97 protein-coding genes and 1 pseudogene (1 of these 98 cut by a window edge) are annotated in these 115,343 nt (G+C 71.0%); 47 read left to right on the top strand and 51 right to left on the bottom strand.

The window, feature by feature from the left end; all coding sequences use genetic code 11:
- Together PBV52_RS43965 and PBV52_RS43960 are read left to right on the top strand one after the other, a co-directional pair.
- Positions 1–644, top strand: the final stretch of a protein-coding gene (locus PBV52_RS43965) for a TIM-barrel domain-containing protein (RefSeq protein ID WP_274246910.1). The gene continues 1,381 nt to the left of window position 1, outside the view; the window shows 644 of its 2,025 coding nt (coding positions 1,382–2,025); its start codon lies off the left edge, out of view; it ends in the stop codon at positions 642–644.
- A gap of 220 nt (positions 645–864) precedes the next feature.
- Positions 865–2,871, top strand: a complete 2,007-nt coding sequence (locus PBV52_RS43960) for a beta-galactosidase (RefSeq protein WP_274246909.1) — start codon at positions 865–867, stop codon at positions 2,869–2,871.
- Positions 2,872–3,368: 497 nt separating this feature from the next.
- On the opposite strand, the pseudogene PBV52_RS43955 reads toward PBV52_RS43960, so the two are convergent.
- Positions 3,369–3,527: pseudogene (locus PBV52_RS43955) on the bottom strand (hypothetical protein); the annotation flags it as partial.
- A gap of 325 nt (positions 3,528–3,852) precedes the next feature.
- Here PBV52_RS43955 and PBV52_RS43950 point away from each other — a divergent pair.
- The 4 genes from PBV52_RS43950 (at position 3,853) to PBV52_RS43935 (ending at position 8,727) form a co-directional block, all read left to right on the top strand.
- On the top strand, positions 3,853–4,482 hold the full coding sequence (locus PBV52_RS43950; RefSeq protein ID WP_274246907.1) for an NAD(P)/FAD-dependent oxidoreductase: 630 nt from the start codon (positions 3,853–3,855) through the stop codon (positions 4,480–4,482).
- A 1,461-nt stretch (positions 4,483–5,943) separates the two neighbouring features.
- Positions 5,944–7,476, top strand: coding sequence for an MFS transporter (locus PBV52_RS43945; RefSeq protein WP_274246905.1), 1,533 nt, complete (start codon positions 5,944–5,946; stop codon positions 7,474–7,476).
- Positions 7,477–7,627: 151 nt separating this feature from the next.
- Complete coding sequence (locus PBV52_RS43940) at positions 7,628–8,008, top strand: helix-turn-helix domain-containing protein (protein ID WP_274246903.1); 381 nt, start codon at positions 7,628–7,630, stop codon at positions 8,006–8,008.
- 140 nt (positions 8,009–8,148) lie between these two features.
- Complete coding sequence (locus PBV52_RS43935) at positions 8,149–8,727, top strand: DUF3060 domain-containing protein (protein ID WP_274246901.1); 579 nt, start codon at positions 8,149–8,151, stop codon at positions 8,725–8,727.
- An 868-nt stretch (positions 8,728–9,595) separates the two neighbouring features.
- On the opposite strand, the gene PBV52_RS43930 is transcribed toward PBV52_RS43935, so the two are convergent.
- Positions 9,596–10,984 carry a glycoside hydrolase family 43 protein gene (locus tag PBV52_RS43930; RefSeq protein WP_274246899.1) on the bottom strand — a complete coding sequence of 463 codons (1,389 nt, stop codon included), beginning with the start codon at positions 10,982–10,984 and terminating at the stop codon, positions 9,596–9,598.
- 223 nt (positions 10,985–11,207) lie between these two features.
- On the opposite strand from PBV52_RS43930, the gene PBV52_RS43925 reads away from it, so the two are divergent.
- From PBV52_RS43925 to PBV52_RS43885, 9 genes are all read left to right on the top strand, one after another.
- Positions 11,208–12,632 carry an amidase gene (locus PBV52_RS43925; RefSeq protein WP_274246897.1) on the top strand — a complete coding sequence of 475 codons (1,425 nt, stop codon included), beginning with the start codon at positions 11,208–11,210 and terminating at the stop codon, positions 12,630–12,632.
- Between the two features lie 46 nt (positions 12,633–12,678).
- A complete protein-coding gene (locus PBV52_RS43920; RefSeq protein ID WP_274246895.1) occupies positions 12,679–12,897 on the top strand; it encodes a hypothetical protein in 219 nt (72 codons plus the stop codon).
- Between the two features lie 133 nt (positions 12,898–13,030).
- Positions 13,031–14,512: a flotillin family protein gene (locus tag PBV52_RS43915; protein WP_274246893.1), complete on the top strand. Its 1,482-nt coding sequence runs from the start codon at positions 13,031–13,033 to the stop codon at positions 14,510–14,512.
- Positions 14,513–14,555: 43 nt separating this feature from the next.
- Positions 14,556–15,002 (top strand): type II toxin-antitoxin system PemK/MazF family toxin, encoded by a 447-nt coding sequence (locus PBV52_RS43910; RefSeq protein ID WP_274246892.1) that lies wholly within the window; start codon positions 14,556–14,558, stop codon positions 15,000–15,002.
- Between the two features lie 391 nt (positions 15,003–15,393).
- On the top strand, positions 15,394–16,698 hold the full coding sequence (egtA, locus tag PBV52_RS43905) for an ergothioneine biosynthesis glutamate--cysteine ligase EgtA (RefSeq protein WP_274246890.1): 1,305 nt from the start codon (positions 15,394–15,396) through the stop codon (positions 16,696–16,698).
- Positions 16,695–18,014 (top strand): ergothioneine biosynthesis protein EgtB, encoded by a 1,320-nt coding sequence (gene egtB / locus PBV52_RS43900; protein WP_274246889.1) that lies wholly within the window; start codon positions 16,695–16,697, stop codon positions 18,012–18,014. Before egtA ends, egtB begins: the two co-directional genes overlap by 4 nt.
- Entirely contained in the window at positions 18,014–18,805 is a 792-nt protein-coding gene (egtC, locus tag PBV52_RS43895; RefSeq protein WP_274246886.1) for an ergothioneine biosynthesis protein EgtC, read from the top strand. Before egtB ends, egtC begins: the two co-directional genes overlap by 1 nt.
- Positions 18,802–19,764: an L-histidine N(alpha)-methyltransferase gene (egtD, locus tag PBV52_RS43890; protein WP_274246884.1), complete on the top strand. Its 963-nt coding sequence runs from the start codon at positions 18,802–18,804 to the stop codon at positions 19,762–19,764. Before egtC ends, egtD begins: the two co-directional genes overlap by 4 nt.
- 87 nt (positions 19,765–19,851) lie before the next feature.
- On the top strand, positions 19,852–20,058 hold the full coding sequence (locus tag PBV52_RS43885; RefSeq protein ID WP_274246882.1) for a dodecin: 207 nt from the start codon (positions 19,852–19,854) through the stop codon (positions 20,056–20,058).
- 25 nt (positions 20,059–20,083) lie between these two features.
- Here the strand turns inward: PBV52_RS43885 and PBV52_RS43880 are convergent, their stop codons facing one another.
- The gene (locus PBV52_RS43880) at positions 20,084–20,575 is read right to left on the bottom strand and encodes a hypothetical protein (RefSeq protein ID WP_274246880.1); all 492 of its coding nucleotides are present in this window, start codon (positions 20,573–20,575) and stop codon (positions 20,084–20,086) included.
- Positions 20,576–20,751: 176 nt separating this feature from the next.
- Here PBV52_RS43880 and PBV52_RS43875 point away from each other — a divergent pair, with 176 nt between their 5' ends.
- The 9 genes from PBV52_RS43875 to PBV52_RS43835 all read left to right on the top strand — a co-directional run bounded on the left by PBV52_RS43875 (position 20,752) and on the right by PBV52_RS43835 (position 30,497).
- On the top strand, positions 20,752–21,975 hold the full coding sequence (locus PBV52_RS43875; protein ID WP_274246878.1) for a right-handed parallel beta-helix repeat-containing protein: 1,224 nt from the start codon (positions 20,752–20,754) through the stop codon (positions 21,973–21,975).
- A 289-nt stretch (positions 21,976–22,264) separates the two neighbouring features.
- Positions 22,265–22,711, top strand: a complete 447-nt coding sequence (locus PBV52_RS43870) for a DUF485 domain-containing protein (RefSeq protein ID WP_274246876.1) — start codon at positions 22,265–22,267, stop codon at positions 22,709–22,711.
- 2 nt (positions 22,712–22,713) lie between these two features.
- Complete coding sequence (locus PBV52_RS43865; protein WP_373922044.1) at positions 22,714–24,309, top strand: cation acetate symporter; 1,596 nt, start codon at positions 22,714–22,716, stop codon at positions 24,307–24,309.
- A gap of 14 nt (positions 24,310–24,323) precedes the next feature.
- Positions 24,324–24,731 (top strand): (2Fe-2S) ferredoxin domain-containing protein, encoded by a 408-nt coding sequence (locus PBV52_RS43860; RefSeq protein ID WP_274246872.1) that lies wholly within the window; start codon positions 24,324–24,326, stop codon positions 24,729–24,731.
- 83 nt (positions 24,732–24,814) lie between these two features.
- Entirely contained in the window at positions 24,815–24,985 is a 171-nt protein-coding gene (gene rpmF, locus PBV52_RS43855) for a 50S ribosomal protein L32 (protein ID WP_003996023.1), read from the top strand.
- Between the two features lie 6 nt (positions 24,986–24,991).
- Entirely contained in the window at positions 24,992–26,179 is a 1,188-nt protein-coding gene (locus PBV52_RS43850) for a GTP-binding protein (protein ID WP_274246869.1), read from the top strand.
- 74 nt (positions 26,180–26,253) lie between these two features.
- Positions 26,254–27,927 (top strand): LuxR family transcriptional regulator, encoded by a 1,674-nt coding sequence (locus PBV52_RS43845; RefSeq protein WP_274246867.1) that lies wholly within the window; start codon positions 26,254–26,256, stop codon positions 27,925–27,927.
- A 151-nt stretch (positions 27,928–28,078) separates the two neighbouring features.
- Positions 28,079–29,464 (top strand): FAD-binding oxidoreductase, encoded by a 1,386-nt coding sequence (locus PBV52_RS43840; protein ID WP_274246865.1) that lies wholly within the window; start codon positions 28,079–28,081, stop codon positions 29,462–29,464.
- 34 nt (positions 29,465–29,498) lie between these two features.
- On the top strand, positions 29,499–30,497 hold the full coding sequence (locus PBV52_RS43835; RefSeq protein ID WP_274246864.1) for an LLM class flavin-dependent oxidoreductase: 999 nt from the start codon (positions 29,499–29,501) through the stop codon (positions 30,495–30,497).
- A 30-nt stretch (positions 30,498–30,527) separates the two neighbouring features.
- On the opposite strand, the gene PBV52_RS43830 is transcribed toward PBV52_RS43835, so the two are convergent.
- Positions 30,528–31,844 carry a phytase gene (locus PBV52_RS43830; protein ID WP_274246862.1) on the bottom strand — a complete coding sequence of 439 codons (1,317 nt, stop codon included), beginning with the start codon at positions 31,842–31,844 and terminating at the stop codon, positions 30,528–30,530.
- 168 nt (positions 31,845–32,012) lie between these two features.
- Here PBV52_RS43830 and PBV52_RS43825 point away from each other — a divergent pair, with 168 nt between their 5' ends.
- The gene (locus tag PBV52_RS43825) at positions 32,013–34,346 is read left to right on the top strand and encodes an excinuclease ABC subunit UvrA (protein WP_274246860.1); all 2,334 of its coding nucleotides are present in this window, start codon (positions 32,013–32,015) and stop codon (positions 34,344–34,346) included.
- Here the strand turns inward: PBV52_RS43825 and PBV52_RS43820 are convergent.
- The 5 genes from PBV52_RS43820 to PBV52_RS43800 form a co-directional block, all read right to left on the bottom strand.
- A complete protein-coding gene (locus PBV52_RS43820) occupies positions 34,336–35,346 on the bottom strand; it encodes a 1-acyl-sn-glycerol-3-phosphate acyltransferase (protein WP_274246859.1) in 1,011 nt (336 codons plus the stop codon). The two genes, PBV52_RS43825 and PBV52_RS43820, sit on opposite strands and share 11 nt — an antisense overlap.
- Before the next feature lie 14 nt (positions 35,347–35,360).
- Positions 35,361–36,131 carry a GNAT family N-acetyltransferase gene (locus tag PBV52_RS43815; RefSeq protein WP_274246857.1) on the bottom strand — a complete coding sequence of 257 codons (771 nt, stop codon included), beginning with the start codon at positions 36,129–36,131 and terminating at the stop codon, positions 35,361–35,363.
- Positions 36,132–36,433: 302 nt separating this feature from the next.
- Complete coding sequence (locus PBV52_RS43810) at positions 36,434–37,180, bottom strand: succinate dehydrogenase/fumarate reductase iron-sulfur subunit (protein ID WP_274246856.1); 747 nt, start codon at positions 37,178–37,180, stop codon at positions 36,434–36,436.
- On the bottom strand, positions 37,177–39,129 hold the full coding sequence (locus PBV52_RS43805; protein WP_274246854.1) for a fumarate reductase/succinate dehydrogenase flavoprotein subunit: 1,953 nt from the start codon (positions 39,127–39,129) through the stop codon (positions 37,177–37,179). Before PBV52_RS43805 ends, PBV52_RS43810 begins: the two co-directional genes overlap by 4 nt.
- Before the next feature lies 1 nt (position 39,130).
- On the bottom strand, positions 39,131–39,802 hold the full coding sequence (locus PBV52_RS43800; protein WP_274249941.1) for a succinate dehydrogenase: 672 nt from the start codon (positions 39,800–39,802) through the stop codon (positions 39,131–39,133).
- Positions 39,803–39,921: 119 nt separating this feature from the next.
- On the opposite strand from PBV52_RS43800, the gene PBV52_RS43795 reads away from it, so the two are divergent.
- Together PBV52_RS43795 and PBV52_RS43790 are read left to right on the top strand one after the other, a co-directional pair.
- Positions 39,922–40,806 (top strand): LysR family transcriptional regulator, encoded by an 885-nt coding sequence (locus PBV52_RS43795; RefSeq protein ID WP_274246853.1) that lies wholly within the window; start codon positions 39,922–39,924, stop codon positions 40,804–40,806.
- A 13-nt stretch (positions 40,807–40,819) separates the two neighbouring features.
- On the top strand, positions 40,820–41,473 hold the full coding sequence (locus PBV52_RS43790) for a hypothetical protein (protein WP_274246851.1): 654 nt from the start codon (positions 40,820–40,822) through the stop codon (positions 41,471–41,473).
- A gap of 25 nt (positions 41,474–41,498) precedes the next feature.
- Here PBV52_RS43790 and PBV52_RS43785 read toward each other — a convergent pair whose 3' ends face one another.
- The 3 genes from PBV52_RS43785 to PBV52_RS43775 form a co-directional block, all read right to left on the bottom strand.
- On the bottom strand, positions 41,499–43,634 hold the full coding sequence (locus PBV52_RS43785; RefSeq protein ID WP_274246849.1) for a bifunctional diguanylate cyclase/phosphodiesterase: 2,136 nt from the start codon (positions 43,632–43,634) through the stop codon (positions 41,499–41,501).
- Positions 43,631–44,443 (bottom strand): SAM-dependent methyltransferase, encoded by an 813-nt coding sequence (locus PBV52_RS43780; protein ID WP_274246847.1) that lies wholly within the window; start codon positions 44,441–44,443, stop codon positions 43,631–43,633. The genes PBV52_RS43785 and PBV52_RS43780 overlap by 4 nt, the downstream gene beginning before the upstream one ends.
- A 318-nt stretch (positions 44,444–44,761) precedes the next feature.
- The gene (locus PBV52_RS43775; RefSeq protein ID WP_274246845.1) at positions 44,762–45,751 is read right to left on the bottom strand and encodes an SCO0930 family lipoprotein; all 990 of its coding nucleotides are present in this window, start codon (positions 45,749–45,751) and stop codon (positions 44,762–44,764) included.
- 296 nt (positions 45,752–46,047) lie between these two features.
- Here PBV52_RS43775 and PBV52_RS43770 point away from each other — a divergent pair, with 296 nt between their 5' ends.
- The 3 genes from PBV52_RS43770 to PBV52_RS43760 all read left to right on the top strand — a co-directional run bounded on the left by PBV52_RS43770 (position 46,048) and on the right by PBV52_RS43760 (position 48,148).
- Positions 46,048–46,608, top strand: coding sequence for a hypothetical protein (locus PBV52_RS43770; protein WP_274246843.1), 561 nt, complete (start codon positions 46,048–46,050; stop codon positions 46,606–46,608).
- 15 nt (positions 46,609–46,623) lie between these two features.
- Entirely contained in the window at positions 46,624–47,388 is a 765-nt protein-coding gene (locus PBV52_RS43765) for a DUF4239 domain-containing protein (RefSeq protein ID WP_274246842.1), read from the top strand.
- 253 nt (positions 47,389–47,641) lie between these two features.
- Positions 47,642–48,148, top strand: coding sequence for a hypothetical protein (locus tag PBV52_RS43760; protein ID WP_274246840.1), 507 nt, complete (start codon positions 47,642–47,644; stop codon positions 48,146–48,148).
- 99 nt (positions 48,149–48,247) lie between these two features.
- Here the strand turns inward: PBV52_RS43760 and PBV52_RS43755 are convergent, their stop codons facing one another.
- On the bottom strand, positions 48,248–48,742 hold the full coding sequence (locus tag PBV52_RS43755) for a hypothetical protein (protein WP_274246838.1): 495 nt from the start codon (positions 48,740–48,742) through the stop codon (positions 48,248–48,250).
- A gap of 331 nt (positions 48,743–49,073) precedes the next feature.
- Between PBV52_RS43755 and PBV52_RS43750 the strand changes: the two genes are divergently transcribed.
- Positions 49,074–49,745: a class F sortase gene (locus PBV52_RS43750; protein WP_274246837.1), complete on the top strand. Its 672-nt coding sequence runs from the start codon at positions 49,074–49,076 to the stop codon at positions 49,743–49,745.
- 48 nt (positions 49,746–49,793) lie between these two features.
- On the opposite strand, the gene PBV52_RS43745 is transcribed toward PBV52_RS43750, so the two are convergent.
- Positions 49,794–50,642 carry a polysaccharide deacetylase family protein gene (locus tag PBV52_RS43745; protein WP_274246835.1) on the bottom strand — a complete coding sequence of 283 codons (849 nt, stop codon included), beginning with the start codon at positions 50,640–50,642 and terminating at the stop codon, positions 49,794–49,796.
- 120 nt (positions 50,643–50,762) lie between these two features.
- On the bottom strand, positions 50,763–54,041 hold the full coding sequence (gene lysX / locus PBV52_RS43740) for a bifunctional lysylphosphatidylglycerol synthetase/lysine--tRNA ligase LysX (protein WP_274246833.1): 3,279 nt from the start codon (positions 54,039–54,041) through the stop codon (positions 50,763–50,765).
- A gap of 88 nt (positions 54,042–54,129) precedes the next feature.
- Between lysX and PBV52_RS43735 the strand changes: the two genes are divergently transcribed.
- Positions 54,130–54,591: a universal stress protein gene (locus PBV52_RS43735; protein ID WP_274246831.1), complete on the top strand. Its 462-nt coding sequence runs from the start codon at positions 54,130–54,132 to the stop codon at positions 54,589–54,591.
- Positions 54,592–54,606: 15 nt separating this feature from the next.
- On the opposite strand, the gene PBV52_RS43730 is transcribed toward PBV52_RS43735, so the two are convergent.
- Positions 54,607–55,755, bottom strand: a complete 1,149-nt coding sequence (locus PBV52_RS43730) for a CapA family protein (RefSeq protein ID WP_274246829.1) — start codon at positions 55,753–55,755, stop codon at positions 54,607–54,609.
- 211 nt (positions 55,756–55,966) lie between these two features.
- On the opposite strand from PBV52_RS43730, the gene PBV52_RS43725 reads away from it, so the two are divergent.
- From PBV52_RS43725 to PBV52_RS43715, 3 genes are all read left to right on the top strand, one after another.
- Complete coding sequence (locus PBV52_RS43725) at positions 55,967–56,512, top strand: sigma-70 family RNA polymerase sigma factor (protein ID WP_030952315.1); 546 nt, start codon at positions 55,967–55,969, stop codon at positions 56,510–56,512.
- Positions 56,513–56,649: 137 nt separating this feature from the next.
- The gene (locus tag PBV52_RS43720; protein ID WP_093903596.1) at positions 56,650–57,165 is read left to right on the top strand and encodes a hypothetical protein; all 516 of its coding nucleotides are present in this window, start codon (positions 56,650–56,652) and stop codon (positions 57,163–57,165) included.
- A gap of 151 nt (positions 57,166–57,316) precedes the next feature.
- Positions 57,317–57,970 carry an anti-sigma factor gene (locus PBV52_RS43715; protein ID WP_274246825.1) on the top strand — a complete coding sequence of 218 codons (654 nt, stop codon included), beginning with the start codon at positions 57,317–57,319 and terminating at the stop codon, positions 57,968–57,970.
- Between the two features lie 259 nt (positions 57,971–58,229).
- Here the strand turns inward: PBV52_RS43715 and PBV52_RS43710 are convergent, their stop codons facing one another.
- The 3 genes from PBV52_RS43710 to PBV52_RS43700 all read right to left on the bottom strand — a co-directional run bounded on the left by PBV52_RS43710 (position 58,230) and on the right by PBV52_RS43700 (position 62,514).
- Positions 58,230–59,093: an Fpg/Nei family DNA glycosylase gene (locus PBV52_RS43710; protein ID WP_274246822.1), complete on the bottom strand. Its 864-nt coding sequence runs from the start codon at positions 59,091–59,093 to the stop codon at positions 58,230–58,232.
- Between the two features lie 31 nt (positions 59,094–59,124).
- Positions 59,125–61,200 carry a SpoIIE family protein phosphatase gene (locus PBV52_RS43705; protein ID WP_274246820.1) on the bottom strand — a complete coding sequence of 692 codons (2,076 nt, stop codon included), beginning with the start codon at positions 61,198–61,200 and terminating at the stop codon, positions 59,125–59,127.
- 90 nt (positions 61,201–61,290) lie between these two features.
- Entirely contained in the window at positions 61,291–62,514 is a 1,224-nt protein-coding gene (locus PBV52_RS43700; RefSeq protein WP_274246819.1) for a DUF6777 domain-containing protein, read from the bottom strand.
- A 135-nt stretch (positions 62,515–62,649) separates the two neighbouring features.
- On the opposite strand from PBV52_RS43700, the gene PBV52_RS43695 reads away from it, so the two are divergent.
- Positions 62,650–64,071: a lipase maturation factor family protein gene (locus PBV52_RS43695; protein ID WP_274246816.1), complete on the top strand. Its 1,422-nt coding sequence runs from the start codon at positions 62,650–62,652 to the stop codon at positions 64,069–64,071.
- Between the two features lie 150 nt (positions 64,072–64,221).
- On the opposite strand, the gene PBV52_RS43690 is transcribed toward PBV52_RS43695, so the two are convergent.
- The 9 genes from PBV52_RS43690 to PBV52_RS43650 form a co-directional block, all read right to left on the bottom strand.
- Positions 64,222–65,118 (bottom strand): hypothetical protein, encoded by an 897-nt coding sequence (locus PBV52_RS43690; RefSeq protein WP_274246814.1) that lies wholly within the window; start codon positions 65,116–65,118, stop codon positions 64,222–64,224.
- A 133-nt stretch (positions 65,119–65,251) separates the two neighbouring features.
- Complete coding sequence (locus tag PBV52_RS43685) at positions 65,252–66,085, bottom strand: amidohydrolase (protein ID WP_274246812.1); 834 nt, start codon at positions 66,083–66,085, stop codon at positions 65,252–65,254.
- Positions 66,082–66,336 carry an L-rhamnose mutarotase gene (locus PBV52_RS43680; protein WP_274246810.1) on the bottom strand — a complete coding sequence of 85 codons (255 nt, stop codon included), beginning with the start codon at positions 66,334–66,336 and terminating at the stop codon, positions 66,082–66,084. The genes PBV52_RS43685 and PBV52_RS43680 overlap by 4 nt, the downstream gene beginning before the upstream one ends.
- On the bottom strand, positions 66,333–67,301 hold the full coding sequence (locus PBV52_RS43675; protein ID WP_274246808.1) for an aldo/keto reductase: 969 nt from the start codon (positions 67,299–67,301) through the stop codon (positions 66,333–66,335). Before PBV52_RS43675 ends, PBV52_RS43680 begins: the two co-directional genes overlap by 4 nt.
- On the bottom strand, positions 67,298–68,053 hold the full coding sequence (locus PBV52_RS43670) for an SDR family NAD(P)-dependent oxidoreductase (protein ID WP_274246806.1): 756 nt from the start codon (positions 68,051–68,053) through the stop codon (positions 67,298–67,300). The genes PBV52_RS43675 and PBV52_RS43670 overlap by 4 nt, the downstream gene beginning before the upstream one ends.
- Entirely contained in the window at positions 68,050–69,402 is a 1,353-nt protein-coding gene (locus PBV52_RS43665; protein WP_274246803.1) for an L-fuconate dehydratase, read from the bottom strand. Before PBV52_RS43665 ends, PBV52_RS43670 begins: the two co-directional genes overlap by 4 nt.
- Before the next feature lie 33 nt (positions 69,403–69,435).
- On the bottom strand, positions 69,436–70,461 hold the full coding sequence (locus PBV52_RS43660) for an ABC transporter permease (protein ID WP_274246801.1): 1,026 nt from the start codon (positions 70,459–70,461) through the stop codon (positions 69,436–69,438).
- A complete protein-coding gene (locus PBV52_RS43655; protein ID WP_274246800.1) occupies positions 70,454–71,965 on the bottom strand; it encodes a sugar ABC transporter ATP-binding protein in 1,512 nt (503 codons plus the stop codon). Before PBV52_RS43655 ends, PBV52_RS43660 begins: the two co-directional genes overlap by 8 nt.
- Positions 71,962–73,032, bottom strand: coding sequence for a sugar ABC transporter substrate-binding protein (locus tag PBV52_RS43650; RefSeq protein ID WP_274246798.1), 1,071 nt, complete (start codon positions 73,030–73,032; stop codon positions 71,962–71,964). The genes PBV52_RS43655 and PBV52_RS43650 overlap by 4 nt, the downstream gene beginning before the upstream one ends.
- A 196-nt stretch (positions 73,033–73,228) precedes the next feature.
- Here PBV52_RS43650 and PBV52_RS43645 point away from each other — a divergent pair, with 196 nt between their 5' ends.
- A complete protein-coding gene (locus PBV52_RS43645; RefSeq protein ID WP_274246796.1) occupies positions 73,229–73,930 on the top strand; it encodes a FadR/GntR family transcriptional regulator in 702 nt (233 codons plus the stop codon).
- 66 nt (positions 73,931–73,996) lie between these two features.
- On the opposite strand, the gene PBV52_RS43640 is transcribed toward PBV52_RS43645, so the two are convergent.
- From PBV52_RS43640 to PBV52_RS43610, 7 genes are all read right to left on the bottom strand, one after another.
- Positions 73,997–74,812, bottom strand: coding sequence for an N-acetylmuramoyl-L-alanine amidase (locus PBV52_RS43640; RefSeq protein WP_274246794.1), 816 nt, complete (start codon positions 74,810–74,812; stop codon positions 73,997–73,999).
- A 90-nt stretch (positions 74,813–74,902) separates the two neighbouring features.
- Complete coding sequence (locus PBV52_RS43635; protein ID WP_274246792.1) at positions 74,903–77,926, bottom strand: glycoside hydrolase family 38 C-terminal domain-containing protein; 3,024 nt, start codon at positions 77,924–77,926, stop codon at positions 74,903–74,905.
- A gap of 47 nt (positions 77,927–77,973) precedes the next feature.
- Entirely contained in the window at positions 77,974–79,989 is a 2,016-nt protein-coding gene (locus PBV52_RS43630) for an endo-beta-N-acetylglucosaminidase (protein WP_274246791.1), read from the bottom strand.
- Positions 79,986–81,242, bottom strand: coding sequence for a glycosyl hydrolase (locus PBV52_RS43625; protein ID WP_274246789.1), 1,257 nt, complete (start codon positions 81,240–81,242; stop codon positions 79,986–79,988). The genes PBV52_RS43630 and PBV52_RS43625 overlap by 4 nt, the downstream gene beginning before the upstream one ends.
- A gap of 27 nt (positions 81,243–81,269) precedes the next feature.
- Positions 81,270–82,178 (bottom strand): carbohydrate ABC transporter permease, encoded by a 909-nt coding sequence (locus PBV52_RS43620; RefSeq protein WP_274246787.1) that lies wholly within the window; start codon positions 82,176–82,178, stop codon positions 81,270–81,272.
- A complete protein-coding gene (locus PBV52_RS43615; RefSeq protein WP_274246785.1) occupies positions 82,175–83,068 on the bottom strand; it encodes a carbohydrate ABC transporter permease in 894 nt (297 codons plus the stop codon). Before PBV52_RS43615 ends, PBV52_RS43620 begins: the two co-directional genes overlap by 4 nt.
- A 6-nt stretch (positions 83,069–83,074) precedes the next feature.
- Positions 83,075–84,367 carry an ABC transporter substrate-binding protein gene (locus tag PBV52_RS43610; protein WP_274246783.1) on the bottom strand — a complete coding sequence of 431 codons (1,293 nt, stop codon included), beginning with the start codon at positions 84,365–84,367 and terminating at the stop codon, positions 83,075–83,077.
- Positions 84,368–84,575: 208 nt separating this feature from the next.
- Here PBV52_RS43610 and PBV52_RS43605 point away from each other — a divergent pair, with 208 nt between their 5' ends.
- Entirely contained in the window at positions 84,576–85,622 is a 1,047-nt protein-coding gene (locus tag PBV52_RS43605) for a LacI family DNA-binding transcriptional regulator (protein ID WP_274246781.1), read from the top strand.
- Between the two features lie 48 nt (positions 85,623–85,670).
- Here PBV52_RS43605 and PBV52_RS43600 read toward each other — a convergent pair whose 3' ends face one another.
- Both PBV52_RS43600 and PBV52_RS43595 read right to left on the bottom strand, forming a co-directional pair.
- Positions 85,671–86,777 (bottom strand): serine hydrolase, encoded by a 1,107-nt coding sequence (locus tag PBV52_RS43600; protein WP_274246779.1) that lies wholly within the window; start codon positions 86,775–86,777, stop codon positions 85,671–85,673.
- Between the two features lie 341 nt (positions 86,778–87,118).
- Positions 87,119–87,817, bottom strand: coding sequence for a metalloregulator ArsR/SmtB family transcription factor (locus tag PBV52_RS43595; protein ID WP_274246778.1), 699 nt, complete (start codon positions 87,815–87,817; stop codon positions 87,119–87,121).
- Positions 87,818–87,878: 61 nt separating this feature from the next.
- On the opposite strand from PBV52_RS43595, the gene PBV52_RS43590 reads away from it, so the two are divergent.
- Positions 87,879–88,319, top strand: coding sequence for a hypothetical protein (locus tag PBV52_RS43590; RefSeq protein ID WP_274246776.1), 441 nt, complete (start codon positions 87,879–87,881; stop codon positions 88,317–88,319).
- Between the two features lie 107 nt (positions 88,320–88,426).
- On the opposite strand, the gene PBV52_RS43585 is transcribed toward PBV52_RS43590, so the two are convergent.
- Positions 88,427–89,989 carry an alpha-L-fucosidase gene (locus PBV52_RS43585; RefSeq protein WP_274246775.1) on the bottom strand — a complete coding sequence of 521 codons (1,563 nt, stop codon included), beginning with the start codon at positions 89,987–89,989 and terminating at the stop codon, positions 88,427–88,429.
- Between the two features lie 24 nt (positions 89,990–90,013).
- Positions 90,014–91,873 (bottom strand): beta-N-acetylhexosaminidase, encoded by a 1,860-nt coding sequence (locus tag PBV52_RS43580; RefSeq protein WP_274246773.1) that lies wholly within the window; start codon positions 91,871–91,873, stop codon positions 90,014–90,016.
- Positions 91,874–92,137: 264 nt separating this feature from the next.
- Here PBV52_RS43580 and PBV52_RS43575 point away from each other — a divergent pair, with 264 nt between their 5' ends.
- Entirely contained in the window at positions 92,138–93,487 is a 1,350-nt protein-coding gene (locus tag PBV52_RS43575; RefSeq protein WP_274246771.1) for an amidase, read from the top strand.
- A gap of 30 nt (positions 93,488–93,517) precedes the next feature.
- Here the strand turns inward: PBV52_RS43575 and PBV52_RS43570 are convergent, their stop codons facing one another.
- From PBV52_RS43570 to PBV52_RS43550, 5 genes are all read right to left on the bottom strand, one after another.
- A complete protein-coding gene (locus PBV52_RS43570; RefSeq protein WP_274246770.1) occupies positions 93,518–94,864 on the bottom strand; it encodes a hypothetical protein in 1,347 nt (448 codons plus the stop codon).
- A 102-nt stretch (positions 94,865–94,966) separates the two neighbouring features.
- Positions 94,967–96,148, bottom strand: a complete 1,182-nt coding sequence (locus tag PBV52_RS43565; RefSeq protein ID WP_274246768.1) for a GDSL-type esterase/lipase family protein — start codon at positions 96,146–96,148, stop codon at positions 94,967–94,969.
- 16 nt (positions 96,149–96,164) lie between these two features.
- A complete protein-coding gene (locus PBV52_RS43560; RefSeq protein WP_274246766.1) occupies positions 96,165–96,743 on the bottom strand; it encodes a TetR/AcrR family transcriptional regulator in 579 nt (192 codons plus the stop codon).
- A gap of 122 nt (positions 96,744–96,865) precedes the next feature.
- Positions 96,866–97,348: a GNAT family N-acetyltransferase gene (locus PBV52_RS43555; protein ID WP_274246764.1), complete on the bottom strand. Its 483-nt coding sequence runs from the start codon at positions 97,346–97,348 to the stop codon at positions 96,866–96,868.
- A 68-nt stretch (positions 97,349–97,416) separates the two neighbouring features.
- On the bottom strand, positions 97,417–97,590 hold the full coding sequence (locus PBV52_RS43550) for a hypothetical protein (protein WP_274246761.1): 174 nt from the start codon (positions 97,588–97,590) through the stop codon (positions 97,417–97,419).
- Between the two features lie 473 nt (positions 97,591–98,063).
- Between PBV52_RS43550 and PBV52_RS43545 the strand changes: the two genes are divergently transcribed.
- The 5 genes from PBV52_RS43545 to PBV52_RS43525 are packed head-to-tail and all read left to right on the top strand — an operon-like array spanning position 98,064 to position 104,680.
- Positions 98,064–98,513, top strand: a complete 450-nt coding sequence (locus PBV52_RS43545; protein ID WP_274246759.1) for a hypothetical protein — start codon at positions 98,064–98,066, stop codon at positions 98,511–98,513.
- Between the two features lie 25 nt (positions 98,514–98,538).
- On the top strand, positions 98,539–99,360 hold the full coding sequence (locus tag PBV52_RS43540) for an SDR family oxidoreductase (protein ID WP_274246758.1): 822 nt from the start codon (positions 98,539–98,541) through the stop codon (positions 99,358–99,360).
- A 4-nt stretch (positions 99,361–99,364) separates the two neighbouring features.
- Entirely contained in the window at positions 99,365–103,228 is a 3,864-nt protein-coding gene (locus tag PBV52_RS43535; RefSeq protein WP_274246756.1) for a CHAT domain-containing protein, read from the top strand.
- A gap of 14 nt (positions 103,229–103,242) precedes the next feature.
- Entirely contained in the window at positions 103,243–103,806 is a 564-nt protein-coding gene (locus PBV52_RS43530) for a hypothetical protein (RefSeq protein WP_274246755.1), read from the top strand.
- A gap of 1 nt (position 103,807) precedes the next feature.
- A complete protein-coding gene (locus PBV52_RS43525) occupies positions 103,808–104,680 on the top strand; it encodes a hypothetical protein (RefSeq protein WP_274246754.1) in 873 nt (290 codons plus the stop codon).
- A 21-nt stretch (positions 104,681–104,701) separates the two neighbouring features.
- Here the strand turns inward: PBV52_RS43525 and PBV52_RS43520 are convergent, their stop codons facing one another.
- The 3 genes from PBV52_RS43520 to PBV52_RS43510 form a co-directional block, all read right to left on the bottom strand.
- Positions 104,702–106,219 (bottom strand): SDR family NAD(P)-dependent oxidoreductase, encoded by a 1,518-nt coding sequence (locus tag PBV52_RS43520; RefSeq protein ID WP_274246753.1) that lies wholly within the window; start codon positions 106,217–106,219, stop codon positions 104,702–104,704.
- Positions 106,220–106,343: 124 nt separating this feature from the next.
- Entirely contained in the window at positions 106,344–107,681 is a 1,338-nt protein-coding gene (locus PBV52_RS43515) for a wax ester/triacylglycerol synthase family O-acyltransferase (RefSeq protein ID WP_274246752.1), read from the bottom strand.
- Between the two features lie 212 nt (positions 107,682–107,893).
- Complete coding sequence (locus PBV52_RS43510) at positions 107,894–108,505, bottom strand: TetR/AcrR family transcriptional regulator (RefSeq protein ID WP_274246751.1); 612 nt, start codon at positions 108,503–108,505, stop codon at positions 107,894–107,896.
- 84 nt (positions 108,506–108,589) lie between these two features.
- Here PBV52_RS43510 and PBV52_RS43505 point away from each other — a divergent pair, with 84 nt between their 5' ends.
- Positions 108,590–109,516: a DMT family transporter gene (locus tag PBV52_RS43505; protein ID WP_274246750.1), complete on the top strand. Its 927-nt coding sequence runs from the start codon at positions 108,590–108,592 to the stop codon at positions 109,514–109,516.
- A 73-nt stretch (positions 109,517–109,589) separates the two neighbouring features.
- Here the strand turns inward: PBV52_RS43505 and glgC are convergent, their stop codons facing one another.
- The 3 genes from glgC to PBV52_RS43490 are packed head-to-tail and all read right to left on the bottom strand — an operon-like array spanning position 109,590 to position 112,810.
- Positions 109,590–110,810, bottom strand: a complete 1,221-nt coding sequence (gene glgC / locus PBV52_RS43500; RefSeq protein WP_274246749.1) for a glucose-1-phosphate adenylyltransferase — start codon at positions 110,808–110,810, stop codon at positions 109,590–109,592.
- 51 nt (positions 110,811–110,861) lie between these two features.
- Positions 110,862–112,013, bottom strand: coding sequence for a glycogen synthase (glgA, locus tag PBV52_RS43495; protein WP_274246748.1), 1,152 nt, complete (start codon positions 112,011–112,013; stop codon positions 110,862–110,864).
- Positions 112,014–112,054: 41 nt separating this feature from the next.
- On the bottom strand, positions 112,055–112,810 hold the full coding sequence (locus PBV52_RS43490) for a (2Fe-2S)-binding protein (protein WP_274246747.1): 756 nt from the start codon (positions 112,808–112,810) through the stop codon (positions 112,055–112,057).
- A gap of 210 nt (positions 112,811–113,020) precedes the next feature.
- Between PBV52_RS43490 and PBV52_RS43485 the strand changes: the two genes are divergently transcribed.
- Positions 113,021–114,175, top strand: coding sequence for a DMT family transporter (locus PBV52_RS43485; RefSeq protein ID WP_274246746.1), 1,155 nt, complete (start codon positions 113,021–113,023; stop codon positions 114,173–114,175).
- Here PBV52_RS43485 and PBV52_RS43480 read toward each other — a convergent pair.
- Positions 114,165–115,319 carry a transglycosylase family protein gene (locus tag PBV52_RS43480; protein WP_274246745.1) on the bottom strand — a complete coding sequence of 385 codons (1,155 nt, stop codon included), beginning with the start codon at positions 115,317–115,319 and terminating at the stop codon, positions 114,165–114,167. The two genes, PBV52_RS43485 and PBV52_RS43480, sit on opposite strands and share 11 nt — an antisense overlap.
- Positions 115,320–115,343: the final 24 nt, after the last annotated feature.

Genomic DNA, 115,343 nt, shown 5'->3' with positions numbered 1-115,343 from the left:
TGGCCCAGCAGATCCGGGCCGGGCTGAACGTCGCGATGAGCGGCATCCCGTGGTGGCACACCGACATCGGCGGCTTCCTCGGCGGCGACCCCACCGACCCGGCATACCAGGAAGTACTGGTCCGATGGTTCCAGTACGGCACCTTCAGCCCCATCATGCGACTGCACGGCGACCGTGCGCCGAACCACCCCACCTTCTCCGCGGACATGACCGGTGGACCGAACGAGGTCTGGTCATACGGCCCACAGGCATACCCCATCCTGACCGCGCACCTGCGGCTGCGCGAGCGCCTGCGCCCCTACCTACTTGAGCTGTCCGAACAGGCACACCGCACCGGGTCGCCGGTGATGCGTCCCCTGTTCTTCGGCTTCCCCGAGGACGCGCACGCCTGGACCGTCGACGACCAGTTCCTCCTCGGACCCGACATCCTCGTCGCGCCGGTCGCAGCAGCCGGCGCCCGCAGCCGCACCGTCCACCTCCCAGCCGGCGCCCGCTGGACCGACACCGCAACCGGCAAGCTCCACGGAGGCGGCACCACGCTCGACGCCACCGCGCCACTGGACCGCATCCCCGTCTTCGTCCGCGAAGGCGCCGCCGTCACGGACGCGTTCAAGGAGTTCCAGGCGGGAGCTGCACGTGGGTGAAGGAGCCCGACGAGCGGGCCGCCGGTGACGCCGCGACTCCCAGCGCCGTCCTCCTCGCACACACCCTGCCCTCGACCGGCGCCGCTGCCTGGCCGCCGCCGTCGGCTCCGGTGCGTCGTGCCCTCGCTGACCCTGTTCCTGACCCTGCGGCATGCCTTCGTCACCGGCACCGCCACGTCCCGACCCAAGTAACCGACTCTGCCGATCCCGGAGCCGCACCATGACCACGCGCCCCGTCCTCTCCGTCCCCGGCATCGCCTACGGCGCCGACTACAACCCCGAACAGTGGCCCGAGGAGGTGTGGGTCGAGGACATGCGCCTCATGGGCCAGGCCGGCGTCAACATCGTCAGCGTCGGCATCTTCTCCTGGGCCCTGCTGGAGCCCTCGGAGGGCGTGTACGACTTCTCGCGCATGGACAGGATCCTGGACCTGCTGCACGAGAACGGCATCGCAGCCGACCTCGCGACCCCGACCGCGGCGCCCCCGGCGTGGTTCTACCGTGCCCACCCGGATGCGCTGCCGGTCGACAAGGAGGGCCGCCGGCTTTCGTACGGCAGCCGCCAGACGCTCTGCCCGTCGAGCCCCGTCTACCGCGAGGCCGCCCTGCGCATCACGCGCGCACTCGCCGAGCGGTACGCCGGCCACCCGGCGCTGGCGATGTGGCACATCCACAACGAGTACGGCTGCCACAACAGCGCCTGCTACTGCGACACCAGCGCGGCGGCGTTCCGGGCCTGGCTGCGTACGAGGTACGCCGACGACCTGGCGGCGTTGAACGACGCCTGGGGCACCACCTTCTGGGGCCAGTGGTACTACGACTGGGACGAGATCCTGCCCCCACGGGCGAGCGCCGCCGGCCCCAACCCGTCCAACCTGCTGGACTGGCGCCGCTTCTGCTCGGACGAACTGCTGTCGCTGTACAAGGCGGAGCGGGATCTGGTGCGGGAGACGACCCCCGCCACTCCGGTCACCACCAACCTCATGGCGATCACCGACGCGCTGGACTACTGGCGCTGGGCGCCCGAGCTGGACGTGGTGGCGAACGACCACTACACGATGTCCACCGACCCCGAGCCGGAGACCGAGATCGCGCTGAGCAGCGACCTGATGCGGTCGCTGGCGGGCGGCCCCTGGTTCCTGATGGAGCACTCCACCGGCGCGCTGAACTGGCACACCGTCAACCGGCCGAAAACGCCTGGCGAGTTGCGCCGCAACGCCCTCGCACACGTGGCCCACGGCGCGGACGGCATCGCGTTCTTCCAGTGGCGGGCGTCGAAGGCCGGCGCCGAACAGTGGCACTCGGCCATGGTTCCGCACGCCGGCACCGACAGCCAGATCTGGCGGGACGTGGTCCGACTGGGCACCGACCTCGGGGCGCTGGCCGAGGTGCGCGGCAGCACCGGCACCGCCGAGGTGGCCATCACCTGGGACTGGAACGCCCGTTGGGCCCTGGAGTTCCCCGCCCAGCCCAACAGCCAACTGCGCTATGTGGACCTGGTGCGCTCCTGGTACGAGCCGCTGTGGCGGGCGGGCGTCGCCGTGGACTTCGTACGCCCGGACGCGGACCTGTCGTCGTACCGGCTGGTCCTGGTTCCGGGCCTGTACCTGGTCGACGACAAGGGCGCGGCGAACCTGGCGGGGTTCACTGAGCGGGGCGGCGCCCTCGCGGTCGGCTTCCACAGCGGAGCTGTCGACCAGAACTGCCATGTCCGGCTGGGGGGTTACCCCGGAGCGTTCCGCGAGGTGCTGGGCGTCAGTTCGGACGAGTACTTCCCGCTCCAGCCCGGCGAGACGATCGGACTGAGCGGGGGCGGTACGGGCTCACTGTGGTCGGAACGCCTGCGCCTGGCGGGAGCGGAGGCGGTGACGACGTACACCGACGGGCTGATGACGGGCGTCCCCGCCGCGACCCGGAACACGTACGGCGACGGCACGGCCTGGTACTTGGCCACGCACCCTGACCCGGCCACCCTCGCGTCCCTCCTCACCACGGTGTACACCGAGGCCGGAGTGGAGCCGGTCCACACGGCACCCGAGGGCGTCGAGGTGGTGCGCCGCCGATCGCCGTCCGCGGACTACCTGTTCCTCATCGACCACGGGGGCCGCGGCGCTGCGGTATCCGTCGCCGAGGACGCGGTCGAACTCCTCACCGGCAAGGCGACGCCGGGTTCGGTGACGCTGGCACCGGGAGAGATCGCGGTGGTGCGCGAGCCGCGGCACGGCTGACGGGACGATCCCGTCAGGACTGTCGTTCGAACATGAGAAACAAGCACTCCTTTGCGCCGATCCGTGCGACCTGTTCCGCACGGAACGTGCGAGGTGGAGGTCCGGGAAGAACTGCCTCGACGTGATCCCGCGTACCGGGATTCGACGACTCCGCCTGGCCGCCGGTGCAGGTCCTCGGCAGCTTCGACCCGTCCGTCCTCTTCCCCGCCGGCAGCCCGCCGGTCCGCCGGGACGCTGGGATGCCGTACTGACCGACGGCAGGCTCAACCCCTCGCCCCTGAACTCCGCGAGCAGGCCGGTGCGCGAGCCGTACAGGTTCCGGGGTGCCACCGTTGAAGCCGGGCAAGGTTCTCGTGCAGCCGCTCCAGGGAGGGGTCGGAGCAGGCGAACCAGTCCGCCCGCTCACTGGGAGGCGCCGAGGCCACCGACCGCTATGTCCTGCGGGGCGACGCGGAGCCAGAGGAGTGGGAGCCCCGCTTCACCTTCCACCGCGCACCGCCCTCGTCCGCGGCCTGTTCGGCGGCCAGGTCCCGCAGCCAGGAGGCGAGGAAGTCCCGGACGTCGTACAGGAAGGCGCCGGTGGGTGCGAAGACCTGGGCGTCGCCGGTCCAGCCCAGGCGCTCGTCGCGCTGCGGGCAGTCGGTGGGCACGTCGAGGGAGTGCAAGGTAAAGCTGCACGCCGGAGGGCACCCATTCACCGGGACGCGACCTGGTGTCGATCGACGCACGACCGTGGACTGGAGAGGAACGAGGGGTGACCACCATCATCAAGACCGCGTCCGTACGCCGGCTGGACCGCGGCGCGTATTGTCATCGCCGTCGGCGGTCTTGCCTGGATGACGCTCGCCCACTACCCCAACCGGCACGGCCTGGACGTGGCCGTCTACGAGCGTGACACCTCCATCGGCTCCAGCGCGGCGTGCAGGGCGGAGGTACCGGTGGAGTCGCGGCTGTGGGAGCTGTTCCCCGCGACCTCCGGCAATGCCGAACGACGACATGCTGCTGTTCGACGAGCAGCTCAACCTCCGGCCCGGCCGCGACAAGCCCGCCACCGAGGGCACCGGGGTACCCACCGGCATCCCCGGGCACCTGGTGGTGTGCCGCTCGACGCTGCGCCGGATCCTCTACCTGGGCCTGGAGAAGGCCATGCACTTCGGTGCCAAGGTCACCGGATACCGGTCCAACCCCGACGGCACCGTCGCCGTGCTCCTGGACAACGCTGAGAGTGTCGAGGCCGACGTACTGATCCCCGCCGACGGCATCAACTCCGGCGTGCGGGCCCAGAGGTTGCCGCAGGTGCGGGTCGCCGACCTGGCCGCACGCCACCAGGAGCCGAGTTTCCAGGACGAAGCCACCAAGAACTGTGTGCCCGTCAGTGCCTGGGAGCCCTCGAACGTCACCGTGGCGGGCGACGCGATCCATGCCATGAGCCCGTCCTGCGGCATCGGCGCCGACACCGCGCTGCGCGACGCACACGTTCAGGGAGGAGAACTGCGCGCCGCCGCGCGGGGTGAGAGGGGCGTCGCAGACGCATCGGCGCCCATGAAGAGGCCATGCGGGACTACGGGTACAAGGCTCTTCGGATGTCCGCGGCGGTGGGCGAGAAGGTGATCGGCCACCTGCCGCTGCCCCAGTAGGCAGCTCCCGCGCGGCCACGCTCAGCGGGGCGGGCACGCACGAGGCCGACGACCATCGGTGTCAGAGCACTCAGCAAACGCTGAGCCTCGGCACCGATGAGAACCGACAGCCGGGGTGAGAACAAAACCTCAGCCCGGCTGTCGGCGGCACAGGGTCTGCTACCTACCGAGAGGGACCTACGTCGGCAGTCGGCCGATGTCCGCATGGCGGCCGTCGAGTTGTTGACGCAGGTGCCGGTTCTCGGTCACGCCTTGGTGCAGGGCTCCGCCGAGGGCTTCCTTGTCTTCCCTGAGGCTCGGAGTTCCTCGGCATCCGTTACGTGGAGTTCTTCGGGTTTCCGATATCGCAGGCGAAGTCGTCTCGGCGTCTGGTGTGTCACACGCGCGGCAGCCGACACACCTTCCGCGAGCAGGTGCTCAGACACGTCCGGCGTCGTCAGTCATGGCGGGTGCCTCGACATCGGCGCCGCGCGTGGACGCCGCGACACCGGTACGGGGCCGGGTCTCGACCACGGGGGCGAGAAGCTTCGATCGGTTCAGGGCCTGGTTCCGGCCCGTTCGGATCGATCTCCAGGTGCTGCTGATGTCACGTTGGGACGGGCCTATCAGGAATCACGTGTAGTTCGCCTTTTGGTCTGAGGGCGACGCCATTTCTTCCTCATTTCCTGTTTCAGGAAGACCCTGCTGGATCCCTGTCCGGAAATTTCGTGATCTCTCAGCAACGTTATTCGAAGGGCTGATCGGTCTACGCTCGTGTAGCGGCAAGGCGGCCGCCGAAGAGGACGTCGAACTCGTTGAGTGCGGCATTCCAACGGTTGTTCCGGCGTCGGCGGCCGCGGCCGGTGGGGCCAGGCAAGAGTGGCCACGTAGAGGAACTTGAAGGCGACACTCTCGGTGGGGAAGTGTCCGCACGCCTGGGCCGTGCGCCAGCCATCGAGCTCCTTCCGGCAAAGCGGTGGACCCCTGGCTCGCCCGCTGTTGGCAGCGGATTTCAGTTTCACGCGTGTCGCGCCGCACGCACAGTCCAGCTCCCGCCCGACCACGGCCGACCTCAGCGCGGCGGTCGCCGGTGTTCGTATACAACAACTGCGGAAGCGATTCTGCGTTTGACAGCATCACCTATTCATGCTCGAGCAATTTCGATATCTTGCCGCTCGATCACAAATCCGTCGCCCCCGTCAAGCGCGAAAACAATCACATAAGGGAGGGCGCCCGTCGTCGAGAACCGAGGTGTTACGGTTCATTCGGTCCCGAGACGGGCCTGTGTGCCGCGTCCAGCTCTATTGACAATCGGGCAACAGAGCTTGACAGCAGCGCCCACTGTCATGCCCAACCCACTGTCTGGAATCTCCCGGAACTTCAATTGATGTTCCACTTCTCTTTCTCGCTCCCGTGGAATTACCGCACCTTCTGGCTGTCCTTAAGGAGTTCTCCGTTGTCTGCCGACAGTACGATCACCACTCCCGCTCAGGCGGGTGCCGATGCGACTGGGGCGTCCCCGGGCAACCGACACCTCGGCATAGCGCTCTTCGTGATCGCCGCGGCCCAGCTGATGATGGTCCTTGACGGCACCATCACCAACATCGCCCTGCCCGCCATCCAGACCGACCTCGGCGTCTCCGACGCGAATCTGGCCTGGATCGTCAACTCCTACGCCCTCGCCTTCGGCGGCCTGCTCCTGCTCGGAGGCAAGGCCGGCGACCTGTTCGGACGACTGCGGATGTTTCAGATCGGCATCCTCATATTCACCCTGGCCTCTTTGTTGGGCGGACTCGCCCCGAACGAAGGGCTGTTGCTCGGCGGCCGAGTGTTGCAGGGGGTCGGCGCCGCGATTGCCGCTCCCAGCGCGCTGGCTCTGATCACCACCACTTTCCCGGTGGGCAGGTCACGCAACACGGCCATGGGTGTGTATGCGGCTATGGGTGGCGTCGGCGCCACGGTCGGAATGCTGCTGGGTGGTACGTTGACCGACGCCCTCAGCTGGCGCTGGGTGTTCTTCATCAACATCCCCATCGGCCTGGCTGTCCTCGCCGGAACGAAGAGCCTGGTCGAGGCCGAACGCCACCCCGGCCGCCTGGACATCCCCGGCGCGATCACGGGCACGGGTGGCCTGATCGCCCTCGTCTACGCCATCACCCGAGGCGGGGAACACGGTTGGGCGAACGGCCTGACGCTGACCTCCTTCGTAGTGTCCGCCCTGCTGCTGTGTGTGTTCCTGGTCCTCCAGTCCCGCGTATCGGACCCGATGATGCCGTTGCGCATGTTCAAGGACCGCAATCGCAGCGGTAGTTACGCCACGATGTTGCTGATCGGTGCGAGCATGTTCGCCACGTTCTACTTCCTGACGCTGTACATGCAGCTGGTCCTGGGCTACAGCGCGATCAAGACCGGCTTCGCCTATCTGCCCTTCAGCATCGGCATGTCCGCTGCCGCAGGCGTCAGCTCCAAGCTGGTTGCCCACTTCGCACCGCGGCTGATCGCCGCACTGGGCTTGACGATTGGGGCGGCAGGCATGTTCTGGTTCGCCACCCTGGAGACCGACTCCTCGTACGCAGCTCACCTGGTGCCCGCAATGTTCGTCACCGCCGTAGGACTGGGGGCGGCCTTCGTCCCGCTGACGGTGACTTCGGTCAGCGGCGTGGACCACCTGGACACAGGCGTCGCCTCGGCGCTCCTGAACACTGCCCAGCAGATCGGCGGCGCGCTCGGTCTCGCGGTTCTGTCAACGATCTCCACGTCGGCAGCAGACGACAAGCTGCCCGAGGCGGCTTCCCGCCTGTACCGGGGCCTCGCCACCAAGGACTTCGGCCTGGTCTCGAAGGCGAGTGAGGCGCTGACACACGGCTACACCATGGCCTTCGTCGGCGCGGGCGCCATGTTCCTGGTCGGCGCAGTGGTCACAACCCTGGCCGTGAACGCCGGCAAGCAGCAGCACACGGAAGGCGCGGCGCCCGCCCACATGGGCTGACCTCGCGGAGGGCGAGCTCACGCCTGCGCGGGGACGACATTCCCAGCTGGGCGGCCGGGTGGCCCAACCGAACCTCAAGACGGCCAGAACGATGTGGGGCGCGAGGCATCGCATCGTGCTGCCAAGCGCCCACGGAGAAGGAACAGCCATCATGAACACCCCGCGCTGCACTCAGCGGGAGCACCGGTCCGACGCCCCGCGGCTGCCCGAATCCCTTCTGGCCGCTGATCGGGCCCTCGCCCTGCTGGGCAAACCCTGGAACGGCCTGATCATCGCGGCCTTGGGCAAAGGTCCAGCCGACTTCGCCCAGGTTCGCGATCGAATCCCCGGCATCGGCGACCGCCTGCTCGCCGAACGCCTCCGGGAACTGGCCACGGTTGACCTCGTGACCCGAACTGTCCCGCCGGACCCGTCCTCGCGAACCCTCTACGCACTCTCACCGCACGGCAATGCCTTCCTCATTCCCCTCGCTGCCGTGATCGTGTGGGCGGAGGAGCACTTCCCTGCGGCCGGCGCACCAGCGTCGGACTGACCGGCCGTACCAGCTCGTCGAGTTCCGTTCCCGCGCAGGTTCAGCAAGCAGCGGCGGTTACGGGAGCGACGACAGTGCGACATCCACAGCCGCCCGGTGCCGGCGCTCTGCAAAATCACCACCGAAAGGGAACTCCCGCCATGCGCAAGGCGACACTGCTTTCCCGCACCCTCATCGCTCTGGCACTCTCGATGATGGTCGGATGCTCCGACAACGCGTCGGAACCGGCTCCGGCCCCGAGCCCCGGGGCGGCGACAGGTAGCCCCGACGCGGCGCGTGCCGCTGGCGGCACCGGTTCGGCCGCTGCCGGTTCGAAGAGCATCCCGGGCTCAACCGCAGCCGCTGCCACCGGCGGTGACACGGCACTCACCATCGGCAGCAGTTACAGCACGCGGGCCACCGACTGCACAGGGCGCGACGTCGTCATCGAAGGCCAGGCGAGCACAGTCGGGCTCACCGGACGATGTGGAACGGTCACCATCGGCGGCCGGTTCAACATGGTCACCGTGGAGGCGGCCGACACCATCAAGATCACGGGCAACTCCAGCACGGTGATCGCGGAGACTGTCGGCGCCATCCGTTTGGACGGCGCCGTCTTCGTCACCGTGCGCTGGGTCAAGGGCACCGAGGGCAAGGAGCCCACCGTTTCCGGTAACGGCAGGTCCTGCACCGTGGCCAGGATCAGCGGACAGGAGTACGAGAGCCGGATCAGGCCCTGACATGATCAGGGCACACGACCGATGGGCCGCGAGTGCCAGTCGAGTTCGGTCTCCCGATAGCGACGCCGTTCGCCAGCATGATCGCTAACAGCGGTGGGCGAGGCCGTGTTTACCCGCAGACGCAGAACCCTCACCATGTCAGAGCTACTGCGCCGGTGTCGGCATCCGCATCACCGGTGGCACCGACAGCCGCGCACCGACTCGACTTGCGTCACAGCCGCTTCCGCCCGCTTCGGGTTCGAACCGATCAGCAGTGCGACCCGGCACCCGCGCTGGTGATCAAACCGGATCACCCAACGTCGGCCTTGCCCTTTTCGCAGGTCTCCTCCCGCCCGGCAGAAGGCGCCGTGCGCCAAGGCCGCAGCCGCCCTGCCCCTGCCCCCAACCACGACACACTGGCTACGACGCCCCCGCGGGCAGGGACGGGAACGCCACCCTACGACCGCCCCTCAGCCCCTTGCCGCTCCGGCGATTCGCCTCCACGGCAGCTGATCATGTCGTTGACCTGCAACAACCCAACGATCAGAGCAAGGGGAAGGCGGATTCGACCAGATACGACCCCGACCACCCAACGCATCAATGAGCAGCCGCAGCCTCGATCTGCACCCATACGATTTCTGCCGCTGTACCAGCCGTTCAGTCCGAGACGTAGTCAACAGGCGCGGTATGCCCGGAGCAGGACCACCAGCACGACGAAGTACCGGGCCAGGTCGGACATGGTCCTCCTTACATTTCTGGAAGACCTTAGCCAAAATTCCCCATGCACAACCAGTGCACACTCGGCCGGGAACTCCTGGGCAATCCCGGGAAGTGGAGGGAACTACTCCGAATCCGCTACCGAGATTGCCCAGGTCAGCAGGGGTGCAGGTCACGCCCAGGAAGTCACCGGCACGAACGAACTGTCCTGCCGGAACAGGTCCGTTCCGTCCGACCGTTCGACCCGCAGCTGGTAGCTGTAGTGCCGCAGGTAGTAACCGGGGTAGTTGTACGACTCGAAGCGGATCGAACCGCTCGACGTGCCCGTGCGGGCGACGAACGTGGCGTCCTTGGCGAACGTCGACGTCCCGTCGTTGGCGTCGAAACGGGCCCGGAAGTCCCAGTGGCGCAGATACCTGCCGGACGAGTCGCGGAAGGAGTAGCCGTTGGCGTCGGCGAGGCCGGGCACGACCGTGAACGTCGAGGCCTGCTTCTCGGCGGTGGCGCTCGAGCTGCTGACCACCGGGAGGTTGAGCAGGGAGGACTGCACCTGCCAGTACCGGGTGGAGTAGTTGGCCGACTGGAAGGAGCGGGTGACGTTCTTCGCCAGGGTCGGGCCGCCCGAGACGGTCTCCTTGATGACCGTGAAGTGGCGGGCCGTTCCGGAGACTGCGGGCAGGGCGGCCGGGGCGGACCAGGTGGCGAAGGTGTCGTAGCTGTCGGTGTAGTAGTACGTGCCGTCGCCGTAGCCGTCGAAGAAGAGCCGCCAGCCGCCGTTGTCGAGCTGGACCAGCGCGGGGCCCTCGCGGTAGCTGCCCCAGCCCGCCCAGTTGCCCGTGCGGGAGATCGTGTAAGGGCCGGTGAGGTTCGACGCCGTCGCGTACTCGATGTACTTCGTCGTCTCGTTCTTCGTGAAGGCGTGGTAGGTCGAGCCGATCTTCACGAGGAACGTGTCGATGTGGTTCGCGCCGATGCCGGCCAGCGCCACCGGTGAACTCCACGCCGTCAGGGCGGAGTTCGTGGCCTTCAGCAGATACGGCGTGAAGATCCACTCGTCGTTGGTGGTCGAGCAGGACACGATGACGTTCACGCTGCCGTCGCTGTCGACGAACCACTCCGGCGCCCAGGCGCGGGAGAGATTGGCGATCGGGACCGTGTAGTCGTACAGGAACGTCCAGTTGACCCGGTCGGTGCTGCGCGCGAAGCCGATGGTGGTGCTGGTGTCCTGCCAGGTGTGGGTGGTGTAGGTGATGTAGTAGTAGCCGTTGGTGTGCTTGAAGATGCTCGCGTCGCGGATGCGATTGCTGGGCGGCGTGTAGGCGGAGGCCTTGGTCAGACGGAAGTCGGTGGCGTCGTCCGACTGATAGACGTTCACGGTCCCGTCGTTGCTGTTCAGGAACGGCACGATCGTGTAGCGGGTGGCCGAGCCGCTCGGCGGTGCGGCCGCCAGTGCCGTGCCGAGCAGGCCGGGGGCCTCGCCCAGGATCAGCGCCGAGGCGGGCAGGGCGGCCATCGCGCGCAGCAAGCTGCGGCGGGACGGGGTGTGGGGACGTCTGGTCACGGGGCGGCTCTCCCTCAACACATGTTCGATATCACGAACGCAGTTCGGAAATTCGATCAGAAGGTAGGCGTGAGGTCCGGGCACGTCAATGGTTTGCACATGAGGAGACGGGGCCTGGGAGAAACCTGTGGTGAACCTGGGAGCCGCACCGGGCGAAACCGTTCCGCAGCCGACCCCCGGAGGTTACCGTTCGGTAGACAATGTCGTCCCGGAGGTGCCCCGCATGACACGCGACCGTGCCGCAGGCCTCGCCGAGTCCGCCCGAGCGCTGGCTGACGGGGAGGTGACGTCACGGGCGCTCGTCGCGGCGGCGCTGGCGCGGATCGAGGCGACCCAAGGGACCCTCAACGCCTTCCGGGTGGTCCGGGCCGAGGCCGCCCTCGTCGAGGCGAAGGCCGCCGACGCGGAGCTCGCCGCCGGGGTGCGCAGGCCACTGCTGGGCGTACCGGTCGCGGTGAAGGACGACATGGACGTGGCGGGCGAGCCGACCGCGTTCGGCTGCGGTGGGGAGTTCCCGCCGGTCACCGAGGACGGCGAGGCGGTACGGCGGCTGCGCGCCGCCGGTGCCGTGATCGTCGGCAAGACCAACACCTGCGAGCTGGGGCAGTGGCCGTTCACCGAGGGGCCCGCCTTCGGCGCGACCCGCAATCCATGGCACCCGGACCACACGCCGGGCGGCTCGTCCGGCGGTTCCGCGGCCGCCGTCGCCGCAGGCCTGGTGCCCGCCGCGCTCGGCTCGGACGGCGCCGGCTCGGTGCGGATCCCCGCGTCCTGGACCCATCTGATCGGCATCAAGCCACAGCGCGGCCGCATCTCCACCTGGCCGCGCGGCGAGTCGTTCCAGGGCATCACCGTCAACGGCACCCTCGCCCGTACGGTGGCCGACGCGGCCCTCCTGCTGGACGCGGCCGCCGGCAACCACGATCTCGACCCGCACCGGCCACCGGCGATCAACGCCTCCGAGGCCGTGGGCCGCGACCCCGGCCGACTGCGCATCGCGCTCTCGCTCAAGCCGCCCTTCACCGCCGTGCCCGCCCGGCTGCAACCCGAGGTGCGGGCCAGGGTCGTCCAACTCGCCGAGAAACTAAGCGCGTTGGGGCACACCGTCGAGGAGGCGGATCCGCCGTACGGCCAGATCGGACTGACCTTCGTCCCCCGCGCGACGGTCGGCATCGCCGAGTGGGTGAGCGTGACCCCGTCCCCCGCGCTCCTCGACCCGCGCACCCGGGGCGCCGCCCGGCTGGGCCGGCTCCTCGGCGGGGTGCCGCTGCGCGCGGCCCGGCGCGCGGAGGCGGTTCTGCACCGTCGTATCGGCGCGTTCTACGAGTCGTACGACGTGATCCTGACCCCCACCACGGCCGCTCCCCCACCCCGGATCGGCGCGATGCTCGGGCTCGGCGGCTTCGCCACCGACCGCGCGATGATCGCCGCCTGCCCCTACGCCTGGCCGTGGAACGTGCTGGGCTGGCCCGGCGTCAACGTCCCGGCCGGATTCGTGGACGGGCTGCCCGTCGGCGCCCAGTTGCTGGGGCCGGCGAACAGCGAGCCCCTGCTGATCTCGCTGGCCGCGCAGTTGGAGGCGGAGCTGCGCTGGCACGAGCTGTGGCCGCCGCAGCAGGGCGAGGAGGAACCCGTCGCGGTCGGCTGAGGCGACGCCGACACCGACCCTCCGGCCCAGGCCCTACCCTGGGGCCATGGACGACGTGTCGATGGTCGGGCTCATGGGGCGGGTCACCGGGACGATCGGGCCGGGACTCGTCGGCGAGGTGATCGTCCGGGTGCGCGGCGGCGCCGAGCACTTCCTCGCCTATCCCGCCTCGGGCGCGGACCGCATCGAGCGGGGCACGGTGGTGATGGTGGTGGAGTACCTGCCGCCCAGAACCGTCTACGTCCAGGCCGCATACGACAGTTGAGCCCGCGCAGGCGCAGGTGAGAGCCGTCTGCGTCAAGGTTTCGACAAGGATCCGTCAGCGCCTGTACCCGGGCCTCGCGCAGGCGCACACTCCCTTCGTTCGGTGCCGAAAGGGCACCATGCAAAGGGGGCGCATGCCGATGGTTGTCGGCGTCGTTGCGGGGGCGGCAGTTGCCGCCGTCCTCGTTCTGATCGGTGTGTTCAAGATGATGTGGCGGGTCGCGGAGCCGAACGAGGCGCTCATCATCTCCGGCTCCAAGCACCGTACGGAAGGCATCGAGGAGGGCATGGGCTTCCGTATCGTCACCGGGCGCGGCACCCTGGTGCTGCCCGGTGTGCAGGCGGTGCGCAAGCTGTCGCTGGACCTGAACGAGACCGAGCTGCAGGTGGACTGCGTGACCCACCAGGGCATTCCGCTGAAGGTGCGGGGCGTGGTCATCTTCAAGGTGGGCGACGACTTCGTGTCGATCGCGAACGCGGCCCGCCGCTTCCTGGACCAGCAGAAGCTGATGTCGGAGCGGGTGCACAACGTCTTCGCCGGTCATCTGCGGTCCATCGTGGGCGGGTTGACGGTCGAGGACATGATCCGCGACCGCGAGAAGCTCACCGGGCAGACGCGTGCGGCGTGCGGTACGGAGATGGAGAAGCTCGGGCTCATCGTCGACTCGCTGCAGATCCACGAGATCGAGGACCCGACCGGGTACATCCAGAACCTCGCCATGCCGCACGCGGCGGCCGTCCAGCGGGACGCGCGCATCGCGCAGGCGGAGGCGAACCGGCTGGCCACGGAGGCGGAGCAGCAGTCGTTCGCGCGGATGGCCGAGGCGACCCGGGACAGCGAGATCCTGCAGGCCGGCTACCAGGCCGAGCGCGACAAGGCTGGCGCCAAGGCCCGGCAGGCCGGTCCGCTCGCCGACGCGGCCGCCCGGCAGGAGGTCGTCGTCCAGGAGACGCGGGTCGCCGAACTGGAGGCGCACCGGCGCGAGCAGCAGCTCCAGGCCGATGTCCGCAAGCCCGCGGACGCGCAGGCGTACGAGAAGCGCACGCTGGCCGAGGCCGAGCGCGACGCGCGGATCTCGGCGGCGCAGGCCAAGGCGAAGGAGACGGAGCTGGCTGCCGCGGCCGAGGCGACCCGGGTCAAGACGGCCGCGGGTGCCGAGGCCGAGGCGACCAAGACGCGCGGTGCGGCCACGGCGGCCGCCACCCGGGCCACCGGTGAGGCCGAAGCGGCCGCGGCCCAGGCCAGGGGTCTGGCGGAGGCCGAGGCGACCAAGGCGCAGGGCCTCGCGGAGGCGGAGGCCATCAAGGCCCGTGCCACCGCCCTCGCCGAGAACCAGGAGGCCGTGGTCGCCCAGCAACTCGCCGAGAACTGGCCGGAGATCGTCAGGGCCGGCGCGTCCGCGTTCGGCAACGTCGACAACATGGTGCTGCTCAACGGCGCCGACGGCATGGCGGACATGTTCGCCAAGGCGCTGACCATGGGCGGCACGGGACTCGGGCTGGCCCGTCAGCTGCTCGCCTCGATGAACCAGAACGGGCAGGCGTCGAAGGAGGCTTCGCCGCTCAACGGGCTCGCCCAGAAGGTACCGATGGACGTGCCGATGGACGAGAAGTGACCCTTCACGCGTAACTCACGGGGGCAGCCCCTAAGGTGCCCCCGTGAGCACGTTTACCGACGAGAACGTCCCGGGCCGCTACGGCCCCACCGCCACCGCTGAGGCCGACCCGCGCGAGGTCGGCAAGGTGCGCACCGAGTACTCCCCCGCGCACGACGGCGACCCCGACCCCGGGGAGATCGTCTGGACCTGGGTGCCCTTCGAGGAGAACGACGGGCGGGGCAAGGACCGCCCGGTGCTCGTGGTGGCCCGGGAGGCGGCCGGCACCTTCCTGGCCGTGCAGCTGTCGAGCAAGCGGCATGACGGGGACCGCGAGTGGGTGGCCATCGGCAGCGGGCCCTGGGACCGGTCCGGCCGCGACTCCTGGGTGGACGTGGACCGCATCCTGCGTCTGCACGAGGAGGGGATGCGCCGGGAGGCGTGCGCGCTGGACCGCGGGCGGTTCAACCTGGTGCGGCACCGGCTGCACGAGCGGTACGGCTGGAGCTGACCGCCACCGCTTCCTTTCGGCGATTTTCCGTCCCCGGCGCGATGCCGCGCCCGCACGCTCATGGCGCCACCCCCGTGCGCGCCATGAGCGTGCGACCGCGTCGACGGCGTGCGGCCGCGTCGGCCGCACGCGGTCTCCCCCGTCGTGCTGACGCAGGCATCGTGAGCGATGCTGGTCGTGCGGTGCAACAGAGTTTCCCGGGCCCCACAGCCGACCGAAAACTGCCGGGAAAGTCCCTGCGAACCCCCGGAGAGCGGAGATTACCGACGCGGAACGTGCCGGTACGCACCCTTGTGCGAAGCGACGAGAGGGTCTTGGGTGGGACGAGTGTGCCGGCCCGCCCACAAGATCCGGGCCGGGCGGCACCGTGGACTCTCAGGAGGATCGCGACATGTCCGATTCGGTGAGTGACTGTACGGAGCAACCCCGCTCCGCCGTCACCGAAGCCGAGGTGGAGGCCCTGGTCAGGGGCATCTGCTTCAAGACCGGCCCACCCCGCACCCTCGGGGTCGAAGTGGAATGGCTCGTCCATGAGCTGCGAAGCCCGCAGCTCCCCGTGACACCCGAACGACTCGAAGCGGCCTACGCCGCACTACGGACCGTGCCCCTGAGGTCGGCGCTCACCGTCGAGCCCGGCGGCCAGCTGGAGCTCAGCTCGCCGCCCGCCGCCTCCCTGATGGAGTGCATCGGTACCGTCTCCGCCGACCTCGCCGCCGCCCGCGCGGTACTGCGCAAGCACGATCTCGGTCTCGTCGGCATCGGCAACGACCCCTGGCGCTCGCCCCGCCGGTTCCTGCGCGAACCGCGGTACGACGCCATGGAGGCCTGTCTGGACCGCACGGGCCCGGCCGGCCGCGCCATGATGTGCACCTCGGCCTCCGTGCAGGTGTGCCTGGACGCCGGATACGAGGAGCCCGGCCCGCTGGGGCACGGGCGGCGCTGGTGGCTGGCGCACCAGCTGGGCGCGGTCCTGGTCGCCGCCTTCGCCAACTCCCCGCTGGCCGGGCACGAGCCCACGGGCTGGCTCTCCACCCGGCAGCTGCTGTGGATGGAGATCGGTGCGGGCCGCGCGGGCGCACCCCCGCTGGACGGCGATCCGCGGGCCGTCTGGGCGCGGCACGTGCTGGACGCCCCGGTGATGTGCGTCAGACAGGACGGCGGCCCGTGGCACGTCCCGGACGGGCTGACGTTCCGGGAGTGGACCAGGTCCGGGGTGCCCAGGCCGCCGATGCACGAGGACCTCGACTACCACCTCACGACGCTGTTCCCGCCGGTCAGGCCGCGTGGCCATCTGGAGCTGCGCATGATCGACGCGCAGCCCGGCGAGGACGGCTGGATCGTGCCGCTCGCCGTGACGACCGCGCTCTTCGACGACCCCGAGGCCGCGGAGACCGCCTATCGCGCCGTGAAGCCCCTGGCCGAGCGCTCCCTGTCGCTGCCCGCGCCGCACAATCCGCTGTGGATCGACGCGGCCCGCTCGGGCCTCGCCGACCCGGAGCTGCGGGAGGTGGCGGACACCTGCTTCACGGCGGCGCTGGAGGCACTGCCCCGGCTGGGGGCCACGACCGAGGTGGCGGACGCCGTGGCGGCGTACCGGGACCGCTATGTCAGCAAGGGCCGCTGCCCGGCCGACGACCTGCTGGACGAGCTCTACGGCACGGACCGCACCCTGCACGGGAAGGACTTCCGGACATGACCGACCCCGCCCTCGACGCCGACACGCTCCGCGAGCGGGCTGTGACCACCCTCACCACCGCCCGTGCCCGGACGACCCTGCTCACCAGCTGCGTCGACGACCCCGACCTCACCGCCCAGCACTCGCCGCTGATGTCCCCGCTGGTGTGGGACCTCGCGCACATCGGCAACCAGGAGGAGCAGTGGCTGCTCCGGGCGGTCGCCGGGCGGGAGGCGATGCGGCCCGAGATCGACGGCCTCTACGACGCCTTCGAGCACCCGCGCGCGGCACGCCCCTCGCTGCCGCTGCTGCCGCCGACCGAGGCCCGGCACTACGCGTCCGAGGTGCGCGGCCGGGTGCTGGACCTCCTGGAGAGCACGGCCTTCCACGGGACGCGGCTGACCGAGGCGGGCTTCGCCTTCGGGATGATCGCGCAGCACGAGCAGCAGCACGACGAGACGATGCTGATCACCCATCAGCTGCGCAAGGGCCCGCAGGCCCTGACCGCCCCCGACCCGGAGCCGGCGCCCCTGCACACGGGGCCGTCCGAAGTGCTGGTCCCCGGCGGCCCGTTCACCATGGGCACCTCGACCGAGCCGTGGGCGCTGGACAACGAACGCCCGGCCCACGTGCGCGAAGTACCGCCGTTCTTCATCGACACGACCCCGGTGACGAACGCCGCGTACCAGGCGTTCATCGAGGACGGCGGCTACGAAGACGACCGCTGGTGGACGGCGGAGGGCTGGGCGCACATCCGCCAGAACTCCGTCCACGCCCCGCTGTTCTGGCGCCGGGACGGCAAGCAGTGGCTCAGGCGCCGCTTCGGCGTCACCGAGGTCGTGCCGCCCGACGAACCCGTGCTGCACGTGTGCTGGTACGAGGCCGACGCCTACGCCCGCTGGGCCGGGCGTCGGCTGCCCACCGAGGCCGAGTGGGAGAAGGCCGCCCGCCACGACCCGGCCGGGGACCGCTCCATGCGCTACCCGTGGGGCGACGCCGACCCGGCGCCGGAACACGCCAACCTCGGACAGCGGCACCTTCGCCCGGCACCGGCCGGAAGCTACCCGGAGGGCGAATCCCCCCTCGGCGTACGGCAGTTGATCGGTGACGTGTGGGAGTGGACGGCGAGCGACTTCCTGCCTTACCCGGGGTTCCAGGCGTTCCCGTACAAGGAGTACTCGGAGGTGTTCTTCGGGCCCGAGTACAAGGTGCTGCGCGGCGGTTCGTTCGCCGTGGACGCGGTCGCCTGCCGGGGCACCTTCCGCAACTGGGACTATCCGATCCGGCGGCAGATCTTCTCCGGGTTCCGTACGGCCCGCTCCGTGGGGGACGTCTGATGTGCCGTCATCTCGCCTATCTGGGCCCCGAGGAGCCGCTCGGCAGACTCCTCGTGGAGCCCGCGCACGCCCTGTACCGCCAGTCGTGGGCGCCTCGGCGACAGCGGTACGGGACGGTCAACGCCGATGGTTTCGGAGTCGGTTGGTACGCCGAGGGGGACCCGGTGCCGGCGCGGTACCGCCGGGCCGGGCCCGTCTGGGCGGATCTGTCCTTCGCGGATCTGGCCCGGGTGGTGCGCTCCACCGCGCTGCTCGCCGCCGTACGGGACGCGACGCTGGCGGGCGCCGACGCGGAGGCCGCGGCCGCGCCGTTCGCCGCGGGTCCCTGGCTGTTCAGCCACAACGGCGCCGTGAAGGGCTGGCCGGGCTCACTGGCACCGCTCGTTTCGAGCCTGCCCGCGGTGGACCTGCTGTCGATGGAGGCCCGCAACGACTCGGCGCTCGTGTGGGCGCTGGTCCTGGCCCGGCTGCGCGGCGGCGACGACGAGGGGCAGGCACTGGCCGACACCGTGCTGGAGGTCGCCGAGGCGGCTCCCGGCTCCCGGCTCAACCTGCTGCTCACCAACGGCGAGACCATCGCCGCGACCGCCTGGGGCGACACGCTCTGGTACCTGCACCGGCCCGGCGGCGGCACCGTCGTGGCCTCCGAGCCCTACGACGACGATCCGCACTGGCAGGAGGTCCCCGACCACACCCTCCTCGCGGCGAGCCGCACCGATGTGCTGCTCACCCCGCTCAAAGACCCGAGCGACGCCCCGGCGCACGCACGACCGAAGGAGCCCAGCACGTGAGTCCGTTCCTTCTCACCCGCACCCTGCCCGAGGACGCCACCGACGCCGCACTGCGCGCCGACGTCCTCAAGGGCCTGACGAGCACGCCCAAGACGCTGCCGCCGAAGTGGTTCTACGACGCACAGGGCAGCGAACTCTTCGAGCAGATCACCGAGTTGCCCGAGTACTACCCGACCCGCGCCGAGCGCGAGATCCTCGTCGACCGGGCCGGGGAGATCGCCGCGGTCACCGGTGCCCGCACCCTGGTCGAGCTGGGCTCCGGCTCCTCGGAGAAGACGCGGTACCTCATCGACGCGCTGACCGGGCTGCACACGTACATCCCCGTCGACGTCAGCGACAGCGCCCTCACCCAGGCCGGACAGGCGCTGATCGAGGAGCGGCCGGGGCTGGACGTGCACGCGCTGATCGCCGACTTCACCGGCGGACTGGCCCTGCCTCAGGCGCCGGGTCCCCGGCTGGTGGCGTTCCTCGGCGGCACGATCGGCAATCTGCTGCCGGTCGAGCGCGCCGCGTTCCTCGCCTCGGTCCGGGCGCTGCTGTCCCCCGGTGACGCGCTGCTGCTCGGCACGGATCTGGTCAAGGACGAGAAGGTCCTGGTCGAGGCCTACGACGACGCGGCCGGGGTGACGGCCGCGTTCAACAAGAACGTCCTGACGGTGATCGACCGCGAGTTGGGCGCCGACTTCGATCCCGGCGCCTTCGACCACGTGGCGCTCTGGGACGCGGACCACGAGTGGATCGAGATGCGGCTGCGCTCCCGTACGGCACAGACGGTGAAGGTGCCCGCGCTCGATCTCGCCGTCGACTTCGCGGCGGGCGAGGAGATGCGCACCGAGGTGTCGGCGAAGTTCCGCAGGGACGGCGTCCGCGCGGAACTGTCGGCGGCCGGGATGGAGCTGGCGCACTGGTGGACGGACGGTCAGGGCCGTTTCGCGCTGTCGCTGAGCGTGGCGCGGTGAGCGCCTGTCCACAGGCTCTCCGGGACAGCTCGCGCGTTGCCCCGCCTTGGGGCACGGTGGAGTGACGTGTGTGAGAGGAGCACCCGCATGTCGAATCACACCTACCGGGTCACGGACATCGTCGGCACCTCACCCGAGGGCGTGGACCAGGCCATCCGCAACGGTATCGAGCGCGCCTCGCAGACCCTGCGCAACCTGGACTGGTTCGAGGTGAGTGAAGTGCGCGGCCAGCTCGAGGAGGGGCAGATCGCGCACTGGCAGGTGACCATGAAGGTCGGCTTCCGCCTGGAGTAGGCCGGGCAGCACGCCCGCCGGGCCCTCAGGTCCGCCCCTCCCGCTCCTGCGCCACCTTCAGCGCGGCGGAAGGGGCGGTCCAGCGCGCCCGTACGACGGTGAAACCGGCCCGTTCGGCGTCCTCGCAGACGAGTTCGTCGTCGTCCACCAGCACCCGGATCTCGCGGGTGCCGGCGAGGCGGCGCAGGATCTCCAGCTTGGTGCGCCGGGCGGGCCTGCGGTCGTCGTTGCGCCGCATGTACAAGCGCCCTTCGGGCAGCCCGTGTGCCGCGAGCCAGTCGAGCGTGTCACGCCGGCAGCGCTCGGGCCGTCCGGTCAGATAGCGGACCTCGCACTCCTTCGCACTCTCCAGCACCAGCGCGACGCCCTGCGCGAGGGGCGGATCCTGCGGGGCGGCCGCGAAGAAGGCGTCCCAGTCGCGCGGTGTGCGCTCCAGGAAGTGCTGCCGGTGTCCGGTGTCGGCGAGGGTGTTGTCCAGGTCGAACACGGCGAGCGGGAGTCTGTCGCTGTCGGTCACGCCCCTCACCCTAGGGCCTGTCTGACCATTCCCGCCCGCCCCGTGAAGCCTGCCCCGTGGCGCCTGCCCCGCGACGCCTGTCGCCGCGTCACCTGGCCCCCGTACCCCGGCAACCTCCGCGCGCCGGGCGGCCACTGCTCTGCGACACGGCACGCAGGCGGAGGCGGGAGGCCCCGATGGGCAGCACAGCGAGCGGCATGCGCGGTACGGCGATCTGGACGGCGGCGGCGGTGGGCGCGGCCCTGCTGACGGTACTGGGCCCGGCGAGCGAGGCGTCCGGCGCGGCGACGCTCGTCGTCGCCTCCGACGGGAACGACGCGGCGCCGGGCACCCTGGCCCAGCCGCTGCGGACCATCCAGCGGGCCGTGGACCTGGCGAAGCCCGGCGACGTCATCACCGTACGCGGCGGCACCTACGCCCTCACCGACAACATCACCATCTCCACCTCGGGCACCGCCTCCCAGCCGATCAGCCTCGGCCCCTACCAGGGCGAGCGCGTGGTCGTCGACGGCGAGCAACTGCCCGCCAGTCACACGCCGGTGGGCGGCAGCATCCCCCGGGCCGAACGCGGGGCGATCCACATGGAGGCCTCCCACTGGCGGATCTCCGGCCTGGAGCTGGTCAACGGCCCGTACGGCATCTATTGCGACGGCTGCAACAACAACGTCTTCTCCCGGCTGTCGACGCACGACAACTACGAGTCCGGCTTCCAGCTCCAAGGATCCTCCAGCAACAATCAGATCCTGAATCTGGACAGTTACGGCAATCGCGACCCGCGCAAGAACGGTGAGAGCGCCGACGGTCTGGCCATCAAGGAGGGCAGCGGAACCGGGAACGTGGTGCGCGGGGCCCGGTTGTGGAACAACGTCGACGACGGGTTCGACGCCTGGAAGTTCGCCTCGCCGATTCAGATCGAGAACACGATCGCGTACGGCAACGGCTACAACCGCTGGAACTTCCCGGACTTCTCGGGCGACGGCAACGGCTTCAAGATGGGCGGCGGCAGCCCGGCGCCGGCGGTGGCCCACATCCTGCGTAACACGATCTCGTATCGGAACGCGGCGCACGGTGTCACGGACAACGGCAATCCCGGCGCCATGACGCTGACCCGTAACACGACCTGGGCCAACGCCGGCACCGGCTTCGACGCCGACATCCCGGGCGGCGCCGCCACTCTGACCGCCAACCTGTCCGTCGACGACGCACGCGCGGCGGCCGTCGGCTCGGGGACGGTCGCCAGCGGCAACTCCTGGAACCTGGGCGAAACTTGGAACGCCTCCTCGGTGCTCAGCACCGACCCGGCCCCGATCACCGGCCCGCGCTCCGCCGACGGATCGCTGCCGTCGGCCCCGAACTTCCTCGTGCCGCGGAGCGGCGCGGCTGTCGGCGCCCGGTTCTGAGCCGCGCTCGGCCGGACTGTCCCGCACGGGTCGCGTTTGAGACAGTCCGGCCGAAAGAAATGGTCCGGACTATTTCCCGGAGGGCCCTTTTCGCAGGCCACACAAGGCCGCGAAATGATCACGAGGGGCATGAATGCGCCACCGGAGTACGGCAATTCAGCTCGGCGGTTGATTCTTCAAAGAGCCCGCTGCCATACTCCGGCTTCCGGACCCGCCGCCGCTCGCCCACTCCCCATCACAAAACCGCGCCCCCGTATGTCCGGCATGCCGCAGCAAAGAAGGTGCGCCTGTGCCCGAATTTTCACCCTGGCACGACAATTCTTTCACATCCAGTTCCCCGCAAAATGAACCCGCGCCGTCCCGGCGCATATCCGAAGACCCCGAATTTCACTCACTGCGCCGCGCACAGCGCAGGTTCGGTGTCCGCGCGACGATCCTGTCGGTCGGCGGATTCCTGCTGTACGTACTGCTCTCGCATTCCGTCCCGGGCCTGATGAACCAGCGTCTGCTCGGCCACCTCACGCTCGGTCTCGCCCTGGGTCTCGGGCAGTTCGTCGTGATGGGCGTGACGGCCTGGTGCTACGTCCGGCACATGCGCACCCGGGTCGACCCGCTCGCCCGCGGCCTGGGCTCGCGGCTGGACCAGCACGAGGCCAACTCGCTCCGCTCCGCCGCGCACCGCGGCGAGGCCGCACAGACCGTCCAGCCCGGCCCCAGGGGGTACCGCACGTGGTGACCATGTCCGCAGGCATCGTCGACCGGTTCAGCCTGAACCTGACGTTCGTGCTGTTCCTGTCGGTGGTCGTGGTCACGCTGTTCATGGCGCTGCTGACGGCCCCTCAGCGTGACGAGCTCGGCGAGTTCTACCTCGGCAACCGCACCATGTCCCCGCTGCGCAACGGCCTCGCGATGTGCGGCGACTATCTGTCGGCCGCGACCCTGCTGGGCAGTACCGGCCTGGTCGCCCTCAACGGGTACGACGGACTGCTCTACCTCGGCGGCACCGTCGTCGCCTGGATGATGGTGCTGCTGCTGATCGCCGAACCCCTGCGCCGGACGGGCAAGTTCACCCTGGGTGACACCCTGGCCCTGCGCCTGACCCGGCTCCAGCGCCCGGCGCGGCTCGCCCTCGCCGTGTGCACCCTCGCCATCACGACCCTGTATCTGGTGGCCCAACTGGTCGGCAGCATGGCCCTGTTGACCCAGTTCACCGGCGAACCCAGCGCCGCTACGCGCACCTTGTGCGTGGTCGTGATCGGCACCATCGTCATCGTGTACGCCGCCATCGGCGGCGCGCCCGGCGCCACGGTCATCCAGATCATCAAGGCCCTGATGCTGGTGGCGGGCGTGACGGTCACCGCGGTCATGGTGCTGCACCACTACGACTGGAACCCGGGCGCCCTGTTGTCCGCGGCCGCGAACCACAGCGGCACCGGCACGCAGTTCCTCGAACCCGGACTGCGCTACGGCGTCAGCACCACCAGCAAGCTCGACTTCTTCAGCCTGGAACTGGCCATCGTCCTCGGCCTCGCCGCACTCCCCCACGTCCTGATGCGCATGCTCGCCCCGCGCAAGATCGACGTACTGCGCTCCTCCCTGGTCTGGGCGGTCGGCCTGGTCGGCCTGGTCTGCCTGGCGGCCGGCATCCTCGGCCTCGGCGCCACCGCCATCGTCGGGCGGGAGACCATCGCGGAGACGGACCACAAGGGTGACTCCGCGGTCCTGCTCCTGGCCAACGCCCTCGGCGGCGGCATCCTCACGGCCCTGCTGTCCTGCCTCGCCTTCGTCACGCTGCTCGCCGTCGCGGCCGGCCTCACCCTCGCCGCCGCCTCGTCCCTCGCGCACGACCTGTACGGCGAGGTGATCCGCAAGGGCCGCGCGAGCGAGACCGAGGAGTTGATGGTGGCCCGGCTGTCCGCGGCCGTCATCGGCGTCCTCGCCATGCTGCTCGCCCTCGTCTCCTGGGGCGCCAACACCGCCACGCTCGCCTTCCTCGCCTTCGCCATCGCGGCGTCCGCGATCCTGCCGACGATCGTGTACACCCTCTTCTGGCGCCGCTTCACGGGCGAGGGGGCACTGCTCAGCCTCTGGGGCGGCCTGGTCTGCTCGGTCCTGCTGGTCCTGTTCTCCCCCGTCGTCTCCTCCACCCCGGGCTCGTTCTACCCGGAGTCCGACTTCGCCTGGTTCCCGCTGCAGAACCCCGGCATCGTCTCCATCCCGGCGGGCTTCTTCCTCGGCTGGCTCGGCACCGTGCTGGGCAACCGCCAGGAGCCGCAGGAGGCAGCCGCGTACGAGGAGTTCGAGGTGCGGATGCTGGTGGGCGCCAAGGAGTAAGAGATGCTTCTGTCATGCCCACTCATACGTTCCTGATCGGCGCCGCCCGCGAGCGCCCCTGCACGCTCGTCGTCTGCCGGGGCTGCTGCTGCGGCGATCCGCGCAAGCACCCCGGCACCGATCACGCCGGGCAGCTGGAGCGGCTGCGGGCCGCCGGGGCCGAGCACGGGTTCCAGGTCCGTACGACCGACTGCCTGGGCCCCTGCGACCAGGCCAACGTGATCGTCGTCCAGCCGTCGGCCGCGGGGCGCCGGGCCGGCGGGCGGGCCACGTGGGTGGGCTTCGCGATGGACGACGAGGGCGCGGAGGAGATCGTGCGGTGGGCGGCCGCGGGCGGACCGGGCCTGGCCGATCCGCCCGTCACGCTGGAGCTGCAGTTCATCCGGCCGCCACGGGACGCACGGGTGCGGTCCCGCCGCTGACCCACCGCCGCACTCCGCGCAATTGTTAATGGGATCCATTTTCATGTAGCGTCCTCGGTGTTCACCCACCGAGGAGGTCCGTCATGGCTGTCCCCAAGCGGAAGATGTCCCGCAGCAACACCCGCCACCGCCGCGCGCAGTGGAAGGCGAGCACGCCGCAGCTCGTGCCCGTCACCATCGACGGCGTCAGCCACCTCGTGCCGCAGCACCTGGTCAAGGCGTACGAGCGCGGGCTGCTGCGCCCGGAGGGCTGACCGGGGATGCCGTACGAGAGCCGTCTGCCCGTCACCGTCCTGTCCGGCTTCCTCGGGGCGGGCAAGACGACCCTGCTCAACCATGTCCTGGCGAACCGCGAGGGACTGCGCGTGGCGGTCATCGTCAACGACATGAGCGAGATCAACATCGATGCCGCGCTGGTGCGGGGCGGCGAGGCCGCGCTGTCGCGGACCGAGGAACGCCTGGTCGAGATGACCAACGGCTGCATCTGCTGCACCCTGCGCGACGATCTCCTCCAGGAAGTCGACCGCCTCGCCCGCGAGGGCCGCTTCGACCATCTCCTCATCGAGTCGTCCGGCATCTCCGAACCCATGCCGGTCGCGGCCACCTTCGCCTTCGCCCGCGACGACGGCGCCACCCTCGGCGATCTCGCCCTGCTGGACACCATGGTCACGGTCGTGGACGCCGCCAACTTCCTGTCCGAGCTGGACAGTGGCGACGAACTCGCCGAGCGCGGCCTCGACCAGTACGAAGAAGACGAGCGCACCGTCAGCGATCTCCTCGTCGACCAGGTCGAGTTCGCGGACGTCATCGTGCTGAACAAGCTCGACCTGGTCGATGACGCGACGGCGGACCGGCTGCGGGCCGCACTCACCCGGTTCAACCCCGCCGCGCGGATCGTCGACGCCGTGCGGGGACGAGTACCTCTCGACGAGGTGCTCGGCACGCGGCTGTTCGACCTGGAGCGCGCCCAGCAGGCTCCCGGCTGGGTACGGGAGCTCAACGGCGACCACGTCCCCGAGACCGAGGAGTACGGGATCTCGTCCACGGTGTTCCGCTCCGAACTCCCCTTCCACCCGGGGCGGTTGTGGTCCTTCGTCACCGAGGAGCTCGACAGCGGCGCGTACGGGAAGGTGCTGCGCTCCAAGGGGTTCTTCACCCTCGCCAGCCGCCCTCAGGTGACGGGGCTGTGGTCACAGGCCGGTTCCGTCGCCCGCTTCGAGCCCAGCGCCGCGCGGGACACCGACGCCCCGTACGCGCAGGAGCTGGTCTTCATCGGCACGCATCTGCGTGCGGAGGCGCTCCGGGCCGCCCTGGCCGAGTGCCTCATGGCGGAGGCGGACGGCGAGGGCCTTGCGGCCGCCGATCCGTTCCCGGCCTGGGACACGTACGGCATCGACGACGCCTGCGAGCACGAGCATGCGGCGCCGCTGGAGGTGTCCGTTCACTGAGTCCCGCGGCCGCCTGCCTGCCTATTCTGGTGAGAGGCCGGTCCTGCTCGCAGAGCGCGAGAAGGGAGCCGCGAGTGACCGAGCGGACGATCGACAGGGCGGCCGCGGACACCTTGCGGCGGGCCAGGGACGCCGCTGCCCATGAGGTGTGGGGCGAGGCGTACCGGCTGCTGGGCCGCCTGGACGCCACCCGCCTCACCCCCGACGACTGCGCCGCGTTCGCCGACGCCGCCTGGTGGACGAGCAGGATCGACGAGTCGATCGTCCAGCGGATGCGGGCCTACTCCGGATATGTCGCGGCGGGCGCGGCCCGGCAGGCGGGGCTCATGGCCTGGCTCCTCTTCTACGAGCACCAGCTCGCGGGGCGCACGGCCGTGGCCGCCGGCTGGCTGCGCCGGGCCCGGCGGCATCTGCGGGGTGAGCCGGAGTGTGTCGAGCAGTGCTACCTCGCCTGGATCGACGCGGAGCACGCTCAGGAGCGCGGTGCGTTCGACGAGGCGATGGCCGCGGCCCGGGGCATGTCCGGGATCGCCCGGCGCTGCGGCAGCCCGGATCTGCTGGCCATGAGCGTCCAGGCGCAGGCGGGCGTCCTGGTGGCCCAGGGGCGCGTCGGGGACGGACTCGATCTCCTGGACGACGCCATGTGCGCGGCCATGGCAGGTGAGCTCAGCTCCTTCTTCACCGGGTGGGTCTACTGCCTGGGCCTCCAGCAGGCCATGGCCTGCGTCGATCTCGAACGCGCCGCCGAGTGGACCGACGCGGCCATGCGGTGGTGCGCGGCGATGCCGGCCGAGAACAACTACCGCGGGTTGTGCCGGGTGCACCGCGTGGAGGTCCTCGAACTGCGCGGAAGCTGGCCCGAGGCGCTCACCGAGGCCGTGCGGACCTGCGAGGAACTGCTGCCGTACGAACGTCGGATGGCCGCCGAGGCGGTCTACCTGGTCGGCCAGATCCAGCGGCGGCGCGGAGAGCTGGCGGCGGCCGAGGAGTCGTACGACCGTACCCATGAGCTCGGTCGCGACCCGCAGCCCGGACTCGCCCTGCTGCGGCTGGCCCAGGGGAAGGCCGACGCCTCTGCGACGGCCCTGGGGCTCGCCCTCGCCAGCGGAGCCGAGGCCGGCGGTCTCGAGCGGTGCAGGCTGCTCGCGGCCCAGGTGGAGGTGTGCCTCGCGCTCCGCCGGACGGACCAGGCGCGCACGGCTGCCGAGGGGCTCCGGTCGCTGGCCCGGGACTGGCAGCGGCGGTGCGGCTCGGACAGGACCCTGCTGCACGCGAGCGCCGCGGCGGCCTGCGGCGCGGTGGCCTTCGCCGCCCGTGACCTCGATCGCGCACTGTCCCTGCTGCGCCGGGCGCTGACGCTGTGGCTGGAGCTTCGGGTCCCGTACGAGGCCGCCCAGGTGCGGATGACGCTGGCCGCCGCCGACCGGGCCGCCGGGGACGACGAGGGTGCCCGGCTGGAGCTGCGGGCCGCTGAGCAGGCCTTCCGGCAGCTCGGCGCCGTACCGGACGCGCGCCGGGCGGCGGCCCTGCTCGCCGATGTGCGCCGACGCCGGCCCGGCGGGCTCACCGAGCGTGAGATCCAGGTGCTGCGGCTGGTCGCCGCGGGGCGCACGAACCGGGCCATCGCCGGGGAGCTGGTGATCAGCGAGCACACCGTCGCCCGGCACCTCAACAACATCTTCGCCAAGCTCGACGTGTCCTCGCGGGCGGCGGCGACGGCGTACGCGTACCGGCACGGCCTCACCTGACGCCGCGCATGGGCCGTTCTGCCCATGCCGGGTCACCGAGGATGGGCGATTCCGGCGATGCACCCGCCACCGCTCCGGCGTAGACCAGGCAGTGATCCTTCCCGACAAGGCAGCCCCTTCCCCGCTCAGGAGCGGAAAGCAGGTGCCGATCATGACCACCTACACACCGACCCTCGACGACCGGCTGCTGGACCGGCTGCGCGGAGCCGTGCGCGGCGACATCGTCGAGCCCGGCGACCCGGCCTACGACGAGGCCCGCAAGGTCTACAACGCCATGCACGACAGGCGGCCGGCGATCATCGTCAGGGCCGTCGACGCGGGCGACGTCATCGCCACGGTGGACTTCGCCCGCGACCAGGGCCTGCCGCTCGCCGTGCGCGGCGGCAGCCACAGCGTCCCCGGCTACGGCACCTGCGACGGCGGTGCCGTCCTCGACCTCGGCCTGATGCGCGGCATCCGCGTCGATCCCGAGACGCGGACGGCCTGGGTCGAGGGCGGCTGCACCTGGGCGGACGTCAACCACGCCACGCACGCCTTCGGTCTTGCCACCACCGGCGGGGTCGTCTCCACCACCGGCGTGGGCGGCCTGACGACCGGGGGCGGCATGGGCTACCTGTCCCGCCGCTGCGGTCTGGCCTGCGACAACCTGGTCTCAGTGGACCTCGTGACGGCCGACGGCACCTTCCTGACCTGCACGGACGAGCAGCACAGCGACCTGATGTGGGCCGTGCGCGGGGGCGGCGGGAACTTCGGGGTCGTCACCTCCTTCGCATACCGGCTGCACCCCATCGCCGACATCCTCGGCGGGCCGGTCTTCTTCCCGCTCGACGGCGACGTGATCCGCCGCTACCGGGAGCTGGTCGCCGAGGGGGACGAGAGCCTCGGCGCGCTGCTGGTCGTCGGGCTCGGTCCGCCCGTGCCGTTCCTGCCCGAGCGCTGGCACGGACGGCCCCTGTGCGGCGTGATCGCCTGCTGGACCGGCTCGGAGGACGAGGACGACCGGATCCGGGACCGCCTCGCCGCGCTCGGGCCGGTGCTGGGCCAGTACCTCGAGCGCATCCCCTACCCGGTGATCAACACGCTCTTCGACGACCTGGTCCCCGCGGGGCTCTACCACTACTGGAAGGGCATCTTCACCCAGGACCTGCCGGACGGCGCCATCGACGCCTGCGTCGAGCACGGCGCCACCACCCCGTCCATCCAGAGCGTCACCGTCGCCTACCCCCTCGACGGCGCCTGCCACCGCGTAGGACCGGAGGAGTCCGCCTTCTCCTACCGGGACGCCGGCTACTCGTTCGCCCTCAGCGGCACCCTCACGACCCGTGCGGACTGCGAGGCCCAGAAGGACTGGGTGCGCGGCTTCCACCAGGCGCTCGAACCGCACTCCATGGAGGGCGGCTACGTCAACTTCATCGACGGCGACGACCAGAACCTCGTCCGGACCAACTACCGCGCGAACTACACCCGTCTCAGGGATCTGAAACAGCGCTACGACCCGGGGAACCTGTTCCACCTCAACCACAACATCGCGCCGTGAGGAATCCTGCGGGCTCCCCGGTGTTGAACCCGGTATGAGCTCCGTGATCGCCGCGACCCGCTTCTCCGTTCTCGATCGGTCCCGCACCCGCGAGGGCCACCCGAACGCAGAAGCGCTGCGCGACACCGTACGGCTGGCGCGGGAGATCGAGGCGCTCGGCTACCACCGCGTCTGGGTCTCGGAGCACCACGGCGTACCCGGCGTCGCCGGCTCGGCGCCGACCGTGCTGGCCGCCGCCGTCGCCTCCGCGACCCGTACGATCCGGGTCGGGACCGGCGGGGTGATGCTGCCCAACCACCAACCGCTGGTCGTGGCCGAGCAGTTCGGAGTGCTGGAGTCCCTCTTTCCGGGCCGTATCGACATGGGGCTGGGGCGCTCGGTCGGCTTCACCGACGGGGTGCGCAAGGCGCTCGGGCGGGACAAGGGGGACGCGGAGGACTTCGCGGGGCAGATCCAGGAGCTGCTCGGCTGGTTCCGCGGCACCTCGGCCACGGGGGTGCACGCACGGCCCGCCGAGGGCCTGACCGTGCCGCCGTTCGTGCTGGCCATGGGCGAGGGTGCGGACATCGCCGCCCGCGCGGGCCTGCCGATGGTCATCGGTGACTTCCGGAACCGGGCGAAGATGCAGCACGGCATCGACCACTACCGCGACCACTTCCGCCCCTCCTCCTGGGCGAGCGAGCCGTACGTCGTGATCTCCGGCACGGTCGCGGTGGCGGCCACCCCGCAGGACGCCCGGCGACTCCTGGTCCCGGAGGCCTGGTCCATGGCCCACTCGCGCACGCACGGCACCTTCCCGCCGCTCCCGCCCGCCGAGCGCGTCGAGGAGCTCACGATGACCGGCAAGGAGCGCGGCTTCTACGAGGGCGGCCTCGCCGGGCACATCGCGGGCACGGAAGAGCAGGTCGCGGACGAGCTGGAGACGCTGCTGAAGGAGACGGGCGCGCAGGAGGTGCTGGTCACGACCAGTACGTACGACCGTGAGGCCCTGCTGGACTCCTACCGGAGGCTCGCCCGGATCACCTACGCGTGATCCGGGCGGGCGGGGCGGCCGGCTGGTGGGTCAGTCCGTGTCGCGCGGGTCGAAGGACTTGGTGTCGATCGTCAGCGGCTTCGGGAACGCGCCGGCCACCGACTCCCAGCCCGTGAACTTGAAGTCGGTTCCCTCCCGGTCCCCGTCCGCGGGCGTGGCCTCGCCGTCGTGGGTGACGAGCAGGCCCTTGGGGAAGGACCGGCCCAGCGGGACGTTGACCACGGTGGAACCGTCGGAGTGCTGCACGCCGTCGGTGGCGGCGCTGTCGGTGACGGTGAAGGAGCCGAGGTAGGCGCCCTGGCCCTGGCGCTCGTACACGGCGAAGGTGTTGTCGCCCTGGCTGGAGGCGAGCAGGTATCCGGTGCCGTCGGCGGCGTGGTAGATCGCGGCGCCCTCGGCGTCGGCGCTCAGGTGCTCGCCGCCGAAGCCGGGGTCGTCGGCGGTGTCGAGGACGCACTCCTCTTCCTCGGCGTCATACCTCCACGGGGTGCCGTATTCACGCACCCGGTCGATCAGCTTCGGCCGGTCGAACTCCTCGTCGTCGAGGTCGACCCGCCACAGACCGACGTCCTCCTGCGCCGCGTACAGGACGTGCCGCTCCTGGTCGACGACCATGCCCTCGACCTGCGGCCGGTCGCCCGGGTCGGCACACGGCGTCCAGCTGCTGCCGTTCGGCAGCGTGAAGGAGGCGGGCAGATCGAGGGTGTCCTTCGTCTTGTAGCCGACGCGCCCGTCGTGGTCCTCCAGCCGGAGCAGCCGCACCCGGGTCTCCGAGCGGCGCGACACCACCGCGTACGCGTGGTCGTCGTCGCTGAAGGCGGCCAGCCCGTAGGCGGTGCGCTGGTCGTCCACCTCGGCCTCGCTCGCGGAGAAGACCGGTGCGGCGTCGGCCGCCGTCACATCCTTCAACGGGGGTCTGCCCGCCGCCACGGCCGCCGGGTCGATCGCGTAGGCCCGGACCCGGTCCCGGCCGCGGTCGCTGACCAGGGCCAAGTCGGTCTTCCTGCCGCCCAGTTCGAAGCCGTAGACGACGTCGACGTTGTTGAAGCGGCCGGGTGCGGCGTCCTCGTTCGGGGCCTCGGGCGCCGCGATGTGCTGGAGCCGCCTGCCGTCGAGGCCGTACACATCGAGGCCGGCCTTCTTGAGGGTGCCGATCACGAGGCTGCGGCCCGGGTGGTCGGGGTCGACCCACACGGCCGGGTCGTCGGCATCGGCGTTGCCGCCCGCCTCGTCGTCGTACACGGCGGGCGTCTCCACGCGCGCGGAGACTGCGACCGGCTGCGGCGCGCCCGCGCCGGAGACCATCAGCAGCGCGGCGGTGAGAGTGCTCAGAGCTGAAGCGCTCACGATACTCCTCGGTAGGAAAGCGAGACTGGCGAGACGTTATGGGCGGCCGGTGTGAGTGAGCCGACGGCCTCGTGAACATCAGGTGGCCCGAACGCGCGAGCGTCTGGTTCGCATAGAATCGCGGGGTTTGCCCGCGCCCCCGACTCGCACATCCCGGAGCTCGTACCCATGCACTCCCCGCACGACCCGTACGTCCGTGTCCGCGGCGCCCGTGAGCACAACCTCAAGGGTGTGGACGTCGACATCCCGCGGGACGTGCTGACCGTGTTCACGGGCGTGTCCGGCTCCGGGAAGTCCTCGCTCGCCTTCGGCACGGTCTACGCGGAGGCCCAGCGCCGCTACTTCGAGTCGGTCGCGCCGTACGCACGCAGGCTGATCCACCAGGTCGGCGCGCCGAAGGTCGGCGAGATCACCGGCCTTCCGCCCGCCGTGTCCCTGCAGCAGCGGCGCTCGGCGCCGACGTCCCGCTCGTCGGTCGGCACGGTCACCAACCTCTCCAACTCCCTGCGGATGCTGTTCTCCCGAGCCGGCGACTACCCGCCCGGCGCGGAGCGGCTCGACTCGGACGCCTTCTCGCCCAACACGGCGGCCGGGGCGTGCCCGCAGTGCCACGGGCTCGGCCAAGTGCACCGTACGACCGAGGAGTTGCTGGTCCCCGACCCGTCGCTGTCGATCCGGGAGGGCGCGATCGCCGCGTGGCCGGGTGCCTGGCAGGGCAAGAACCTGCGCGACATCCTCGACACGCTCGGCCACGACGTCGACCGGCCCTGGCGCGAGCTGCCCGCCGAGCAGCGTGAGTGGATCCTGTTCACCGACGAGCAGCCGGTCGTCACCGTCCACCCGGTGCGCGACGCCGACCGCATCCAACGGCCGTACCAGGGCACGTACATGAGCGCCCGGCGGTACGTCATGAAGACCTTCTCCGACTCCAAGAGCCCCACCCTCAGGGCGAAGGCGGAGCGGTTCCTTGCCTCCGCGCCCTGCCCGGCGTGCGGCGGCAGCAGGCTGCGGCCCGAGGCGCTGGCGGTCACCTTCGCCGGCCGGACGATCGCCGAGCTGGCCGCGCTGCCGCTCACGGAGCTGGCGGACACCCTGGACGGCGGCGCTTCGGAGACGGCCCGTGTCCTCACCGAGGACCTCAAGTCCCGTATCGGGCCCGTCGTCGAGCTCGGCCTCGGCTACCTCAGCCTCGACCGCGCCACCCCCACGCTCTCGGCCGGCGAACTGCAGCGCCTGCGCCTCGCGACCCAGCTCCGGTCCGGGCTCTTCGGTGTCGTGTACGTCCTCGACGAGCCGTCCGCGGGACTGCACCCGGCGGACACGGAGGCGCTGCTGGCGGTGCTGGCGCGGCTGAAGGCGGCCGGGAACACGGTGTTCGTCGTCGAGCACCACCTCGACGTCGTACGCGGCGCCGACTGGCTGGTCGACGTGGGGCCGCGGGCCGGCGAGCACGGCGGGCAGGTGCTGCACAGCGGGCCGGTGGCCGAGCTGGCGGCGGTCACGGAGTCGGCGACGGCGCGCTTCCTGTTCGACGACTCGCCCGCTGCCGTACGCCAAGTGCGCGCTCCAAGCGGCCAGTTGAGGGTCGGCCCGGTCACCCGGCACAACCTGCGCGGGGTGACCGCCGAGTTCCCGCTCGGCGTGTTCACGGCCGTCACCGGTGTCTCGGGGTCGGGCAAGTCCACGCTCATCGGCGAGATCACCGAGGAACTCGCGGGCGTGGGGCGCCTGGTCTCGGTCGACCAGAAGCCGATCGGCCGCACCCCGCGCTCCAATCTCGCCACCTACACCGGCCTCTTCGACGTCGTGCGCAAGGTGTTCGCGGCCACCGACGAGGCACGCTCGCGTGGTTACGGCGTCGGGCGCTTCTCCTTCAACGTCGCGGGAGGACGCTGCGAGACCTGCCAGGGCGAGGGGTTCGTCAGCGTCGAGCTGCTGTTCCTGCCGAGCACGTACGCGCCGTGCCCGGACTGCGGCGGGGCGCGCTACAACACCGAGACGCTCCAAGTGGCGTACCGGGGGCGGAACATCGCGCAGGTGCTGGACCTCACCGTCGAGGCGGCCGCGGACTTCTTCGCGGACACACCGGCCGTGACCCGCAGCCTGGCCACCCTGCTCGACGTCGGTCTCGGCTACCTGCGGCTCGGCCAGCCCGCCACCGAGCTGTCCGGCGGTGAGGCCCAGCGCATCAAGCTGGCGAGCGAGCTCCAGCGCGGCCGTCGCGGCCACACGCTCTACCTTCTCGACGAGCCGACGACCGGACTCCACCCGGCCGACGTCGAGGTGCTCATGCGCCAGCTGCACGGGCTCGTCGACGCCGGGCACACCGTCGTCGTGGTCGAGCACGACATGTCCGTCGTCGCGGGCGCGGACTGGGTGATCGACCTGGGGCCGGGCGGCGGTGACGCGGGCGGACGGATCGTGGTGGCGGGTCCGCCCGCTCAGGTGGCACGGGCGACAGGCAGCGCGACGGCGCCGTATCTCGCCCGGGTCATGCCGTAACGGCCTCGCGCGACGGGGCCGGCGGCTGCTGTTCGGCGTCGGTGACGGGTGCCGTGCGGACCACACCGGGAGCCGGGAAGGGCGCGGTGCGGGGCGGGCCGGGGCTCTGGACCTGCCGCGCCCCGAGGAGCGTGGAGTCTTCGGCCGCCCGGGCCAGCGAGCGGCGGTCGGGGCGGCTGCCCGGCGCGACCGGCTCCAGTACCTCCGCCTCGGCGGCCAGCTCGCGTGCCCTCACCACCCGCCACACGGAGGTGAGCAGCGAGTCCTCGCCGACGAAGGCGGCCGCCGTGCTGGGCGCGCCCTGGGCCGTCAGGTAGCGCAGGCGGACCGGCTGGACGGGGACGCCCGCGTCGAGGGCTGCCTGGAAGGCGGCCCGGCGGAAGTGGCCCTGGGCACGGCCGCACCAGGTGCTGCCCTCGGGGAACAGGGCGACCGCTTCGCCGGCCCGCAGCGCCTCGGCGATCCGGCCCACCGTCTCGGGCAGGGCGCGGATACGGTCCCGGTCGATGAACAGGGCGCCGCTGCGAGCGGTCAGCCACCCCGCCACCGGCCACTGCCGGATCTCCGACTTGGCGAGCATCCGGGCCGGGCGCACGGCGGCGAGCAGCGGGATGTCCAGCCAGGAGACGTGGTTGGCGACGAGCAGCAGCCCGCCGTCGGGCGCGGCGCCGCCGTCGATCCGTACGCGGACACCCGAGGCCCGTACGACCCACAGACACCAGCGTCGGACGAGTCCCGCGGGTATCCGGCCGCCGAGCGGGGTGACCAGGAACCCGGCCACCAGCAGGGCCAGGACCGCCGCGATCCGCAGGACGGCCAGTGGTAGCGCCCTGGCCGGTCCCGTCACGTGCACGCACGCGTGCGGCGTGCAGGGGGCGCTGGGCCGCCAGAGGGTCGCCGCCTCGGCGGGGTGGGCGCTCGCGGCCGGTGTGGCGGTCGCCCCGGCCGTGAGAGTGGTCGCCGTGGGCAGACCCAGGGCGCCGAGGGAGTGGGTGCTCATGGCCGCCACGTCCGTCACGCCGGGACGAGGGAGAGGAAGTGCCGCAGATAGCGCGCGTTGACCCGGCGCATCGACAGCAGCACGTACATGTCGGCGACCCCGAACTCCGGGTCGTGCGCGGGCTCGCCGCAGACCCAGGCGCCGAGGCGGATGTAGCCGCGCAGGAGGGCCGGGAGTTCGGTGCGGGTGGCGGGCGCGGGGGCGGTCGGCTGCCAGGGGCGCAGCGGCCGTACGCGGTACTCCTCCGGAGCCAGGTGCTTGGCCTGCACCCGGTCCCAGGTCCCGGCGGCGAGCGTGCCGCCGTCGGCCAGCGGGATCGAGCAGCAGCCGGCCAGCCACTCGTGCCCGCGGTCGACCATGTAGCGGGCGATGCCGGCCCAGATGAGGCTGATGACGGCGCCGTCGCGGTGGTCGGGGTGGACGCAGGAGCGGCCGACCTCGACGAGGTTCGGGCGCAGGGCGTCGATGCGGGTGAGGTCGAACTCGCCCTCGGAGTACAGGCGGCCCGCCACCGCGGCGCGCTCCGGCGGCAGCAACCGGTAGGTGCCGACGACCTGTCCGGACACCTCCTCGCGGACCAGCAGGTGGTCGCAGTACGCGTCGAAGGCGTCGATGTCGTGGCCCGGCTGCGGGGTGGACAGCAGGGCTCCCATCTCGCCGGCGAAGACGTCGTGCCGCAGCCGCTGGGCGGCGCGCACGTCCTCCTCGTTGCGGGCGAGGCCGACGGTGTAGCGGGTGGGTGCCGTGGGCTGCGGGGGACGTTCGACGGTCAGTACGCCGGTCATGGCTTACTCCTGGTCACGGGCCGGGGACGGCGAGCGGAGAGTGGTGGGAGCGATGCGGTGTGCCGCCCCTGTTCTTCCGATGCCGGTTGGCGTATGCGTGACCTGTGCCAGGAGAGTGGATGTGCGAATGTTGAACGGCGTGGGCCGGTACCGGCCGTCCACCTTCCGGTGCCCGGCCGGTCAGCCGGGCGCTCCGGTGCCGTTCACTTGGCGGGCGCGAGAACGCGAGACGGGGCCGGAGAGCACCACTCCCGGCCCCGTCCGTCCGCACCTGTCGGCGAACGTCTGCTGTGCGGCCCGGCTTACCGCTTCACCTTCCGCGTGGCCCGCAGCCACTCCTTGTTCATGCCGGTGATGGACATGAGCGGGATGCCCTTGGGGCAGGCGGTGGCGCACTCACCGGTGAGCGTGCAGCCGCCGAAGCCCTCGTCGTCCATCTGCGCCACCATGTCGAGCACCCGCGTCTCCCGCTCGGGAGCCCCCTGCGGCAGCACGTTGAGATGGTTGATCTTGGCGGAGGTGAACAGCATCGCCGCCCCGTTCGGGCACGCGGCGACACACGCCCCGCACCCGATGCACTCGGCGTGCTCGAAGGCGAAGTCGGCGTCCGGCTTCGGCACCGGCGTGGCGTGCGCTTCGGGGGCCGCGCCGGTCGGCGCGGTGATGTACCCACCGGCCTGGATGATCCGGTCGAACGCGGACCGGTCGACGACCAGATCCTTGATCACCGGGAACGCCGACGCCCGCCACGGCTCGATGTCGATCGTGTCGCCGTCCTTGAACGACCGCATGTGCAGCTGACACGTGGTCGTCCGCTCGGGCCCGTGCGCATCGCCGTTGATCACGAGCGAGCACGCACCGCAGATGCCCTCACGGCAGTCGTGGTCGAAGGCGACCGGGTCCTCGCCCTTGAGGATGAGCTCCTCGTTGAGGGTGTCGAGCATCTCCAGGAAGGACATGTCGGAGGAGATCCCGTCCACCTCGTACGTGGACATGGCGCCTTCGGCGTCGGCGTTCTTCTGCCGCCAGACGCGCAGGGTGAGCTTCATGCGTAGCTCCGCTGGGTGGGGTGGACGTACTCGAAGACCAGGTCTTCCTTGTGCAGGGTCGGTGCCTCGCCGGTGCCGGTGAACTCCCAGGCGGCCGCGTAGGCGAACTCCTCGTCCCTGCGGGCCGCTTCGCCGTCCGGCGTCTGCGACTCCTCGCGGAAGTGGCCGCCGCAGGACTCGGCGCGGTGCAGCGCGTCGAGGCACATGAGCTCGGCGAGCTCCAGGTAGTCGACGACGCGGTTGGCCTTCTCCAGCGACTGGTTGAACTCCTCGCCGGTGCCCGGCACCTTGATGCGCCGCCAGAACTCCTCGCGGATCTGCGGAATGCGTTCCAGGGCCTTGCGCAGTCCGCTGTCGGTGCGGGCCATGCCGCAGAACTCCCACATCAGCTCGCCGACCTCACGGTGGAAGGAGTCGGGCGTGCGGTCGCCGTCGACGGACAGGAGCAGGTTGAGCCGATCCTCCGTCTCGGCCAACACCTCCTGGACTACGGGGTGTTCGTCGGTGACGGCCTCGTGGTGCGGGTTGCGGGCGAGGTAGTCGTTGATGGTGGCCGGCAGCACGAAGTAGCCGTCGGCCAGGCCCTGCATCAGCGCGGAGGCGCCGAGACGGTTGGCGCCGTGGTCGGAGAAGTTGGCCTCGCCGATCGCGAAGAGACCCGGGACGGTGGTCTGGAGGTCGTAGTCCACCCACAGTCCGCCCATCGTGTAGTGCACGGCCGGGTAGATCCGCATCGGCACCTCGTACGGATCCTCGTCGGTGATCCGCTGGTACATGTCGAAGAGGTTGCCGTACTTGGCCTCGACGGCCTTTCGGCCCATGCGCTTGATGGCGTCGGCGAAGTCGAGGTAGACGCCCTGCCCGCCGGGGCCGACGCCCCGCCCCTCGTCGCAGACGTTCTTCGCGGCGCGGGAGGCGATGTCGCGCGGGACCAGGTTGCCGAAGGACGGGTAGATGCGCTCCAGGTAGTAGTCGCGCTCGTCCTCGGGGATCTGGTTCGCGGGACGGTCGTCGCCCTGGGCCTTCGGCACCCAGATCCGGCCGTCGTTGCGCAGCGACTCGCTCATCAGCGTCAGCTTGGACTGGTGGTCGCCGGTGCGCGGGATGCAGGTGGGGTGGATCTGTGTGAAGCAGGGGTTGGCGAAGTAGGCGCCGCGCCGGTGGGCCCGCCAGACGGCGGTGGCGTTGGAGTTCATGGCGTTCGTCGACAGGTAGAAGACGTTGCCGTAGCCGCCGCTGGCCAGGACGACCGCGTCGGCGAAGTACGTGTCGATCTTGCCGGTGATGAGATCGCGGGCCACGATGCCGCGCGCCCGCCCGTCGACGACGATCAGGTCGAGCATCTCGGTACGCGGGTGCATCTCGACGTTCCCCGCGGCGATCTGCCTGCTGAGGGCCTGGTAGGCGCCGAGCAGGAGCTGCTGGCCCGTCTGGCCACGAGCGTAGAAGGTCCGGGACACCTGGACGCCGCCGAAGGAGCGCGTGTCGAGCAGACCGCCGTACTCCCGGGCGAACGGCACGCCCTGCGCCACACACTGGTCGATGATCTCCACCGAGATCTGCGCGAGCCGGTGCACGTTCGACTCCCGGGCCCGGAAGTCGCCGCCCTTGACGGTGTCGTAGAACAGCCGGTGGATGGAGTCGCCGTCGTTGCGGTAGTTCTTCGCCGCGTTGATGCCGCCCTGCGCGGCGATCGAGTGGGCGCGGCGCGGGGAGTCCTGGTAGCAGAACTGGACGACGTGGTAGCCCTGTTCGGCGAGCGTGGCGCCCGCGGAGCCGCCGGCCAGCCCCGTCCCCACCACGATCACCGTGTGCTTGCGGCGGTTGGCGGGGTTGACCAGCTTGGCCTCGAAACGGCGCTTGTCCCAGCGCTCGCCCACAGGGCCGGAGGGGGCCTTGGTGTCGACGACCGGTTCGCCGGTCGCGTAGTTCACGTATTCAGCGGTCATGTCAGCTCACCACTCCGGTCATGACGCCCACGGGTACGGCGATGAACCCGGCCGTGAGCAGCAGCGCGAGGACGTTGGCAACGGTCTTCAGGGCGCGGTCGCGGGTGCGGCTGCCGGCGCCGAGGGTCTGGGCGGCGCTCCAGAAGCCGTGCCGGATGTGCAGACCTAGGGCGAGCATCGCGACGATGTAGATGACGTTGCCGTACCAGGTGGAGAAGGTGTCCACGACGTTCTGGTACGGGTGGCCCTCCTGGAAACCGCCGGAGTGCACGGTGCCGGTCGTCAGGTCCAGGACGTGCCAGACGATGAACAGGCCGAGGATGATGCCGCCCCAGCGCATGGTGCGGGTGGCGTAGGAGGCCCGCGGCTTGTTGTGCACGTACTTGCTGGGGCGCGCCTTGATGTCGCGGCGGCTGAGCTGGTACGCCGAGACCGCGTGGGCGACGACGGCGACGACCAGCACGACGCGGATCAGCCAGAGCGTCCACTCGTAGTGCATGAACGGCTCGCCGACCGTGCGCAGCCAGTGGCCGTACTCGTTGAACTCGCCCGCGCCGAAGTAGATCTTCAGGTTGCCGATCATGTGGGCGACCAGGTAGAGCAGCATGATCAGCCCGCTGACCGCCATCACGGTCTTCTTGCCGACGGTGGAGTCCCACACCGTGCGTGCCATGGACGGCCGTCGATCCGTCCGCGTTGCCAGAGCCATGGACAGGACGCTAGGGCCGAACGCCCCTATCGGTCCAAGACATGGTCCGGCTCGTTTCGATAGGCACTGGCTATGCTGGCTGGATGCAGTTCCAGCAGCTCCAGTACTTCGTGGCGGTCGCGGAGACCCGGCACTTCACCCGGGCCGCCGACCTGGTGCATGTCGCGCAGCCCTCGCTGTCGCAGCAGATCAAGGCGCTGGAGCGGGAGTTGGGCGCCGACCTGTTCCTGCGGGCGCGCGGCAACATCACGCTGACGGACGCCGGAGAGGCCCTGCTCCCGCTGGCCCGGCGCATCCTGGCCGACGCGGACACCGCGCGGCACGAGGTGCAGGAACTGGTGCAGCTGCGCCAGGGCCGGGTCCGCCTCGGCGCGACCCCGAGCCTGTGCACGGGCCTGCTCCCGGACGTGCTGCGCGCCTTCCACGACCGCTATCCCGGCATCCAGCTGCTGATCGAGGAGGGCGGCTCGCACGACCTCGTACGGGAGCTGGCGCGCGGCGCCCTCGACCTCGCCCTGGTCGTCCTGCCCCTGCCGACGCCGTCCCCGGCGCTGACCACGGTGGAGCTGCTGCGCGAGGACCTCGTGGTCGTCTCCTCACCCGAGGCGTCCCGCCCGGGCGGCGGCCGGCGCACCGTGCGCGTCGCCGACCTGGAGGGCGAACGCCTGGTGATGTTCCGGCACGGCTACGACCTGCGCGAGCTGACGGTGGCCGCCTGCCGCGCCGAGGGCTTCGAGCCGGACTTCGCGGTGGAGGGCGGGGAGATGGACGCGGTGCTGGGGTTCGTCCGGGCAGGGCTCGGCGTGGCCGTCGTACCGCGCATGGTGGCGGCACGCTCGGGCCGAGGGCTCCGGGTCACCCCGCTCGCCCGGCCGGGGCTGCACCGGACGATCGCGCTGGCCCACCGCAGCGATGTGGCTCCGCCGCGGGCGGCACGGGAACTGCAGCGTATGTTGCTGGAACGCTGAGCCGGAGGAACCCTTGAACCCCGCTGCACCCCAGGACACGTGTTTCCGGCCGGGCGACGTGCTGCGCGTCAGCTGCCCGGACGCCCCGGCCAGGGTGGCCGCGATCAGCCGCGAGCACATCTCCCTCCAGTGGCCCTGGTGGCAGGTGGACCCGGCCTGCGACTGGATCCACTGGAACGGCCAGGTGGCCCTGCCGCGACCGTCGTCCACGTCGCCCGGCTCGACCGCTTCGACCCGCCGCTGGAGACCCGGGCGGCTGCCCCGGCCGCATCTGTCGCTGACGCTGTTGCGCGCCGGTGAGGCCCATCACCCCGAGCTGGAGGAGCAGGGGGAGGAGTTCGTTCCCGAGGACGACATCCCCTTCGTCCTCGAACTCCTGTGGCGTCCTTGCGCGTTCCTCGAGACCGGCGACGAGGTCGCGGACGCGGCCGGGCGTGCTTGGCGTTTCGACGGGCCGTGGACCTGGGAGCCCTTCGACGGGACCGGGCCGCACACCCCGGTGTGGCCGCTGACCCTGCTGACCCGGGAGGGCGCTCCGCTCACTTCCAGCGGGCCGGATCCGGTCGCGCGGGCCACCGCGACCGGCTCTCACACGGCGGAGGCGGCGCGGTGGCAGGCGCTGACGGGGGCGTCTCCCCCATGCGCCGAGCCCGGCGAGGGGCCGTGACGCCTCAGAGCCTGTCCGCGGGACCTCACCCCGTCGCGTCCACGAGCGCCAACTCGTGCAGCCGCTCCGGCGGGCCCGGCCTGGCGTAGTACCAGCCCTGGGCCGTGTCGCAGCCGAGGATGCGCAGTTGTTCGGCCTGTGCGCCCGTCTCCACGCCCTCCACCGTCACCGCCAGGTTCAGGCTGTGGGCGAGAGAGACGATCCCCTCGACGATCTTCAGGTCGACGGGGTCGGCCGGGAACTGCTGCATGCTCTGGGTGAAGGAGCGGTCCAGCTTGAGGATGCTCACCGGCAGTCGGCGCAGGTTGGCGAGGTTGGAGTAGCCGGTGCCGAAGTCGTCCAGGGCGATGTCGACGCCCATCTCGGCCAGTCGGCGCAGCGGCTTCAGCAGGTCGTCGTCGGCGCCGATGAGGGCCGACTCCGTGACTTCCAGGCAGAGGGCGTCCGGTGCCACGCCCGCGCGCTCCAGGATGTCCACCGTGTCCTGGACCAGTCCGGGATGGGTGAGCTGGCACGGCGAGAGATTGACGTTGATACGGAGCGGGCCCGCATCGTCGTAGCGTGCTCGCCACTCGCGCGCCTGGCGCACCGACTGCTCCAGGACCCAGCGGCCGAGCGGAACGATCAGCCCCGTGTGCTCGGCGAGCGGGATGAACCGGTCCGGGCCGAGGATGCCGTGCTGCGGGTGCAGCCAGCGCACCAGGGCCTCGGCGCCGCGCACGCTGCCGTCGCCGAGGTGGACCAGCGGCTGGTACTCGATGAAGAACTCGCCCCGGTCCAGGGCCGTCGGCAGCGCCGTGGTCAACCCGTGCCGGGTGATGGCGCGGGCGTCGGCCTCCGGGTCGGCCAGCTCGAAGCGGTTGCCGCCCGCCGACTTGGCCCGGTACATGGTGATGTCCGCGCTGCGCAGGACCTCCGCCGGACTGCGCTCCCCGGCCGGGCCCTCGACGATGCCGATGCTGCCGCGCACGGTCAGCTCCCGGCCGTCGACGCTGATCGGGGCGATCAGCGCGTTCATGATCCGGGCGGCCAGGTCGTCGACCTCGCGCTCGGTGTCGGAGCCGGTGGTCAGCGCCACGAACTCGTCGCCGCCGAGCCGCGCGACCATCTCGCCGGGCGCCGTGGCACAGGACTGCAGGCGGTCGGCGACCTCGACGAGCAGCCGGTCGCCGGCCGCGTGGCCGAGGCTGTCGTTGACGGTCTTGAAGCCGTCCAGGTCGAGGTAGCACAGGCCGAACCGCTGGCCTTCCCCGGCGCCCAGTGCCTTCTCCAGGCGCTCGAAGAAGAAGGTGCGGTTGGGCAGGCCGGTCAGCGCGTCGTGCGTGGCCTCGTAGCGCAGCCGCAGGTTGAGCAGGCGCCGCTCGGTGGTGTCCTCCATCAGGGCCAGCTGGTACTGCGGGTTGCCATCGGGGTCGCGCAGCAGGGAGACCGTGAGGTTGGTCCACAGGACCGTTCCGTCAGGGCGGTAGAAGGCCTTTTCGACGTGGTAGTGCTCGCGCTCGCCGCGGACGAGTTCGTCGTAGAGCTTCCAGGTCTGCGGCGCGTCCTCGGGGTGGGTCCACTCCATGACGTTGCGGCTGCGCAACGCCTGCTCGGAGACCCCGAACATGCGCAGCAGGGCGCCGTTGACCTGGAGGATGTTGCCCTGCAGGTCCGCGATACCGATTCCTATGGCGGCACCCTCGAACACCGCGCGGAAGCGGGCCTCGGTGGCGTGCAGCGCCTGCGCGACCACGCCCTGCGCCTTGAGGGCGGCCGCGGAGATCGCCTCCTGCTCGGCCAGCGTCCGCTCGCGCAGCGCCTGGGCGAAGCCGGCGGCCATGGCGTGCTGGAGCCGTGACGAGCGTGCCCGCTGGTCCTCCTGGTCGCCGTCGGTGCCGCAGTACAGCACGAGGTAGGCGTCCACGCAGTCCAGCGAGCGGCTCAGCGCCTCGGGGTCGGTGCAGTGCGCGGCGACGAGAGAGGCGCCGACCGCCTTGCCCGCGTCCGCGTCGAAGGTCCTGGCCCTGAGCGCCTCACTCAACCGCCGGGCCAGCGGCAGCAGTTGCTCCTCGAACTCCGGCCGGGTCGACGACGTCGAGGTCACCGGGAAGACGGCCCGGCTCCAGATCGTCGCGAACCGGCGCAGTCTGTCCTCCGGCCCGTCCGAACCCGCGCTCACGCCGTACGCCCCACGCCGGCGAACCCGGAGAAGGCATAAGGATCCTCGTCCTCCGGTGCTGTGTCCGGCCGCCAGTGCGGCATCGGCACCAGTCCCGGTTCCACCATGTCGTACCCCTCGAAGAACCGCGCGATCCCCTCGCGCGAGCGCATGATCAGCGGGTTGCGAATGTCCTTGTATACGTCGACCGTGCCCTTGGCCCGCTCCTCGGGCAGCGGGATTCCCTCGTACGAGGCATGCGTGAGCACCAGCAGACTGCCGGGCGCGAGCGCGTCGCGCAGCTGGGCCACCGCCTCGTACGGGTCGTCCTCGTCCTCCACGAAGTGCAGTATGGCAACGAGCAGCAGTGCCACTGGCCGGTTCAGGTCGATGAGGCTCTCGACCGCGGAACTCCCCAGGATCTCCTGCGGCTTGCACAGGTCCGCCGCGACGACGTCCGCGTCGTCGTTGCCCGCCAGGACCGCCTGGCTGTGCGCCACCGCCACCGGGTCGTGGTCGACGTACACCACATGCGCGCCGGGACTGGCCTTCTGCGCCACCTCGTGGACGTTGCCGAACGTCGGTATGCCGGAGCCGATGTCCAGGAACTGGGTGACGCCCTCGTCGACCGCGAAGCGCACCGCGCGGCGCATGAACGCCCGGTTGGCCTGCATGATCTTGGGGAGTCCCGGCATGAAGTCCATGGCCTTGCGGGCCGCTTCCCGGTCGACCTCGAAGTTGTGCGAACCGCCCAGGTAGTAGTCGTAGATTCGCGAGACACTGGGCACCGAGATGTCGATGCTCCGTGGGGCCCAGGCGGGACGCTCCATCTATCTCTCCAAGGCGTAGGCGATCCGGTGTTCGAGCTGAGGCTACTGATCGCCCGCCAAAGGAGCGAGCGGAAACGGAAATTGACCATCCGTTCCCGGTCACTGCCAGCGGCACGTGCCTATTTGATGCCCCGCACACCCTCCGTCAAAAGCATCCGAAGCATTCCACAGAGCTGCGAACCATGGCGAAAGAGGGTGAAGAATCATGGTGAATGATGGTGAATGACGGCAAACCGGCCCACCCCCTGGGCATGGAGCTTCAGGGGGTGGACCGGTGGGCCGGGCGTGAGGCGATCAACCCTGGGGAGGTGTGATCCTTTATTTCTCCGACGCGCCGACCGGCTTGCCGTCGGGGCGAATGGCGAACCAAGTGCCGCCGACGCCCTGACCGTTGGTGTCGCCGGGCTTCTTGTCACCGGCGAAGGTGTAGATCGGCACACAGTCGATGGTCTGCTGCTTCAGTCCGTCGGGCCGGTCGAAGACCACGTAACCCTGGCCCCTGGGACCGGACCCCTTCAGATCGATGCCCTCGGTGTCCTTGGCGTCGACCGGCTCGATGACCGGCCACTTCTCCAGACATTCGCCGGTGCACGCCGTCTTCATCGGCCAGGGCGAGTCCTTCATGAAGCGGTAGACGGTGTGACCGTTCTTGTCGATGACGATCTCGCCGAGCTTGGGGTCCTTGCGGGTCGACAGACCGGGCAGGTCGGCCGCCTCGGCCCCGCCCTCACCCTGCGCCTTCTTGCCGTCGGGGGCCAGTGCGTACCAAGTGCCGCCCACACCCTGGCCGTTGACGTCGCCGGCGTTGACGTCCTTCGCATAGCGGTAGGCCGGCCAGCCGTCGACCGTCAGCTGCTCGGTGCCGTCGGAGCGGACGACCGAGCCCAGCAGCGCCTTGTCGATACCGGCACCGGCCGCGGCATCGTCCGCGGGGACCGGCGGCCACTTCTTCGCGCAGTCACCGTCGCAGTTGGACTTGGCCGGGTCCGCGGTGTCCTTGTCGAAGCGGTAGAGAGTCAGACCGGCGCTGTCGGTCAGCACCTCGCCGAGTTCCTGGTTGGTGGAAACGGACAGCTCACCGGCGGACGCGGCCTGCGTGGCGGCGCTCTCCTGGCCCGCCGCACCGGCGTCGTAACCGGATCCGTTCCCAAGGCCGGTACCGGCGTTTCCGTAATCACCGGCCGCGGCCGTGGCACCCACGTTCTGGCTGCTCGCCGGCGGCGCGGTTTCCGAGCCGCATGCCGTCGTCAGCGCCGCCACCGCCACGGCGCTCACCACGAGCGAGGCGCTCCGCCACGAGGTCTTCATCGTCAACTCCCCATAATCACAAGGGTGTTGCAGCGCCCTGCTGCGCCGCCGCACGACCAGGGGTACGCACGAGAGCCCCGGTCGTGTTCAACCGGCGCACAAATTTCTTTCGGAAAGCTGTGACGACACCCGCGTCACACCTGCGCCCGCCGATCAAACCTTTCGAGGGCCTTGAGTCACCCGTTCGGGGCAATCCGCCCGAGCTCGGGCCTGTGGAAGCGCGCTCAGGCCTGAAGATCTTGGGCGTGTATGGACTCGAACCGACCCAATCCACCCTGACGACAAGGGTGTTGACGGTGGTGACGCTGACCTGGCTCCTGATGGCGGCACCGGCCGGTGTGGCGGCGGCCGACGTCTGCGCGTACGCCGACACCGGCCCGGACGGCGCGACGGCGGTGGCGGTCGTCGGAACCCTCACCTGGCCGACGCCCCCGCAGTGCCCGGCCCCTACGCCCACGCCTACGCCGACCCCCACATCCACACCTACGCCCACGCCGGACCCCGCGCCGACGCCACCTCCGAAGACCACGCCCACCCCGACACCCGAGCCCCCGCCACCTCCCCCGCCTCCCCCGCCTCCCCCGTCTCCCCCGCCTCCCCCACCCCCGGCAGCGCCCGCTCCCCAGCCCGCGCCACCTCGCGCGCGGCCGGCCCCTGCGCCGACGCCCACGCCGACGCCCCCGCCGAAGCCGTCGGTCAAGCCCACCCCGAGTCCGTCCATGGCGCCGGTGCACTACCCGCCCTACCGCGCCACGCCGCACCGGCGGTCGGCGCACGACGCCCCGTCGCCCCTCACCTTCGTCCTGCTCATCGCGGTGCCCGCGATCGTCGCCGTCGCCGCACTGCGTGCGCGCTGACCCTGGAGGCTTCTGTTGCCGGAATGGCTTGTTCTCACCCTCGCGATGCTGGCCGCCTGCTGCGTGGTGGTCATCATCACCCTGCTGCGGCACCGCACGGCCCCCGAGGACGAGGATCCCTCCGAGACCCCGGACGTCATCGAGTACATGACGATGTGGATCGGTGTGGTGTACGCCATCGTCCTGGGCCTGGCCATCGCCGGCGTATGGGAGGGCCGCAGCGCCGCCGAGGACCACGTCCAGGCGGAGGCCGTGGCGCTGCACGAGATCTCGGAACGCGTCCGGGTCTATCCGGCCGACGTCCGTGACCGCATTCGAGACGATGTCAACGCCTATGTCGGACACGTCGTCACCACCGAGTGGAAGACGATGAGCGAGGAGGGCCGTGTCACCGAACGCGGCACCGAGCTCCTGCAGCGCGTCCGCGAGGACGTCACCGACTACGAGCCGAGGTCGGACTTCGAGGCGCAGGCCTACCAGCCGCTCGTAGATCAGGTGACCGCCGCCGACCAGGCGCGCAACGCCCGCGCGAGCTCCACCGGGGAGACCATGCCGGGCGTGGTGTGGTTCGGGCTGATCGCCGGCGGCATCGTCACCATCGGGATGGTGTTCGCCCTGCAGATCCGGCGCACGCCCCGCGAGCTGATCCTCGCCGGGCTGTTCTCCGCGCTGATCGCCTTCCTGCTCTTCCTCATCTGGGACTTCGACGCTCCGTACAGTCGCGGCGTCACGGCGTCGGCGGAGCCGTTCCTCGACCTCTTCCCGCACATCAAGGCCTGACAGGCCCTCACCCGACGGACCGCCGGGGGACGCGACGAGGGGCGGCGCCGGCACTCGATGGCAGGCAGCCACGCCGCTTGCGTCCCCCGGTCGCGGGAACGCCGTCCCCTGAGCGGCCCACACCCTTGCCCCATTCGTACGACACCGATCGCGCAGGTGTGCGCGCCTTCCTAGCGTTCCGATCATCGAGGTGCATTTCCGGCGCAAGCGGAACAGGTCCGCGGCTGCTCCTCGGGGACCCGGAGGAAACACCATGCGCGCGATACGCATCGCTTCGGCCGCGCTGCTGGGCGTCAGCGCCCTCGCCATGACCGCCCCCGCCGCTCAGGCGCGCGGCGATGCCTCAGGTTTCTGGGTCAACGTACTGCCCGCCACGGTCGCGCCCGGTGGGGAGGTCAAGCTGCGCGCGACCGGCTGCGACCAGAGCGTGGCGGTCTCGTCGGGGGTCTTCGACACGGTCACCATCCCCAGGGGGCGGACGACGACCAGGGCCACGGTCGACTGGGACGCCAGACCGGGTGCCGTGTACGAGGTGTCGTTCTACTGCGGCACCTTCTGGCAGAGCGTCGACCTCACCATCGGCGGCGGCCGGCCCGCACCGGTGCGCCCGCACCCGCAGCGAGGCGTGCAGGCCGGTGAGGGCGGCAGCTTGGCCGGGCTGGACCTGAAGGAGATCGGCCTGGGCGCCGCGCTCATCGCGGCCTCGCTCGGGACGGCGTACCACCTCTCGCGGCGCCCCACCGGCGAGGACGACACCTGACACCATCCCCCGTCCGCACAGGCCTTCGCCCCGGATCCCCTCGACGGGGGCCGGGGCGAAGGCCTGTGAACGTGCGACATGTCTGCGAGGGGCAGCAGCTCAGACCCGCTTCTCGGACCGTCGGCGCATCCAGAACACCCCGCCACCGACGACAGCCAAGGCAATGAGCCCTCCTCCGATGGCCATGTCGGTCGGCGTCGCACCCGTCGAGCTGCTGCCGCCGAGACCGCCACGGACGCCGCCGATGACGGTGAAGGCGTTCGGGTTGGTCAGGGGCCGGCCGGCGCCTGTGCAGGTGACCGTGATGCTGTGCGCACCCGGCCGCGCGTTTCTGTCGATGGTCGCGGTGCCCTTGGCCGTGCTGCCGCCGACCGGGGTCAACTGCGTGGGCCGGAACGCATCCGAGGTCGCGGTGCCGCCTTGTGGGCAGCCGTCGACGGTGATGGTCAGCTGTCCGCCGCGGGCGATGACACTGGGCAGGGCGACGATATTGCTCGGGCCGATCATGCCGTCCCGAGCGGTGGCCGCCGGGGCGGCGAGTCCGAGTGCGGCGACCGCGGTGGCCGCGGCCGCCAGGGCACGAGTAGTTCGCATGTGATCCTCCGCGGAAGGCGCCCCGGGAACCGTCCCCGGTCGATCGGCGAGAAAGCACCTCCCAGAAAGACCCTCAGATGCCGTGCCCCGGGCCGCATTTCGGCGATGGTCCGTCCTGGTGAGAGGACACGCCGACCAATAAGCCCACAATCGGATATTGCCGCAGGTCACGGACCGTCAGAATTTTCCTGTCGGCGGCAACTCGGATGGCGCACCGAAGGGAGTCGGGCCACCCGTTCGTATCCGCCCCGTCGCCGGTTGCGGGCGCGGGACTTAGCGTTCTCGTATGCGCGGATGACGTGGCGACGGCCGCGTCGAGAGGGGAAGTCGAATGTCTGCGTCCGAACTGGCCGAACTGGCCGAAGAGGAGGAGCGCCGTAAGAAGCGCGCTCCTTGGGGCGTGATAGCGCTTGTTCTGCTCACCGGCCTCGCCCTCATTCGCAATGGTTCGGGGGAGTTCGACGTGGGGCCGCCGCAGCCCGCGACGGCGGCCGCGGCGGACAGCCGGGTGCCGGGCGGCAGCTTCGCCGGGGCCGCGCAGCCGCTGCCGTACGCCCTGCCGGACCGGGTCCGGATCCCCGGGATCCAGGTCGACGCACCGGTGATCCCGGTCGGTCTGGACGTGGACGGATGGGTCGGCGCGCCGCCGCCGGAGGACCCGAACCTGGCGGGTTGGTTCACCGGCTCCGTCTCCCCCGGTGAGAAGGGCACCGCGGTGGTCGTCGGCCATGTCGACAACAATCAGGGCCCCGCCGTGTTCTACGGTCTCGGGGGCCTGCAGAAAGGGAATCGCGTCGAGGTCGTCCGCCAGGACGGAAAGACGGCCGTTTTCGAGGTCTACGGTATCGAGGTGTTCCAGAAGAACGATTTCCCCGGCGACCGGGTCTACGCCTCCAAGGGGACCGCCGAATTGCGGGTCATCACCTGCGGCGGCGGTTTCTCCAAACAGAACGGATATGACGGGAACGTCGTCGCTTTCGCCAGCCTGGTCGAGGTCCGCTGAGCTTTCCTCGGCCGGCTGAGCTTTCCTCGGCCGGGCGGGCGAGAGCCGTCAGCGGTATTTCCGTTCCGGGACGGTGACGAAATAGCCGGAGTCCAGCAGCCGCGGCAGATAGGCGCGCAGCGCGCGGACACTCTGGGAGCGGTCGCCCCCGGCGTCGTGCGAGAGCACCACGACGCCGGGGGCGGCGCCGTGCTCCACCCGGTCGACGATTCGGCGGGTGCCGGGGGTGGCCCAGTCGAGGGTGTCGACGGTCCAGGCCAACGGTTCCATGCCCAGCTCGGCGCCGAGTTGGAAGGTGGTGCGGTTCCAGGCCCCGTAGGGCGCTCGGAACCAGGCGGGGCGTTCGCCGTACGTCTCCTCGACGACATCGCAGGTGCGCTCCATCTCGGCGCGGATCCGGCCGCGGCTGAGGCGGGTGAGGAGTGGGTGGGACCAGGTGTGGTTGCCGACGACATGGCCTTCGTCGGCCATCCGCGCCACGAGTTCCTTGTTGTCGGCGACCATCTCGCCGCACACGAAGAACATCGCGCGGACGTCGTACTCGCGCAGGATGTCCAGGATGTGCGGGGTGTAGCGGGGGTCGGGTCCGTCGTCGAAGGTCAGCACCATGGTGCGGCCCCGTCCGGACACGCGCAGGAACGGCGCCCGTCGTACGAGTGCGCGTCGGGGCGCCACGCGGGGCGGGCCGTAACCCGTCAGGGGCTCGAGGCGGTAGGCGGAGGGCTTGAGCGCGCGGTGTGCCTGCGGGCCCGGGGCGGGGGCGGCGGGCCGGACCGGCTCCTCGCCCGTGACCGTCGCGAACAGTCCGGCGGTACCGGCGGCTCCGACGGCGGCGGCACCGGCGAGCAGCGCGCGGCGTCGCGTGAGCGGACGTGTGAGCGACTGATCCTTCGTCATGAATCATCAGTCGCCCGGCGAGAGACCGACGCACCACGTCGGCACCGGGACGGCGGCAGGAAAACGCCCGGCCGGACCAGCCCCGGTTGCGCCGAGCGCAGGCCGGGCCTATGACGCCGGTCAGCGGCGGCGTACCAAGGGGAACGGCAGGGTCTCACGGATCGTCAGGCCGGTGAGGAACATGACCAGTCGGTCGACGCCGATGCCGAGGCCGCCGGTGGGCGGCATGGCGTACTCGAGGGCGTCGAGGAACTCCTCGTCGAGTTCCATCGCCTCGGGGTCCCCGCCGACGGCGAGCAGGGACTGGGCGGTGAGGCGGCGGCGCTGTTCGACGGGGTCGGTGAGTTCGGAGTAGGCGGTGCCGAGTTCGGTGCCGAAGGCGACGAGGTCCCATCGCTCGGCGAGCCTCGGGTCGCCCCGGTGCTGGCGGGTGAGCGGGGAGACGTCGGTCGGGAAGTCCTTGTAGAAGGTGGGCAGCTGGGTCTTCTCCTCGACGAGCCGCTCGTACATCTCCAGGACGATGTCGCCGTGGCCGTCGTCGGCCGTGTACGGCACGCCCGCGCGGTCGCAGGTCCGGTGCAGCCTGAGCAGCTCGGTGTCGGGGTCGATCTCCTCCCCGAGCGCCTCGGAGATCGCGCCGTACACCGTCTTGACCGGCCACTGACCGGAGATGTCGTACTCCTCGCCGTCCTTGCGGGCGATCGGTGAGCCGAAGGCGGCGGTCGCGGCGCCCTGGATCAGCTCGCGGACCAGGTCGAGCATCTCGTCGTAGTCGGCGTACGCCTGGTAGGCCTCCAGCATCGTGAACTCGGGGTTGTGCTTGTAGTCGGCGCCCTCGTTGCGGAAGGTGCGGCCCATCTCGAAGACCTTCTCCAGGCCGCCCACGCACAGCCGTTTCAGGTACAGCTCGGGGGCGATGCGCAGATAGAGGTCGAGGTCGTAGGCGTTGATGTGGGTGGTGAAGGGGCGGGCGTTGGCGCCGCCGTGGATCTGCTGGAGCACCGGCGTCTCGACCTCCAGGTAGCCGCGCTCCAGGAGGCCCTGGCGCAGGGCCTGGACGGCGGTGGAGCGGGCGCGCACCACGTCGCGGGCGGCGGGGCTGGCGACCAGGTCGAGATAGCGCATGCGCACCTTGGCCTCGGGGTCGGCGAGGCCGCGGCGCTTGTCGGGGAGCGGCCGCAGGCACTTGCCGATGAGCTGCCATGAGATGACGAAGACGGTCGGCTCACCCTTGTCGCTGACGCCGGCCAGGCCGGTGGCAGTGATGAGGTCGCCGATGTCGGTGTCGGCGGTGAAGCGGTCGAGGTCGGCGCCGGTGTCCTTGCGGGTGAGGGCGAGTTGGTGGTCGCCGGACCAGTCGCGCAGGACGGCGAAGGCGAGGCCGCCGAAGTCGCGCACGAGCATGATCCGCCCGGCGACGGTGACCTGTTCGCCCGCCCGGACGTCGGCGAGGGCGTGGGTGCGGGCCGCAATGCCCACCGGATACGGGTCGATGCCGTCGGCGCGCAGCCGGTCAAGGGTGTGGTGCCGGATGCGGACCTGCTCGGGCAGGCCCGCATCCGGCCCGGCCGCCCCGGCCTCGTCCCCTCCGTCGAGGCCGAGCGCCGCCAGCGAGGGCAGTCCTTCGGTGGTCGCGGGGCGCGGCCCGCCTCGCGGGTGCCCCTTTCTGCGGAGTTTGTGCAGCGACGGTACGGAGACGAATCCCTCGGCGATGCCGGACGCCATGCCGATGCGGGCGAGGGAGGCGGCCTCGCCATAGCAGAGGAAGCGGGGGAACCACTGCGGTCGGTACTTGGCGTTGGAGCGGTAGAGGGCTTCCAGTTGCCACCACTTGGAGAAGAACAGCAGCAGGCGTCGCCACAGTCGCAGCACGGGTCCGGCGCCGATGCGGGCGCCCTCCTCGAAGACCGAGCGGAACACGGCGAAGTTCAGGGAGATCCTGCGGATGCCCGTCTTCGGCGCCATGGCGCACAGCTCGGCGACCATGAACTCCATGACGCCGTTGGGGGCGCCGCGGTCACGGCGCATCAGGTCCAGGGAGATGCCCTCCTTGCCCCAGGGCACGAAGGAGAGCAGGGCGAGCAGCTCGCCGTCCTCGCCGAGGGCCTCCACGAGGAGGCAGTCGCCGTCGGCCGGGTCGCCGAGGCGGTCGAGGGCCATGGAGAAGCCGCGTTCGGTCTCGGTGTCGCGCCAGTGGTCGGCCTTGTCGATCACCTCCTCCATCTCCGTCTCGGTGAGGGTGCGGTGGCGGCGGATGCGGCAGTGGGCGCCGGTGCGGCGGACCCGGTGGACGGCCTGCCGGGTGACCCGCATGTCGCGGCCGTCGAGGTCGAAGTCCGGCACGTTCAGGATCGCCTCGTCGCCGAGTTGGAGGGCGCCGAGTCCGGCGCGCGCGTAGGCCCGGGCCCCGTCCTCGGAGGCGCCCATCGCGGCGGGCACCCAGGCGTGCCGGCGGGCCGCGTCCAGCCAGACGGCGATGGCGTGCGGCCAGGCCTCCCGGTCGCCGACCGGGTCCCCGCTGGCGAGGCACACTCCGGCCTCGACGCGGTAGGTGACGGCGGCCTTGCCGCTGGGCGAGAAGACGACGGCCTTGTCGCGCCGGGTGGCGAAGTAGCCGAGGGAGTCCTGGTCGCCGTAGGCCTTGAGGAGGGCGCGGATGCGGGCCTCCTCGTCGTCGTGCAGGGCGGCCTCCATGCGCTGCGAACGGAACAGCGTCGTGGCGGCGTTCAGCAGGGCGAGCGCGCCGAAGAGGCCGAGCAGGAAGTACAGGGGGCGGGAGGGCCGTCCGTCGTAGGAGGCGCCGGAGACGAGGCCGCCGCAGACCCGGTCGGCGGCCCAGGCCAGCCGCTGGCCGCGCTGCAGCGTGCCGGGGAACAGCTCGACCAGCCCCCAGCCGACCAGGATCCCCACGACGAGCCCGGCGACCAGGACGCCGAGCGCTCTTCGTACGGCGGCGCGGCGGGAGGCGGCGTAGAACTCCCCCCGGGCGACGATCAGCAGGGCCAGGGCGAGGCCGCACACGATCAGGGACGGGACGGAGTCGGCGTAGTCGCCGAGGGCCGTGCCGAGGATGTCGGACAGGACGAGCAGGCCCAGGTAGACGACGACCAGCCACCAGGCGATCTTCTTACGGGCGGCGGTCGCGGCGGCGAGCAGGAAGAGGAAGACCGCGTAGGCGAGGTTGGCGCTGACGGGGACGATGATCTGGTCGAGGGCGTGCACGACCGGGCGGAGCGCGATGCGCAGCGGCGGGATCAGGGCCAGCAGGACGCACAGCAGTCCGAGGGCGCCGAAGAAGGTCGCGAAACCCTCCGGCACCCTGCTCAGGAGGCCGTTCCCGGGCGACCGTATCCGGCCCGTGGTGTCCTTGTCCGGGACGGCCTCCACGGTGGCACTCATGTTCCGACTGTAGGAAGCCCCCGGCGTCCTCGCCCGTCGAGCGCCCTGCCCGGCGGCCGGACCTGCGGCTTCCGATAGCCTCCGTGCCGTGACGGAACAGCACTCGCACCAGTTCGAGCGGGGCACGGACGGGCCCAAGGTCATCGTGGTCGGGGTGGACGGCTCCGACTCCTCGCTCCGCGCGGCGGCCTACGCCGGTGGTCTCGCCCGACGGCAGCACGCGCTGCTCGCCGTCGTGTACGTGCAGCCGGTGATGACGGCGGGCGCGGCCCTCGGGGCGCCGGTCGCGGAGACGACCGACGAGATCGCCGAGGACCTGATCGCCCAGATCCGGGACGCGGCCGAGCGGCTCAAGGGGATATTCGACGTCCGCTGGGAGTTCCACACCTTCCGCGGTGACCCCTACAACGGCCTGGTGAGGGCGGCCGACGACCTGAAGGCCGACGCCGTGGTGGTGGGCGCCTCGGAGCAGGCCGGGCACCGGATCGTGGGCTCCGTCGCGGTGCGGTTGGTCAAGGCGGGACGGTGGCCGGTGACGGTGGTGCCGTAGGCCGGGGGGCCGGACCTACTCCCCCATGGTGAGCCCGTCCTTGGCCGCGCCCCGGCTCAGCACGATGTCCCGGATGCGGTCGCGCACGCCGCGCAGTTCGGCGCCCTGGGCGAGCGCACGGTTGAGGTTGATCACGCGGCCGGCGTCGATGTCGAACAGCTGCGGGATGAACTCGGCCTTCGACACCTCCCAGCGGCCACCGGACTCCTCGGGTTCGGTGAAGGTGAAGCGGCCGAGGGTGGACTGGTTGCCGCGCGGGTCCTGGACGCCCTGATCGTTGTACATCGCGCCGGCCACCTGGGCGCCCATGCCGTAGACCACCCAGGTGCCGTTGATCTTCTCGTACGCCTGCGGGACATGGGCGTGGGTGCCGAGGATCAGGTCGATGGCGGGGCGGTCGCCGCTGCGGGCGGCCGTGAGGTCGCGGGCGAGGGTCAACTGCGTGTCGTCGGGCGCGTCCTGCCACTCGGTGCCCCAGTGCAGCGACACGACGACCACGTCGGCGCCCGCCGTCCGGGCGGCGCGGGCGTCCGCCAGGATCTTGGTCTCGTCGATCAGGTTGACCGCCCAGGGCTGCCCGGGCGGGAGCGGGAAGCCGTTGACGCCGTACGTGTAGGCGAGGTGCGCGACCTTGGCCGGGCCCGCGCGCAGCACCGTCACGGAGCGCGCCTCGCCCTCGGTGCGCGCCGCCCCCGCGTGCCGCACGCGCGCCTCGTCGAGGGCGTTCAGGGTGCGCAGGATGCCGGCGGCACCGTCGTCGAGGCTGTGGTCGGAGGCGGTGGAGCAACCGTCGTAGCCGGTGGCGGCGACGCCTTTGGCCACCTCCGGCGGGGACTTGAAGGCCGGGTAGCCGCTGTACTGGCCGTCTGCGCCGTAGACCGTCTCCATGTGGCACAGCGCCACATCGGCGCGGGAGACGACGGGTTTTACGCCGGCGAACATCGGGCGGAAGTCGTAGCCGGAGCCGCGCGCGTCGAAGCGCGCCCGGTCGATGACCGACGTGTGCGGGAGGATGTCGCCGGAGGCGACGAGCGTGAAGCCGCGAGGGCCCTTGGCGGAGGCGCCCGGATGCCCCGGCTCCTTGTGGTCGTTGGCCTGGCAGGCGGCGCCCGCGGCGAGGGCGGCCGTCAGCGCGAGGGCCACGAGTCGACTGCGTGCAATCATCAGCTCACCCCGTGTGGTCGTATTACCCACCAATACGTATGAAAAGGGGCGTGCTCGCAAACAATCCGGCCGCCTTCATTAGCCCGTCCGGCGCGCCCCGGCTAGGCGGAAGGGACCGTTCGTCGTACCGTTCGCCGACGCGATCGACCGTCCGCCGCAGATCCGTGTGCGTGCTCTGTCCCCGAACCGCCGCCTGCGATGCCATACGGCCATGACGGCCGGAACCACTCTCACGAACGGGACGACCGCCGAGCACGAGCTCGCCGCGCTGCAGCGCGAGCACGGCCGGCCCCTCTTCGCGCTTCTGCTCCGGCTCTGCGACGGCGACCGGCAACGCGCCGAGGACCTCGTGCAGGAGACGCTGGTGCGCGCCTGGCAGCATCCCGAGGCCCTGCGCGCCGACGACTTCGACTCCGTACGGCCCTGGCTGCTGACCGTCGGGCGGCGGCTCGCGATCGACGCGCGGCGGGCCCGGCAGGCGCGGCCGCCGGAGGTCGGGGACGCGATTTTGGAGAACGCCCGGGTGATCTCCGACCACGCCGAGCGCGCCGCGGAGATGCTCGATGTGCGCGAGGCTGTGAAGACACTCACTCCGGAGCACCGTGAAGTCCTGGTGCTCGTGTACTTCCAAGGGGCGAGTGTTGCGGAGGCCGCGGAAACCCTGGGTATTCCGCCCGGTACGGTGAAGTCCCGCGCGTACTACGCGCTGCGCGCCCTGCGCAGGGTGCTTCCGGGATACGCGGCCGACCTGCGGTGAAACCAATGGCTTAGTCAAACCTCCGTAAAGCGCCTTGCTGCGGACCCCGGTTGAGTAATCGGCTGTCCTCATCCGTGTTCCGGACTGGGACCCGGGCGCTCGGGCGATGCGCACGCACCGGAGGAAGGCAGGAAGGGATGCTGCACAGAGGTCAAGAGAGCACGGACGGCACCGGCGGCGGCGAACTGACCGTCCCCATGGCGTGGTTGTACGCCGAGTACATCGCCGACGAGCTGCTGCGGACCGGCGATCTGATGCCGCCGACGTCCTTCGAGTTCCGCGCCGGGCGCGATGCCCTGGCGCTGACCATCTTCCTGTCCGACACCGACGGCGAGCTCTCCGGCATCCGGGTGGTGACCCAGCTGGAGACCTGGCTGTCGCTGACGGCGTACGACCAGCCGTGGCAGGACTGGGTGCGCGAGCGCATGGCGGGCCTCGCGGCCGAGGCGGTGGAGTCCGGCGGGCCCGCGCCCGACCTGGAGCTGGCCGAGGCGGCCTGGCGCTGGCTGCAGGAGACCGAGCTGCTCGCGCCCGATCTGAACGCGGTGCCGGGCGGCGGTGCGCTGGTCGGTGAGGACGAGGGGCCGAAGGTGTGGACACCGGCGTGGCAGCTGGGGCTGCCGCTCGGGCACCTCGCCATCCATCTTTTTTGAGTTCTTTTCTCCTCGGACCAATCCTCGGCTCCGGCCGCTCCGAATCCTTTGGTTGCGATTCTGTGGGCGGCTTGAGTGATTCGACTGCCTGGTGCGTACCAGTGGGCGCAAGGAGTAACCCACCCCGCACCCAACGGCACGAGGATTCGGCATGAGGTCCCTGGAGAGGCATCGCGACGTCGCCGCGTACGCGCTCGGCGTGCTGAACGAGGCGGAGGCGTTCCGCTTCGAGGACCACCTCATGGAGTGCCCCCGCTGCGCGGCACACGTGACCGAGTTCGGGCCCGTCACGCGCCAGTTGATGCTGTACCGGCGGTCCACCCCCCAGTTCGTGCACCCCATGGCCAAGCCGGGCCCGCAGCTGCTGAACCGGCTGCTCGAAACGGTGGCGGCCCGTCACCGCGCCCGGCGCCGGCGCACGCTGTACGCCGTGGCCGCCTCGGTGGTGATCGCCCTCGCCGGGCCCGGGATCGCGATGATGGCGGGCGGCGACGACGGGGCCGTACGGGTCGTCGAGGCGACCGACGCGCGGTCGGGGGTGTGGGCGCAGGTCACGACCGAGAACGAGCCCTACGGCACCCAGGTGGAACTGAAGGTGAAGGACGGCGCGGGTCCGCGGGCCTGTCACCTCGTCGCGGTCGGCCGGGACGGCTCGGAGGAGACGGTGACCAGCTGGTCCGCCGCCCATCACGACGCCCGTGAGAACACCATGACGGGCGCCTCGGGGATGCACACCGACGAGATCGTGCGCTACGAGGTGCGTACGGCGTCCGGGGAGCATCTGGTGACGCTCAATCCCCGCTAGGGCCTGTCTGACAATTCCCGTCGTCCGCCCGCAGGGCGGGCCCCGCGGCGTCATGGGTCCCCCCGCGCGAGGTTGTTCGAGCGTGGGGGAGCGTGCGATCGCAAGGCGCCGGAGCGCCCTCGTGGCGGACCCACGTGGGCGGTTCGGCAACGCGGCTGGGGGTCCCCCCTCTGGGGGAGTGCGTGCCAGACGCCGCGGGGCAGGCGGGAATTGTCAGACAGGCCCTAAGGGCCCGTCTGCTCCCCGCCGGCGGACCCCGCTACTTGAGCAGTCGTGACAACCTGCGGTCCGCCAGTGGCTTCCCACCCGTCTGGCAGGTCGGGCAGTACTGGAGCGAGGAGTCGCTGAAGGAGACCTCGCGGATGGTGTCGCCGCACACCGGGCACGGCTCGCCGGTGCGGCCGTGCACCCGCAGGCCGCTCTTCTTCTCGGCCTTCAAGCGGCCTGCCGCCACGCCCCGGGACCGCTCCACCGCTTCCGTGAGCGTCGTGCGCAGAGCCTCGTACAGCCTGTTCGTCTCCTGAGGCGTCAGGGACGACGTCGGTTTGAAGGGGGACATCCTGGCCGCGTGCAGGATCTCGTCGCTGTAGGCGTTCCCTACGCCGGCGATCAGGCTCTGGTCGCGCAGGGCGCCCTTGAGCTGGCGGCGTTCGCCCTTGAGGAGAATTGCCAGGCGGGGTTCGTCGAAGTCGTCCGACAGGGGGTCCGGGCCGAGGCGGGCGATGCCCTCGACGTCCTGCGGGTCCTCTACGACGTACACCGCGAGCCGTTTCTGGGTGCCCGCCTCCGTGAGGTCGAAGCCGGCGCCGGTCTCCAGGGCCACGCGCAGCGCGAGGGGGCCCTTGCCTGGGCGGGGCATGCCGCTCGGGAGCTGGTCCTTCCAGTGGAGCCAGCCCGCGCGGGCCAGGTGGGTGACCAGGTGCGGGCCGTCCGCCGTGGCGAGGGCGAGGAACTTGCCGTAGCGGTGTACGGCGGTGACCTCGTGGCCCTCGACGGCGGTGACCGGCGGGGCGTAGGTCTTGAGGACACTGATGGCGACGGGCAGCACGCGGACGATCTCGTGGCCGACCAGGTTCTCGGTCAGGAAGTCCTTGAGCGCTTCGACCTCGGGGAGTTCCGGCATACGTCCAGAGTGCCACCGGGGGCGTCTGTGGTCAGGGCCGCTCCGGCACCATGAACTCGCACCACACGCACTTGCCGCCGCCCCGGGCCTCCACGCCCCACACGTCCGTGAGCAGGTCGACGAGGAGCAGGCCGCGCCCGGAGACGCCCGACTCCCCCGCCTCGCGGCGGCGTGGCAGGGCGCTGGAGGAGTCCTCGACCTCGACGCGCAGCCGGCGTTCGGAGCCGGTGAGGACCCGCAGGGTCACGATGGCGGAGCCCTCGGTGTGCATCAGGGCGTTGGTGATCAGCTCGTCGGCGACCAGCTCGATCTCGTCGGCCCGGTCGACCGCGCCCCAGGCGCGCACGGCGGCTCGGATCATGTGCCGGGCTCCGGTGAGGGCCTCGGGGTCGCCGGGGGCGACATGCTGCTGGAGGCGGCCGCCGGACTGCGGGGCGTCCAGGACGCTGCGGCGCAGCAGGAGCAGGGCCACGTCGTCGTCGCCGCCCCGCTCCTCGGCCACGTCGATGAGACGGTCCGCGAGGTCGCGTACGTCGTCCGGGCCGGTGGCGATGAGCGCGGTGAGGGTCTGCATGCCGTCGTCCAGGTCGGCGCCGGGCTGTTCGACCAGGCCGTCGGTGCACAGCAGGAGGGTGTGGTCGGAATCCAGCTCGATGGTGCCGACCGGGTACTCGAGCCGCCCGAACTCCGCGGACAGGCCGAGCGGCAGCCCGCCCTCGACCGGGACGCGACGGCAGGCGCCGCCGGGCTCCCGCAGCAGCGGGTCGATGTGGCCGGCCCGGACGACCTGCATGACTCCGGTGGACAGGTCGGCCTCCGCGTACAGGCAGGTCGCGAAGCGGTCGGTGTCCAGCTCGTGCAGGAACACGGAGGCGCGGGCCATCACCGTGGCCGGGGTGTGCCCCTCGGCGGCGTAGGCGCGCAGCACGATGCGGAGTTGGCCCATGACGGCGGCGGCGTGTGTGTCGTGGCCCTGGACGTCGCCGATGACGGCGCCGACCCGGCCGCCGGGCAGCGGGATGAGGTCGTACCAGTCGCCGCCGATGTCCCGGCCGAGGGAGCCCGAGCGGTAGCGGACGGCGACGTCGGCGCCGGGCACGCTGGGGATGGTGCGCGGCAGCATGGCCTGCTGCAGGCCCGTGGCGAGGTCCTTCTCCTGCTCGTAGAACATGGCCCGCTGCAGGCTCTGCGCGATGCTGCTGCCGAGGGCGACGAGCACGTTGCGGTCCTCGCTGGAGAAGCCGTCGCGGTCGCTGTAGAGCAGGCCGATGGCGCCGATCGGCCGGGCCTGGGCGATCAGCGGCAGGTAGGCGGCGGCCGTGATGCTCAGGTCGGTGATGTGCGGCCACAGGATCGGGTAGCGGTCCGCGAACTCCTCCGGCGACTCGATGAAGCGCGGGCTCAGGGTGCGTACGACCTCGCTCATCGGGTACTGCTCGTCGATCCGGGTGACCCTGGTGCCGGGCACGAAGCTGCCCACGGGGCCCTCGGCGACCAGCCGGATGCGGCCGGCCTCGACCAGGCCCATGACGAGGCTGGTGGCGCCGAGGTTGCTCAGGCCGTGGGTGTCCTTGAGGACGTCGATGACGTCCTGGACGGTGCGGGCGTGCGCGAGGGCGGCCGTGGTGAGCTGGACGACGCTGGTCTGCTGCCGGCGGGCCTCGTCCTCGGCCGCCTGCTCGCGCCGCTCCTCGCTCTCGGCGAGTTCGTCGGTGGCGTCGCGGACGATGCCGATGATGCGGCGTGGGCGGCCCGTCTCGTCACGGCGGATGTAGCCCTGGGTGTGGGTCCAGCGCAGCGCGCCGTCGCGGCAGCGGATGCGGAAGTAGGCGCCGTAGTTCTCGCTGCCGTCCTTCATGGCCTGGGAGACCAGGCCGTCCAGCCGGTAGGCCTCCGGCGGCGGCACCCGGATCGCCAGGGTCGTGGGGTGTCCGTCGTATTCGTCGGGGCGCAGGTCGAAGACCTCGTGGGCCTGGGCGTCCATGTGGAACAGACCGGTGTCCAGGTCCCAGTCGAAACTTCCCATGCGGTTGAGCGCCAGGATCGGATCCGGGTGGGCGGGCCAGTCGTCCGGGAGTGACAGGGCGCTCGCTCCCCGATCAACCATGGGGCCACCTTGCCAGGATTTGCCGGAATCTTCGACTGGGGCGACGGGATTGGTGCTACCCGACGCCCGGGGGCTGTCCACAGCTGTCGGTCAGCCGTCGAAGACGTTGGTGGGGCTGCCGAAGATGCTGTCCGTGGTGTTCGGCTCGTCGGGGATCAGACCGCCGCCGTCGGGCAGGTCGGGGCTGTCCGGGACGAGTTCGGGGCCGGTCTCCTCCGGGGCGTGCGAGGACCCCGAGGGCGACGGGGACTTCGGGGAGGTCTCCGGTTGGGTCCCGGATTCGGAGGCGCCGGGCTCCCGCGGGAACGCCGGGGCGGTGGCCGTGGGGCAGTGGGTGGGGCCGGTGCTCGGCGTGTCCGACGCCGGCTCGGTCACCGTGTCGTCGGTGGCGCCCGGGGTGACGGTGGCCGCCGGGGTCACACAGTAGCTCGGCGACGCCTCCGGGGAGGTGTGCTCGTCGGACGGGGACGTGCCCTCGCCCGAGGGGAGCCTGCCGTCCTCGCCGGGCGAGGTGCCGGAGGGGCTGTCGTGCGGGTGCGGGGTCGGGGTCACCGGCTTCGGCCGCTGCAGGGCGTGGTCGCGGTCGTGCCCCCGATGGCCGGTCGGCCGCTCGATCCAGGTGTTGTCGGCGATGTCGATGATCGTGATGTTGGTGATCACCTGGATCGTCGGGGCCACCACGACGACCTGGGCCGGCCGGTACCCGGACCAGGGCCGACCACGGGTGCCCGGGTTGCCCCGCAGGCCGGCGGCCGGGGCGAGCGGGTTGCCGCAGGCGCAGCGGACGCGGGGCACACCGTGGCCGTCGACGAGGACCGCGGTGCCCGCCTGGAGGACGGACTGGTACCCGGTCCTGTGACCGTCGCGGAAGCCGTGGTTGGTGACCCGGGTGTCCGCGCGCAGCACGACCGAGGTGAGGCTCCGCAGATAACCGGGGATCGAGGCCCGGGGGATGCCCGCGGCCCGGGCGAAGACGCCGGCCCTGGCCCGGTCGGCGGCGAGGTGGTCGATCTGCCGCTGCACGTCACAGCTGCCGGTCCCGCGGGTGCCGGCGTAGAGGCCGGGCGTGCCGCCGGACAGCGGCTGCGGCCCGGTCCGCCCCGACTGCGACGGCTGCGGCGTTCGGGTGACCGGGGCCGGGGTGGCCGCCGAGATCACCGTGGAGTCCGTGAAGGGGTCCGGCCCCTTGGCCGCCGCGGGTTCGAGGAAGACCTCCCCGCTCGATTCCGTGCCCACGTCCGCGCCGCAGCCGGCGGCGACGAGCGCCGCCGAGAGCGCGCAGGCCGTGACGACGGCTCCGGTGGATGTCCGCACCACGTCCTCCCGCCTGTTCCGGGCAGTTTCGCCACTATTGTCTGCTTCACTCGCCTGGGTTACGCAAGCGGATAGGTGATATACGGAGGGTCACATGAGGCTGCGGCGCGACAATGAAGAGAGGAGTACACGGCCGTGGAGTGGTTCATCTCGCCCGACTACTGGACGAGCCGGCTGGTCTTCCAGCGGGCTCTGGCCGGCGTGTACCTCGTCGCGTTCCTGACGGCGGCCCTGCAGTTCCGGGCACTGATGGGCGAGCGCGGCATGCTGCCCGTGCCGCGCTTCGTCGCACGGGTGCCCTTCAAGGCCGCCCCCAGTATCTTCCAACTGCACTACTCGGACCGGTTCTTCGCCGCCTGCGCCTGGGCGGGCTGCGCGGTGTCGGCGGCACTGCTGGCCGGGCTGGACTGCGTGGTGCCCCTGTGGGGCGCCATGCTGCTGTGGCTGGTCCCGTGGGCGCTGTATCTGTCGATCGTGAACGTCGGCCAGACCTGGTACTCGTTCGGCTGGGAGTCCCTGTTGCTGGAGGTCGGCTTCCTCGCCGTGTTCCTGGGCAACGACGAGGTGGCGCCGCCGATCGTGGTGCTGTTCCTGCTGCGCTGGATCCTGTTCCGCGTCGAGTTCGGCGCGGGCCTGATCAAGATGCGCGGCGACGCCTGCTGGCGGAAGCTGACCTGCCTGGACCACCACCACGAGACCCAGCCGATGCCGGGCCCGCTGAGCTGGTTCTTCCACCATCTGCCCAAGCCCCTGCACCGCGTCGAGGTGGCCGCCAACCACGTCACCCAACTCGTCGTGCCGGTGCTCCTCTTCACCCCGCAGCCGATCGCGACGGCCGCCGCCTCGCTCATGATCGTGACCCAGCTGTGGCTGGTCCTGTCGGGCAACTTCTCCTGGCTGAACTGGATCACCATCGTGCTGGCCCTGTCGGCGGTGCAGTGGCCGGGCGATCCGCCGTCCGTGCCGGACGCGCCGCTGTGGTACGAGGTCGTGGTCCTGGCGGTCGCCGCGCTGCTCGTGGTCCTGAGCTACCACCCGGTCGCCAACATGATCTCCCGCCGCCAGGTCATGAACCGCTCCTTCGACCCACTCCATCTGGTCAACACCTACGGCGCGTTCGGCAGCGTCAGCCGGATCCGGTACGAGGTGGTGATCGAGGGCACCGCCGACGACGTACCGCGCGAGGACTCGGACTGGCGGGAGTACGAGTTCAAGGGCAAGCCGGGCGATCCCCGGCGCTGGCCGCGGCAGTTCGCGCCGTACCATCTGCGGCTGGACTGGCTGATGTGGTTCGCCGCGCTGTCGCCCGCGTATGCGGGGTCGTGGTTCGGCACCCTGGTGGAGCGGCTCCTGGAGAACGACCGCGAGACGCTGAGGCTCCTGCGCCGCTCGCCGTTCCCGCCGGACGCCCCGCCCCGCTATGTGCGCGCCCGCCTCTTCCGCTACCGCTACACGACCTGGCGTGAGCTGCGGGAGACGGGCGCGTGCTGGGAGCGCACGTATGTGCGGGAGTATCTGCCGCCTACGCGGTTGGCGGGGGTGGCTCAGCGGAGCTGACGGGGGCTTCCCTCCCCGCGAGGAGGGAAGCCGACAGCGGTACGAGTGTCGTCGGCATGTCCACGGGAGGAGTCGCCTCGGCGGGCGTGGACGCGGGCTCCGGCCGGGTACGCTCCTCGCCCGGCGAGACGGGTTGCGGAACGCCGCCGTTCAGTTGATCACGAACCATGCCACTGCCGTTTCTGTCGGGGATGCCTGGGTGAGGAGAACGGTGAACGAACCGGCCGCCGGATCGGGCACGGCGGCGCGTACGGCCACGCCTCGCTTGTCCTCCTGGACGGTGGCGAGGACCATGCTCGCCGGCCCGATGGTCGGCCCGGTCACGGTGATCCGGTCCCTGCCCGCCGGGACGGTTGCGCGGCCGCTGGAGCTGAAGACGGCGGTTCCCTGGACCTCCAGCGCGGTGGATCCGGAGTTCGCCGCGGTGGCGTACACGCCGACGCCGCCGGAGTTCGCCGACGTGGCGCCGAACACTCCGATCGCGCCCTGGCCGATCCCGTTGCCCTCGACGCCGATGCCGTAGTCGGTGACACCGCGACCGATGACGCCGATCCTTCCGTCGCCCCACACTCCGACGCCGGCGAAGCCGAAGACGCCGTAACCGCCCTCCAGGCCACGGCGGTTGTAGCCGTGGACACCGAAGCCCCGCAGGTCGATCGCCTCGCCGACGACTCCGGTGCCGGAGCCGGTCCCGCGGACGCCGAGCCCGCTGGTGGCCTGTCCGTGGACGCCGGTGCCGGCGCCCGTGTCCTCGCCGTAGACCGCGGTCCCCGACGTGGAGACACCGTGGACACCGGAGCCGCTCCTGCGGGAGGCACCGTAGACCCCGTCGCCGTCGTAGCTGTAGCCCCGCACGGCGGTGCCCTTGAAGGAGACGCTGTAGAGGCCGTCCCCTCCGGGGGACTGCGCGCCGGACTGCGCCCCGAAGAGGTACAGACCGGTTCCGTCGGCTCGTCCCTTCGCGTCGTTCACCAACGACGTGGCGCTGTCCTCGGTGTTGTTCTTCCACGCGCCCGAGCCCTGGATGATGGGTTGCCCGTCCGCCATGTCGCCCCCGATTCCCTTGAGTTGGGGACGAAGCTAACGTCGCGCCGAGGAACCGACAAGCACGGATGAAGCCGGACGAGGCGTATATTTCCTCGGCACTTCTGCCCCAGCTCCGCGGCTCGGCAGGCTGAGGTCAAAGGCCGTACGCCCGGGTGGCCGTGCCCGCGAAGACGTCCGCGCGTTCGGCCGCGTCGAGGCCGGCGGTCAGCTCCCGGGCCACGGACACCACCTCGCGGTACGGCGCCGCCGGCGTGCACACCGGCCAGTCCGAGCCGAACATCAGCCGCTGTGGGCCGAAGGCGTCCAGGACCACGTCGGCGTACGGGCGCAGGTCGTCGACGCTCCAGGAGGCGAGGTCGGCCTCGGTGATCATGCCGGAGACCTTGCAGACGGTGTTGGCGAGGGCGGCCAGGGAGCGGACGGCGGTCTCCCACGGCTCTCGCTCGCCGGAGGCGATGGGCGGCTTGCCGAGGTGGTCCAGGACGAAGGTGAGGTCGGGGTGGTCCCCGGCGGCCTTGACGCAGGCCGGCAGCTGGTGGGGCTGCACGACCAGGTCGTAGACCAACCCGGCGTCGGCCACGGCGGCCAGTCCGCGCCGTACGTCCGCACGCAGCAGCCACTGCGGATCCGGCTCGCCCTGCACCTGGTGGCGGATCCCCTTCAGATACCGGCCTCCGGGCAGCTCCAGCAGCCGCGCCAGCTCGTCGGCGATGTCGGGGCGGGTGAGGTCGGTCCAGCCGACGACGCCCGCGATCAGCTCGTGCTCGGCGGCGAGGGCCAGGAACTCCGGGGTCTCCTCGGGCACGGTGATCGTCTGGACGAGGACCGCGCGGTCGACTCCGGCGGCGCGGGCCTCGGGTGCGAGCTCCTCGATCGTGAAGTTCCGCCGCAGCGGGCTGTGTTCGTCGATCCAGTCCTGGTCCCGTACCGACAGGTCCCAGACGTGGAAGTGGGCGTCGACACTCACGGCAGCTCCCATACGACGGGCAGGCCGGCGTCCGCGCCCTCGCCGGAGTAGTCGTGCACGACGTCGAGCAGTTCGGCCATGCGGGCCTGCCAGGCCACGTTGACCGGCAGTTTCTCCAGCTCGGCGCGGAGCCAGGCGGTGGCGCCGGCGGCGCGGATCGCGTCGGTGAGCTCGACCGGGACCTCGGGGTGGGCGGCCTCGTACTCGGCGACGCGGTCGGCACGGACCTCGGTGTGCAGGGCGACTCTCATGAGGGTTCCTCCGCGGCCAGGAGACCGGCTTCCCGCAGTTCCTGCCAGAACGCGGCGGGCACCGCAGTGGCAAACTGCTCGGCGCAGTCGTGGACTTCGTCCTTCGAACGGGCGCCCACCAGGACGCTCGCGACAGCCGGATGGGCGGCGCAGAAGGCCAGGGCCGCGGCCCGCAGGGTGATGCCGTGCCGCTCGGCGATCGCCTTGATGCGCAGAGCCTTGTCCAGCAACTGCCCCGGCGCCTCGGCGTAGTTGTATGTCGCTCCGGGCTTCGGGTCCGCCAGCAGACCGGAGTTGAAGGCGCCGCCGATCACCACCGACACACCACGCTCCATGGCGGCAGGCAGCAGTTCGGTGAGCGCGCTCTGATCGAGCAGTGTGTAGCGGCCGGCACACAGCACCACGTCCACGTCCGTGTCCCGGACGAACCGCGTGAGCATCCCGGCCTGGTTCATGCCCGCGCCGATCGCACCGATCACGCCTTCGTCGCGCAGCTTCTCCAGCGCCGGGTAGCCCTCCCTGAACGCCTGGTCGGCGTGGTCGTCGGGGTCGTGGAGATAGACGACGTCGAGGCGGTCGAGGCCGAGGCGGTCGAGGCTGGCCTCCAGGGAGCGTCGTACGCCGTCGGCGCTGAAGTCCCAGACGCGACGGTGTGTGGCGGGTACGGCGAAGCCGCCTGCGAGGTCGTCACCGTGGCCGTCGGCGGGTTCCAGGAGACGGCCCACCTTCGTGGAGAGCGTGTACGCCGAGCGCGGGCGCTCCCGCAGTGCCGCGCCCAGGCGGCGTTCGGACAGGCCGAGGCCGTAGTGCGGGGCGGTGTCGAAGTAGCGGATGCCGCGCTGCCAGGCGGCGTCCACCGCCTCGTACGCCTGCTCCTCGCCGACCTCGGTGTAGAGGTTGCCGATGCCGGCGGCGCCGAAGGACAGCTCGCTGACCTCGACGCCGCTGCGGCCGAGCCGTCTCACTGGCTCACCGGGCGCAGGCGCAGGCCCTGCATACCGCCGTCGACGGCGAGGGCGGTGCCGGTCGTGGCCCCGGACAGCGGGCTCGCCAAGTAGGCGATGGCGCCCGCGACCTCGGCGGCCGAGACGAGACGGCCGGTGGGCTGGCGGGCCTCCAGGGCGGCACGCTCGGCGCCCGGGTCGGAGGCGGAGTCGAGCAGGCGGCCGACCCAGGGGGTGTCCACCGTGCCGGGGTTGACGCAGTTGACGCGGATGCCTTCGCGGACGTGGTCGGCGGCCATGGCGAGGGTGAGGGAGTACACGGCGCCCTTGGTCGCGCTGTACAGGGCCCGCTGCGGGAGCCCTGCCGTGGCCGCGATGGAGCAGGTGTTGACGATCGCCGCGTGCGTGGATCGGCGCAGGTGGGGCAGGGCAGCGCGCGCGACCCGCACCATGCCGAGGACATTGACGTCCATGACCCGGTGCCACTCGGCGTCGTCGTTGTCCTCGACGGTGCCCTGGGCGCCGATGCCGGCGTTGTTGATCACCACGTCGAGTCCGCCGAGGTCGGCCGCGGCGGCGGCCACGGCCGCGCGCACGGAGGCGTCGTCGGTCACGTCGGCGCGGTGCGCGAGCAGCGGCTTGTCGACGGACGACGGGTCCAGGTCGAGGACGGCGACCTGGGCACCGCGCGCGGCGAGGAGTTCGGCCGTGGCCCGGCCGATGCCGGAGGCGCCTCCCGTCACCAGCGCCTTGAGACCGTCGAAGTCGCTCATGCCGCGTGCCCCTTCTTCTGCGTCTGGAGGTCGGCGGCCCAGAAGGCGCCGTCCGGGAACGTGTACCGCGCGATCGACTCGGGTCGCATGGCGGCCGAGAAGCCCGGCGCGGTGGGTGCCGTGTAGTGACCTTCCCTGATCACCACCGGGTCGAGGAAGTGGTCGTGCAGATGGTCGACGTACTCGATGACGCGGTCCTCGGTGGTGCCGGTGACGGCGACATAGTCGAACATCGACAGGTGCTGGACGAGTTCGCACAGGCCGACGCCGCCGGCGTGCGGGCAGACCGGGACGCCGAACTTGGCGGCGAGCAGCAGGATGGCGAGGTTCTCGTTGACGCCGCCGACGCGGGCCGCGTCGATCTGGAGCACGTCGAGGGCGCCGGCCTGGAGGAGCTGCTTGAAGACGACCCGGTTCTGCACGTGCTCGCCGGTGGCCACCTTCACCGGGACGACGGCCTTGCGGATCGCCGCGTGGCCGAGGACGTCGTCGGGGCTGGTGGGCTCCTCGATCCAGTACGGGTCGAACTCGGCGAGGGCCTTGGTCCAGCGGATCGCCTCGTCGACGTCCCAGCGCTGGTTGGCGTCGATGGCCATGCGGATGTCCGGCCCGACGACCGAGCGGGCGACGCGGCAGCGCCGTACGTCGTCCTCCAGGTCGGCGCCGACCTTCAGCTTGATCTGCCGGAAGCCGTCGGCGACGGCCTCGGCGGCGAGCCGCGTGAGCTTGTCGTCGTCGTAGCCGAGCCAGCCCGCGGAGGTGGTGTAGGCGGGGTAGCCGCGCTCCACGAGCCGGGCTGTGCGCTCCGCCGAGCCCTCCCGGCCCCGGCGCAGGATCGTCAGCGCCTCCTCGGGCGTGAGCGCGTCGGTGAGGTACCGGAAGTCGATCTGACGGACGATCCACTCCGGGTCGGCCTCGGCGAGGAGGCGCCACAGCGGCTTGCCGGCCCGCTTGGCGGCGAGGTCCCACACGGCGTTCATGACCGCGCCGATCGCCATGTGCATCACGCCCTTCTCGGGGCCGAGCCAGCGCAGCTGGCTGTCGCCGATCAGGTCGCGGTTCAGGGTCCCCGGGTCGGCGCAGAGCTCGTCGACGGAGCGGCCGACGACATGCCCGCGCAGCGCCTCGATCGCGGCGACCTGGACCTCGTTGCCCCGCCCGATGGTGAACGTGAACCCGTGCCCCGTGAGCCCGTCCACGCCTTCCTGACCGTCCGTGCGCAGCACGACGTACGCGGCCGAGTAGTCCGGGTCCGGGTTCATCGCGTCGGAGCCGTCGAGCTCGCGCGAGGTGGGGAAGCGGATGTCGTAGGTGTCGACCGCGGTGATGCGGGCGGGGGTCGGGGACACGGAGAGCCTTTCGGTAGGTGACAGGGACGAGGCTCAGTCCTGGGCGCGGCCCGTAGTCACGCGGGCGATCATGAGGGCGACCAGGATGATTCCGCCGTAGATGGCCTGGATCCAGAACGACGGGACCTGGGCGAGGGTGAGCAGGTTCTGGACGACGCCGAGGAGGAGTACGCCGGTCAGGGCGCCGAACATGGTGCCCTTGCCGCCGTCCAGGCTGATGCCGCCGATCACCGCGGCCGCGAACACGGTGAAGATCATGTTGTTGCCCTGGTTGGCGCTGATCGCCCCGACGTAGCCGGTCTGGATGACCCCGCCGACGGCCGCGAGGGCGCCCGCCACGACGAACACACCGAGCATCACGCGCTCGACCCGGATTCCGGCCGCGCGGGCGGCGTCCGCGTTGCCGCCGATGGCGTACAGGGCGCGTCCGATGCGGTGGTACTTGAGCACGAACCCGGCGATCGCGAAGGCGGCCGCCGCGAGCCACACCGACATCGGGATGTTCAGGAAGGTGGTCGTGGCGAGGGAGTAGAAGCTGTCGGGCATCCCGAACAGCGTCTTGCCCTTGGTCGCGCCGACCAGCAGACCGCGCAGGACGATCAGCATGGCGAGCGTCACGATGAAGGCGTTGAGCTTGAACTTCACGACCAGGATGCCGTTGAAGGCACCCACCGCCGCGCCGACCGCGAGGACCGCCAACAGGGCGAGGGCGGCGGGGAGTTCGGTGCCCCAGCCGGACTGGGCGGCGGGCAGCACGAGGAGCGCTCCGACGGCGGGCGCGATGCCGACCACCGACTCCAGGGACAGGTCGAACTTGCCGGTGATCAGGACCAGCGACTCGGCCAGCACGACCATGGCCAGCGCGGCGGAGGCGCCGAGGATGGAGATCAGGTTCCGCTCGGTGAGGAACGAGTCGTTGACCACCGCGCCGAGCACCATGAGCAGCAACAGGGCCGGTACGAGGGCGAGTTCACGGGCCCGGCGAAGGAAGACGGCCTTGGCGGCACGGGGATCGGGGACCTTGACGGGCGTAACCGGTGGGGCCTTGGTGTCAGCCATGGTCCACTCCTTCGATGGAGGCGATCAGCTCGTGGTCGCGCCAGCCCGCCGGGTGCTCGGCGACGACGCGGCCGTGGAACAGGACGAGGACGCGGTCGCAGCGGCGCAGGTCGTCGAGTTCGTCGGAGACGACGAGTACGGCGGTGCCGTCCTCTCGGGCGCTGTCCATGCGGGCGAGCAGGGACTCCTTGGACTTCACGTCGACGCCCGCGGTGGGGTTGATCAGTACGAGCAGGCGGGGGTCGGAGGCCAGGGCGCGGGCCATGACGACCTTCTGCGCGTTGCCGCCGGACAGGTCCGAGACCGGTTGGTCGGGGCCCTCGGTGTGGATGTCGAGGCGTTCGATGAGGGTGCCCGCGAAGGCGCGCTTGCGGTCGGTGCCGACGAAACCGAAGCGGCCGAGCCGGTCGAGGACGCTCATGGTGGCGTTGTCGCCGATGGTCATGCCGGCGACCAGGCCTTGCTCGTGCCGGTCCCGGGGCACGCACGCGACGCCCGCCTTGAGGGCGGCCTGCACATCGCCGAACGGCAGCCGTTCTCCGCCCAGTTGGGCGGTCCCGCCCGTCGGCGTGTGCAGCCCCGCGAAGGACTCGGCCAGCTGGACCTTGCCACTGCCGCTGATCCCGGCGAGCCCGACGACCTCGCCACGGCGGACCGTGAGGTCGATGTCCTGGTACGCCGGTGAGGTGAGCCCGCGGGCTTCGAGCAGGACGGGGGCGTGGTGGTCGACGTCCCTGGGGTCGACGGCCTGCTCGGCGATGGTCTCCAGGGACTCCCCCGCCATGGCCTCCACCAGCGCCCGGCGCGGGAGTTCGGCGACCGGTGCCGTGGTGATCCAGCGCGCGTCGCGCAGAACCGTGACGGTCTGGCAGACCTCGTACACCTCCTGAAGGTGGTGCGAGATGAACAGGAAGGTCACGCCGGAGTCCTGCAGCGCCCGCATGCGCGTGAAGAGCCGCTCGATCTCACGGTTGTCGAGCTGGGCGGTGGGCTCGTCGAGGATGATGAAGCGGGCGCCGAAGCTCAACGCCCGGGCGATCTCCACCATTTGACGGTCCTCGACCTTGAGGTCCGAGGTGCGGGCGTCGGGGTCGACGCGCACGTCCCAGGTGTCGAGGAGGTCGGAGGCCTCGGACCTCAGCTTGCGCCAGCTGATGAAACCCCGGTTGAGCGGCTGGCGGTTGATGAACAGGTTCTCGGCGACCGTCAGCTCGGGGACGACGGTGGGCTTCTGGTAGACGCAGGCCACCTTGCGGCGCCAGGCGTCGCGGTCGGCCAGTGCCGGCGCGGGGTCGCCGTCGAAGCGGACCTCGCCCTCGTCGGCCGCCTGGAGGCCGGTGAGGATGTTGACCAGGGTCGACTTACCGGCGCCGTTGCGGCCGACGAGGGCGTGGGACTCGCCGGTCAGGACGGTGAGCCGGCCGTCGGCGAGGGCGGTGGTGGGGCCGTAGCGCTTGACGATGTCGCGCGCCTGGACGAGGGGGGTGATCACGGCCGTACTCATTTGACCGTGTTGCCCCAGAGCTTGGGGTCGTCGACGTTGTCCTTGGTGACCAGCGGGGCGGGCAACTGGTCCTCCAGGATGCCGCTGGGGAGCTTGACGATGGTCGAGTCGTGGTCGGTCGGGCCCGGCTCGAAGGTCTTCCCCTCCATCGCGGCCTTGATGTAGTACATGCCGTACTTGGCGTACAGGTCGGCGGGCTGGGAGACGGTCGCGTCGATCTGTCCCTTGCGGATGGCGTCGTACTCCTGCGGGATGCCGTCGTTGGAGACGATCGTGATGTGGCCGGCCTGCCCGGCCGTCTTCAGCATCCCCTTCGACTTCAGGGTCTGCAGGGTCGGCGCGAGGTAGACGCCGCCGGCCTGCAGGTAGATGCCCTTGATGTCGGGGTTGGCGTTCAGGAGGGTGTCCAGCTTGGAGGCCGCGGCGTCCGACTCCCACTTGGCCGGGATCTCCAGGACCTTCAGCTTGGGGAAGTTCTTCTTCACGCAGCCGCGGAACGCCTCGGAGCGGTCACGGCCGTTGACCGAGGCCAGGTCGCCCATGATCTGCACGACCTTGCCGGAGGGGATCTGCTCGCCGAGGTACTGGCAGGCCTTCTCCCCGTACGCCACGTTGTCGGCCCGCACCACCATGGCGACCTTGCCCTTGTCGGGCGCCACGTCGACGGCGACGACCGGCACGCCCTTGCGCTCCGCCTGGTCGAGGCCTGCCTCGATGGCCGCGCTGTCCAGCGGGGCGACGACCAGGCCCTTCACGCCCTGGTTGAGCTGGTTGTTGATGTCGGTGATCTGCTGGGAGGGGTCGCTGTTGGAGTTGACCGTCTTGAGCGTGTCGACGCCTTCGGAGTCGGCCGTCTTCGGCACGTAGTCGTTGTACGACTGCCAGAACGGCGAGGTCAGCAGGGGCAGGATCACCCCGACCTTGCCGGTCCCGCCGGCTTCGGCGCCGCCGGCGCCGGTGTCCTTCGTGCTGCCGCACGCGGCGAGCACGAGCGAGGCGCCGACGACGGCGGCCACCGCCTTGCCCCTCCGCGACCTGTTCTGCTTCCGCGCTGTTGTGCCGTGCATCTGGCGGCTCCTCGTTGAGCGTGTTCGAGCACATGGTTCGAGCAGATGCCCGCATATTTATCAGACCACTTCGCCGATACAACACCCTCGGGGCGCCATTTTCCGTCGTTTACGGCCGTAGTGGTCCGACCAACCTGGTGATTACACTGCCGCTCACCGGGCACCCTCAGGCGCCTGGGGCGACAGGAGGAATGGCGTGGACGAGACAGCCCCGCAGAAGGGCACCGTGACGCAGCGCGCCATCGAGCAGATCAAGGCGATGATCGCGCAGGGGCGGCTGGAGCCCGGCCAGCGGCTGCCGACCGAACGCGATCTGGCGGTCCAGCTCGGCATCTCCCGCAGCTCGATGCGGGAGGCGATCCGCGCGCTGACGGTGCTGGGCGTGCTGGAGGCCCGGCACGGCTCGGGCATCTACGTCACGCAGCTGGAGGCCGGCGACCTGCTGGAGACGTTCGGTGTGGTCGCCGACCTGTCCCGGGGCCCGCGTCTGGTGGAGCTCCTCGAGGTGCGCCGCATCCTGGAGTCGACGGCGACGGCCCTGGCGGCGGCGCGCATCACGCCGGACCAGCTCGCGGAGGTCGAGAAGCACCTGACGGCGATGAACGCCACGGACGACCCCGAGGAGATCCTCGCCCACGACCTGGCCTTCCACCGCGAGATCGCGGCCGCCGCCGGCAACGGGACCATGGCCGCGATCCTGGAGGGCCTGTCCTCCCGCACGTTCCGCGCTCGCGTCTGGCGCGGCTACCAGGAGGAGGGTGCCTTCGCCCGCACCCGCCGCGAGCACGCCGCGATCCACCGTGCCCTTCTCGCCCGCGATCCGGAGGCGGCACGGGCCGCGGCGGCCGCGCATGTGGGCGAGGTGGAGGAGTGGCTGCGGACGCAACTCGGCGCCTGACCGCCGACGCCGCGGGCCGTTCCCCTCGCCTGCGGTGCGAGGGGAACGGCCCGTGTCATGGCTGCTCTACGGCCGCACGTCGAAGCCGTGCTCCCGTCCGAGTTTCTCCAGCGACGCCTGGCCGGGGATGCCGTTGGCGTCGGCGCCGGTGAAGCCGCAGCGGTGCTGCCAGGCGGAGTAGGCCTTGACGGTCGCCCCACCGAAGTGACCGTCCGCGTACTCCGTTTCGAGGAGGCCTTCCGCGACGAGCGCCTTCTCCACAGTCTTCACCCCGGCGTACGACACCGGCGTGCCCGCCTTGGCCGGGTCGTGCAGGGCCGCGGCGACCAGCTTCGACACATCGATCACCGGCCGCGGGCCCGGAACGGTCGGCGAGCCACCGGGCCGCGGGGCGCCCTTCTGCACCCATGCGTACAGGTGCTCTCCGGGGCACGCGGTGGCGAAGCCGTCCTTGTGCCCCTTGATCTCGTTGCCGGCACCGTGCCGGCGCAGCAGCTCGATGCCGTCACGGATCGCGCCGAGCATCGCGTCCGTCGGCTTGATGAGCCCCTTGTCGCCGACCAGGCCGACGATCGCGTAGTGGGCGCGGTTGAGGGGCTGGTTGCCGTTCGCCCCGGTGCGCTTGCCGAGGCCGCGGCCCTCCAGGAGATGACCGTGCGGGCAGGCGCCGTAGTTGTAGGCGATGTCCGAGTAGTTCTCCTCCTTGTTCGCCAGATGGGAGACCCGGATGGACTTCCACTCGGCGATGCAGAGGTCGTGGTCGTCGAGGAGTTTGACGCTGACCGGCGTGCCTTCGTAGTGGACCTTCACGCCCTTGGTCGATGTCTGCGTCGGAGCGGCGGAGGCGGGCCAGCCGAGCTGGGCCCGCGTGACGAGCTTCATGATTGCCTCCAAGGCGCTGTCTAACGCCAACCTCCTTGAGTGTGATACCAGTTGCCGCCCGATTCACCACGGCGCGCCGCCCGTTCGCCGTCAGTGCACCGGCGCCCGGCGCAGTCGCAGCGTCACCAGTTCGAAGGGCCGCAGGCGCAGAGCGACGCGCGCGCCGTCGCACGACAGCGCCTCGGGCAGCGGACGTTCCAGCAGGTCCGTCGCCGTGACGTCCGCGACCTCGAAGTCCGCCGCCAGCGTGGCCCGTACCCGGCCGCCGTGGGCCTCGTGCAGGCGCACCACGACATCTCCGCTGCCGTCGTCGGCCAGCTTGACGGCCGTGATCACGACGGCCTCCCGGTCCACCGTCACCAGGGGCGCCACCTCCCGCGCGCCGCTCACCGACCGCTCCGGCAGATTGATCCGCCAGCCCTCGCGCACCGCGTCGCCGATGCCCGCGCCCGGTACCAGGGCGTGCTGGAAGCGGTGGACGCCCTGGTCGGTCTCGGGGTCGGGGAAGCGCGGGGCGCGCAGGAGGGATACGCGCACCGTGGTGGTCGTACCGCGGTCGCCGTCGGTGCGGACCGTGCGGGTCACGTCGTGGCCGTACGTCGAGTCGTTGACGACGGCGACGCCCCAGCCCGGCTCCTGAAGGTGGACGAAACGGTGGTTGCAGGCCTCGAACTTGGCCGCCTCCCAGCTGGTGTTGGTGTGCGTGGCGCGGAAGAAGTGCCCGAACTGGGTCTCCGACGCGTACCGTTCCGCGTGCAGGTCGAGCGGGAAGGCCAGCTTCAGGAACTTCTCCGTCTCGTGCCAGTCGACCTCCGTGTCCAGCAGCAGCAGCCGCTCCCCCGGTGCGAGCGACAGCACCTGGGTGACGCGGGAGGCGCCGAAGGACCGGACGATCCGCACCGATCCCTCGTCGTCGCCGGGGGTGACCTCGTCCGCCTCGGTCAGGTCGGTGACCGTGTTGCGGTAGAACTCGTCGACGTCCCAGGCGTCCCACATGTTCGGGAAGTCCGGGTGGAGTTGGAGGAGTCCGGCGGCCCGGCCCGGGGCGACGGTCTCGCGGTCGGCCTCGATGTCGTACGCCGACACGACCAGGCCCTGCGCGTCGATCTCGACGCGCAGCAGGCCGTTGTCGAGGACGAACCCGCCGCCCTGCCGTGCCGTCCGTGCCGTCCTGCCCTCGGCCACCGGGGTGCGCGCACCGCCCGCCGGTACGCCGTCGCGCGTGTGCGGGGCCGCGTTGAAGACGAACTCGGTCTCGCCCTCGCCCGCCAGAGCCCGCTGGGCGGCCTCGATGATCGCGTTCAGCTCACCTGCGAGGCGCTCGTACGTGGCGCGCGCCTCCCGGTGCACCCACGCGATCGACGACCCCGGCAGGATGTCGTGGAACTGGTGCAGCAGCACCGTCTTCCAGATGCGGTCCAACTCCTCGTACGGGTAGGGGAATCCGGTGCGTACGGCAGCCGTCGCGGCCCATAGCTCGGCCTCCCGCAGGAGGTGCTCGCTGCGGCGGTTGCCCTGCTTGGTCTTCGCCTGGCTGGTGAGCGTGGCGCGGTGGAGTTCTAGGTAGAGCTCGCCGACCCAGACGGGCGGGTCGGGGTACTCGGCCTCGGCCTTCGCGAAGAACTCCGCCGGGGTCTCCCAGGTGACGGTCGCCGATCCTTCCAGGCTGCGCAGCCGGGCCGCCTTGGCGACCATCTCCCGGGTCGTGCCGCCGCCTCCGTCGCCCCAGCCGGTGGGGGCGAGGGAGTGCCGGGCGGCCCCCTTGTCCTTGAAGTTGCGGGCCGCGTGCGCGATCTCGCTGCCCTTCATCGAGCAGTTGTAGGTGTCGACGGGCGGGAAGTGGGTGAAGATCCGGGTGCCGTCGATGCCCTCCCACTGGAAGGTGTGGTGCGGGAACCTGTTGGTCCGGGACCAGGAGATCTTCTGCGTCAGCAGCCACTTGGAGCCGGCCGCCTTGATGATCTGGGGCAGTCCGGCGGCGAAGCCGAAGGTGTCGGGCAGCCAGGCCTCGTCGTTCTCGATGCCGAACTCGTCGAGGAAGAACCGCTTGCCGTGCACGAACTGCCGGGCCATCGCCTCCGAGCCCGGCATGTTGGTGTCCGACTCCACCCACATCCCGCCTGCCGGCACGAACCGCCCGTCCGCCACCGCCTTCTTCACCCGCGCCCACACCTCGGGCCGGTGCTCCTTCACCCACGCCCACTGCTGGGCCTGCGACATGGCGAAGACGAAGTCGGGCTCGTCCTCGATGAGCGCGGTCATGTTGGACGTCGTACGGGCCACCTTGCGCACGGTCTCCCGCAGCGGCCACAGCCACGCCGAGTCGATGTGCGCGTGCCCGACGGCGCTGATGCGGTGGGCGGACGGAACGGCGGGGGCGGCCAGCACGTCGGCCAGCCTCTCCCGCGCCCGCGCCGCGGTGCCGCCCACGTCCTGGAGGTCGACCGCGTCCAGCGCCTTCTCCACCGCCCGCAGGATCTCCCAGCGCCGCGCCGACTCCACCGGCAGCTCGGCCATCAGCTCGCCCAGTACCTCCAGGTCGATAGCCAGTTGCCAAACGTCCTCGTCGAGGACGGCGAGGTCCATCCGGGCGAGCCTGTACTGGGGTTCGCTGCCGGCGGTCTCCTTGTCGCCGAGCTGCGTGGGCAGGAAGGGGTGGTAGTCGAGGATGACGGGGTTGGAGGCCGCCTCGATGTGCAGCCGCACCTGCTCGCCGCCCGCCGCCGGGGCGCCGATGCGCACCCACTGGTTGCGCGGGTTGAGGCCCTTCACCGGGGTGCCGTCGGGCCGGTAGACCAGGCCCTCGCACTGGAAACCCGGCATGTTCTCGTCGAACCCGAGGTCGAGCAGGGCCTCGACGGTCTTCCCGGCCCACGCCTCGGGCACGGTCCCGGTGACCCGGAACCAGCTGGTGCCCCAGGGAGAACCCCAGCGCGCGCCCACCTCGATCGGCTCGGGTTCGGCCGCGAGTCCCTCGGCGACCGGCACCGGCTCGCCGGGCGCATGCCACACCGCCACCTCCAGCGGCACGGACTCGGGGTACACGGCGGGGCGGATGCGCTCGTCGAGGACGCGCTTGAGACGGGCTTCGACCAGGCTGCGGTCGTCATGCATGAGGGGTGCTCCGTAGGTCGTCCGGGCGGTTGCTTACCGGCGGGTGGTTACCAGCGGTGGGTGACGGTCGCGGGGGCCGACGTGGTGTAGAGCTCCCCTACGGCGCGCAGTTCGAACCGTGCCTCCTCTTCGCCCTGTTCGGGTCGCAGGCCACCGGTGAAGAACGCGCGCTGGCAGGTGCCGCCGAGGAAGCGTCGGGTGCCGTCGGGCAGGACGCGGTGGAGGGTGTGGTGGCGTATGTCGCCGGGGGCCGGGTTCCAGGCGAAGCGCAGGTCGCCGCCTGAGGCCGCGGTGATGCGCAGGGCGGTGGGCGCGGGGGGTGTGTGCGGGGCATCGCGCACCGCGAGACCGCCGAGCCGCCACCGCACGGGTCCGCCGTCGGCCGCGGTGAGCCGGACGCCGATCGCGTGCACGGTGCCGGCCAGGCCGGTGAGCCGTACGGTCGAGGTCTGCCAGCCGTCGGCCGAGGTCACGGGGAAGTAGGTGTACGGCGGTGTGGCCGCCTCGGCGGTGGGCTCGGCGGTGGCCACGGCCAACTCGACGCGCACGCTCCCCTCGTCGGTCCGGTGGGTCAGCTCGACGACCGTGTCCGCGGTGATCGGCAGCCGGGTCGCATACACCTCCACCACCGCGGGCTCGTCCAGCTCACCGTCGACGAGCACGCTGCTGCCCCCACGCCACGCGTCCGCGAAGTCGAAGCGCACAGCGGGCCGCTGTCCCTCGGTGTGCACGGCCCAGCGCCGGGACGGCAGCCGGTCCTGCAGGCCCAGGTGGTTCCACGGCGCGTCCGACGTCACCTGCCCGTCCTCGTACCACCGCAGCCCGTGCCCGGTGTTGAACACGCTCGCGAACGGCACCGCCGCGACCGTCGACCGGTCGGCCACGGACACCGCCGCCGCCCGCCAGCTGTCCGCCCCGTCCGGCCGCGACGGATCCAGCGACCGCCCGGTCCAGAACCGGTCGTCGGCGGCGTGGAAGGCCTCCGGCGCGCGCCCGTCCGCCGGCAGGTGATGGCGCGTCCACTCGGGCCGGTAGAAGCCCACCGACACGACGTGCGCCTTGTCGCGCGGCACGATCGCGTCCCAGTTCACGGACGAGTTCCAGCCGTTCGCCTCGACGTCGACGCCTGCCCACAACTCGTAGCGGCTGCGCCCCAGTCGATCGGCCCGCTGCCCTGACGACGCCAGCTTCGCCGCGGTCCACCGGAAGTCGACGAACATGTCGTCGGCGGCCTGGAAGAACGCCTCGTTCTGGGAGTCGAGCGCCCCCTGCCAGCTCACGGCCCCGTTCACGGTCATCGAGTCGTACCAGGTCACCCGCTGGCCCTCGGCCTTGGCGAGCGCTTTCAACTCCCGTATGAAGCCCAGCATGTCCGCGCCCAGCGCGGCGTTCCCGCCGCTCGTCTCGGCGTTGACGAACCACCCGTCGAACCCGTACGCGTCCGCGACCGCGACCAGCCGTTCGGCCAGCGGATACCGCCCGGCCGCGTCCTTCTGCACCAGGTCACGGGTCCACTGCAGCTGCCCGCCGTAGGCGACGGGCGGCAGGAAGATGTTGCCGAGGACGGGCACACCGTGCCGGTGGGCGGCGTCGACGATCGGCGCGTTCGGCGCGAGGATCAGCCCCTCCCCCGACGAGCCGCCCCAGAAGACCAGCTCGTCGATGTACGCCCAGTGGGTGAGGGCGTAGTAGTCGGCGGTGGCCGAGCCCTGGGAGGGGTTGCCGGCGGTGGGGCCGAAGGACACGAGGGACTGGACGCGGGCCTGACCGGCGCGAGCGGTCGTGTTCACCGGAGTCGGGGTGAAGCGCGGGGCGAGCGGTACGGTCGCCGCGTTGAAGACCAGGTCCGGATCGTCGGCCGGGCGCCAGGACTTCAGGCTGCGCCAGGTGATGCCGGTGCCCGGGGTGCCGGAGGGCAGGGAGTCGGGGTACCAGTAGCAGGCGTACGGCTGGAGCGCGGCGGCCCTGGTTCTGGGGGCGGCTGCCGCGGTCGATGAGGTGAGTGGCAGCGAGGTGGCCGCGGCGGCGCCGGCGAGCAGGACGGTGCGTCTGGTGGGGTTCACGTGCGGGTTCCTCCTTGTGGGGTGGGGAGTACCTGGTCGGACGTGACGACTTCGGTGATGCCGCGCGCGCGGAGGTGGCCGGCGTCGGCGGCATGCGTGTCGAGGACGGTGGTGGGGCGGGCGCCGTCGGCGACCAGCCGGAAGAAGGCGTCGTAGACGGAGCCGCCGGGCGCGCACAGCGAGCGTGTGGCCGGGTCGGCGGGCACCACGAGGGCGGTCGTGCGGGGTGCCGGGGCGTACGTGTGCTCGCTCGCCGCCTTCGCCAGCACCCGGGCGAGGTCCTTGGGCTCGCGGCCGTTGGTGAGCAGGCCGAGCCCGTACTCGAGCGCCGGGAAGTCGGCGAGGTCCCGCGACACGTCGTGGGAGCACCACCAGGTGATGCCCCACAGGTCGGGGCAGTCGAGGGCGTTGGTGACGGTGGCTTCGGTGAAGGCGGCGGCATGCTCGGCGGGGACGAGGGGCGCGGGCGCGCCGACCTCCTGGAGCCAGACGGGCCGGTGTGGGTCGTCGGCCCAGGCCTTGCTCAGCTCGATGAGGTACGCGCCGTGGTGTTCCGTCGGGACGGACGTACGGCCGTGCCGCTGAGCGGTGCCGTTGAAGACCCAGGAGTGCACGGCCGTGACGGCACCCAGCCGGGCTGCCTGGGCCGGGGTGAACGGCTGGTCGTCCTGGTACCAGGTGGCGTCGTACTCGGCGTGCAGGTGCAGCCTGCCGGGGGCGCCCTCCTCGCAGGCCGCGAGCAGGCGCGTGAGCCAGGCGTCGATCTGGTCGGACGTCGCCCGGTCGGGGTCCGGGTGGGGCTCCGCCGTGAACTGGTTGACCTCGTTGCCGAGGGTCATGCCGATGAAGTTGGGCCGGTCGGCGAGGGCGGCGGCGAGGGTGCGCAGGTAGGAGGCCTGGCCGTCGACGACGTCCGGGTCGGTGAACAGGTTGCGCCGGTGCCAGGTCCGCGTCCACGCCGGCAGGAAGTCGAAGCTGCTCAAGTGCCCTTGCAGGCCGTCCACGTTGACGTCGAGCCCGCGTTCGGCGGCCGCGTCGGCGAGCTGGACGAGCTGCTCGACGGCCCGCTCGCGGATCAGGGTGCGGTTCGGCTGGAAGTACGGCCACAGCGGGAAGACACGGATGTGGTCGAGGCCCAGCGCGGCGATCGAGTCGAGGTCGGCACGTACGGAGTCGAGGTCGAAGTCGAGCCAGTGGTGGAACCACCCTTCGCTCGGGGTGTAGTTGACGCCGAAGCGCACGGCAGGAGGCATGCGGTGTCCTTGGACTCAGTGGGAGGTTCAGCCCTTCACCGCGCCCTCGCCGACTCCGCGGAAGAAGTACCGCTGCAGACAGGCGAAGAGGGCGATCAGCGGCGCGACGGCGATGATCGTGCCGGCCGCGACGAGGCGTTCGTCGCCCGCGAAGGTGCCGTGCAGGTAGTTGAGGCCGATGGTCAGGGTGAACTTGGACGGGTCGCTCAGCACGATGAGCGGCCACAGGAAGTCGTCCCAGGCGCCCATGAAGGCGAAGATGGCGACGACGGCGATCGTGCCCTTGGCCGACGGCAGCGCGATGCGCAGGAACCGCTGCCAGACGTTGGCGCCGTCGACGTAGGCCGCCTCCTCGATCTCGTACGGCAGGTTGAGGAAGGCGTTGCGCATCAGCAGGACGTTCATGGCGCCGATGCAGCCGGGCAGGACCACGCCGATCAGGGTGTTGTTGAGGCCGAGCTCCCGCATGGTCGTGAACTGGGCGATGATGATGCCCTCCACGGGCACGAGCATCGCCAGGATGAAGGCCAGGGTGGCCGCGCGACGGCCCCGGTAGCGCAGCCGGGCGAGGGCGTAGCCGGCGAGCGCCGAGCCGACGCAGTTGGTGACGACGTTGGCGGTGGCGACCTTCAGCGAGTTGAGGGCGTAGTCCCAGACGGGGATGGTGTCGGCGACCCGCTCGTAGTTGTGCAGGGTGGGGTCGCCGGGCAGGAACTTCGGCGGGGAGCTGAAGATGTCCTCGGTGGGACCCTTGAGCGAGGTCGACAGCTGCCAGAGGAACGGGCCGACGGTGAGGGCGAGTACGACGAGCAGGAGCAGATAGCGCAGGACGAGTTCCCCTACGCGGACGCGGCGGCCGTGTTCGTCGGTGACGCGGGGTTCGCGGGCGACGGCCGGCCTCGAAGCGGCGGGCCGTACCTTCTCCAGCACGCTCATGACTCGTCCCTCCGGTCCGCGCGCAGCACGAGCAGCATCAGGGCGACGGTGACGACGAAGACGACGACCGAGATGGCCGAGGCATAACCGACCCGGCCGGTCAGGCCGGTGCCGGTGCGCTGGACGAGCATGACGAGGGTGGTGTCCTCGCCCGCCGGGCCGCCGCTCGGGCCGGCCATCAGGTACACCTCGGAGAACACCTTGAACGCGGCGACCGAGGAGAGCGCCCCGACCAGGACCATCGTGGAGCGGACGGCGGGCACGGTGACCGTGAGGAAGCGGCGGACCGCTCCGGCGCCGTCCACGGCCGCCGCCTCGTGCAGCTCGCGCGGCACGTTGGCGAGCGCGGCCAGATAAATGATCATGTAGTAGCCGAGGCCCTTCCAGACCGTCACGGCCATGGCGCTCGACAGCAGCAGCCACTGGTCGCTGAGAAAGCCGACGCGGCCGACCCCGATGGTCTCCAGGAGCGAGTTCACAAGCCCCCGCTCGTCGAGCAGCCACACCCAGATCAGCCCGACCACGACGATCGAGGCGACGACCGGGGTGTAGAAGGCGGACCGGAAGAAGGTGATGCCGGGGATGTTCTTCTGCACCAGAAGCGCGAGCAGCAGGGGCAGGACGACGAGGGCGGGGACGACACCGACGACGTAGAGCGTGCTGTTGCGCAGGCCGATCCAGAACATGTCGTCGTTCAGCAGCTCGCGGAAGTTGGCGAGGCCCACGAACCGGCCCGGGATCAGGGTGCGGCGGTCGGTGAAGGCGTTGACCAGCGTGGAGACGAACGGGTACAGGATGAAGGCGCCGGCGATCAGGAGTCCCGGGGCGGCGAACAGCCAGGGGCTGGTGGGCAGTTGGCGCCGCACCCGGGAGACGGTCGAGGTGGCCATCGCGGGCTATCCCTGCTGCTGGAGAAGCCTGTTGCAGGCCTCGACAGCGTTATCAAGAGCTTGCTTCGGACTCTCCTTGCCCTGCAAGGCCTTGGCGACCTCGTTGCGCAGCTCGGTCTTCATCTGCTCGCTGAACAGCACGGGCGTGTAGTTGACCGCGTTCTTCAACGACTTGGCGGCGGCGATACGCACCCGCGTCTCATCCGTCCCGTCCTCCTTGCTGAAGTACGGGTCGTCGAGCGAGCCGGCGGTGCTGGGGAAGATGGCGACCTGCTGGGCGAACGACATCTGGTGCTCGGCGTCGGTGACGTAGTGGGCGAAGGCGACCGCGGCGGGCGCACGCTTCGTCTGCGCGTTGACCATCACGCCCATCACGTACATGTTGACGTGCCCGGTGCTGGTGATCTGGTCCGTGATCCCGATGTTCTTGTACAGGTTGGGCGCCTGCTTCTTGAAGTTGCCGAGGTCCAGTGCGCTGCCGGGGTTCATGGCGACGGCCCCGGTGAGGAATTTCTTGCCGGACGACTCGGGGGTGGCGGTCAGCGCCTGCGGGTCGAGGGCCTTGGCGTCGTACAACTCCTTGTATTTGGCGAGGAGTTCGACTCCCTTTGCGTCGTCGAAGGAGAAAGCGGTGCCCTCCTTGTTCATGAGCGCGACGCCGTAGCGGCCGAAGTCCTCGATGGTGGGCACGTTGGCGAGGGTGGCGACCTTGCCGTCGGTCTTCTCCGCCATCGTCAACGCGGCGTCGAAGACCTCGTCGTACGTCTTCGGCGGCTGCTCGGCGTCGAGCCCCGCCTCCTTGAAGAGGGACTTGTTGTAGAACAGCGGGCCGGTGTTGAGGTACCAGGGGAAGGCGTATGTGCCCGTCATGCCCGGTATCCGATGGCTGGCCCAGGCGCCGGACAGGTACTCCTTCTCGTACTGGGGCGCCGCCTTGTCCAGGTCGAGCGCCAGGCCCGCCTTGGCGAGCGGGGCGACCAGGTCGGGCGAGACGTTGACGACGTCCGGGAGCGTGCCGCCGGCCGCGTCGGCACTGATCTTGTCGGCGTAGCCCTCGGCGGGCTGGTCGATCCACTTCACGTGGGTGCCGGGGTACTTCTTCTCGAAGTCGGCGATCAGGCCTTCGAAGTACGGCTTGAAGTTGGCGCGGAGATTCCAGGTCTGGAAGGTGATGTCGCCCTCGATCTTGCCGGAGGCGTCGGCCGTGCCGCCGTCACCTCCTCCCGAGCCGCAGGCGCTGAGCGGCAGGACGACACAGACGGCGAATGCGGCAGCGAGGGCTCTACGGGAAACGGGCACCGTGAACCGTCCTCCTTTGCGGGCGAGTTGGTCGACGAGGCAGACCCTGCACGCCGCTCCGCGGGCCCGTCAATGGCTCTCACCGAGCTAATTTCATTAGTGACTAATGCGCATTAGGATCAGCGAGCTGAACCGTATTAGGTTCACGGACCTGAACCGCATTAGTGCATACTGCTGCCGGAATGTGTCGCCGGAATGGGGAATCACCATGTCAGGCAAGCGCTCACCGGCCCGTCGGCCGACGATGAAGGACATAGCGCGGCACGCGGGGGTCTCCCAGAGCGCGGTCTCCTTCGCGCTGAACGGCCGGCCCGGTGTTTCGGAGGAGACCCGCGACCGGGTGCGGCGGGTCGCCGAGGAACTGGGCTGGCGGCCCAGTACGGCGGCGCGCGCACTGTCCGGGGAGGGTGCGGCGACGGTCGGCCTCGTGCTGGCGCGTCCGGCCGACACACTGGGCGTGGACTCCTTCTTCCTGCAACTCGTCTCGGGCATCCAGGAGGTGCTGGCCGAGCGTCATCTCGGCCTGCTCTTCCAGGTGGTGGAGGACGTCGCCGACGAGTGCGCGGTGTACCGCCGCTGGTGGGCCGAGCACCGCGTGGACGGCGTCCTCGTCGTCGACCCGCGCACCGACGACCCCCGCCCGGACCTGCTCGACGAACTCGGCCTGCCCGCCGTGGTGATCGGCGGCGCACCCGACGAACGCCACCCCGGCCTCTCGACCGTCTGGGCGGACGACGCCGGCGCGATGGCCTCGGTCGTGGACGGCCTGTACGCCCTGGGCCACCGGCGGATCGTGCACATCGCCGGGCTGCCGGGGCTCGCCCACACCGAGCGCCGGATCCGCACTCTGCGCGCCGAAGCCGGGCGCCGTGGCCTGACCGAGGTGAGGTCGGTGACCACCGACTACTCCGACGCCGAGGGCGCGGCGGTCACCCGCCGGGTCCTGGAGGGCACCGCTCCCCCGACCGCCCTGATCTACGACAACGACGTGATGGCCGTCGCCGGGGCGGCCGCTGCGGCCGAACTCGGCTTCTCCGTACCGGCGGACGTCTCGGTGGTGTCCTGGGAGGACTCGGCGCTGTGCCGGATGGTCAAGCCGTGGCTGTCCGCGTTGTCCCGGGACAGCGTGGAGTTCGGCCGCACGGCGGCGCGTGAACTGACCGCCCTCGTGGACGGGGGGTCGGCGCGGGCGGTGCGGGTGCCGGTGCCGCGGTTGATCGAGCGGGGGAGTACGGGGGTGGTGCGGGGCGGGTGAACGGCCTCGCGCCACGCCGTAGGACGGCTCACCTCCCGCCGTACGGCTCTAGCCGCGCAGCCCTTGCAGCCCTTCGTAGGCGGCAGTCACGATCTCCATCCCCCGCGTGTCCTCCGCGGGTTCGCGCATCTGCTGCGTCACGTACGCCACCACCATCCGACTGTCGGGCTCGATCATCACCAGGGAACCGCCCCAGCCGCCCCAGCCGTACGTGCTGCCGAACAGGCCGTACCCGAGGCCCCACCGCATCGGCATGCCCAGCACGCGGTCGTCGCCGTCGAACTGCACCTCCCGCGCGCGGTCGCAGCCGACCCGGGACAGCAGCCGCACCCCGCGCACCTCTCCCCCGCAGGCGAGCAGGGACTGCACGAGGGCCACCGAACGGGCATTGCCGAATCCACTCGCCGCGGGGATCTGCGCACGGCGCCAGGCCAGGCTGTTCCCCTCCCGGAGGCGCACCCCGTTCCCCGCCTCCGAGCCCGCCGGATTGCCGGGCGCACTCGCCGCGTAGTCCTCGCCCTGACCCGTCGGCGGGATCGCGCGGGCGACCCGATGGTCGTGCTCGGCCGCCAGCCCGATATGGAAGTCCGCGCCCAGCGGCCCGGTCACCTCCTCGGCGAGGAACTCGCCCACGCCGCGGCCGGTGACACGGCGTACGACCTCGCCGACGAGGAATCCCTGGGTGAGCGAGTGATATCCGGCCGCCGTGCCCGGCTCCCACCGAGGAGCCCGCGCCGCGAGCCGTGCCGTGGCGGAGGGCCAGTCATAGAGCTCCTCGACCGACCCGTCCCAGTCGGGCAGACCTGCGGTGTGCGCGAGCAGATGCCGTACCAGCACCTTCTCCTTGCCCGCCGCGCCGAATTCCGGCCAGTAACGAGAGACGGGGGCCGCGAGATCGAGCTCGCCCCGGTCGGCGAGGATCAGCGCGCACAGTGCCGTCATGGTCTTGGTGACGGACCAGACGTTGACGATCGTGTCGCGCTCCCACGGGATCGTGCGGTCCGCGTCCGCGAACCCGCCCCACACGTCCACCACCGGCTCGCCGTCCACGAAGACCGCGACGGAGCCGCCCGCGTCCCCGCCGTCCAGCGTTGCGGCCAGCGCGTTCGGCACGGCGGTGAACAGGTCCTCGCAGGAGCCATGGAGGTCGGCCATGTGCCCTATCCAGCCCGCGCCGGCCCGTCCCGGTCAACCGAATTTCAGAGCCTCGACCGGTACAGCCCGAGCTCCACGAGCCGCGGCGCGGCGCGCGAAACGACGGCGCTGCCGGGAGGCAGCGGCGGTGGTACGCGCTGAGGTACAGCCCGGCCACGAGGAACGGGCCCACGTCCTCGACCTCCTGCCCTGCGACCTGCGGGTGTGCGCCGGGCTCGCATCGCCCTGAGGCCGTCGCCCGGGCCCTCGCCGGGGTCGCCGCCGCGGCCGGACTCGGCTTCTCGGAGCGCGGGAGCGCCCCCCCGCACTCCCTGACCGCCCACCCGATCCCGGGGACGGATTCAGGAGGCCGGTTCCAGCACCACACAGCACCGGCCCACCGCCGGCGCCAGGTGCGCCTCGAAGGAGGTGTCGCCCGAGGTGGCGAGCGCTCCGCGCAGCAGGTGGAGGTTCATCCCGCACACGGTCTCCGTGTGGTCGCGCGCCAGCGCGTGGAACGGGCAGTTGCCGAGGACGAGGGTCTCCCCCTCGCGGCGCGGCTCGAAGCCGTACCGCTCCAGCATGTCCACGACTCCGGCCGTCGCCTGGCTGCCCAGCCGCTCGCCCAGCCCGGCGGCCTTGCGGTGCAGCACGGCGCGTACCGGCTCGCCCGTGGCGTCGGACTCCTCCACGGCCTGGGCCAGCAGCCGCCCGGCCAGCTCGTAGCACCGCGCGGGCAGGCTGACGCCCACCTCCCGCTGGGAGCGCCGGTACAGCTTGGCCGGCCGCCCGGCCCCGGGTCCCGTTCGCCCGCTGCGCCTCTCGTAGACGACGTCCAGCAGTCCCGCGTCGGCCAGGCGGTCCAGGTGGAACGCCGCCGTCTGCCGAGCCAGTCCCAGGGCCTGAGCAGCCTCGTCCCGGCCCACAGGGTCGGGACTGCGCGCCACGTGCTCGTACAGCCGGCGGCGCGTCGGCTCCTCCAGCGCCGCAACGGCGGAGAGGTCGTCGCGGGGTGCGTCCTTCGAGTGATCCACGAACCCCAGTGTAAAACCAATCCCCATTGACTAAAGAGACGCGATGCGCTTCTATCGACAAGCGAAGTTGTTTATAGAAGGAGGCGTCATGTCGGCCGCACCCTCACCCCCCACACCTGCACCCGACACCGCACGGCAGGCGATCACCACCGACCCCGGCTACCAGGCCTTCTGGATCCTGCGTGTCGGGTTCACCGTCGCACCGGTGCTGTTCGGGCTGGACAAGTTCGCCAATCTGCTCGTCGACTGGCCGGGCTACCTCGCCCCGTGGATCAACGACATCGTCCCGGGCAGCGCGCAGGACGCCATGTATGCCGTCGGCGTCATCGAGATCGTCGCCGGACTGGTGGTCGCGGTGGCACCCCGCTTCGGGGGCTGGCTGGTGGCCGGCTGGCTCGCGGGGATCATCGTCAACCTGCTGACGATCCCCGACTACTACGACATCGCGTTGCGCGACTTCGGCCTGCTGCTCGGCGCGGTCGCCCTGGCACGGCTCGCCCAGCGCTATCACGGCGCCCGAGCGCGCTGACACAAGGGGGGGCAGTTGGGGGCAGTCACCGGACCGCCGAGGCCCTGGTGACCGCCCCCCCTTCAGAACCCCTTCAGAATCCCTTCAGACCCGCGACCAGAACCCCTTCAGACCCGCGACCGGTACAGCCCGAACTCCACGAGCCGCACGGCGCCCCGCGACCCGGTGACCCGCACCCGCCAGCGCCGCGCCCGCACCGGAGCGGCGAGCAGCAGGATCCGGCTCGCGCCGATCGTCCCGGCCCGGGTCACCTCCGTCCAGGCGCCGTCGCGCTGCGCCTCGACGACAAAGCTCTCCACCTGCTGCCCGTACCGGATGTCCTCCGCCAGCCGGATCCGGTCCACCTCCCGCTCCCTGCCGAGGTCGACGGTGATCCGGCCCGGGGAGGCGGCGGGCCGGGCGTCGCGGGCCAGGTCCCCCGGGAGCTCGCGCTCCACGCGTTCGCGGAACTCCCTCAGCCGCGCCACGTCCGCCGCGGGCAGCAGACCGTCCGTGTCCGGTGGGATGTTGAGCAGCAGCACCGAGTTGCGGCCCACGGACCGGAAGTAGATGTCCGTCAACTGCTCGACGCTCTTGGGCTGTTGGTCGGCATGGTAGAACCAGCCGTCCCGGATGGACACGTCGCACTCGGCCGGCCACCACTGGAGGTGGTCGGCGACCGGCTGGGCTTTCACCAGGGCGTCCCTGCTGCCCGTGTCGGGGGCGTCGTAGGCGAGGGCGTAGTCCGTGCGGCCGTAGTCCTTCTCCTGCACCGGTACGACGCTCCACTCGTCGTCACGGGCCAGCCCACCCTCGTTGCCGACCCAGCGCACGTCCGGGCCGGACACGGCGATCGCGGCGTCCGGCGCGAGTGACCGGACGAGGGTGTACCAGCTGTCCCAGTCGTACTTCTCCACCTTGTCCGGCGGGATGCGCCCCTGCGCACCGTCGAACCAGACCTCGTCGATCGGGCCGTACTCGGTGAGGACCTCGTAGAGCTGGTTGAGCATATGGGCGCCGTAGTCGGTGGCCGGGAGGGTGTACGTCCGTGGCGGAGTGCGGTCGTCGCCGTCGAGGAGGGTGGGGATCGTGCGGTCGGCGCGGGCGCTGCCGTTGGCGTAGACGCCGTGGAGGTACTGGTTCTCGTCGGCGGGTGAGATGTAGACGCCGACCTTGATGCCGTGGCGCCGCATGGAGTCCGCGAAGGAACGCAGGACGTCGCCCTGGCCGTCGCGCCAACTGCTGGATGCCACCGAGTGGTCGGTGTAGCGGGACTGGTGGAGCACGAAGCCGTCGTGGTGCTTGACGGTGAGGATGGCTAGCCGGAAGCCGCCGTCGCGCAGGGCGCGGGCCCACTGGTCAGTGTCGAGGCCGGTCGGCTGGAACACGTCCGGGTCCTCGTCGCCGGTGCCCCACTCCAGGCCGGTGAAGGTGTTCACGCCGAAGTGCAGGAACGCGGTGCGCTCCAGGAGCTGCCAGGCGATCTGTCGTGCGGTGGGGCGGACTTGGGACGCCTTGCGGACGAGGTCGGCCTCGGTGTCGTCGGGGCTGACGGGGATGCGGTAGCGGGGGTCTTCCGCGGCGGCGGTGGGTGCGGCGGCTGCTCGGTGTGCCGCCAGTGCGGGTCTTGTGGCGCCGGTCGCGGCGAGGACGGCGGCGGTCGCGACGAAGACGCGTCGGGAAACGGCCATGGGACGGCTCCTCGGGTCAGGTCCTCAGCTCAGTTGCCATACGGCGGGCGTGCGCTGGTCCGGCGGGTACTGCACGAGCCGGCCGTCGTCCGTCACGCTCACCGTCATCCGGGTGATGGCGTTGACCAGTCGGTAGCCACCTGAGGTGGGCTCCAACTGCCAGCGCTGGAGGGTGTTCCGCGGATCGCACGCTTGAGGCGCCGCCTCCGCCCCGGGCTGCAGCGGCACATTGAGCGTGAGCTTCCCGCCGCGCACCTCGAGGCAGCCGTCGGCCGTCCGCACGGTGGCATAGCCGTCGGCTGTGCGCTCAACCTCGGCCTCGAAGGACCGGCCGCCCGTCCGGAAGGTGTACGACCCGTCCGCCACCGGCACCCGGGCCGGATCCCGCCACCCCGGCGCGTGCCCGACAGCCGTGCCGCGTGCGGTGAACTCGGCGTACGTGGCGTCGGGGTGTGGATCGCCCCAGGTCGCCTGGGCGATGTGCCGGAGCGCGGGCCACAGGGCGACGGCGACCTCGTTCTCGGTCTCGCCGCGGCCGTTGTCGGGCCAGAGGCTGATCTTCGCGCCGGTGATGCCGTCGCGGGAGGCGAGCTTCTCGCCCTCGAAGCTGCGCGGGTCCCAGCTCTGGTCGTACAGCCCCTTGGTGTCGCTGTGGAAGCCGCCGCGGACCAGGTACAGGGCGTATGCGGCATTCATCAACGGGTAGCCCTGGGCTCGGAGTTGGCTGGGTTTCGTCGCCACGTTCAGCCAGTGCTCGACCGTCGTGCCCGCGGCCACGGGCACGGTGTTGGCGCCGGTGAGCCCGTCGTTCCAGATGCGCAGTTGCCTGCCCTTGCCCGCCGCGTAGGCGTGGACGCGGTTGACGAAGTCGATGAACGCGTCCTGGGGTGTGGCGTCGGGGCCGTACCTGTCCTGCGCGTACTTCAGGATCTGCGGGTACTTGGCGAAGTCGGAGCCGAGCATGTACTCGTCGGCTCCCATGTGCCAGGACGTGGCGGTGAAGACCTGTGCGTACTCGTCGATCAGGCTCGTGTAGTAGGCGAAGGCCTCGGGCCGGGTGATGTCGAGGCGCGCGGGCTGCTTGTTGCCGTCGGAGTCGGTCAGCTGGAGATCCGGGCGGTTCTCGATCCACGGGTCCATGTGGCCCGGCGAGTTGATCTCGGGAATGATCTCGACGTGGTACTTGTCGCCGAGGGCGACCAGGCGGCGCATCTCGTCCTTGGTGTAGTAGCCCCAGGTGTTGGCCTCGGGATGGGCGTCGCTCTTCACCTTCAGTTCGAGGAGCAGCTGGTTGAGCTTGTGGTACGCCATCTCGCGGACCAGGTTCTCCAGCCAGGGCATCGAGACGTGGATGTAGCAGGCGCAGACGCCGACGCCCCGCTCCTTGTAGCGCGGTACGTCGACCGTGCGGCCGGCGGGGATGCGGTCGCCCTGGGCCAGGAGCTGGAGGAGGGTGCGGGTGCCGTAGAAGGCGCCGGTCTCGCTCGCCGCGGTCACCGACAGCCGGTTGCCCGCGCGCAGTTCGTAGCCCTCCGCGCCGAGGGAGGTCCGGGCGGGCTGGACGTCGATAACGATGTCACCGGGTCGAGCACCGCCGCGCACCACGGCAACCGTGCCGTGTCCCGCGTCGCGGAGGTCGTCGGCGAGGGTGTCGGCGACCCGCCGTTCGCTCGCGCTGTCGGCCACGAGGCGGGCGGTGCGCTCGTAGGTGTAACTGCCGGATGCCGGGGTCCAGTCGGCCAGGGCGGGCACCGTGACCGGCGTGACCGCCGCCCTCTGCTCCTCCTCCGCGACCGCCGACGCCGACGCCGAGGCCGGCACCGACGCCGCGAAGAACAGCGTCAGTGCCGCCAGGACACCGGCTGTTTTCAAGCGTCTCCTCATGAGGCACCCCCATTCATCGGATGTCTGATCATTGGGCGGGCCCCAGGGGCTGTCAATGGGCCGCGAAGAGCACTGCCCTGACTCATTGGTCGGATGATGCGCAGGTCAGCGGGGCCGCACGGAGGAGCGGTGGCGCGAAAAGTCCAAGAAGACCCTCCCGAATATCCAAGCGCCGCACATCCAAGCGCCGCACCCCCTCGACGCCGGGCGCGCCGCCGGGCAGAGTGCTCCTACATACTCGTGAGTAAGCCCTGGGGAGGGCCCGTGACCAGCTGGGTCGGCCGGACCGCCGCGGAGATCGCCGCCGCCGTACGCGAGAAGCAGGCCACACCCCGTGAGGTGGTGGCCGAGCACCTGGCCCGTATCGAGCGGCTGGACGGCCGCGTCGGCGCCTTCCGGGTGGTCCGGGCCGAGGCGGCACTGGCCGAGGCCGACGAGGTCGGCTCGCGTGCCGACCTCGCCGAACTGCCCCTGGCCGGCGTGCCGATGGCCGTCAAGGACAACCTCGCGGTGCGCGGCGAGTCCAACCGCGTCGGCTCCGCGGCGACGCCGGACACCCCGGCCGACCACGACCACGTCACCGTGGCCCGGCTGCGGGCGGCCGGCGCGGTGGTCGTCGGGCTGACGAACGTGCCGGAGCTGTGCGTCTTCGGCACCACGGAGGGCGTCCACGGCACCGCCCGCAACCCGTGGGACACCTCACGCACGGCGGGTGGTTCGTCCGGCGGCAGCGCGGCCGCCGTCGCCGCGGGCATGGCGCCGATCGCCCTCGGCAACGACGGCATGGGCTCCTTGCGCATACCGGCGGCCAACTGCGGCCTCGTCACCATCAAGCCCGGCACCGGCGTCGTCCCGGCCGGCATCAGCGACGGCGACTGGTTCGGCATGTCGGAGAACGGCCCTCTGGCCACGACGGTCGAGGACGCCCGTCTGATGCTGTCGGTCATCGCCGGCACCGATACCGACGTCGTACGCCAGGACGCGCCCGGCACGCACAAGATCGCCCTGTCCCTGCGCAGCCCGCTCACCGGGGTCGCCATCAGCAAGCCGTATACGACCGCCGCCCGGGAGGCCGCGGGGCTGCTGATCAAGGCCGGTCACCAGGTACGGCGCGCCGACCCGCCCTACCCGATGTCGCTGAGCCTCACCTCGCTCGCCCACTGGACGGCGGGCACGGCCGTCGACGCAGAGGGCCTCGACCCGCGCCGGCTCGCCCGCCGGACCCGGGTCCACGCGGCCGTCGGCCGGCGCTTCCTGCGTCAGGTCCGGGGCGGGGCGAGCCGGGAGCAGCTGCGCCGGCGCCTGGAGCCGTTCTTCGCCGAGTACGACGTGCTCCTGACCCCCGCCCTCGCCCGCCGCTCTCCCAAGTCGGAGCCCTGGCACGAGCGGGGCTGGCTGCGCAACATCATGGCCAACACCAACTACTCGCCGCTGACCCCGCCGTGGAACCTCACCGGCTGGCCCGCGATGTCCATCCCGTTCGGCACCCTGCCCTCCGGAGCGCCCTGTGCCGTACAGCTGGTGGGGCGTCCCGGAACGGAGGCGGATCTGCTGGCGCTGGCGGAGCGGATCGAGACGCTGCGGCCGTGGCGGCGGACGGCGCCGCTGGACTAGGCCCTGTCGGCGGGCCGGTGCGCCCGGGCTTCAGTCGGTGATGTACCACCCGTCCTTGATGTACTCCAGGGTGTAGCTGCCGAGGTCGCTCTCGGAGAAGGTGGCGGAGGACCTGACGGATTCGACCGGCATCTCGATCTTCTCGGGCGTTCGCACCACGACGCGCTGCGGGTCGACCGTCGCGGTCTGCAGAGCCTTCTTCTGCGCCGGCGAGATCATCTGGAACACGACAGCGTACGTCGACGTGCACGGACCGAACCCTTGGTCCTGGGCCTTCTTCGCCGCGGGCCCGGCCACCTCGCAGACCGTGTCGATGTCCTCCCGGCCCAGGGCGTGCAGGTACTCCTCGTACCGCTGGATCGCCCCCTCCTTCGTCTTGGGCGCGGGCTGCTCCCCGGACGGATCCGCCGGCGGCTTGTCAGCACCCCCGCACGGCTCGTCGGTGAAGACACCTGGCAGTTGACGCTGCGGGTACGGGCCCATCGGCCCGTTGAACCCCTTCACATGTGCCTGCGAACCCCACCACCCGGCGTACCCCCACCAGGGTTCGCGGTCGACGGGCCGGACGTTGTTCCACGTCTGCCACTCGACGCCGTCCTTCGAGGTCCGGTCGAACGCGACATCCACCCGGTGGTAGCCGTCAGTCGGGTAGGAGGCGTGTGAACCACGCGCCGAGTACACCGTCGGATGCCCGCCGCGCGGGTCGAGGTCCGACCACTTCACGCTGCACTGATCTTTGCCGTGCTTGGCGAACGTCACCGCCTCCGGCTCGCCGTCACGCAGCTGCACGGCGACGCGCTCCCAGTCACCCTCGTGCCGGTTGACCGCAGTCAGGTTGTTGTAGGCGTAGAAGAACCAGTACACGTACGCCGTGCGCGCGGGGTCGGTCTTGTGCTTGTGGTACTCCCAGTAGACCGGTGCGCCGGTGCCTTCACCCTTGCGCACCTCCGTCGGCGGGTCGAGATAGAAACCGGCGGCGACTTCGGTCGTGGGGTGTTCCTCTTCCCCGTGCCCCGGGCAGGACATGGGCTTGGACGACGGTTTCCCCAGCTCCACACGCCGGTGGCGGTAGGGCTTTTCGGTACGCAGGCCCAACAGCAGGGGGTCGACCGGGTCGGCCACCGGCTCCTCGTCGCGGCAGAATCCTTCGTGGTCGAAGCGCAGCACGGACCGCTCGATGAAACGCGTCGCGTCCATCGGCATCAGCGACTCCTTCTTGGCGAGCCGCACCAGCGGCGCGAACCGAGCGGCCGCCGCCGCGGAGGCCTGCGAGGGCTCCGCGCCCGTGTACTCCTTCGGTTTCTCCGGACCGCATGCCACCAGCGCCACGGAGGCCGATAGCGCCACGCCCACCATCGCCCGCACCCGAACCCGCACCCGGTCCCCCTTCACTCGCCCACACCAGCCGACAGCACGTCAGGACATCACGCAGAATCGGGCAGAGCGGTTCCCCACCGGCAGGTCCCAGGGCGACAGAGCCTAGGCCGTCGCCGCGAACGGCCCTTCGGCGGTGAACGCCAGCTGGGCGAAGCGTTCGCCGATGCGGCGGTGGGTGGCGGCGTCCGGGTGAAGGTCGTCGGGGAGCGGGAGTTCGGCGGCGTCGGTCTCGCCGTAGAGGTCGCGGCCGTCGAGGTAGTGCAGGTTCGGGTCGTCGGCCGCCCGCTGCTTGACGATGCGGGACAGCTCCTCCCGGATGACGCCCAACGTCAGCTTTCCGCTCGCGCGTTCCGCAGGGTCACCCATGGCGACGAACCGCAGTCGCCCTGCGCTGAGCGCGCTGAAGTCGGGGGCGCAGGGGCCGGGCGTGTCCTCATGGATGGGGCACAGGATGGGCGACACGACCAGCAGCGGTGTCGTCGGGTGCCCTTCCCTGACGGTGTCGAGGAAACCGTGGACCGCGGGGCCGAAGGCGCGCAGCCGCATCAGGTCCAGGTTGACCAGGTTGATGCCGATCTTGACGCTGATGAGGTCGGCGGGGGTGTCGCGCAGGGTGCGGGCGGTGAACGGATCGAGCAGAGCGCTCCCGGCCAGGCCCAGGTTGATCAGCTCCACGCCGCCGCGCGAGGCGGCGAGCGCGGGCCAGATGCCGGTGGGGCTCGCGGCGTCGGAGCCGTGGCTGATGGAACTGCCGTGGTGCAGCCACACCCTGCGGCCGGGGTCGCGCGCGGGCTCGACGGGGGCGTCGGTGCGCAGGGCGATCAGTTCGGTGGTCTCGTTGTGCGGCAGCCAGATCTCGACGTCCTTGTCGCCGTCGGGCAGCCCTGCGAAGCGGACGGTGCCGGCCCGGCCGGTCCGGTGCTCGGCGGTTCCGGCGGCCATGTCGACGATCACGACGTTGCCGCCGGTCACGCTGCCCTGCCCTGCGGGGCGGCCGTCGACGATCAGGTCGTACACGCCGTCCGGGCGGGGTGGCGCGCCGACGTAACTGCGTTTGGTGGGCAGCGTGTCCAGCTCGATGGCGGTGGCCCGGGTGCGGAAGGCCAGCCGTACGCCGGAGGGCTGCGACTCGGCCATGGCCAGCTGCCCGTCGGTGTTCTGGGCGCGTGCCCGGGCAGGCAGCCGGTGCGGCAGGACGCCGTGCTCGGTGTGCTCGACGTCGAGGGCGCCGCGCAGGAGGTCGGCAGTGACGGGCGTGGTGATCCGGTCGTGCTCGGTGTCCATGTCCTCAGCCTGTCGGTCAGGGAGTGGGCTCGGTGGGCCAGTTGCGCAGCAGGGCGTCGAGGGCGTCCAGGATCCGGATCCAGGTCTCCTCGGAGTCGGGAGCGCTGTGACTGAAGCCGCCCGCCGTCTCCAGGCTGGAGTAGCCGTGGAAGACGCTGCCCAGGAGCCGTACGGCATGCGTCGCGTCCGGCTCCGTCAGGTCGTAGCCGCGCAGGATCGCCCGCGTCATCTGCGCGTGCCGGACGCCCGCACTGGCGGCCGCCGTCTCGGGGTCGAGCCGCATCCGCGCGGCGGCGGCACGGCCGGGGTGCTCACGGCCGTAGTCGCGGTAGACGTTGGCGAAGGCGACCAGCGCGTCCTTGCCGGCCCGCCCGGCCACGGCGTCGGCCGCCCGGTCGGCCAGTTCCTCCAGCGCGAACAGGGCGATGCGCGTCTTGAGGTCCTGGGAGTTCTTCACGTGCGAGTACAGGCTCGCGACCTTGACGTCGAAGCGCCGGGCGAGCTCCGACACGGTCACCTGCTCGAAGCCGACCTCGTCGGCCAGCTCCGCACCCGCCCGGACCAGGCGTTCCGTGGTCAGTCCAACGCGTGCCACAACCGTCCTCCCCTTCGCCATAAGCGATTATGTATCTACCTAAAGCTTTTAGGCAAACAGGGAGGACATGGAGGCAGCCGCTGGAGACTGTCGGCTGAAGACAGTCGGCTGGAGACAGTCGGCTAAAGCGCTCGGTACATGATGTGCAGGCCCACCCGCCCATGCCTGGGATGTTCGTACGCGTCCGGGACCGTGCCGAGAATCGTGAAGCCGAGGGAGGTCCACAGGCCCACGGCCGGGTTGGTCTCGACCACGGCGTTGAAGACCATGCCCCGGTAACCGTCCGCCTTGGCCACGGCCAGGATGTGCTCGGCGAGGGCGCGGCCGATGCCGCGGCCCCCGCGGTCGGGGTCGACCACGAAGGCGGCGTTGGCGATCCGGGCGGCGGGGCCGCCGTAATTGGGGGTCACGTAGGCGGAGGCGACGACCGCTCCCCCGTCGTCCTCGACGACATAGACGCGTTTGGCCGGGTTCATCCACAAGGCCCGGGCGGCGTCCTCAGAAATGTCCGGATCCCACGCACAGGTCTCGCCGGCGGCGACGATCCGACGCCAAAAAGGCCAAATCCGCGGCCAGTCGTCGGCCGCGGCTTCTCTGATCAGCATGGGCGTGAGTCTCGCACGCCCATGCGGTCGGCGATCGCGAAGGGCTCTGCCCCCTTCGGTCGACCTCGTCAGTCGACGCTGGGCAGGATGTGGGGCTCGGCGAGGTCGTCCTCGTAGCCCGCCAGGCGAATGGGGGCGGACCGGGCCCACACGTCGAGACTGCCGATCTCCTTCGACCGGCCACCCGCGCGCTCCGTGCGTTCCTTGGGGCGCTGCTCGCGATTCGTCTTCTCAGGTGTCACCGCGCACTCCTTCTGTGTCGGATCACCCTCGGGGCGGGCCGGCCAGTCTGCGGTCCGGTACCTGACGCCCGCTCGGGTCTTACTCAAAGTCGGCTCGGACGCGGTGGCGCCGGTAACTGGTGTGCAAGGCAGGCCGTTGTGCACCGGCTTGTCCCGGGACGGACCGTGGGTGTGGGTTGGGACCCTGTAGTGCTGTCCGTCCGCTACAGACTAACCAAATGAGCGGGTACCCGCTCGATGGGGCTGCAAACAAGGTGTAACTATCTGGAGTCAAACGGCATTTACCAGCCCCGTCATTAACCTGTTTGTTACGAAATGCACCGTTGAAAAGTCACCCGTTCGGCTCAACATCATCTTCATGCCCGACGCGGGACGGGAGCACGCCGCGCAGTTCAAGTCCCGTTGGCCGATTCGCAAGGCGGCCATGATCTGCTGCAGTACGGCAACGGCTTGTCCGGCGGGAGGACTGACGCATGGAGCTGCGCAGTGTCGAAGAGCTGATGGATCTGCTGTACACCTGCCGGGGCACCCGGGATGCCCCGGGCCTCGGGAGCACCCGAGTCGATCTCCACCAACACGCGCTGCGGACCGCCGCCCTGCTGCGCCGCGTGCGCCCCGCCGACAAGGAGCTCCAGGTCGCGGGGCTCGTCCATGCCATCGGCCCGCTGCTGGGCCCGGGCGACCTGACCGGCCACTGCGACTGCGCGGCGGACGCGGTGCGCCCGCTCCTCGGCGAACGGGTCTCCCGCCTCGTCCGTGACCAGTGCCGGGCCTACGACTCCGCCGACGACGACCTGGTCCGCCTGCGCCAGGCCGACGAGGAGGGCCGCAGCGCCGAGTTCGACGCCGGGGTGCTGGAGGACTGGCGCACGGTGCTGGAGCTGGTGGCGGCACGGAACTCGCGGCTCGGGGCTGTCGACTGACGATCCGTCATGAGACCGTACGGCGATGACGTCGTCGTACGGACTTCAGGGCAGAGCCGCCGTCGTCACCGGCGCCACGCGCGGCATCGGGCACGCCGTCGCCCGGCAACTGGCCGCCGCCGGGGCGCTGGTGTGCGTGACCGCGCGGGACGCGGCCGAGGTGCGGCGCACGGCCGCCGAGCTGGGCGGCGTCGGGGTCGCCGGCAGTGTGGCCGACCCGGACCATCCGCGGGCGGTGGTGGACGTCGCCCTGCGCGAGTTCGGCCGGATCGACGTCCTGGTGAACAACGCGGCCACGAACCTGCCGTACGGCCCCCTCATGGACGTCGATCCGCGGGCTTGGCGCGAGGCGTTCGCCGTGAACGTCGAGGCGCCCCTGCGGCTCGTGCAGTGCGCCTGGCGGGCCTGGATGGGCGAACACGGCGGCACGGTGGTCAACGTCTGTACGGAGGGCGCCGCCCATGTCGGCCCCAACATCGGCGCGTACGGCACCAGCAAGGCGGCCCTCGCCCACCTCACCCAGCAGCTCGCGGGCGAGCTGGCCCCGAAGGTACGGGTCAACTCCGTCTCCCCCGGGCTCGTCCGCACCGAGATGGCGCGGTTCGTCTGGGAGCCGGGTGAGGAGGAGGTGGCCGCGGGGCTGCCGCTGGGGCGGATCGGCGAGCCGGACGACATCGCCCGGGCGGTGGTGTGGCTGGCGTCGGACGCGGCGGAGTGGATCACGGGAGCCGATCTGCTGGTGGATGGGGGGACGGGGGTGCGCGGGGCGCACTCCATTGCGCCGTACGCGGTCGGCGAGCGCTTGCGGTCGCAGGGGCCCCCGAGACGAGGCGGCGCTCTACCCTGACGTCATGGAGGCTGGGCAACTGCGGCTCGTGGCACGGCTTTTGAGTACCCGTTCGATCGAAGAGCTCGTCGCGGTGGCGGAGCGGACGCCGGAGGTGCTGCGGCCGGAGTTCGACGCGGTGGTCGCAGACGTGGCGCAACGGGCCGCGGCGAACGGCGAGCCTGCCATGGCGGTCGCTCTCGAACAGGTGATGCAGGTACTGCGGGCCATGCGCGGTCTCCCCGTACCCGAAGCGGACACCCCACTCTTCGAGCTCCTCATCGGCACGCCCCTGGCCGAGCTGACCGATGCCGGAGACTGGGACAGCTGGCAGGCCCTCCTCCACAGCCGGCCCGACCTCTTCGACGCCGACCTGATCGATCATCTGACCCGCATCCGGGGCCACGTGCGGGAGCAGGACCTGTGGACGCTGGACGCCCTGACCGCGTTCCTGGCGGACTGCCGCGAAGGGGGCACGGATACGGCGGTGGCCCACTGGCGCTCCTCCGCGCGGGTGGGCGACGGCACGCAGCTGCCGATCGAATACCAGATCGTGGCGATGTCCCATCTGGCCCACCGTGTGGGCCCGCGAGACGATCTGTACGGAGCACAGGCGCTCGGCCTTCTGGGACAGCTGCTCTCGCGTCGGCAGCTCGGGGACTGGCGGGAGAACCTCGAGCGTTCCGAGCGACTCCTGCGGACAGCGGCCGACCGGGCCTCGTCGCACGGAGACCTCCGGCTCAGGGCACAGTTCCAGCAGGCGCTCGTCAATGTGCTCCTACACTTGGACCAGGAGGCGAACGCCGCTGAGGCGCTCGATCTGTGCCAGGCGGCGCTGGAAGGCTGGGAGCCGAGCGACGACCCGGAGCTGTGGGGTCTGCTCATGACCAGCCGGGCCAACTGCCTCATCACCCTCGGCCGGTCGGACGAGGCGATCGAGGGCTACGAGGCGTCGCTGACCGTCTTCACCCGGGAGGAAAGCCCGAAACGCTGGGCCATCGCCACGTTCGGGCTCTCCGGCGCCCATGTCCACCGCGGTCTGCACGGTGGAGACCGCAACGATTTCGAACGCGGCCTGACGCTGCTCAAGAAGGCCGCCGATCTGCGGACTCGGGAAGCGGACGAGGCCCGCTGGGCCATGACCGAGGACGGGCTCGGCTGGTGCTACCTCTACCGGCTCAGTCCCACCGAGCGCGCGGACGACGTGCGCCGAGCCATCGAGCACTTCCGTGCCGCGCTGGAGTTCTACGTCCCCGGGCACCCCCGGCGTCCGCACACCCAGAACGGTCTGGGCCAGGCCTATTTCGCGCGCTACGAGCAAACCGGCGACGGGACCGATCTCCTGGCGAGCAGGGCGGCCCTGACCGAAGCCCTTGAGGTCGCCGACGTCGACGAACTACGCGCTGTGCACGGCCGGCTCGCCGTGATCGCGTTTCGTCTGGCCGCCACCGACCCCACCGCCGGGGAGACCGCCCGCCGGCATCAGCTCGAGGCCCTCGCCCTGGTGTCCGCCGAGGACGACCCGAACGGCTGGGCCGACGAGGTCATGTACCTCGCCCAGTTTCTGATGGAATACGGCCCCTCCGCCGGGGAGGGATGCGAGCAGGCCATCCGCCGGCTGCAGGAAGCCCTCACGATCGCCTCCGGTACAACCAAGGCCCGCGTCCTCCTGATGCTGGGAGCGGCCTACTCCAATCGCTCGTTCGGCGACAACGACGACAACTACGCCCAGGCCATGCAGTGTTACCACGCCGGTCTCGCGGAGATCACCATGGAGAACGAGCCCGAACTGTGGTCGAACCTCCGGTACCACATGGCCGTCTCGATCGTGGCTCACGAGCCCGCCCACTCGTTCGACGAGGAGGCGCGGGAAGCTCGCTACGCGGAGGCTCTGAGTCACCTCAACGAGGCGTTGGTGAGCGGCCCGCCATCGCCGGGCGACGCCGCCGTCATCAGGTCGGTCATCGGCGAGGTCCATCTGAGATACGAGCATCGGCGCGAAGCGATCGCCCCACTGGAGCAAGCCCGCGACGAACTCCGCAAGCTCGGCCACGCCAAGGAATTCGCTTCCGTCCAGCTTCGACTGGCCCACGCGTACGGTGCCGCGGATCCCCGGTCGATCCGGGCCGCTGCGACAGCCCGGCGGCTCACTCCCCTGCCCACATCCCCGCGCGACTTCGGAGCGGCCAGTCAGTGGCTCGGTCTCGCACATCTGGAGCGCGGCGAGTACGAGCGTGCGGGGCATGCCTTCCACGATGCGGTCCAGGCGCGCACCGAGGCGCTCCGGCCGGCCTGGCTTCCGACGGACCGGGCCACGATCCGCCGCTGGTTCCGCAGCAACATCGCCGAGCGGGCCTGTCTGGCCTTCGCGAGGGCCGCCGAACGGACATCGGAGCACAAGGAACGCGCTCGTTTGCTGGCCCTCGCGGTGGAGAGCCTCGACGCGGGCAGGATGCGCGGTTTCGCCGAGTTCGATGCCGGGCACCTCGCCCAACTGGCGCGCCACGACCCGGCGCTGCACCGGGAGCTGGAGGAGGCCGTGGCCCGCGTCCAAGCCGCTGCGCGCATCGACCGTGCCTCCCTCACCGGCGCCCTCGTCGGACCGCGCGCCGTCATTCCGGACGCCGAGAGGTGGCTCGCCGACCGCGAGGAGGCGCGAGCGAGTCGAGCCCGCTACCTGGAGGTGTTGGCCAGGATCCGGACCCGTACCGGACTCGACCTGGTGGACGAGCCCCTCCTCCTCTCGGAGATCGCCGGTCTGCTCGGCCCCGAAGACGCCCTTGCCTATGTACTGTCCGACGACGGGGACTTCGGGACCCAGCGCAAGTTGATTCTGCTCGTGCTTCCCGACGCGACGGTCCGCATGCACTGGTCCCAGGGAGCGGTGGACGCGTTCTTCTTCGTCGCCACCTGGCTCCCGAACCAGAGCATCGCGCACCGTACCCGCCCAGCCCAGGGAGACAGCTTCACGGACCTGCTGCGCCGGGCGCTCGACGCGGCCCTCCCCCTGGCGGCCGAGCAGTTGAGCGGACCGTTGGGCAAAGAGCTGCGGGACGCGCGGAGCAGCCGGGTCTTCCTGGTCACCTGCGGAATCCTCGGGCACTTCCCGCTGCATGCCTGCGCAGTCGACGCCGAGGGGCAGGTAGCGCTCGGTGAGGAGTTCGACGTCTCCTATCTTCCCTCCGCTGCCGTACTGCGTGCCCTGCGCGCCCGCTCGGCGCAGGCGCGCAGCCCTCGCGTGGTCACGGTCGCCAATCCGCTGCCGAACCCGCAGCCCCTGCCGTTCGCCGCGACCCAGCAGGCCGAGATTGCGGCGGTCGCCCGGGCGGGGGGCATCGCTCTGACCGAGCTGGCGGAGCACGCGGCGACCGGAGCGGCCGTCCGGGCAGCCGTCGCGGGGGCCACGCACGTGGATTTCGCCTGCCACGGCCGACTCGACCAGGGGTATCCCCTCGACTCGGGACTCCTGCTGTCCGACGAGGAGTTGGTCCTGCGCGATCTGCTCGACACCCGGCTGCTGGACGGCGTCGCCCTCGCGACACTGACCGCGTGCCAGAGCGCGGTCGCTTCCGGGGCCTGGTTCGAGGACGAGCCGGTCACCCTGGCCACTGGTTTCCTCGCCGCCGGGGCGCGGTCCGTTCTCGGCACGCTCTGGCTCGTGGACGACCTGGCGACGGCGCTGCTCGCCGGCCGTTTCTACCGACATCACCTGGTCGACGGGCTGCCGCCCGCGACCGCGCTGGGCCGCGCCCAGCGGTGGCTGCGCCGGCTGACCGTCGCCGACATCGCGGCAGAGCTCGGCGAGGCTCCCGCGGATCCTCTGCCCCAGGAGGTACGGCCGTTCGAGCATCCCCTCTACTGGGCCCCTTACGTACTGACGTCCGGCTGACCCATGATGTCCGCGTGACCTCTTCCCACACGGTGGCCGATGTGAGCCGCCCGGGCGATCTGGTACTCGCCGACACGGCGGCCCCCGACGAGGTCCGCCTGCGCCTGAGTCCGGGCGGCCTGGCCGTGATCGGCGACCCGGCACACGGGCTCCTCACCGGAGTCGTCAGATTCGAGCGGCTGTCCACGCTGAGCGAAGAAGAGGAGACCCTCGACGGGGTGGTCGACTCTGCGGCGCTGGTGCCCGGACGCCTCGGGCTGGAGCGGGCGTTCCGCATCCTGCTCGGCCATGCCGGACTGCGCTGGCTGGTGACCGAGACCGGCGCCGTGCTGGCGAGGGAACGTCTCGTGCCGGCATCGCTCGAGCGCTTCGCGGGCTCGGCCCTGGACCGGAGCGGGCTCTTCGGCGACCCGGTGGCACCGGCCAGCGGGCTGTCGTACCGCTGCCCCGCAAAGCCGGGTGAACACGTCTTCGCCCCTGCTGAGATCGAGGCGTGGACCACCGACCTCAAGGCCCGCTGCCCTGTCGATGGCAGGCTGATGACGGCGTTCCTCCCCCTCTCCAGCGACGAGGAGTGATGTGTTCGGCGCCTTCGTCAACCGCTTCGGGAGCCTGCTGGACCGCCGGTTCCTGCTGGGCAGCTGGTTTCCTGCGCTGTGTGGGGCGCTCCTGGTGGCCGGCGCCTACGCGCCGGCCCGAGGCTGGCGCACGACTGCCGGCGACTGGGACCGTGCCGGAGGTGCCGCCCAACTGTGGCTGGGCGTCGTCGCGGTCACCGCAATCACGCTCGTGGCCTTCCTGCTCCACGTCGCCCCGGTCGTCCGGCTGTTCGAGGGGTATCCACTGCCGTCCTGGATCAAGACGCGCGGTCGGTCACGGCAGTCCGCACGCCGGGGCCGGGTCTCCGAGGCCGATTCGCTCCGCACGTATCCGCGGAACAGCGACCTGATCAGGCCGACCAGGCTGGGCAACGTACTGACGGCCGCGGAGGAGCACGCCTATCTGCGCTACCGGATCGACGCGGTGGTCTGGTGGCCGCGCTTCGCGCCTGTCCTTCCGCAGGTCTTCCGGGACCAGTTGGACGAGGCACTGCTCCCGCTGATCTCCCTGACCAGCCTGGCGCTGGCCCTGTCGGCCGGCGGTGTGGCGGGCTCCGTGCTCCTGGCGGCCGGCGGTCACTGGGCGGGGGCAGTGATCTACCTGGCCGCCACCGCGCTCCTCGCGGTCCTGGCATACGCCGGCGCCCTTGCGCAGGCGGGGCGGTACGCCGCATGCGTCCGCGCCGCGTTCGACCTCTACCGCCATGACGTCCTCGCGGCGATGCGCATCGCTCAGCCGGACGACCTGATCGCGGAGCGGCACCGCTGGGAGGAGCTCACCCAGTGGATCTACCGCGGGGAACCGCCCCGTCGGCCTCTGGAGTACACCGAGCCGCCGGAGGCGGCGTCCTGAGGGGTCAGGACCGGAACACGCTCACCACTTGCCCGGCGCGTAGTCCTTCAGGAAGACGCCGTACACGTCGTCGCCCGCCTCGCCGCGCACGACCGGGTCGTACACGCGGGCCGCACCGTCGACCAGGTCGAGCGGGGCGTGGAAGCCCTCCTCGGCGAGGCGCAGCTTGTCGAAGTGGGGGCGCTCGTCGGTGATCCAGCCGGTGTCGACCGAGGTCATGAGGATGCCGTCGGTCTGGAACATCTCCTGGGCACTGGTGCGCGTGACCATGTTCATCGCGGCCTTGGCGGCGTTGGTGTTCGGGTGGCCCGCGCCCTTGTAGCCGCGGCCGAAGACGCCTTCCATCGCCGAGACGTTCACGACGTACGCACGCCCGCTCGTCGCCTTCTTGGCGGCGTCGGCCATGGCCGGGCGGAGCTTGCTGATCAGGATGAACGGCGCGGTGTAGTTGCACAGTTGGGTCTCGAGGAGCTCCACCGGGGAGATCTGCTCGATGGTCTGCACCCAGGTGTTGGAGTCGACGACGTCGGGGACGAGGCCGCCCGCGTCGATCGCGGTGCCGTCGAGGTGCCGGGCGACGCTGGCGTTGCCCGCGACCAGGGCGAGGTCGGCGACCTTCTGTGCGTCGAGGCCGCTGGTGCCGAGGGGCAGCGCGGCGATGCCGTCGACCGCGCCGGAGTTGAAGGCGCCGATGACGTGGTGGGCGGGGAGCTCACCGGCGGGCAGCGGGGCGCTCTCGCCGTCGACCAGGGCGGCGTAGGCGGAGGGCAGACGGCGTACGGTCTGCGTCGCGTTGTTGATGAGGATGTCGAGCGGGCCCGCCTCGGCGACCTGGTCGGCCAGGGCCACGGCCTGGGCCGGGTCGCGCAGGTCGATGCCGACGACCTCCAGGCGGTGCATCCAGTCCGCCGAGTCGTCCATGGCCTTGAAGCGGCGGATGGCGTCCTTCGGGAAGCGCGTGGTGATCGTGGTGTGCGCGCCGTCGCGCAGCAGCCTGAGCGCGATGTACATGCCGATCTTGGCGCGGCCGCCGGTGAGCAGGGCGCGCTTGCCGGTGAGGTCGGCGCGGACGTCGCGCTTGGCCCGGTTCAGGGCGGCGCAGTCCGGACAGAGCTGGTGGTAGAAGTAGTCGACTTCCACGTACCGGGTCTTGCAGGTGTAGCAGGAGCGCGGGCGCTGGAGTATCCCCGCGATCTTGCCCTCCTCGGTCACCGACGACGGGAGGATGCCCTCGGTCTCGTCGTCGATGCGCTGGGCGGAGCCGGTCGCCGTGGCCTCCGTGACCGCCTTGTCGTGGGCGGTCTTGGCGGCCCGGCGCTCCTGGCGGCGGCGCTGCTTGACGGTGCGGTAGATGCCGGCGGTGGCCCGGCGCACGGCGATGGCGTCGGGGTGGTCGACCTCCAGCTTGTCGAGCTCGTCGAGCACGCTGAGGCAGACGGCCAGCCGCTCCGGGTCGATGCCGGGGCCGTGGACGACCTCGTCACCGGGCTCGTGCACGACCTCGTGCGTCGTCGCCGAGCCTTCCTCTGTCACCGTCATCGCGCTGCCGTTTCCCTGATCACCCGCGCGGCGCTCCGACCGCGTCCGCTTTCGAACGGGGAATTGTACGGAGCGCCGGGCCGGTCCTCCAAAAACCGGCGGGCGAGCCCGGGGGAAGGAGGGCTCAGGGACCGCAGGCGGTGATCAGCTCCGCCACCTCCTCGGACACCGCCCTGGCGAGGACGTCGAGGTCCGGTACGGCCTCGGCGTCGGCGACGAGTCCGTAGTGGACGCGTCCGCGGTACGTCGAGACGGCCACCGCCAGGGACTGCCCGCGAGCCAGCGGGGCGAAGGGGTAGACCTCGGTGACGGGGTGGCCGCCGAGCTTCAGGCCGATGCCGGGCAGCGGCACGCTGGTGACCAGGATGTCGAACCAGAGCCGGGCGGCCTGGCCGACCAGCGGTCCGCCGAGCCGGTGGCCGAGCGCCGGCACGTGGTCGGCGAGCAGGGCGACGGCGCCCGCGCCCCGGTTGGGGCCGGCGTCCTTGTTGCGGTCCATGGCGGTACGGACCGTGGCGAGGCGGCGCAGCGGGTCGGGGTCGTCGACCGGAAGCCGTATCAAGTAGCCGGAGAGCCGGTTGCCCTGCGGGTGCGCGGTGCGCGGCCGGCGCTTGGAGACGGGGATCAGGGCGCGGGGCGCGACGCCCTCGCTGCCGTCGCCGCGTTCGTCGAGCCAACGGCGCAGGGCGCCCGCGACGACCGCGATGAGGACGTCGTTGACGGTGCCGCCGACGGCCTTGCGGATCACGTGCACGTCGTCGATGTCGACCACGACTCCGGCGGTACGGCGGGTGCCGCTCGACTCCGCGGTCAGCGCGGACGACGAGCGCACGTCCAAGGTGGACACGGCGACGGAGGCCCCGATGTCGAGGGCCCGGCCCACGTCGGACACGGCGCCGCGCAGCAGCCCCGGCAGCTTGCGCACATCCGGGAGGAGACCGCGCCGGGGCTCCTCGGGGCGGGGCCTTCGCGCGGGCAGGTCCATCGGGTCCAGGACGGCGGCGGCGAGGGTCAGCGCCCTCAGCCCGTCGGCGAGGGCGTGGTGGAACTTGAACAGCACGGCGAAGGACACGCCGTCCTCCCCCGGCAGCACATGCGCCTCCCACGGCGGCCGGCCGCGCTCCAGCGGGCGTTCCATGAGCCGGCCCGCCACAGCCTGGAAGTCGCCGGTCGGGGCGTGCAGCCGGACGTGGTCCAGGGGGTCGAAGTCGGGAGCGGGCTCGCGGGCCGCGCCACCGAACGAGAACGGCTGGAGGAGGTCCAGCGGCTGCCAGGCGTCACGGATGCGCATCCGCAGTCCCGGCACGGCGGCGGCGCGGGCGGCGAGCAGGTCGGCCGCATGGGCGCCGGCGGTGGGCGAGTGCGCTGTGAACACGCCGAGCGCGCCCAGGTGCATGGGGTGTTCGGCGGACTCGATGTTCCAGAACGCCAGGTCGAGAGGGGCGAGCGGGTCAGAAGTCAATGGCTTGCCTCGCGTCGACGACGGGTGGATCAGAAGTCAATCGCCCTGAAGCGATTACGGTCAAGTACGATCAAGCTACGCTCAGTTAACAGCAGATTAAGTCCCGCCCCTCATGAAAGGGGCGGGACTCATGGTGCATATGAGGTCACTTCAACACAGGTTGCGGCGCCGGGCATCCCGTGGGAGTCACCCGGGAGGCGTCACGGATTGCTTCAACGCTCCCCCGCGGAGGCCCCAGTAGCGGCGAGGAGCGCCTGCGCCTGTTCGCGGGCGTGGCCGATGGGGTCCGCGAAGCTGTTCAGGCCATGGGCGACGAGCGCCCCTTCGTGGAGCAGCATGAGCGTCCGGCCCAGACGGCAGGCCGCGTCCGGGGCGATCTCCCGGGCGAGGTCGGTGAACAGGGCGAGCATCCACTGCTTTTGCCCGGTGATGATCGGGTAGGCCGGGTGGGCGGGATCGCTGATCTCGGCGTGCGCGTTGACCATGCTGCACCCCTTGGAGCTGTACTCCGCCGACCACGCGCGTGAGGCGTCGAAGACGGCTGTGACGCGCGACGCCGCCGACGTCGGCCGTGCGGCTTCGAGGTGCTGGGCCAGGAAGGCACGCCAGCGTTCGTCACGATCCGCGAGGTACTCCACGACGATCTGCTCCTTGGAACCGAAGCGGTCGTAGAGGGTCTTCTTCGTCACCCCGGCCTCGGCGGCGATCAGGTCCACCCCGACGGCATGGATGCCGCGCTCGTAGAACAGCCTCGCGGCGGCCTCCAGGACGCGCCGTGCGGCAGGCGTCATCGCGACCCGCCGCGGACTCTCGCCGGTACCCATACCTCAGCAGTATACCGATCTGTATAGTTGGGGTGGTGGTATACCGATCTGTTTAGTCGAACGTCCATGGAGTGAGGGCAAGACATGAACTTCCTGCTCTCGATCGCCTTCGTGCTCTGCTGGAGTTCCGGGTTCATCGGGGCCAAGCTCGGCGCGGGCAGTGCGGCTGCGGTCACGATCCTGATGTGGCGGTTCCTGCCGCTGGCCGTCGTGCTGGTCGTCATCGCCGTCGTGTCCAGAGCGTCGTGGCGGGGCCTCACGATGCGGGATGTGGCCCGGCAGGCCGTGATCGGCGTGCTGTCGCAGAGCGGCTATCTGCTCACCGTCTACTACGCGATCCAACTCGGGGTCTCCAGCGGCACCACCGCCCTGATCGACGGCGTCCAGCCCCTCGTCGCGGGGGCACTCGCCGGGCCGTTGTTGCGTCAGTACGTCTCGCGCAGGCAGTGGGTGGGCCTGTGCCTGGGGGTGAGCGGCGTCGCCATGGTCACCATGGCCGATGCCGCGGCCGGCACCGGTGCGGCCTGGTGGGCCTATCTCATCCCCTTCCTCGGCATGTGCTCGCTGGTGGCGGCCACGTTCTTCGAGAGCCGCTCCCGCACGCGCGTCGCGCCCGCGGTGTCGATGACCGTCCACTGCGCCACCAGTGCGGTCGTCTTCACCGCGTCGGCCGTCAGCGCCGGCGCCGCGAAGCCGCCCGCCGAGCTCTCGTTCTGGTCCGCGATCACCTGGCTCGTGGCCTTGTCGACCTTCGGCGGATACGGGTTGTACTGGCTCATCCTGAGGCGCTCCGGAGTCACCAAGGTCAACACCCTCATGTTCCTCATGGCTCCGGTCACGGCAGTGTGGGGAGCCCTCATGTTCGGCGAACCCTTCGGCCCGCAGACCGCTCTCGGCCTGGCCGTCGGCTTGGCAGCAGTCGTCATCGTCCATCGCGGTGGCACTTCATCCACCAGGATGTGCGCGCGAACGATCGAGGTCGGAAGAAGCTCTTGTTCCAGTCGTCCGTGACGAGAGCCACGAGGGCTGTCTCGAATCCGTCGGCCAACCGCTGCATTCCGGCATCCCCGCCGAAGAGAGCCCGCTACGACACCCCCTGCCCCTTCCCCAGCGCGATCACTCCGCCCTTGGACACCGTGTACAGCTCCGCGTCCCGTTCCGGGTTGACGCCGATCGTCGCGCCCGGTGGCACCTCGACGTTCTTGTCGAGTACGGCACCTCGTACCACCGCGCCCCGCCCGATGCGTACGTTGTCGTGCAGCACCGCCCCCTGCACCACGGCCCCAGGGTCGACCACCACCCCCGGCGACAGCACGGACCGCGTGACCTGACCGCGGATCAGGCACCCGGCGCTGATGATGGACTCGCTGGCCATGCCGCCCGCGTTGAAGCGGGCCGGGGAGAGCTGGCCCGAGTGGGTGTAGATGGGCCAGCTGCGGTTGTAGAGGTTGAAGGCGGGACGCTCGGCTATGAGGTCCATGTGGGCGTCGTAGTACGCGTCCAGGGTGCCGACGTCCCGCCAGTAGCCCCGGTCGCGGTTGGTCTCGCCGGGGACGTGGTTGGCGCTGAAGTCGTACAGCTGGGCCTCGCCCCGGTCGGTGAGCTGGGGCAGGATCGAACCGCCCATGTCGTGCACGGAGTTCTCGTCCTCGGCGTCCCGCTGGAGCGCCTCGACGAGGGTCTTGGTGGTGAAGAGGTAGTTGCCCATCGAGGCGAAGACGGTCTCCGGGTCGTCCGGGAGGCCGGGCGGATCGGCGGGCTTCTCCAGGAAGCGGTCCACGCTCAGACCGTCCGAGCCGGGGCTGATCACACCGAAGGACGACGATTCGCTCCGCGGTACCCGTATGCCCGCCACTGTCACGCCCGCGCCGCCCTCGATGTGCTGGGCGAGCATCTGACGCGGGTCCATGCGGTACACGTGGTCGGCGCCGAACACCGCGACGTACTCGGGACGTTCGTCATAGATCAGGTTCAGGGACTGCAGGATCGCGTCCGCGCTGCCGAGGTACCAGCGCGGACCGAGGCGCTGCTGGGCCGGGACCGGGGTGACGTAGTTGCCGAGCAGGCTGGACATACGCCAGGTCGTGGTGATGTGCCGGTCCAGCGAGTGCGACTTGTACTGCGTGAGGACGCAGATGCGCAGGATGTCGGCGTTGACGAGGTTGGAAAGGACGAAGTCGACCAGGCGATACGTTCCGCCGAAGGTGACCGCGGGTTTCGCGCGGTCCGCGGTCAGGGGCATCAGGCGCTTGCCTTCTCCGCCCGCCAGTACGATTCCGAGCACCGAAGGTCCGCCACGACGCATGGCCGCTCCCCTCACCGTGGTTGATGCCAGCCTGCCCCTGTGTAGCGCGCACTAAGCCTGTTTGAGGATCTCCCCGTAGAGCCGGACCGTCCGCCGCGCCACCGCGTCCCAGCCGAACTCCCCCACGGCGCGCTCCCGTCCGGCCTCGCCCATCCGGCGGGCGGTCTCCGGGTCGCCGACGACCGAGTCCAGCGCCCGCGCGAGGCCGGCCTCGAAGTCGTCGTCCAACGGGACGAGAAGGCCCGTCTTGCCGTCGTCGACGACCTCGGGAATGCCGCCGACCTGCGAGGCCACCACGGGAGTTCCGCAGGCCATCGCCTCCAGGTTGACGATGCCGAGGGGCTCGTACACCGAAGGGCAGACGAACACGGCGGCGTGCGTGAGGAGTTGGATCACTTCCGGGCGCGGCAGCATCTGCGGGATCCAGTGCACGCCCTCGCGGACCCGGCTGAGCTCCCGGTAGAGATCGCGGAACTCCTGGTCGATCTCGGGGGTGTCGGGCGCGCCGGCGCACAGGACGACCTGTGCGGCGGGGTCGATGTTCCGTACCGCGCGCAGCAGATGGGGCACGCCCTTCTGGCGGGTGATGCGGCCGACGAACAGCACGTACGGGCGGTCGGCGTCGAGGCCGATGCGTGCGAGGACGTCGGTGCGGTGGTCGGGCCGGTAGAGGGTGGTGTCGATGCCGTTGTGGACGATGTGGACCCTGGCCGGGTCAAGCGCCGGATAGCAGCTGAGGATGTCCTCGCGCATCGCCCCGGAGACGGCGACGACCGCGTCGGCGGCCTCGATCGCGGTGCGCTCGGCCCAGCTCGACAGGGCGTATCCGCCGCCGAGTTGCTCGGCCTTCCAGGGGCGCAGCGGCTCCAGCGAGTGGGCGGTCATCACGTGCGGGATGCCGTACAGGAGCTTGCCGAGGTGGCCGGCGAGGTTGGCGTACCAGGTGTGGGAGTGGACGAGTTCGCGGCCCTGGAGGCCGGCGGCCATGGCGAGGTCCACCGAGAAGGTGCGCAGCGCGTCGTTGGCCGTGTCGAGGGCGGACCAGGGGCGGTGGCGTTGCACGCCCACCCCTCGGCCCTCGCCCCAGCAGTGCACCTCCAGATCGACGAGATCCCTCAACTCCCGGGCGAGGAACTCGACATGGACGCCCGCGCCGCCGTACACATCCGGCGGGTACTCCCGGGTCAGTAGTCCCACACGCACCCGGAACCCCCTGTTCTCAGCGGCTGGTTGCCCTTTCATGGTCACCCAGATGGGGCGCGTGGGGAAGAGCGCGGGGGTCGTGTGAAGCAACAGTCACCGCACACGCCCCCGCCCGGCACGCGGTAGTAGAGGCAGCAACTGCGGCGCCGGAACGCGGTTCCGGTGAGGGTGCCGGTGCCGGCGAGGAGGGGGTGGCCGAGGAGTTCGGTGGTCAGAGCGCGGGCCCGGGCGGCGGTGTCCGTACGGCCGGCTGCGCGCGCCCACTGGTCCAGTTGCCGGGCCGCTCCCGCGAGGGCGGATCCGGCGTTGCCCCACAGCAGGCCCGCCGCGACGCGGTACCGGGTGCGCAGCGCGGCGGTCAGCGGCTGAAGGTGGCCGAGCAGGACGACGTCGGCGAGGGTCGCCGGGTCCGCGGGGAGCGGGCGCACCTCGGCGAGCCACAGGTCGTCGGGGGCGCTGCCGTCGGGGTCCCAGTGCAGCAGGCGCGGGTCGAGGTCGGGGACGCTGCCGTACAGGGCGGCGCAGCCGAGCGTCACCGACCACAGGCGGGCCGCGAGTCCCTGCTGGGCCACGGATGCGGCGATCCGCAGCTCGGGGGCGCTCAGGGCGTTCGCGACTTTCCGGACGCGGAAGCCCAGGGGATTTCCCTGGGGGGCCGATGCGGGTTCCGCGTACGCCTGCGCCAGGGTCGGCAGTGGCTGAAGTGCTGCCCCTGCGGTGCGTAGTACGAAGAAGCCGCCGAGCGGCCGGAGCGCGGCGAGATCGGGGTCGAGGTCCACGAAGAGCAGTAGTACCAAGGCCCGTCGGGGTAATCACCTGGGGGTCTCCACCCGGGGTCACCCGCCTTGGGGATGAGACCGCCGCCGTAATACTCCATCGGCAGTACGACACAGTGCGTGCTCTGGTACGACGACGGGAAGAGCTTTTCGAGGCATCGTGTTGATTATGGAAGCCGACCGATCGCCGCGCCGGGGTCACCGCCCCCGCCTCACGCAGAGGAGCAGCTCATGAGCGCCCTCGCGCTGTCCGTGCTCCTGTCGCTCATCTCCGCGGTCGCGTACGCGGGCGGGGCGATCGTACAGGAGCGTGTCGCGGTGTCCTCCCCGGGACAGCAGTTCGCGCCGATGCGTCGGCCGGGCTGGTGGGCGGCGGTCGCGCTGAACGGCCTCGGTGGTCTGCTGCACGTGGTGGCGCTGGCTTTCGGTCCGCTGAGCCTGGTGCAGCCGCTCGGTGCCCTGACGATCGTGTTCGCGCTGCCGATGGCGGCGCTGTTCGTGGGCCGCAAGGCCGGGTCGACGGCCTGGCGGGGCGCGATCATGGCGACCGTGGGTCTCGCCGGGCTGCTGTCCCTGGTCGGCTCCTCCGAGTCGCAGTCGCTGGCCACGGCCGAGCGGGTGGGCGTGGCTGTGGTGACCGGCGGGCTCGTCGTGACGCTGATGATCGCGGGCCGGGCGGCCCACCGCCACCCGGCGGTGCGCAGCATGCTGCTCGCGACCGGGTCCGGCATAGCCTTCGGCATGTCCTCGGTGTTCACGAAGCTCGTCGCGGTCGACTGGAACGGCGGGGTGTCCGCGGCCGACCTGCCGACCCTGGCCACGATAGGCGTCTTCGCCACGGCCGGTCTGTGTCTGTCCCAGGCCGCCTACCGGGGCGCGGGCCTCGCGGCGCCGCTGGCCACCCTGACGGTCGTGAACCCCGTCGTGGCGGCCGCGGTCGGCATCACGATGTTCGGCGAAACCTTCCGCTACGGCACCACGGGCACCCTGCTCGCCCTGGGCTGCGGCGTGGTGGCGGCGGGCGGCCTGATCCTGCTGACGACGGAGCGGATCGCGCGCACGGAGGCGGAGGCCGAGCGGGCCCTGCCCGAGCCGACGCTGCCGGCCGTGGATCCGGTGCACGCCGAGGAACTGCTCGCGGGCGTTCCGGGGCAGGCCGGGACGATGCCGCGCGAGGAGATCGTCGTACCGGGCGGGGAGGAGATCCTCGTACCGGACCGGATCGAGGGCATCCTCATACCGGCCCAGGTCGCGGAGGGCGCGTACGAGGACGGCGAGCCGCCGCACCCCGAGGGCAGCCCCCCGAACCTCTACGGCCCCTTCTACGGCGGCCCGTACGTCCCGATGCCGGTCATCGACCGGCACCGCATCCGCGTCAAATCCTGACGCCGCCGGCCCGGAGATAGGCCACCGGGTCGATGTCCGCGCCGAAACCGGGCCCCGTCCGCACCTCGAAGTGCAGATGCGGGCCCGTGCTGTTGCCCGTGGACCCGGAGCGGCCGATGCGCTGGCCGGCTCCCACCGACTGCCCGGCCTTCACGGAGATGGCCGAGAGGTGGGCGTACTGGGTGTAGCGGCCGTCGGCGTGCCGGATCACCACCTGGTAGCCGAAGGAGCCTCCCCACCCCGCGTCGACCACCTGACCGGCCCCGACGGACTTCACGGAGGTACCGGTCGGGACGGGGAAGTCGACGCCGGTGTGGTAGCCCTTCGACCAGGACGAACCGGCCTTGCGGTACGGGGTGCCCGTGGGGGAGCCCACCGGGGCGACCAGCGAGCGACTGGCCGTGGTGGACTGCTGCTTCTCCCGGCCGGCGGCTTGCCGGTCCGAAGAGGTCTTCTCGGGCGAGGACGGGGAGGCCGGCTTGGTCGTCTTCGGGGCGGCCTTGCCGCGCACCGCGAGCCGCTGACCGGGCAGGATCAGGTCCGGATCCGCCCCGATCGCCTTCCGGTTCGCGGCGTACAGCCCCCGCCAACCGCCCTTCACCTTCTGCGACTCGGCGATCCCCGAGAGTGTGTCGCCGCGGACGACCGTGTACATCTCGGCCGTGCCGGCCCGCGACTGGGGTGTGGTCTGCGGCTGGACGTCCTGGACCGATGTCTTCCTGGTGGTGCCGACGGGATGGATGTCGGGTGTGTCCCCGCCGTCCCCGCCCTGGGTCAGCCCGGCCCGCACCGAGCACAGCGGCCAGGCGCCCGGCCCCTGGCCGTCCAGCACCTTCTCCGCGACGGCGATCTGCTGGTCCTTGGTGGCCAGATCCGCCCGCGCCGCGTACCGCGTGCCGCCGTACGCCTCCCACGTCGACTGGGCGAACTGCAGCCCGCCGTAGAAGCCGTTGCCGGTGTTGACGTGCCACCGGTTGGTCGACTCGCACGCGGCGACCTTGTTCCAGGTGTCCACGTCGGCCGCCTGCGCGGCACCTGCGCCGATCAGCGGGAGCGCCATCCCGGCGCCGCCCGCGGTGACGGTGAGTGAGGCGCGGTTGATCCTGTTCGGCTGGTACCGGCGGTGCCGACCGCGTACGGCCATGACGGAGCCCCCCATTGACATGCG

This window comes from Streptomyces sp. T12 (assembly GCF_028736035.1).
Lineage (GTDB): Bacteria > Actinomycetota > Actinomycetes > Streptomycetales > Streptomycetaceae > Streptomyces.
Note: the sequence above shows the minus strand (reverse complement) of the source record. Positions and strands in the feature narration are given on the sequence as shown.

Coding starts and splice junctions, on each gene's coding strand:
- egtA (WP_274246890.1), top strand. CDS start 15,394: ATGTCCGATTCGGTGAGTGACTGTACGGAGCAACCCCGCTCCGCCGTC.
- PBV52_RS43655 (WP_274246800.1), bottom strand. CDS start 71,965: ATGAGTACGGCCGTGATCACCCCCCTCGTCCAGGCGCGCGACATCGTC.
- PBV52_RS43605 (WP_274246781.1), top strand. CDS start 84,576: ATGTCAGGCAAGCGCTCACCGGCCCGTCGGCCGACGATGAAGGACATA.
- PBV52_RS43640 (WP_274246794.1), bottom strand. CDS start 74,812: ATGAAGCTCGTCACGCGGGCCCAGCTCGGCTGGCCCGCCTCCGCCGCT.
- PBV52_RS43565 (WP_274246768.1), bottom strand. CDS start 96,148: ATGGACACCGAGCACGACCGGATCACCACGCCCGTCACTGCCGACCTC.
- PBV52_RS43705 (WP_274246820.1), bottom strand. CDS start 61,200: ATGGTTGATCGGGGAGCGAGCGCCCTGTCACTCCCGGACGACTGGCCC.
- PBV52_RS43625 (WP_274246789.1), bottom strand. CDS start 81,242: ATGCCTCCTGCCGTGCGCTTCGGCGTCAACTACACCCCGAGCGAAGGG.
- PBV52_RS43710 (WP_274246822.1), bottom strand. CDS start 59,093: ATGCCGGAACTCCCCGAGGTCGAAGCGCTCAAGGACTTCCTGACCGAG.
- PBV52_RS43935 (WP_274246901.1), top strand. CDS start 8,149: ATGCGCAAGGCGACACTGCTTTCCCGCACCCTCATCGCTCTGGCACTC.
- PBV52_RS43520 (WP_274246753.1), bottom strand. CDS start 106,219: ATGACGGTGACAGAGGAAGGCTCGGCGACGACGCACGAGGTCGTGCAC.
- PBV52_RS43850 (WP_274246869.1), top strand. CDS start 24,992: ATGCCGTACGAGAGCCGTCTGCCCGTCACCGTCCTGTCCGGCTTCCTC.
- PBV52_RS43720 (WP_093903596.1), top strand. CDS start 56,650: ATGCTGCACAGAGGTCAAGAGAGCACGGACGGCACCGGCGGCGGCGAA.
- PBV52_RS43485 (WP_274246746.1), top strand. CDS start 113,021: ATGAGCGCCCTCGCGCTGTCCGTGCTCCTGTCGCTCATCTCCGCGGTC.
- PBV52_RS43925 (WP_274246897.1), top strand. CDS start 11,208: ATGACACGCGACCGTGCCGCAGGCCTCGCCGAGTCCGCCCGAGCGCTG.
- egtB (WP_274246889.1), top strand. CDS start 16,695: ATGACCGACCCCGCCCTCGACGCCGACACGCTCCGCGAGCGGGCTGTG.
- rpmF (WP_003996023.1), top strand. CDS start 24,815: ATGGCTGTCCCCAAGCGGAAGATGTCCCGCAGCAACACCCGCCACCGC.
- PBV52_RS43580 (WP_274246773.1), bottom strand. CDS start 91,873: ATGAGGAGACGCTTGAAAACAGCCGGTGTCCTGGCGGCACTGACGCTG.
- PBV52_RS43780 (WP_274246847.1), bottom strand. CDS start 44,443: ATGGAGCGTCCCGCCTGGGCCCCACGGAGCATCGACATCTCGGTGCCC.
- PBV52_RS43540 (WP_274246758.1), top strand. CDS start 98,539: ATGACGTCGTCGTACGGACTTCAGGGCAGAGCCGCCGTCGTCACCGGC.
- PBV52_RS43805 (WP_274246854.1), bottom strand. CDS start 39,129: ATGACCGCTGAATACGTGAACTACGCGACCGGCGAACCGGTCGTCGAC.
- PBV52_RS43650 (WP_274246798.1), bottom strand. CDS start 73,032: ATGCACGGCACAACAGCGCGGAAGCAGAACAGGTCGCGGAGGGGCAAG.
- PBV52_RS43825 (WP_274246860.1), top strand. CDS start 32,013: ATGCACTCCCCGCACGACCCGTACGTCCGTGTCCGCGGCGCCCGTGAG.
- PBV52_RS43590 (WP_274246776.1), top strand. CDS start 87,879: ATGTCGGCCGCACCCTCACCCCCCACACCTGCACCCGACACCGCACGG.
- egtC (WP_274246886.1), top strand. CDS start 18,014: ATGTGCCGTCATCTCGCCTATCTGGGCCCCGAGGAGCCGCTCGGCAGA.
- PBV52_RS43660 (WP_274246801.1), bottom strand. CDS start 70,461: ATGGCTGACACCAAGGCCCCACCGGTTACGCCCGTCAAGGTCCCCGAT.
- glgC (WP_274246749.1), bottom strand. CDS start 110,810: ATGCGTCGTGGCGGACCTTCGGTGCTCGGAATCGTACTGGCGGGCGGA.
- PBV52_RS43775 (WP_274246845.1), bottom strand. CDS start 45,751: ATGAAGACCTCGTGGCGGAGCGCCTCGCTCGTGGTGAGCGCCGTGGCG.
- PBV52_RS43690 (WP_274246814.1), bottom strand. CDS start 65,118: ATGGCGGACGGGCAACCCATCATCCAGGGCTCGGGCGCGTGGAAGAAC.
- PBV52_RS43505 (WP_274246750.1), top strand. CDS start 108,590: ATGAACTTCCTGCTCTCGATCGCCTTCGTGCTCTGCTGGAGTTCCGGG.
- PBV52_RS43595 (WP_274246778.1), bottom strand. CDS start 87,817: ATGGGGATTGGTTTTACACTGGGGTTCGTGGATCACTCGAAGGACGCA.
- PBV52_RS43950 (WP_274246907.1), top strand. CDS start 3,853: ATGCCGAACGACGACATGCTGCTGTTCGACGAGCAGCTCAACCTCCGG.
- PBV52_RS43510 (WP_274246751.1), bottom strand. CDS start 108,505: ATGGGTACCGGCGAGAGTCCGCGGCGGGTCGCGATGACGCCTGCCGCA.
- PBV52_RS43680 (WP_274246810.1), bottom strand. CDS start 66,336: ATGAGAGTCGCCCTGCACACCGAGGTCCGTGCCGACCGCGTCGCCGAG.
- PBV52_RS43815 (WP_274246857.1), bottom strand. CDS start 36,131: ATGACCGGCGTACTGACCGTCGAACGTCCCCCGCAGCCCACGGCACCC.
- PBV52_RS43875 (WP_274246878.1), top strand. CDS start 20,752: ATGGGCAGCACAGCGAGCGGCATGCGCGGTACGGCGATCTGGACGGCG.
- PBV52_RS43725 (WP_030952315.1), top strand. CDS start 55,967: ATGACGGCCGGAACCACTCTCACGAACGGGACGACCGCCGAGCACGAG.
- PBV52_RS43750 (WP_274246837.1), top strand. CDS start 49,074: ATGTCTGCGTCCGAACTGGCCGAACTGGCCGAAGAGGAGGAGCGCCGT.
- PBV52_RS43760 (WP_274246840.1), top strand. CDS start 47,642: ATGCGCGCGATACGCATCGCTTCGGCCGCGCTGCTGGGCGTCAGCGCC.
- PBV52_RS43670 (WP_274246806.1), bottom strand. CDS start 68,053: ATGAGCGACTTCGACGGTCTCAAGGCGCTGGTGACGGGAGGCGCCTCC.
- PBV52_RS43960 (WP_274246909.1), top strand. CDS start 865: ATGACCACGCGCCCCGTCCTCTCCGTCCCCGGCATCGCCTACGGCGCC.
- PBV52_RS43555 (WP_274246764.1), bottom strand. CDS start 97,348: ATGCTGATCAGAGAAGCCGCGGCCGACGACTGGCCGCGGATTTGGCCT.
- PBV52_RS43545 (WP_274246759.1), top strand. CDS start 98,064: ATGGAGCTGCGCAGTGTCGAAGAGCTGATGGATCTGCTGTACACCTGC.
- PBV52_RS43885 (WP_274246882.1), top strand. CDS start 19,852: ATGTCGAATCACACCTACCGGGTCACGGACATCGTCGGCACCTCACCC.
- PBV52_RS43820 (WP_274246859.1), bottom strand. CDS start 35,346: ATGAGCACCCACTCCCTCGGCGCCCTGGGTCTGCCCACGGCGACCACT.
- PBV52_RS43730 (WP_274246829.1), bottom strand. CDS start 55,755: ATGATTGCACGCAGTCGACTCGTGGCCCTCGCGCTGACGGCCGCCCTC.
- PBV52_RS43860 (WP_274246872.1), top strand. CDS start 24,324: ATGCCCACTCATACGTTCCTGATCGGCGCCGCCCGCGAGCGCCCCTGC.
- PBV52_RS43620 (WP_274246787.1), bottom strand. CDS start 82,178: ATGAGCGTGCTGGAGAAGGTACGGCCCGCCGCTTCGAGGCCGGCCGTC.
- PBV52_RS43480 (WP_274246745.1), bottom strand. CDS start 115,319: ATGGCCGTACGCGGTCGGCACCGCCGGTACCAGCCGAACAGGATCAAC.
- PBV52_RS43715 (WP_274246825.1), top strand. CDS start 57,317: ATGAGGTCCCTGGAGAGGCATCGCGACGTCGCCGCGTACGCGCTCGGC.
- PBV52_RS43745 (WP_274246835.1), bottom strand. CDS start 50,642: ATGACGAAGGATCAGTCGCTCACACGTCCGCTCACGCGACGCCGCGCG.
- PBV52_RS43755 (WP_274246838.1), bottom strand. CDS start 48,742: ATGCGAACTACTCGTGCCCTGGCGGCCGCGGCCACCGCGGTCGCCGCA.
- PBV52_RS43840 (WP_274246865.1), top strand. CDS start 28,079: ATGACCACCTACACACCGACCCTCGACGACCGGCTGCTGGACCGGCTG.
- PBV52_RS43600 (WP_274246779.1), bottom strand. CDS start 86,777: ATGGCCGACCTCCATGGCTCCTGCGAGGACCTGTTCACCGCCGTGCCG.
- PBV52_RS43535 (WP_274246756.1), top strand. CDS start 99,365: ATGGAGGCTGGGCAACTGCGGCTCGTGGCACGGCTTTTGAGTACCCGT.
- PBV52_RS43940 (WP_274246903.1), top strand. CDS start 7,628: ATGAACACCCCGCGCTGCACTCAGCGGGAGCACCGGTCCGACGCCCCG.
- PBV52_RS43835 (WP_274246864.1), top strand. CDS start 29,499: ATGAGCTCCGTGATCGCCGCGACCCGCTTCTCCGTTCTCGATCGGTCC.
- PBV52_RS43615 (WP_274246785.1), bottom strand. CDS start 83,068: ATGGCCACCTCGACCGTCTCCCGGGTGCGGCGCCAACTGCCCACCAGC.
- PBV52_RS43585 (WP_274246775.1), bottom strand. CDS start 89,989: ATGGCCGTTTCCCGACGCGTCTTCGTCGCGACCGCCGCCGTCCTCGCC.
- PBV52_RS43800 (WP_274249941.1), bottom strand. CDS start 39,802: ATGGCACGCACGGTGTGGGACTCCACCGTCGGCAAGAAGACCGTGATG.
- PBV52_RS43810 (WP_274246856.1), bottom strand. CDS start 37,180: ATGAAGCTCACCCTGCGCGTCTGGCGGCAGAAGAACGCCGACGCCGAA.
- PBV52_RS43795 (WP_274246853.1), top strand. CDS start 39,922: ATGCAGTTCCAGCAGCTCCAGTACTTCGTGGCGGTCGCGGAGACCCGG.
- PBV52_RS43915 (WP_274246893.1), top strand. CDS start 13,031: ATGCCGATGGTTGTCGGCGTCGTTGCGGGGGCGGCAGTTGCCGCCGTC.
- PBV52_RS43920 (WP_274246895.1), top strand. CDS start 12,679: ATGGACGACGTGTCGATGGTCGGGCTCATGGGGCGGGTCACCGGGACG.
- lysX (WP_274246833.1), bottom strand. CDS start 54,041: ATGAGTGCCACCGTGGAGGCCGTCCCGGACAAGGACACCACGGGCCGG.
- PBV52_RS43865 (WP_373922044.1), top strand. CDS start 22,714: ATGTCCGCAGGCATCGTCGACCGGTTCAGCCTGAACCTGACGTTCGTG.
- PBV52_RS43635 (WP_274246792.1), bottom strand. CDS start 77,926: ATGCATGACGACCGCAGCCTGGTCGAAGCCCGTCTCAAGCGCGTCCTC.